Source organism: Massilia agri, assembly GCF_024753255.1.
Classification (GTDB): domain Bacteria; phylum Pseudomonadota; class Gammaproteobacteria; order Burkholderiales; family Burkholderiaceae_D; genus Telluria; species Telluria agri.
In genome coordinates this window covers 1-112,905 of sequence record NZ_JANUHA010000014.1, presented here as the reverse complement: position 1 = coordinate 112,905, position 112,905 = coordinate 1, and the positions used below count along the sequence as shown (strand labels likewise).

At 67.4% G+C, this 112,905-nt stretch carries 102 protein-coding genes and 1 tRNA gene (1 of these 103 only partly in view); 63 read left to right on the top strand and 40 right to left on the bottom strand.

Translation table 11 applies throughout. The features are described from left to right. A protein-coding gene (locus tag NX780_RS18465) for a LysR family transcriptional regulator (protein WP_258829342.1) crosses the window boundary here: on the top strand, positions 1-887 show its 3' portion. Its footprint begins 88 nt before the window's first position; only the last 887 of its 975 coding nucleotides appear in the window; the start codon falls outside the window, past its left edge; its stop codon occupies positions 885-887. Here the strand turns inward: NX780_RS18465 and asd are convergent. Continuing rightward, positions 820-1,668, bottom strand: a complete 849-nt coding sequence (asd, locus tag NX780_RS18460; protein ID WP_502572589.1) for an archaetidylserine decarboxylase — start codon at positions 1,666-1,668, stop codon at positions 820-822. The two genes, NX780_RS18465 and asd, sit on opposite strands and share 68 nt — an antisense overlap. A 243-nt stretch (positions 1,669-1,911) precedes the next feature. Between asd and NX780_RS18455 the strand changes: the two genes are divergently transcribed. Then, positions 1,912-4,086 carry a TonB-dependent receptor plug domain-containing protein gene (locus tag NX780_RS18455; protein WP_258829340.1) on the top strand — a complete coding sequence of 725 codons (2,175 nt, stop codon included), beginning with the start codon at positions 1,912-1,914 and terminating at the stop codon, positions 4,084-4,086. Positions 4,087-4,270: 184 nt separating this feature from the next. Further along, the gene (locus tag NX780_RS18450; protein ID WP_258829339.1) at positions 4,271-6,427 is read left to right on the top strand and encodes a TonB-dependent receptor plug domain-containing protein; all 2,157 of its coding nucleotides are present in this window, start codon (positions 4,271-4,273) and stop codon (positions 6,425-6,427) included. Between the two features lies 1 nt (position 6,428). On the opposite strand, the gene NX780_RS18445 is transcribed toward NX780_RS18450, so the two are convergent. After that, the gene (locus NX780_RS18445) at positions 6,429-7,259 is read right to left on the bottom strand and encodes an EamA family transporter (RefSeq protein ID WP_258829338.1); all 831 of its coding nucleotides are present in this window, start codon (positions 7,257-7,259) and stop codon (positions 6,429-6,431) included. Then, on the bottom strand, positions 7,259-8,509 hold the full coding sequence (locus tag NX780_RS18440; protein ID WP_258829337.1) for an MFS transporter: 1,251 nt from the start codon (positions 8,507-8,509) through the stop codon (positions 7,259-7,261). Before NX780_RS18440 ends, NX780_RS18445 begins: the two co-directional genes overlap by 1 nt. A gap of 155 nt (positions 8,510-8,664) precedes the next feature. Here NX780_RS18440 and NX780_RS18435 point away from each other — a divergent pair, with 155 nt between their 5' ends. Continuing rightward, positions 8,665-9,429 carry a hypothetical protein gene (locus NX780_RS18435; RefSeq protein WP_258829336.1) on the top strand — a complete coding sequence of 255 codons (765 nt, stop codon included), beginning with the start codon at positions 8,665-8,667 and terminating at the stop codon, positions 9,427-9,429. On the opposite strand, the gene NX780_RS18430 is transcribed toward NX780_RS18435, so the two are convergent. Continuing rightward, the gene (locus NX780_RS18430) at positions 9,418-10,083 is read right to left on the bottom strand and encodes an HD domain-containing protein (protein ID WP_258829335.1); all 666 of its coding nucleotides are present in this window, start codon (positions 10,081-10,083) and stop codon (positions 9,418-9,420) included. The two genes, NX780_RS18435 and NX780_RS18430, sit on opposite strands and share 12 nt — an antisense overlap. After that, the gene (locus NX780_RS18425) at positions 10,064-10,759 is read right to left on the bottom strand and encodes a ribonuclease HI family protein (RefSeq protein ID WP_258829334.1); all 696 of its coding nucleotides are present in this window, start codon (positions 10,757-10,759) and stop codon (positions 10,064-10,066) included. Before NX780_RS18425 ends, NX780_RS18430 begins: the two co-directional genes overlap by 20 nt. A gap of 97 nt (positions 10,760-10,856) precedes the next feature. Here NX780_RS18425 and NX780_RS18420 point away from each other — a divergent pair, with 97 nt between their 5' ends. Further along, positions 10,857-12,782, top strand: coding sequence for a S9 family peptidase (locus tag NX780_RS18420; protein WP_258829333.1), 1,926 nt, complete (start codon positions 10,857-10,859; stop codon positions 12,780-12,782). Between the two features lie 62 nt (positions 12,783-12,844). On the opposite strand, the gene NX780_RS18415 is transcribed toward NX780_RS18420, so the two are convergent. Together NX780_RS18415 and NX780_RS18410 are read right to left on the bottom strand one after the other, a co-directional pair. Continuing rightward, complete coding sequence (locus tag NX780_RS18415; protein ID WP_258829332.1) at positions 12,845-13,432, bottom strand: YXWGXW repeat-containing protein; 588 nt, start codon at positions 13,430-13,432, stop codon at positions 12,845-12,847. Between the two features lie 177 nt (positions 13,433-13,609). Then, a complete protein-coding gene (locus NX780_RS18410) occupies positions 13,610-13,822 on the bottom strand; it encodes a hypothetical protein (RefSeq protein WP_258829331.1) in 213 nt (70 codons plus the stop codon). A 219-nt stretch (positions 13,823-14,041) separates the two neighbouring features. Here NX780_RS18410 and NX780_RS18405 point away from each other — a divergent pair, with 219 nt between their 5' ends. From NX780_RS18405 to NX780_RS18370, 8 genes are all read left to right on the top strand, one after another. After that, a complete protein-coding gene (locus NX780_RS18405; RefSeq protein WP_258829330.1) occupies positions 14,042-17,110 on the top strand; it encodes a penicillin-binding transpeptidase domain-containing protein in 3,069 nt (1,022 codons plus the stop codon). A 90-nt stretch (positions 17,111-17,200) separates the two neighbouring features. Further along, a complete protein-coding gene (locus tag NX780_RS18400) occupies positions 17,201-18,493 on the top strand; it encodes a hypothetical protein (protein ID WP_258829329.1) in 1,293 nt (430 codons plus the stop codon). A gap of 5 nt (positions 18,494-18,498) precedes the next feature. Continuing rightward, entirely contained in the window at positions 18,499-19,038 is a 540-nt protein-coding gene (locus tag NX780_RS18395; RefSeq protein ID WP_258829328.1) for a hypothetical protein, read from the top strand. Between the two features lies 1 nt (position 19,039). Continuing rightward, complete coding sequence (locus tag NX780_RS18390) at positions 19,040-20,077, top strand: hypothetical protein (RefSeq protein ID WP_258829327.1); 1,038 nt, start codon at positions 19,040-19,042, stop codon at positions 20,075-20,077. Then, positions 20,074-21,072 carry a hypothetical protein gene (locus tag NX780_RS18385; RefSeq protein ID WP_258829326.1) on the top strand — a complete coding sequence of 333 codons (999 nt, stop codon included), beginning with the start codon at positions 20,074-20,076 and terminating at the stop codon, positions 21,070-21,072. Before NX780_RS18390 ends, NX780_RS18385 begins: the two co-directional genes overlap by 4 nt. Before the next feature lie 64 nt (positions 21,073-21,136). Then, positions 21,137-23,086 carry an SPFH domain-containing protein gene (locus tag NX780_RS18380; RefSeq protein ID WP_258829325.1) on the top strand — a complete coding sequence of 650 codons (1,950 nt, stop codon included), beginning with the start codon at positions 21,137-21,139 and terminating at the stop codon, positions 23,084-23,086. 8 nt (positions 23,087-23,094) lie between these two features. Continuing rightward, complete coding sequence (locus NX780_RS18375; protein ID WP_258829324.1) at positions 23,095-25,311, top strand: bifunctional serine/threonine-protein kinase/formylglycine-generating enzyme family protein; 2,217 nt, start codon at positions 23,095-23,097, stop codon at positions 25,309-25,311. Between the two features lie 81 nt (positions 25,312-25,392). After that, positions 25,393-26,301, top strand: coding sequence for a pirin family protein (locus NX780_RS18370; RefSeq protein ID WP_258829323.1), 909 nt, complete (start codon positions 25,393-25,395; stop codon positions 26,299-26,301). Between the two features lie 204 nt (positions 26,302-26,505). On the opposite strand, the gene NX780_RS18365 is transcribed toward NX780_RS18370, so the two are convergent. The 3 genes from NX780_RS18365 to NX780_RS18355 form a co-directional block, all read right to left on the bottom strand. Continuing rightward, complete coding sequence (locus NX780_RS18365) at positions 26,506-28,041, bottom strand: FHA domain-containing protein (protein ID WP_258829322.1); 1,536 nt, start codon at positions 28,039-28,041, stop codon at positions 26,506-26,508. Between the two features lie 101 nt (positions 28,042-28,142). Beyond that, entirely contained in the window at positions 28,143-29,138 is a 996-nt protein-coding gene (locus NX780_RS18360; protein ID WP_258829321.1) for a PP2C family protein-serine/threonine phosphatase, read from the bottom strand. Positions 29,139-29,180: 42 nt separating this feature from the next. Continuing rightward, positions 29,181-30,380, bottom strand: coding sequence for an MFS transporter (locus NX780_RS18355; RefSeq protein WP_258829320.1), 1,200 nt, complete (start codon positions 30,378-30,380; stop codon positions 29,181-29,183). Between the two features lie 181 nt (positions 30,381-30,561). Here NX780_RS18355 and NX780_RS18350 point away from each other — a divergent pair, with 181 nt between their 5' ends. Further along, positions 30,562-31,020 carry a GNAT family N-acetyltransferase gene (locus tag NX780_RS18350; RefSeq protein WP_258829319.1) on the top strand — a complete coding sequence of 153 codons (459 nt, stop codon included), beginning with the start codon at positions 30,562-30,564 and terminating at the stop codon, positions 31,018-31,020. Here NX780_RS18350 and NX780_RS18345 read toward each other — a convergent pair. From NX780_RS18345 to NX780_RS18325, 5 genes are all read right to left on the bottom strand, one after another. Continuing rightward, a complete protein-coding gene (locus tag NX780_RS18345) occupies positions 30,910-31,443 on the bottom strand; it encodes an SH3 domain-containing protein (RefSeq protein WP_258829318.1) in 534 nt (177 codons plus the stop codon). The two genes, NX780_RS18350 and NX780_RS18345, sit on opposite strands and share 111 nt — an antisense overlap. Next, on the bottom strand, positions 31,440-32,978 hold the full coding sequence (locus tag NX780_RS18340) for a hypothetical protein (protein ID WP_258829317.1): 1,539 nt from the start codon (positions 32,976-32,978) through the stop codon (positions 31,440-31,442). The genes NX780_RS18345 and NX780_RS18340 overlap by 4 nt, the downstream gene beginning before the upstream one ends. Then, a complete protein-coding gene (locus NX780_RS18335) occupies positions 32,948-35,272 on the bottom strand; it encodes an FtsW/RodA/SpoVE family cell cycle protein (protein WP_258829316.1) in 2,325 nt (774 codons plus the stop codon). The genes NX780_RS18340 and NX780_RS18335 overlap by 31 nt, the downstream gene beginning before the upstream one ends. Beyond that, complete coding sequence (locus NX780_RS18330; RefSeq protein WP_258829315.1) at positions 35,269-36,231, bottom strand: protein kinase domain-containing protein; 963 nt, start codon at positions 36,229-36,231, stop codon at positions 35,269-35,271. The genes NX780_RS18335 and NX780_RS18330 overlap by 4 nt, the downstream gene beginning before the upstream one ends. A gap of 83 nt (positions 36,232-36,314) precedes the next feature. Then, complete coding sequence (locus tag NX780_RS18325; protein ID WP_258829314.1) at positions 36,315-36,863, bottom strand: PXPV repeat protein; 549 nt, start codon at positions 36,861-36,863, stop codon at positions 36,315-36,317. A gap of 189 nt (positions 36,864-37,052) precedes the next feature. Between NX780_RS18325 and NX780_RS18320 the strand changes: the two genes are divergently transcribed. Both NX780_RS18320 and NX780_RS18315 read left to right on the top strand, forming a co-directional pair. After that, the gene (locus NX780_RS18320) at positions 37,053-38,123 is read left to right on the top strand and encodes a metallophosphoesterase (protein WP_258829380.1); all 1,071 of its coding nucleotides are present in this window, start codon (positions 37,053-37,055) and stop codon (positions 38,121-38,123) included. A 102-nt stretch (positions 38,124-38,225) separates the two neighbouring features. Next, positions 38,226-39,659, top strand: a complete 1,434-nt coding sequence (locus tag NX780_RS18315) for a M20/M25/M40 family metallo-hydrolase (protein WP_258829313.1) — start codon at positions 38,226-38,228, stop codon at positions 39,657-39,659. Positions 39,660-39,683: 24 nt separating this feature from the next. Here the strand turns inward: NX780_RS18315 and NX780_RS18310 are convergent, their stop codons facing one another. Beyond that, positions 39,684-40,040, bottom strand: coding sequence for an Lcl C-terminal domain-containing protein (locus tag NX780_RS18310; protein ID WP_258829312.1), 357 nt, complete (start codon positions 40,038-40,040; stop codon positions 39,684-39,686). A 140-nt stretch (positions 40,041-40,180) separates the two neighbouring features. Continuing rightward, positions 40,181-40,852 carry an SOS response-associated peptidase gene (locus tag NX780_RS18305; RefSeq protein WP_258829311.1) on the bottom strand — a complete coding sequence of 224 codons (672 nt, stop codon included), beginning with the start codon at positions 40,850-40,852 and terminating at the stop codon, positions 40,181-40,183. 129 nt (positions 40,853-40,981) lie between these two features. On the opposite strand from NX780_RS18305, the gene NX780_RS18300 reads away from it, so the two are divergent. From NX780_RS18300 to NX780_RS18235, 14 genes are all read left to right on the top strand, one after another. Further along, positions 40,982-41,374 (top strand): hypothetical protein, encoded by a 393-nt coding sequence (locus NX780_RS18300; protein WP_258829310.1) that lies wholly within the window; start codon positions 40,982-40,984, stop codon positions 41,372-41,374. A gap of 10 nt (positions 41,375-41,384) precedes the next feature. Continuing rightward, a complete protein-coding gene (locus tag NX780_RS18295) occupies positions 41,385-41,594 on the top strand; it encodes a hypothetical protein (protein WP_258829309.1) in 210 nt (69 codons plus the stop codon). 264 nt (positions 41,595-41,858) lie between these two features. After that, positions 41,859-41,945 (top strand) — tRNA-Leu (locus NX780_RS18290). 189 nt (positions 41,946-42,134) lie between these two features. Continuing rightward, positions 42,135-42,926 carry a hypothetical protein gene (locus NX780_RS18285; RefSeq protein ID WP_258829308.1) on the top strand — a complete coding sequence of 264 codons (792 nt, stop codon included), beginning with the start codon at positions 42,135-42,137 and terminating at the stop codon, positions 42,924-42,926. Positions 42,927-42,954: 28 nt separating this feature from the next. Beyond that, entirely contained in the window at positions 42,955-45,174 is a 2,220-nt protein-coding gene (locus tag NX780_RS18280) for a penicillin acylase family protein (RefSeq protein WP_258829307.1), read from the top strand. 3 nt (positions 45,175-45,177) lie between these two features. Further along, positions 45,178-45,726, top strand: coding sequence for a sugar O-acetyltransferase (locus NX780_RS18275; RefSeq protein WP_258829306.1), 549 nt, complete (start codon positions 45,178-45,180; stop codon positions 45,724-45,726). A gap of 76 nt (positions 45,727-45,802) precedes the next feature. Then, positions 45,803-46,354, top strand: coding sequence for a thymidine kinase (locus NX780_RS18270; protein ID WP_258829305.1), 552 nt, complete (start codon positions 45,803-45,805; stop codon positions 46,352-46,354). A gap of 5 nt (positions 46,355-46,359) precedes the next feature. Continuing rightward, positions 46,360-46,926 (top strand): hypothetical protein, encoded by a 567-nt coding sequence (locus tag NX780_RS18265; protein WP_258829304.1) that lies wholly within the window; start codon positions 46,360-46,362, stop codon positions 46,924-46,926. A 167-nt stretch (positions 46,927-47,093) separates the two neighbouring features. Further along, positions 47,094-49,379, top strand: coding sequence for a carboxy terminal-processing peptidase (locus NX780_RS18260; protein WP_258829303.1), 2,286 nt, complete (start codon positions 47,094-47,096; stop codon positions 49,377-49,379). Positions 49,380-49,680: 301 nt separating this feature from the next. After that, positions 49,681-50,418 (top strand): PEP-CTERM sorting domain-containing protein, encoded by a 738-nt coding sequence (locus NX780_RS18255; protein WP_258829302.1) that lies wholly within the window; start codon positions 49,681-49,683, stop codon positions 50,416-50,418. 142 nt (positions 50,419-50,560) lie between these two features. Then, positions 50,561-51,763 (top strand): acyl-CoA dehydrogenase family protein, encoded by a 1,203-nt coding sequence (locus NX780_RS18250; protein WP_258829301.1) that lies wholly within the window; start codon positions 50,561-50,563, stop codon positions 51,761-51,763. 10 nt (positions 51,764-51,773) lie between these two features. Next, the gene (locus NX780_RS18245) at positions 51,774-52,913 is read left to right on the top strand and encodes an acyl-CoA dehydrogenase family protein (protein WP_258829300.1); all 1,140 of its coding nucleotides are present in this window, start codon (positions 51,774-51,776) and stop codon (positions 52,911-52,913) included. Next, positions 52,910-53,386 (top strand): MaoC family dehydratase, encoded by a 477-nt coding sequence (locus NX780_RS18240; RefSeq protein ID WP_370663627.1) that lies wholly within the window; start codon positions 52,910-52,912, stop codon positions 53,384-53,386. The genes NX780_RS18245 and NX780_RS18240 overlap by 4 nt, the downstream gene beginning before the upstream one ends. After that, positions 53,379-53,834, top strand: coding sequence for a MaoC family dehydratase (locus tag NX780_RS18235; protein WP_258829298.1), 456 nt, complete (start codon positions 53,379-53,381; stop codon positions 53,832-53,834). The genes NX780_RS18240 and NX780_RS18235 overlap by 8 nt, the downstream gene beginning before the upstream one ends. A 9-nt stretch (positions 53,835-53,843) precedes the next feature. Here the strand turns inward: NX780_RS18235 and NX780_RS18230 are convergent, their stop codons facing one another. The 3 genes from NX780_RS18230 to NX780_RS18220 all read right to left on the bottom strand — a co-directional run bounded on the left by NX780_RS18230 (position 53,844) and on the right by NX780_RS18220 (position 56,953). Then, the gene (locus NX780_RS18230; RefSeq protein WP_258829297.1) at positions 53,844-55,076 is read right to left on the bottom strand and encodes an acyl-CoA dehydrogenase family protein; all 1,233 of its coding nucleotides are present in this window, start codon (positions 55,074-55,076) and stop codon (positions 53,844-53,846) included. A 27-nt stretch (positions 55,077-55,103) separates the two neighbouring features. Then, positions 55,104-56,168, bottom strand: coding sequence for a phosphotransferase (locus NX780_RS18225; RefSeq protein ID WP_258829379.1), 1,065 nt, complete (start codon positions 56,166-56,168; stop codon positions 55,104-55,106). 83 nt (positions 56,169-56,251) lie between these two features. After that, complete coding sequence (locus tag NX780_RS18220; protein ID WP_258829296.1) at positions 56,252-56,953, bottom strand: histidine phosphatase family protein; 702 nt, start codon at positions 56,951-56,953, stop codon at positions 56,252-56,254. Positions 56,954-57,118: 165 nt separating this feature from the next. Here NX780_RS18220 and NX780_RS18215 point away from each other — a divergent pair, with 165 nt between their 5' ends. From NX780_RS18215 to NX780_RS18135, 17 genes are all read left to right on the top strand, one after another. Beyond that, the gene (locus NX780_RS18215; RefSeq protein WP_258829295.1) at positions 57,119-58,822 is read left to right on the top strand and encodes a GspE/PulE family protein; all 1,704 of its coding nucleotides are present in this window, start codon (positions 57,119-57,121) and stop codon (positions 58,820-58,822) included. Beyond that, a complete protein-coding gene (locus NX780_RS18210; RefSeq protein WP_258829294.1) occupies positions 58,822-60,063 on the top strand; it encodes a type II secretion system F family protein in 1,242 nt (413 codons plus the stop codon). Before NX780_RS18215 ends, NX780_RS18210 begins: the two co-directional genes overlap by 1 nt. Then, positions 60,060-60,572, top strand: coding sequence for a type II secretion system protein (locus tag NX780_RS18205; protein WP_258829293.1), 513 nt, complete (start codon positions 60,060-60,062; stop codon positions 60,570-60,572). Before NX780_RS18210 ends, NX780_RS18205 begins: the two co-directional genes overlap by 4 nt. A gap of 43 nt (positions 60,573-60,615) precedes the next feature. Next, entirely contained in the window at positions 60,616-61,077 is a 462-nt protein-coding gene (locus tag NX780_RS25255; RefSeq protein ID WP_307732939.1) for a type II secretion system protein, read from the top strand. A gap of 33 nt (positions 61,078-61,110) precedes the next feature. Further along, on the top strand, positions 61,111-61,596 hold the full coding sequence (locus NX780_RS25250) for a type II secretion system protein (protein ID WP_307732937.1): 486 nt from the start codon (positions 61,111-61,113) through the stop codon (positions 61,594-61,596). A gap of 8 nt (positions 61,597-61,604) precedes the next feature. Continuing rightward, complete coding sequence (locus NX780_RS18190; RefSeq protein ID WP_370663626.1) at positions 61,605-62,174, top strand: pilus assembly FimT family protein; 570 nt, start codon at positions 61,605-61,607, stop codon at positions 62,172-62,174. After that, entirely contained in the window at positions 62,164-62,748 is a 585-nt protein-coding gene (locus NX780_RS18185; protein WP_258829292.1) for a type IV pilus modification PilV family protein, read from the top strand. The genes NX780_RS18190 and NX780_RS18185 overlap by 11 nt, the downstream gene beginning before the upstream one ends. Then, the gene (locus NX780_RS18180; RefSeq protein ID WP_258829291.1) at positions 62,745-63,629 is read left to right on the top strand and encodes a prepilin-type N-terminal cleavage/methylation domain-containing protein; all 885 of its coding nucleotides are present in this window, start codon (positions 62,745-62,747) and stop codon (positions 63,627-63,629) included. Before NX780_RS18185 ends, NX780_RS18180 begins: the two co-directional genes overlap by 4 nt. A gap of 5 nt (positions 63,630-63,634) precedes the next feature. Beyond that, the gene (locus NX780_RS18175) at positions 63,635-64,102 is read left to right on the top strand and encodes a pilus assembly PilX family protein (RefSeq protein WP_258829290.1); all 468 of its coding nucleotides are present in this window, start codon (positions 63,635-63,637) and stop codon (positions 64,100-64,102) included. After that, positions 64,099-67,128, top strand: coding sequence for a DUF11 domain-containing protein (locus NX780_RS18170; protein WP_258829289.1), 3,030 nt, complete (start codon positions 64,099-64,101; stop codon positions 67,126-67,128). Before NX780_RS18175 ends, NX780_RS18170 begins: the two co-directional genes overlap by 4 nt. Before the next feature lie 145 nt (positions 67,129-67,273). Beyond that, positions 67,274-68,212 (top strand): type IV pilus biogenesis protein PilM, encoded by a 939-nt coding sequence (pilM, locus tag NX780_RS18165; protein ID WP_258829288.1) that lies wholly within the window; start codon positions 67,274-67,276, stop codon positions 68,210-68,212. Next, entirely contained in the window at positions 68,209-68,871 is a 663-nt protein-coding gene (locus NX780_RS18160; protein WP_258829287.1) for a PilN domain-containing protein, read from the top strand. The genes pilM and NX780_RS18160 overlap by 4 nt, the downstream gene beginning before the upstream one ends. Beyond that, positions 68,868-69,587, top strand: coding sequence for a hypothetical protein (locus tag NX780_RS18155; protein ID WP_258829286.1), 720 nt, complete (start codon positions 68,868-68,870; stop codon positions 69,585-69,587). The genes NX780_RS18160 and NX780_RS18155 overlap by 4 nt, the downstream gene beginning before the upstream one ends. After that, positions 69,584-69,946: a hypothetical protein gene (locus tag NX780_RS18150; RefSeq protein WP_258829285.1), complete on the top strand. Its 363-nt coding sequence runs from the start codon at positions 69,584-69,586 to the stop codon at positions 69,944-69,946. Before NX780_RS18155 ends, NX780_RS18150 begins: the two co-directional genes overlap by 4 nt. 9 nt (positions 69,947-69,955) lie before the next feature. Beyond that, on the top strand, positions 69,956-71,731 hold the full coding sequence (mshL, locus tag NX780_RS18145; RefSeq protein ID WP_258829284.1) for a pilus (MSHA type) biogenesis protein MshL: 1,776 nt from the start codon (positions 69,956-69,958) through the stop codon (positions 71,729-71,731). 1 nt (position 71,732) lies between these two features. Continuing rightward, on the top strand, positions 71,733-72,623 hold the full coding sequence (locus NX780_RS18140; protein ID WP_258829283.1) for an ExeA family protein: 891 nt from the start codon (positions 71,733-71,735) through the stop codon (positions 72,621-72,623). Next, positions 72,620-73,669 (top strand): tetratricopeptide repeat protein, encoded by a 1,050-nt coding sequence (locus tag NX780_RS18135; RefSeq protein ID WP_258829282.1) that lies wholly within the window; start codon positions 72,620-72,622, stop codon positions 73,667-73,669. The genes NX780_RS18140 and NX780_RS18135 overlap by 4 nt, the downstream gene beginning before the upstream one ends. Positions 73,670-73,769: 100 nt before the next feature. Here the strand turns inward: NX780_RS18135 and NX780_RS18130 are convergent, their stop codons facing one another. Next, positions 73,770-74,927, bottom strand: a complete 1,158-nt coding sequence (locus NX780_RS18130; protein ID WP_258829281.1) for a pyridoxal phosphate-dependent aminotransferase — start codon at positions 74,925-74,927, stop codon at positions 73,770-73,772. Between the two features lie 25 nt (positions 74,928-74,952). Beyond that, a complete protein-coding gene (locus NX780_RS18125; RefSeq protein WP_258829280.1) occupies positions 74,953-75,420 on the bottom strand; it encodes a putative toxin-antitoxin system toxin component, PIN family in 468 nt (155 codons plus the stop codon). A gap of 38 nt (positions 75,421-75,458) precedes the next feature. Here NX780_RS18125 and yaaA point away from each other — a divergent pair, with 38 nt between their 5' ends. Next, positions 75,459-76,229 carry a peroxide stress protein YaaA gene (yaaA, locus tag NX780_RS18120; RefSeq protein WP_258829279.1) on the top strand — a complete coding sequence of 257 codons (771 nt, stop codon included), beginning with the start codon at positions 75,459-75,461 and terminating at the stop codon, positions 76,227-76,229. 37 nt (positions 76,230-76,266) lie between these two features. Here the strand turns inward: yaaA and NX780_RS18115 are convergent, their stop codons facing one another. Continuing rightward, a complete protein-coding gene (locus tag NX780_RS18115; protein ID WP_258829278.1) occupies positions 76,267-77,106 on the bottom strand; it encodes an outer membrane protein assembly factor BamD in 840 nt (279 codons plus the stop codon). 97 nt (positions 77,107-77,203) lie between these two features. Between NX780_RS18115 and NX780_RS18110 the strand changes: the two genes are divergently transcribed. Then, positions 77,204-78,223 (top strand): RluA family pseudouridine synthase, encoded by a 1,020-nt coding sequence (locus NX780_RS18110; protein ID WP_258829277.1) that lies wholly within the window; start codon positions 77,204-77,206, stop codon positions 78,221-78,223. Further along, positions 78,223-79,023 carry a peptidoglycan editing factor PgeF gene (gene pgeF, locus NX780_RS18105; protein ID WP_258829377.1) on the top strand — a complete coding sequence of 267 codons (801 nt, stop codon included), beginning with the start codon at positions 78,223-78,225 and terminating at the stop codon, positions 79,021-79,023. The genes NX780_RS18110 and pgeF overlap by 1 nt, the downstream gene beginning before the upstream one ends. 25 nt (positions 79,024-79,048) lie before the next feature. Here pgeF and NX780_RS18100 read toward each other — a convergent pair whose 3' ends face one another. Then, entirely contained in the window at positions 79,049-79,264 is a 216-nt protein-coding gene (locus NX780_RS18100) for a hypothetical protein (RefSeq protein ID WP_258829276.1), read from the bottom strand. A gap of 57 nt (positions 79,265-79,321) precedes the next feature. Between NX780_RS18100 and phaC the strand changes: the two genes are divergently transcribed. The 4 genes from phaC (at position 79,322) to NX780_RS18080 (ending at position 84,733) form a co-directional block, all read left to right on the top strand. After that, on the top strand, positions 79,322-81,064 hold the full coding sequence (phaC, locus tag NX780_RS18095) for a class I poly(R)-hydroxyalkanoic acid synthase (RefSeq protein WP_258829275.1): 1,743 nt from the start codon (positions 79,322-79,324) through the stop codon (positions 81,062-81,064). A 345-nt stretch (positions 81,065-81,409) separates the two neighbouring features. Next, entirely contained in the window at positions 81,410-81,973 is a 564-nt protein-coding gene (gene phaR, locus NX780_RS18090; protein WP_258829274.1) for a polyhydroxyalkanoate synthesis repressor PhaR, read from the top strand. 127 nt (positions 81,974-82,100) lie between these two features. Further along, the gene (gene rimO / locus NX780_RS18085) at positions 82,101-83,549 is read left to right on the top strand and encodes a 30S ribosomal protein S12 methylthiotransferase RimO (protein WP_258829273.1); all 1,449 of its coding nucleotides are present in this window, start codon (positions 82,101-82,103) and stop codon (positions 83,547-83,549) included. 17 nt (positions 83,550-83,566) lie between these two features. After that, entirely contained in the window at positions 83,567-84,733 is a 1,167-nt protein-coding gene (locus NX780_RS18080) for a cystathionine beta-lyase (RefSeq protein ID WP_258829272.1), read from the top strand. Here the strand turns inward: NX780_RS18080 and NX780_RS18075 are convergent, their stop codons facing one another. Both NX780_RS18075 and trxC read right to left on the bottom strand, forming a co-directional pair. Beyond that, positions 84,734-85,093, bottom strand: coding sequence for a DUF4870 family protein (locus tag NX780_RS18075; protein ID WP_258829271.1), 360 nt, complete (start codon positions 85,091-85,093; stop codon positions 84,734-84,736). 115 nt (positions 85,094-85,208) lie between these two features. Continuing rightward, positions 85,209-85,646 (bottom strand): thioredoxin TrxC, encoded by a 438-nt coding sequence (trxC, locus tag NX780_RS18070; protein ID WP_258829270.1) that lies wholly within the window; start codon positions 85,644-85,646, stop codon positions 85,209-85,211. A gap of 109 nt (positions 85,647-85,755) precedes the next feature. Between trxC and NX780_RS18065 the strand changes: the two genes are divergently transcribed. The 4 genes from NX780_RS18065 to NX780_RS18050 all read left to right on the top strand — a co-directional run bounded on the left by NX780_RS18065 (position 85,756) and on the right by NX780_RS18050 (position 88,245). Next, positions 85,756-86,544 (top strand): DUF72 domain-containing protein, encoded by a 789-nt coding sequence (locus NX780_RS18065; protein WP_258829269.1) that lies wholly within the window; start codon positions 85,756-85,758, stop codon positions 86,542-86,544. After that, a complete protein-coding gene (locus NX780_RS18060) occupies positions 86,538-87,320 on the top strand; it encodes a Mut7-C RNAse domain-containing protein (RefSeq protein ID WP_258829268.1) in 783 nt (260 codons plus the stop codon). The genes NX780_RS18065 and NX780_RS18060 overlap by 7 nt, the downstream gene beginning before the upstream one ends. Continuing rightward, positions 87,313-87,750: a hypothetical protein gene (locus tag NX780_RS18055; protein WP_258829267.1), complete on the top strand. Its 438-nt coding sequence runs from the start codon at positions 87,313-87,315 to the stop codon at positions 87,748-87,750. The genes NX780_RS18060 and NX780_RS18055 overlap by 8 nt, the downstream gene beginning before the upstream one ends. A gap of 108 nt (positions 87,751-87,858) precedes the next feature. Beyond that, the gene (locus NX780_RS18050; protein ID WP_258829266.1) at positions 87,859-88,245 is read left to right on the top strand and encodes a cupin domain-containing protein; all 387 of its coding nucleotides are present in this window, start codon (positions 87,859-87,861) and stop codon (positions 88,243-88,245) included. A gap of 66 nt (positions 88,246-88,311) precedes the next feature. Here the strand turns inward: NX780_RS18050 and NX780_RS18045 are convergent, their stop codons facing one another. The 4 genes from NX780_RS18045 to mfd form a co-directional block, all read right to left on the bottom strand. Further along, a complete protein-coding gene (locus tag NX780_RS18045) occupies positions 88,312-88,734 on the bottom strand; it encodes a hypothetical protein (RefSeq protein ID WP_258829265.1) in 423 nt (140 codons plus the stop codon). A gap of 103 nt (positions 88,735-88,837) precedes the next feature. Beyond that, on the bottom strand, positions 88,838-90,142 hold the full coding sequence (locus tag NX780_RS18040) for an SGNH/GDSL hydrolase family protein (protein WP_258829264.1): 1,305 nt from the start codon (positions 90,140-90,142) through the stop codon (positions 88,838-88,840). Between the two features lie 126 nt (positions 90,143-90,268). Then, entirely contained in the window at positions 90,269-91,111 is an 843-nt protein-coding gene (gene serB, locus NX780_RS18035) for a phosphoserine phosphatase SerB (protein ID WP_258829263.1), read from the bottom strand. Positions 91,112-91,123: 12 nt separating this feature from the next. After that, positions 91,124-94,570: a transcription-repair coupling factor gene (mfd, locus tag NX780_RS18030; protein ID WP_258829262.1), complete on the bottom strand. Its 3,447-nt coding sequence runs from the start codon at positions 94,568-94,570 to the stop codon at positions 91,124-91,126. A gap of 129 nt (positions 94,571-94,699) precedes the next feature. Between mfd and NX780_RS18025 the strand changes: the two genes are divergently transcribed. Continuing rightward, a complete protein-coding gene (locus NX780_RS18025; RefSeq protein WP_258829261.1) occupies positions 94,700-95,383 on the top strand; it encodes a class I SAM-dependent methyltransferase in 684 nt (227 codons plus the stop codon). Between the two features lie 145 nt (positions 95,384-95,528). Here the strand turns inward: NX780_RS18025 and NX780_RS18020 are convergent, their stop codons facing one another. The 6 genes from NX780_RS18020 to NX780_RS17995 all read right to left on the bottom strand — a co-directional run bounded on the left by NX780_RS18020 (position 95,529) and on the right by NX780_RS17995 (position 100,933). Further along, positions 95,529-95,795: a hypothetical protein gene (locus NX780_RS18020; protein ID WP_258829260.1), complete on the bottom strand. Its 267-nt coding sequence runs from the start codon at positions 95,793-95,795 to the stop codon at positions 95,529-95,531. A 56-nt stretch (positions 95,796-95,851) separates the two neighbouring features. Next, the gene (locus NX780_RS18015) at positions 95,852-96,823 is read right to left on the bottom strand and encodes an HDOD domain-containing protein (RefSeq protein ID WP_258829259.1); all 972 of its coding nucleotides are present in this window, start codon (positions 96,821-96,823) and stop codon (positions 95,852-95,854) included. A gap of 165 nt (positions 96,824-96,988) precedes the next feature. Then, complete coding sequence (locus NX780_RS18010; protein WP_258829258.1) at positions 96,989-97,276, bottom strand: hypothetical protein; 288 nt, start codon at positions 97,274-97,276, stop codon at positions 96,989-96,991. 124 nt (positions 97,277-97,400) lie between these two features. Further along, positions 97,401-99,170 carry a putative bifunctional diguanylate cyclase/phosphodiesterase gene (locus NX780_RS18005; protein ID WP_258829257.1) on the bottom strand — a complete coding sequence of 590 codons (1,770 nt, stop codon included), beginning with the start codon at positions 99,168-99,170 and terminating at the stop codon, positions 97,401-97,403. Beyond that, entirely contained in the window at positions 99,160-100,536 is a 1,377-nt protein-coding gene (locus NX780_RS18000; RefSeq protein WP_258829256.1) for a sensor domain-containing diguanylate cyclase, read from the bottom strand. The genes NX780_RS18005 and NX780_RS18000 overlap by 11 nt, the downstream gene beginning before the upstream one ends. A 7-nt stretch (positions 100,537-100,543) precedes the next feature. Continuing rightward, the gene (locus NX780_RS17995; RefSeq protein ID WP_258829255.1) at positions 100,544-100,933 is read right to left on the bottom strand and encodes a PAS domain-containing protein; all 390 of its coding nucleotides are present in this window, start codon (positions 100,931-100,933) and stop codon (positions 100,544-100,546) included. Positions 100,934-101,136: 203 nt separating this feature from the next. Here NX780_RS17995 and NX780_RS17990 point away from each other — a divergent pair, with 203 nt between their 5' ends. Then, positions 101,137-102,393, top strand: coding sequence for an AMP-binding enzyme (locus NX780_RS17990; protein WP_258829254.1), 1,257 nt, complete (start codon positions 101,137-101,139; stop codon positions 102,391-102,393). A gap of 12 nt (positions 102,394-102,405) precedes the next feature. Here NX780_RS17990 and NX780_RS17985 read toward each other — a convergent pair whose 3' ends face one another. Together NX780_RS17985 and NX780_RS17980 are read right to left on the bottom strand one after the other, a co-directional pair. Beyond that, positions 102,406-102,765 carry a DUF1428 domain-containing protein gene (locus NX780_RS17985; protein WP_258829253.1) on the bottom strand — a complete coding sequence of 120 codons (360 nt, stop codon included), beginning with the start codon at positions 102,763-102,765 and terminating at the stop codon, positions 102,406-102,408. A 113-nt stretch (positions 102,766-102,878) separates the two neighbouring features. Then, complete coding sequence (locus tag NX780_RS17980; protein WP_258829252.1) at positions 102,879-105,314, bottom strand: penicillin-binding protein 1A; 2,436 nt, start codon at positions 105,312-105,314, stop codon at positions 102,879-102,881. Positions 105,315-105,481: 167 nt separating this feature from the next. On the opposite strand from NX780_RS17980, the gene NX780_RS17975 reads away from it, so the two are divergent. Next, a complete protein-coding gene (locus NX780_RS17975) occupies positions 105,482-107,749 on the top strand; it encodes an OPT family oligopeptide transporter (RefSeq protein WP_258829251.1) in 2,268 nt (755 codons plus the stop codon). Between the two features lie 48 nt (positions 107,750-107,797). On the opposite strand, the gene NX780_RS17970 is transcribed toward NX780_RS17975, so the two are convergent. Beyond that, positions 107,798-108,724 (bottom strand): NAD-dependent epimerase/dehydratase family protein, encoded by a 927-nt coding sequence (locus NX780_RS17970; RefSeq protein WP_258829250.1) that lies wholly within the window; start codon positions 108,722-108,724, stop codon positions 107,798-107,800. 104 nt (positions 108,725-108,828) lie between these two features. Here NX780_RS17970 and NX780_RS17965 point away from each other — a divergent pair, with 104 nt between their 5' ends. Further along, the gene (locus NX780_RS17965) at positions 108,829-109,725 is read left to right on the top strand and encodes a LysR substrate-binding domain-containing protein (RefSeq protein WP_258829249.1); all 897 of its coding nucleotides are present in this window, start codon (positions 108,829-108,831) and stop codon (positions 109,723-109,725) included. Between the two features lie 50 nt (positions 109,726-109,775). Here NX780_RS17965 and NX780_RS17960 read toward each other — a convergent pair whose 3' ends face one another. Then, positions 109,776-111,227, bottom strand: coding sequence for a peptide MFS transporter (locus NX780_RS17960; protein WP_441294998.1), 1,452 nt, complete (start codon positions 111,225-111,227; stop codon positions 109,776-109,778). 311 nt (positions 111,228-111,538) lie between these two features. Here NX780_RS17960 and ppnN point away from each other — a divergent pair. Next, on the top strand, positions 111,539-112,905 hold a 1,367-nt coding region (ppnN, locus tag NX780_RS17955; protein ID WP_258829247.1), incomplete at its 3' end, for a nucleotide 5'-monophosphate nucleosidase PpnN.

Here is a 112,905-nt window from a genome sequence, read left to right as displayed (position 1 = left end):
CGAAATCGACCGTCTCGCGCCGCATCGCGCTGCTCGAGCAGCGCCTCGGCGAGCGCCTGCTGCAGCGGACCACCAGGAAGCTCGTGGTCACCGAGTTCGGCGCCAGCCTGTTCGAGCATGCGCGCGCCGTGGCCGAGCAGGTGGAGGCGGCCGGCGCCCTGGCCCAGCACCGCCAGGGGGCGCCCAGCGGCAAGCTGCGCATGTCGGTGCCGGGCGACTTCGCCAACCTCGGCCTGCATGAGGTCATCGCGCGTTTCATCGAGCGCTATCCGGCGGTCTCGCTGGAGATGGACCTGTCGCCGCGCCGGGTAGACCTGATCGCCGAGAACTACGACATCGCCATCCGCATGGGCGACTTGCCGGACGACGCTTCGCTCAACGCCCGGCCGATCAATACCGAATACTTCGGGCTCTATGCCTCGCCCGTCTACCTGGGAAAACACGGCCTGCCCGAGCATCCGGACGACCTGCTCCAGCACGACCTGCTATGCATCCTGAGCCGCAATGGCGGCGCCGTGCCCTGGGTGCTCTCGCGCGGGAAGCAGCGCTGGGAACGTCCGCTGCAGGCGCGCCTGACCGCCAACTCGCCCGAACTGCTGGCGCGCATCGCCTCGCGCGGCGCGGGCGTCGCGGCCAGCTCGCAGACGTTCGCCGCGCCTTACCTGAAGACGGGCGAACTGGTGCGGGTGCTGCCGGAATGGGATCTGCCGCTGGCGAGCGGCTGGGCGGTGTTCCCGGGACGCCGGCTGATGCCGGCCAAGACCCGGGCCTTCCTGGATTTGATGGAGGAGGCGTGCCGCGAAAAAGGGCACAGGGGCCTCAGCGCGGATGGTTCCCCATCACTTCGCCCAGGCGCACCGGGCGCTCCGGCGCCCAGTCCCCGTTGAAGGAGATCGTGCCCTTCCTGAACAGCATGACGACGGTGGAACCGAGCAGGAAGCGGCCCATCTCTTCGCCCTTCTTCAGCTCTACCTTCTGGCTGTCGTAGTTCCACTCGCAGATGCGCGCCATGCGCGGCGGGTTCACCACGCCATGCCAGCTTGTCGCCATGCTGCCGACGATGGTGGCGCCGACCAGGGTCATCACGAAGGGCCCGTGTTCCTCGGACTCGAACACGCAGACCACGCGCTCGTTGCGCGCGAACAGGCCCGGCACGCCGCGCGCCGTGGTCGGGTTCACCGAGAACAGCTTGCCCGGCACGTAGATCATGCGTATCAATCGCCCGAAGCAGGGCATGTGGATGCGGTGGTAGTCCTTGGGGCTCAGGTAGAGGTTGGCGAAGTGGCCGTGCTGGAAGTGCGCGGCGAGCGACGCGTCGCCGCCCACCAGTTCCGCCGTCGTGAACTTGTGTCCCTTGGCCTGGAAGATGTGGTGGTCGTCGATGTCGCCGAACTGGCTGATGGCGCCATCGACCGGGCAGACGAAATCGCTCTGGGCCAGCGGGCGGGCGCCGTCGCGCAGCGGGCGCGTGAAGAACTCGTTGAAGCTCGCGTAGCTCGCGATGTCCGGATTGGCCGCCTCGTCCATGTTGACGCCGTATTTGCCGACGAACCAGCGGATCAGGCGCGTGGTCATCGCGCCGCCTTTCGCCCCTGCCACGCGGCCGGCGAAGTTGGTCAGCGCCGTTTTCGGCATCACATATTGGGGCAAGACTTTTAATCGGGACACTTTAGCAGGCCTCTCAGTTTACATTCGATGGCGCATTATAGCGGCGATAACCTACGGCAACGCATGTTTGTCCGCTTCCACCGCGCCAGTGTACTCCAGTCCCCCCGAGCGCCAAGCGCGGCAGGGCGTATTGACGACATGCGTGGCGGATAAAAGCTGGCATCCATATACGTTTTCAAGAGACAACATGATTTGCGTCTGGGACAATGACCGCCCCATTCGCCATGAGCTGACTCTCACGATATGCATGCTGTTTCTCCGTTTCGCCTGACCGTGCTCGCAGCAGCCGTCAGCCTCTGCCTTCCCGCTGCTGCCCAGGACGCGCAGCCGTCGAAGCAGCCGGTTTCCAAGCCCATCGAAAAGAAGATCGAACAGGTCGAGATCAAGGGGACTGCCAATTCCTACGGCCCGCGCCGCGACGACACCGCCACCAAGATCGTCGTGAGCAGCGAAGAAATCACCAAGTACGGCGACACCAATGTGCTCGACGTGCTCAAGCGCGTGCCCGGCATCACCGTGAACACCGGCGCCAACGGCCGCGGCGGCGAGATCCGCATGCGCGGCCTCGGCGCGGGCTATACCCAGATCCTGGTCAATGGCGAACGTGCGCCGGCCGGCTTCTCGATGGATTCGCTGGCGCCCGACTCGATCGAGCGCATCGAAGTGCTGCGCGCGGCCAGCGCCGAATTCTCGACCCAGTCGGTGGCCGGCACCATCAACATCATCCTCAAACGTTCTGTGAAGAACCGCCTGCGCGAGCTGAAGGTCGCGGCCGGGGCTTCGAGCAATGCCTACGGGCCGAACGTCAACCTGCAGCTGTCCGACCGCATCGATACCTTCTCGTATTCGCTGTCCGCCAACGCGGCCCAGGACCGCTTCGAGTTCGATTCCTGGGGCCAGGAACGCGGCACGGCGCCCAATGGGCAGCCCAACCTGCTGCGCAACCTGGCTCTGGAACAAAAAGGCAAGTTCACCTTCCTGAACCTGAGCCCGCGCCTGAACTGGACCCTGGGACAGGACAATACGATCACCTCGCAGACCTTCATCAATGCGAACCGCTTCGACAACCGTTTCCGCGAACTGAGCACAACCGTCCTCGGTGCACCGCAACCGTATGCCGACCTGCTCAATGAAGTGGAGAACGAGGGCGACTACCTGCGTTCGGACCTGAGCTGGGCGCGCAAGTTCGCCGACGGGGGCAAGCTGGACCTGAAAGTCGGCATCAACGTCGGCAGCAGCGAAAGCGTCACCGTCCGCAGCGCCGATGCTGCGAACGGCGCGCCTGTCCTGCGCACCGACATCCTGATCAAGGGCCGCGAACGCGGCCTGAACTCGACTGGCAAGTATGCGAAGACCATCGAAAAGGGCCATACCTTCGCCTTCGGCTGGGACGGGGGCGTCGACACCCGCGATGACCTGCGCGACGAGACCGACCGCCTGCGTGGTCCGGCCCGCGAGCTCGACCAGGATGCCAATGCGCGCGTGAAGCGCCTGGCCGTGTTCGCGCAGGACGAGTGGAACATCACCCCGGCCTGGTCGATGTACCTGGGCGCGCGCTGGGAAGGCATCCGCACCCGCGCCAAAGGCAACACCTTCGGCGTCGCCGAGGCGAGCTCGAATGTCTGGAGCCCGATCATGCAGACCCTGTACAAGATCCCGGGAAGCAAGGGCGACCAGCTGCGCCTGGCCCTGACCCGCACCTACAAGGCCCCTAGCCTGCAGAGCCTGAGCCCGCGCCGCATCACGAGCGAGAACAACAGCCCGACCGTGCTGGATTTCCAGGGCAACCCGAACCTCAAGCCCGAACTGGCCTTCGGCATCGACGCCGCCTACGAGCACTACTGGGCCGAGGGCGCGCTGCTCTCGATCAGCGTCTCGCAGCGCAAGATCAGCGACTTCACCCGCACCCTGGTGTATTTCGACGGCGCGCGCTGGGTCGCTACCCCGAGCAACCAGGACAGCGCCGTCACGCGTTCGCTGGAGATCGAGACCAAATTCCCGCTGAAAGCCGTGATGGACAATGCGCCGGCGGTCGACCTGCGCGCCAGCGTCAACCGCAACTGGTCGCGCGTCGAATCGGTGCCGGGCCCGTACAACCGCCTCGACCAGCAGACCCCGCTCACCGTGAACCTGGGCGTGGACTACAAGGTCGGCCAGCTGAGCACGGGCGGCAGTTTCGCCTACCGCCGCGGCGGACCGGCGGGTGTCGCTGAACCAGCGCGCCTATGTCTGGCCCCGTCGCGAACTGGACCTCTACGCGCTGTGGAAGTTCGACGCCCAGCGCCAGCTGCGCTTCGCCGTCGGCAATGCGCTGAGCCAGGACTTCCAGAACGAGACCACTTACGAGGACCCGGACACCGGCAGCCAGACCCGCAGCTTCACCTTCCCGCAGGGCGTGCGCTATCGGCTGACCTATGAACTGAAGTTCTGAGCGTCCCCGCTCTCCGCGAAACCCGGCTGCGCGCCGGGTTTTTTCTTTGTCATGGAACTTGTAGTTGCTATGCAATGGCAATGAAATGCTCCGTGCATCGTTTACATCCTGCCATGTGATGGCATATAGTGGCTCCACTTAATCGAACAACAAACTTCGGAGACCACCCCAATGCCGCTTCGCCCCCATCACATCGCCGTCCTGGCCGCCGCCTTCTGCGCCCAGGCGTCCGCCCAGCAGGCCCCAGATCAGATCCAGCAGGTGGAAGTGAAGGGCAGCGGCTACGACGCCCGGCGCGACGATACTGCAGCGCGCATCGTCGTGGGGCGGGAGGAGATAGCGCGCTATGGCGACACCGACGTGGCGGAGATCTTCCGGCGCATCCCCGGCGTGACGGTCACAACGGGGGCGGGGCGCAGCACCGAGGTCAGGATGCGCGGCCTGGGCCCCGGGTATACCCAGATCCTGCTCAACGGCGAGCGTGCGCCCGCCGGCTTCACGCTCGAGAGCATCTCGCCCGAATCGATCGAGCGCATCGAGGTGCTGCGCGTCGCCACCGCCGAATTCTCGACCGAGGCGGTGGCCGGCACCATCAACATCGTGCTGCGCAAGACGGCGCGCAAGCGCCAGCGCGAAGCCAAGCTGGGCTACCTGCAGTCGGACGTCTTCCGCGGGCCGACCTTCAGCGCGGAGCTGGGCGACAGCGGCGAGCGTTCGTCCTGGTCGTTCTCGGCCAGCGGCAACCATGACAAGTTCACGCGCGAGTCGAACGGCGTCGAAGAAACCACCAGCCCCGGCGGCGCGCTCACCAGCTACCGCACGACGATCACTCCCGAGGCCGGCCGCATGAACCGCCTGAACCTCTCGCCGCGCCTGAACTGGACCCTCGACAATGGCGACAAGCTCGGATGGGAAACCCTGGCAAGCAGCAGCAGCTTCCGCAACAACCCCCATTCCGTCGTGAGCACCCTGGTCGGGCCCCCTCCACCGGTCCCCGACCTGTATGGCTTCGGCGAATTCGACGACCGCATGCTGACCTCGAACCTGTCCTGGACGCGCGAGACCCCGGCAGGGCTCAAGCTGGACAGCAAGTTCGGTTTCGAATGGTCTTCGCGCAAGATGTACGTGCGGCGCCTGGGTTTCGACAGCGCCGGCCTACCGGAGACGGACGGCCACACGCTGAGCGACACCCACTCCCGCGGCCTGAACACCACCGGCAAGGCGACGCGCACCGTCGAAGGCGGCCACCTGCTGGCGCTGGGCTGGGACCTGCGCTACAACGAGAGCGGCAATATCCGCACCGAGCGCGACCGGGTGCGCGTGTTCGCGCCCGGGGTGCTGCTGGACGAGGATTTCCGCGCCGCCGTGAGCCGCACCGCCCTGTACCTGCAGGACGAATGGACCGTCAATCCGCGCCTGTCGGTCTACATGGGCGCCCGCTGGGAGGGCGTGCGTACCCGGGTGAGTGGAACCGCGGTCGAGCCGACCCGGGTGCGTTCGAGTGTCCTGAGCCCGGTCGCCCAGGTGCTGTACAAGTTCGCGGGCAATGACGGCAAGTCGGACGGAGACCAGCTGCGCGTCGCCCTGAGCCGCACCTACAAGGCGCCGGAGCTCGACAGCATCGTCCCGCTGCGCGGCGAGTTCGAGAACAACAGCCCCACCGAGGCCGACTTCCAGGGCAACCCGGGCCTCAAACCCGAACTGGCCTGGGGGCTGGACGCGGCCTACGAGCATTACTGGGCCGAAGGAGCGATGGTCTCCATCAGCGGCGCGGTCAAGCGCATCCGGGACTACACCAGCAACCGCGTCTACTTCGATGGCCTGCGCTGGATCTTCAGCCCGGTCAACGATGGCCGCGCCACCTTGCGCAGCCTCGACATCGAGACCAAGTTCCCGCTCAAGGCCATCATGCAGGATGCGCCCAATCTCGAGCTGCGCGCCAGCGTGAGCCGCAACTGGTCGCAGGTGGAGGCCGTGCCGGGGCCGCACAACCGCATGGAGCAGCAGACACCCCTGAGCGCCAATCTCGGCATCGACTACAAGATGGGCGCCCTGAGCACGGGCGCCAGTCTGGCGCACCGGCGCGGCGGCTTCGTGCGGGCAGCAAGCAACCGCGGCTTCTACCGCGATGCGCGCACCGACCTGGACACCTACGCGGTATGGGCCTTCAACCCGAAGCGCCAGTTGCGCGTGGCGCTGTCCAACCTGCTGGGCGAGGACAACGTGATCGAGCCGAGCTACTTCGATCCTTCCATTGGCGTCGAAAAGCGTCGCTGGATGTTCCCGGACGGCCCCAAGCTGCGCGCCACGCTGGAAATGAAGTTCTGAGTCAGGCCAGGCGCAGGGTCGCGGCGCCGCCGGCGATTAGCAGGGCGCCCAGTACGCGCGCCCGTCCCACGCGCTCGCGCAGCACCCAGGCGGCGATCGCCACGGCGAACACGATCGAGGTCTCGCGCAGCGCCGCCACCACGGCGACCGGCGCCTGCGTCATGGCCCAGAGGACGATGGCATAGGAGCCACCGGTAGCGAGCCCACCGGCCAGCGCGAGCATCGGCCGCGCCGCCAGGTAAGCGGGCAGGCGGCCGCCCAGCTGCCGGCGGCATGCCAGCGGCACGGCCACGCCGCTGAGCAGGAACAGCGCGGCGGTATAGGACGCCGGCGCACCGGAGCGGCGCACGCCCAGGCCGTCGACCAGGGTGTAGGCTGCGATCACGAGCGCGGTGAGCAGGGCCAGGCCGACGGCCCGGCGCGACAGGCGCCCGGTTCCGCCGAAGCAGGCCGCCACGGCGCCGAGGCTGACCAGGGCCACGGCCATGCCCTGGACCGGGTGCAGGGGCTCGGCCCAGGCGCTGGCGAGCGCCACCAGCACCGGCGCGCTGCCGCGCATGAGCGGATAGGCGAGGCTGATGTCGGCCTGGCCGTAGGTGCGCGAGAGCAGCTGGTAGTAGGCGACGTGCAGGGCGGTCGACGCGAGGATGAAGGGCCAGCTCGCCGGATCGGGAAGTGGCATGAGGACCAGCGCTGCGGCGCCGAGCGCGGCGGCGCCCGTGCTCACCGCCATCGAGGCCAGCAGCTTGTCGGGTTCCGCCTTGATCGCCGCGTTCCAGCCTGCGTGCAGCAAGGCGGCGCACAGCACGGCCACCAGGACGAAGGCCGGCATCAGTGGGCGCCGATGCTGTCGACCGTGTGGTGCCTGCGGAAGTAACGCCAGGCCACCAGCACCGCCAGCGCCTGCATCGCGGCGCACAGGAAGAAATGGCTGCCGATGCGCCAGTCACCCGCCGGCAGGTGGCTGACCGCGGCCAGGATCGAGGTGCCGATCAGGGGCGTGACGATGACCCCCAGGCTGCCGATCGACTGCAGGGACCCCATCAGCTCGCCCTGTTCGGCGCTTGGCGTGGCCTTCGAGACGATCGCCTGCAACGCGGGCGTGGCGGCGAAGGCCAGCACATTGCACAGGATGATGAGGTACATCATCCAGCCCTGGGTCGCCAGGCCGTAGGCGAGGAAGGCGAGGGCGCCCGAGCCGATGCCCAGCAGCGACAGGCGCACCTCGCCGAAGCGCCGGATCAGCACCGCCAGCAGGCCGGCCTGCACCACGGCGGACACCAGCCCGACGCAGAACATGGCGATGCCGTTGTCGCGCGGCGTCCAGCCGAAGCGGAAGGTGGTGTACAGCACCCAGGTCGACTGCAGCATCATCTGGCCGAAGGTGACCAGGGTGATCACGACGACCACGCCGCGGATGTCCTTGCGCCGGAGCAGCCGCAGCAGGGCCGCCAGGGGATTCAGGCGTGACCAGTCGAAGGGCGCGCGCAGGCCAGGCGCGAGCGATTCCGGTACGAAGAAGTAGCCGTAGACGAGGTTCGCGCCGCTCAGCAGGGCGGCCACGAAGAAGGGCAGGCGCAGGTCGGCGTCGCCCAGCAGGCCGCCCAGCATCGGGCCGCAGATGAAGCCCAGGCCGAAGGCGGCGCCGATCTTGCCGAAGCTTTTCGCGCGGTTTTCCCTGGTCGAGATGTCGGAGGCGTAGGCCGAGGCGACCGACATGCTGGCCGAGGACATGCCGCCGATGATCCTGCCCACGAAGAGCCAGGCCAGGCTCGGCGCCCAGGCGGTGATCAGGAAGTTCAGGCACATGCCGCCCATCGAGTACAGCAGCACCGGGCGGCGGCCGATCCGGTCGCTCAGCGCGCCCAGCGCCGGCATGAAGAGGAATTGCAGCAGGCCGAAGGTGGTGGCCAGCACGCCGAACCACAGGGCCTGGTCGTCGCGGCCCGGGACGTACTGGCCGACCAGCAGCGGCATCACGGGCACGATCAGGCCGATGCCGAGCATGTCGATGAAGATACAGACCAGCACGAAGTTGAGCTTGCCGGCGGAAGAAGGTGCGACGGTGGTCGAACTGCTCATGGAGGGCCCGCGAGATGACGAGCATGTATCTTAACATTGAGCAAACTTAACGGGCGCTGAAGCAAGGGCGATTGGTGAGAATCCACGGATTTTTCGTGATGGGAACGTGTCATCATCGCTCGGCCGATCAACCCAGCCACGGGAGCGCCTGCCAGATGCCAGGTTCACGAACACGACCCCATGCCATGACCCGCGACGCCGCCGTGCGGACGATGCGCGCCCGCCTGCTGCGCGACAGCTTCCCGCGGGTCCAGATGTTCATTCTCGTGACGCTCACCGGCCTGGCGGGCTTCGCCGCGTCCGCCGCGATGCTCGTCGGTGGAATCGAGACCATGGCGCTGCGCTATTCCCTGGCGATGGGCATCGCCTACCTGGTCTTCCTGTTGCTGCTGTGGATCTGGCTGCGCTCGAGCGCGTCCGACTATCTCGATCTCGTTCCCACCGACGTCGGAGGTGGAACTTCGGATGGCCCCAGCGACCTTCGCGCCGCCTTGCGCGACGATTTCGCCGGCGGGGGAGGCAGCTTCGACGGCGGCGGGGCGAGCGCCAACGTGGACTTCGGCGCGGACGGCGGCGCGGTCGAAACCATCGTGGACAAGCCGCTCAAGGCGATCGGCCATGCCGACGAAGGCGCGATTCCGCTCGCCGTCGCGCTGCTCGCCCTGGGCATACTGCTTTCTTCGCTGTTCGTGGTGTGGACGGCGCCCGTCCTGTTCGCCGAGATCCTCGTGGATGCGCTGCTCGCCGCCGGCCTGTACCGGCGCCTGCGCGGGCTGGAGCGCCGGCACTGGATGGTCGCCGCAGTGAAACGCACCGTGATCCCCTCGGTCCTGACCACGGTGCTGGTGGCGGGCGCCGGCTGGGGCATGCAGGCCTATGCACCCGAGGCCCGGTCGATCGGCCAGGTGCTAGGACGCTGAGGGCGCGCCGCCCTCCGCGGCGAATTCCTCGCGAAACGCCATCAGCCGCGCCAGCCGCTCCTCGGCGAGCCTTCTCCCGCCCTCGGTCTGCATCATCCCCGGGAGCCTGGCCAGCTTGACCATGATGTGGTCGAGCGCATAGCGGCGGTCGTCGAATTCGCGCGCCAGGCCGAGCGGATCGTCCGGATGCGCCAGGCCGCTTCCCATGCGCCCCGCGATATAGAACATGCGCGCCAGGCCGACCGCGCCCAGGCCGTCGAGACGGTCGGCGTCCTGCACGATCTTCGCTTCCAGCGACCGGGCCGGGATGTTGGCCGAGAAGCTGTGCGCCTCGATGGCGTGGGCCACGGCGTCCAGGCGGTCGGGCGGGAAGTCCATCCAGGCCAGCTGGTGGCGCGCCAGCTTGGCCGAACGGGTTGACGCCTGGTCGCGCTCGGGGTCGTCCTTGGGCAGGTTGACCAGGTCGTGCAGGTAGCAGGCGGCCATCACCACCAGCGCGTCGGCTTCCGGATGCTGCGCAAGCAGTGCCTGTGCATTGCGCCAGACGCGCTCCAGGTGCGTGCTGTCGTGGGCGCCGTCGCCGCCGCTACTGCCGGCGGCAAGCGCCGCCAGGCGTGGGCGCCAGGTGGCGAGGTCAAGCTTCGGTTCTTGCATGCGATTCTTCTTCGGTAGCGTGGATGGCCGCGCGCTGCGACAGGGCGTCGGCGCGGCCGTTCTTGTGGCGCGGGATCCAGCGCAGCGTGGCGCCGGGCAGGCGCGCGAGCAGCGCGCGCGCCCGGCCGCGCCAGGCCTGCAGGGCGGGGCTGCCGGCGAAATCGGGGGCATTGACGTCGTCGATCACGACCTGGCTGTCGCCATGGATGGCCAGCCCCACGGCGCCATGCGCGACGGCCGCCTCCAGCACCGCGATCAGGGCCTGGTATTCCGCTTCGCTGCTGTCGCCATGGCCGATGTCGCGCGACAGCTCGACGTGCACGCCACCCGGGCCTTCGAGGACGGCGCCCAGGGTGCAGCGGCCGGGATTCGGCCGCGCCGAGCCATCGAACCAGGCGCGCCAGCCGGTGGCGGCGGCGCCAGGCCGGCGTCGCGCCTGGGCCGCCGCGGCCAGTGCGCGGCGCGCTTCGAGCGCCTGTTCGCTGCGCAGGCGATCGGCGGCCCGCTCGCGCAGCAGCTGGTCCAGCCCGGCCACGCCGGCGCGCAGGGAAAGCGTGGCCTGCAGCGCCTCGGTTTCGCCCATGCCGCTGCGCCGCGCGAGCCGGCGGCTGGCGGCCAGTTCGGATTTGAAGGCGGCTGCAAGGAGTGCCGCCTGGAGTGCTGCTTGGTCTGTCATGGGCGCCAAGCATAACCGCTTTGCCCGATGTTGACACGGCTGGCCGCTTTTGCAACACTCGATGTGCTGTATTTGCTGACAACAATAGGAGATGTTTATGCGTCTGTTCCGTTCTGTCGTCCATGTTTCCGCGCTTGCCCTGTGTGTGCACGCCACTTTCGCCCCCGCCCAGGCGGCGACTACCGCGCCCACCGCCAAGGCCCAGAAAGCGCAGAAAGCGCCAAAGCGCTACACCATCGAGCAGTTCATGGCGACGACCTCGGTCACCGGCGCCTCCTTCAGCAAGGACGAGAAGAACATCCTCTTCAGCAGCAACGCTTCCGGCATCTTCAATGCCTACACGATTCCCGTCGGCGGCGGCAAGCCGGTCCCGCTGACCCGCTCGACGACCGATAGCACGTATGCGATCGGCTACTTCTACAACGACGACCGCGTCCTGTTCACCCGCGACAGCGGCGGCAACGAGCGCAACCACGTGTTCGTGCGCGAACTCGACGGTCTTGAACGCGACCTGACGCCGGGCGACAAGCACCGCGCCATGTTCGCCGGCTGGCGTCCCGACGGCAGCGGCTTCTATGTCGCAACCAACGAGCGCGATCCGAAGTTCTTCGATCTCTACCTCTACGACGCAAAAGACTACAAGCGCACCGTCGTCTACCGGAACGACAGCGGCATGAACGTTTCCGCCATCAGCCGCGACGGCAAATGGCTGGCCTTCGACAAGCCCAATACCACGGCCGACAGCGACGTCTACCTCTACAACGTGGCCACCCGCGAGATGAAGCACATCACGCCGCACAAGGGCACGGCCAGCCATTCCGCCTCGACCTTCGATCCGGAGTCGAAGCGCCTGCTGTTCACCACCAATGACGGCGGCGAATTCACCCGCATCGCCAGCTACGACCTCGCCAGCGGCCAGGTGGCGGATGTCGAGAAGGCCGACTGGGACCTGCTGGGCGCGAGTTACTCGCGCAATGGCCAGCACCGGGTGAGTGTGCTCAACCGCGACGGCAGCATCGACGTGCGCGTCGTCGACGCTGCAGGAAACCCGGTGGCCATGCCCAGGCTCCCCGGCGGCGAGATCCGCCAGACCACCTTCTCGCCGAGCGGCCGCCTGGTCGCCTTCTACCTCAACGGCGACCGCTCCCCGAACAATCTCTATGTGCACGACTTCAAGAGCAGGAAGACCACCCAGCTGACCCGGAGCCTGAACAGGGAAATCGACCCGAACGACCTGGTCGAGGCCGAGGTGGTGCGCTTCCGCTCCTTCGACGGCATGGTGATCCCGTCGATCTACTACAAGCCGAAAGGGGCGTCCGCCACCAACAAGGTGCCGGCCATCGTCTACGTGCACGGCGGTCCGGGCGGGCAGACCATGCGTGGCTACAACGCCCAGATCCAGTACCTGGTCAACCACGGTTATGCGGTGCTGGGCATTAACAACCGCGGGAGCTCGGGCTATGGCAAGACCTTCTTCACCGCCGACGACCGCAAGCACGGCCGCGAGCCGCTGTGGGACTGCGTCGAAGCCAAGACCTGGCTCGCCAGCCTCGGCTACGTCGATCCGGAGCGCGTGGCGATCATGGGCGGCAGCTACGGTGGCTACATGACCTTGGCGGCAATGGCCTTCCGCCCGGAAGCCTTCAAGGTCGGCATCGACATCTTCGGGGTCAGCAACTGGGTGCGCACGCTCGAGAGCATCCCGCCCTACTGGGAAGCGCAGCGCAAGGCCCTGTACGACGAGATCGGCGACCCGGTGAAGGACAAGGACTTCCTGGTCGCGACCTCGCCGCTGTTCCACGCGGCGAACATCCGCAAGCCGCTGATGGTGATCCAGGGCGCCAATGATCCGCGCGTGATCAAGCCGGAAAGCGACGAGATCGTCGAAGGCGTGCGCAAGAACGGCGTGGAAGTCGAGTACATCGTGTTCCCGGACGAGGGGCACGGATTCTCGAAGAAGAAGAACCAGATCGAGGCGAGCGCGAAGATCCTGGCCTTCCTCGACAAGCACCTCAAGAAGTGACATCAAGGTAGCAAAGAAAAAAGGCGCCAATGGCGCCTTTTTTCTTTGCCGGATCTCCGCGATCAGCGGCGATAGGGGTTCTCGGGACGGTGGTCCCAGCGATTCGGCACGCCATCCCCGTCGCGGTCGCGGTCATGCCTGTTGCGCACGCCGTCGTTGTCGAGGTCGCGGTCGTAGCGATTCGGGACGCCGTCGCGGTCGGTGTCGCGGTAGCGGCCGCGGTCGTAGCCTCGGCCGTCGCGGTAGTAGTCGCGGCCATCGCGGTAGCCGCCGCCGTACACGGGGGCGTAGCCGCGGCGCTCGAAGCGGTCGGGCACGCCGTCACGGTCGCGGTCCGGGCCGTACCGGGTCCAGCGCGCCGGTTCCATGTACCAGCGGCCGTGGCGCTCGCGCCAGCTCGGCGGTGCGTAGACGTAGCCGGGGCGGGCGGCGATGTAGTGGCCCGGCACCCAGGCGTGGCGGTGGCCGCGCCATTCCCAATAGCCCGGGGCCCAGACGTAGCCGTGGCGCACTGCGGGGGCGCGTTCGTAGATCGGAGCCGGCGGGGCCGAGCCGATGTAGAGTTGGAAGTCGGCTTGCGCGAGGGCCGGCAGCGGCGCGAAGGCGGCGCCAATGGCGATCAGGGCGGCGAGGGAAAGAGTGCGTTTCATGTCGGTCTCCAGATCCAGAAGCGGATGAACCCACTATATCGGGGGCGGCGCTGGAAATCTCGGTTTGAAACGTCGGCTTACATTTGAAACAGATGGGCGGGAATCTGGCTGGGGGAGTGATACAGATGGGCCGGCCGCACTGTCGGGTTCACGCGACAGCGGGCCGGCGCTGGGCACTCATCCGCGGCTCCCGTCGGCCTTTTCTTCGGCGCCGAGGCGCTTGGCGCTGACCTTCACGACGGCCATCTTGTCGCCGCTTGCGACCTGGGCGGCATCGGCGCTGTAGCTGCGTGCCTGGGCTTGCGGAACGCCGTCGACCAGGTAGCTGGCGGGGACTGCGAGGGCCATCGCGACGACGAAGACGGCTTCCATATTCTTCATGATGTTCATGGTGTTTCTCCTTGCGTGTGGGTTGTCGATGTGTGCACTGTAGGCCAAGCCTCCGTGCGTCGCGAGCCGATTGCGACGAGACGCGAAAAACGCGGAATGAGCTGTCGAAAAGCCTTCGCGAATGCGCGCGCGCCACGCGGGTATGGATGGCTTTCACCGTCCCTCCGCTAGCCTTACGCGAAGCGGTCCGCCCCGGGGCCGCGCCTTGCGGACATCCTGATGAGCGCCACACTCGCACAACTCGCCGGCCACCTCGCCGCCAGCCGCACGTCCTGGCGGCGCGCCCGCAACCTGCGCGCCGGCGCGCGTGGGCTCGGCGCGCCGCGGCGTGGCTGGAATCCGCTGGTTCCGCTGGCGCTGGCCGCCATCGCGCTCGGCGCTCTCGTGCTGGCAAACTCGGCGCGCTCGCTGTCGGCTTCCTCGGCCACCACGCCCGCGGGCGCCTCGGCGGCGGCGCTGGCGACGCTGCAGCCGCTGCTGGCCGGCGTCACCCTGCGCGTACCGGATGCGCCTGCCGTGCACATCGAACAGCATGGCGGGGCGGCGGTGGTGCTCGCGGCCGGGATGACGGCGCCCAGCCTGCTGCGGGTAGACCTGTGCACCCAGGTGCTCGACCCGTCCCGTCCGGTCCTGCTGCCCTTGCGGCTCGGCTATCCGCTGCATGAGGCGGCAGGCAGCCCGCCGCGCAATGTGGTGATGACGGCGCCGGGGTCGACCATGCCGCGCGTCGAGCTGCGCGGCGACGCCCGCGGCGCCTTAAATGTGCGCTGGCAGGCGGGCGCCGGTCGGGCCGCGTGGATCGGCGACGCGGGCGGCGGCGTGGCGAGCCGCGGCGCAAGCGGCTCGGGCGCGATCCGTCAGGCTGGCTGGCTGGCCTGGCCTGACGGCGCCCTGCGCATCACCCGGCGCCCGAGCGCCGCCTGTCCCCAGCTTGGCGAGCTGCTGTTGCAGCGCTATGCGGCCGGCGGCGCGGCCGGCGCCGTGGTGCAGGCCTTCGGCGCGAGCAGCGTTTCGCCGGCCCTGCGCCTGGCGCCCGGCGCCCACCTGGTGCCGGCAGGTGCGCCGCGCGGCCTGGAAGACGCCTTGCTGTTCGAACAACTGCAGGCCCGTGGCCTGCTTCGCCTCGGCCCCGGCGGCCTGGCCGAGCTGGCCCCGCGCGACCTGGCCGCCTGGCAGGGCATGCAGGCCCGCGACCGGGCGCCGCTGCCCGGCTGGGAGCACCTGCGCCTCGACGAGGCCGGCCGCAAGCTGCTCGGCCGCCTGTATTACCGTGCCGACGGCGCTTTCGTGCGCGAGCAGGTACGCATCTACAACAGCGAGCGGCGCCTGCTGGCCTGGCGCATGCGGCCGGGCAGCCACGCGTCCTGGCAGGCAAGCGTGGGCGGCGTGCCGGTGGCCGTGGATGAAGGCTTGCCGGTCGCCGCCATGCGCCTGTTCGCGCGCCTGCCGGAGGGCTGGGCGCCCTGGCAGCGCGTGGCGGCCTGGGACGAGGGCGGTGCGGCATCGACGGCGCGGCTGGCGCTGCAGGCCAGTGGCCCGGCCGAGCTGCTGCTGGCCGGACGCGTGCGCCGGGTGAGCGGCGCCACGATGCGCGTCAGCTTCGAATGCGAAGGCCGCGCCTGCCCGGGGCGCGACGCGGTGCAGCGCGTGCTGTTGACGCCTCTGCCGGGCGCGTCCCGGATCGAGCTCGAGGTCGAGGCGCTGGACCTGGGACGGCTGGCGCGCGGCGCCGATGCCGCCTATCGCCACCTGCGGGTCGATGGCGGGAAGCTGGCCTGGCAGGCCCTCCCTGCGGAGCAGACCACGCAGCGCGCCGCCCTGGCCGAGGTCCGCCTTCGCGACCGCGATGGCGAGAGCCTGTGGGTCGACGGCAGCGCCAGTCCCCGGGCGCGCGCCGCGGGCCTGGGGCCGCTGCTGGGCGTGCACCGCGACCACGCGTCGAGCGTGGCCGGCATGCTGGCGCGCGTGCCGGGGCCCGTACATACGGCGGTCCTGAGCCTGGACTTGCGCTTGCAGGCGGCCGCCCAGGCGGCGCTGGACTGCATCGGCCTGCGCGGCGGTAGTTGGGACGGCCGGCGCTGCAGCGGCGCGCGGCCGGCGCCGGGCGAGCGGCAGGCCGGGCTGGTGCTGCTCGATGCCGGCAATGGCGACGTGCTGGCGGCGGCGGGCGCCGGCATGGGCGCCGCCGACCCGGCGCGCTGGCCTGAAGTGCGCGACTTCGACCGCGCCGACCCGGCGCGCAGCCCCCTGCGCCTGCCTGCTTTCCAGCACGACGGCGGCGCACACCGGGCGCCCGGCTCGACCTTCAAGGCGATCACGGCCCTGGGCCTGGAACAGGCGGCGCGCCAGGATGCCCGGCTGGAGCGCCTGCTGGACGGCATGCCGCTCGCCGCCATCGACCGGGTGGCGCAGGAGGGCGGCTACCCTTTCCGGATCGGCGCGCCGAGCTATCCGGAGGGGGGCGGCGCCCGCATCACGAACTTCCGCGAACAGGTCGCGGCCGCGCGGGCGGTCGAGGGCCGCTTCGGCCTGCCGCAGGCGCTGGCGCACAGTGTGAATACCTGGTTCGCCTGGACCGCCGAGCTGGGCGACCGCAGCCTTGCTGGCGGCGTGCCGGGGGTGCGGGCACTCGAGCCGGGCGCGCTGGATGCGCTGCGCCCGGTGGCCGGCATGGCGCGCCGGCTCGGTTTCGGCGCGCCGCTGCGCCTGGACGGCGGCCTGTTGCCGGAAGACTTCCGCTGGGGCGCCTGGGATGCGCTGCAGGCCACACGGAGCCAGATCGACCCCATCCTGACCCGGCACGAGGTGCGCCAGATGGCGATCGGCCTGCGCATGCAGACCACGCCCCTGCAGATGGCGCTGGTGGCCGCGGCGGTCGGGCAGGGCAGGGTGGTCACGCCCCGCTTGCTGCTCGAGCTGGACGGGCGCGCGGCCGAGCAGCGTCCCGGCCCGGAACTCGGGGTGCGGCTCGACCGCCTGCGCGCCGGCATGAAGGGCGTGGTCGACGGCGGCACCGCGGCCGGCGCCTTCCGCGGCAAGCAATTCGATGGCCTGCGCCCTGGCCTGTTCGGCAAGACCGGGACGGCACCAAGCGGCGCCGACGGCCAGGGGACAGTCTGGTTCATGGGCTGGCTGGAGCCGGGCAGCCTGCCCGGGCAGACCCGGCGGCTCGCCTTCGCCGCCTTCGTCAGCCATTCCGAGCTGACCGGCGGCGCCCATGCGGCGCCGGTGGTGGCCGCCCTGCTGCGCACGATGGCGGCGCAGTCCTTCGATAAGAAGGGAGAATAGGCATCTGCTGCGCGCCTCAAGAATGTGTTTCTATGGCATCATCTGTTGACAATCCGCTTGTGCGCGGATGCATTACTGGATGAGGAACACATGCGTTTGCCGGGAACCCGGTACCAGGAGCACGGTTGGGAGCAGGTCCGTAAATTGTTGGGGCAGTGCTCGCTGGCCGCGCTCGCGCGCGACAAGCATGCGCTGTTGCTGGAGCCGGACCAGGAAAGCTCGCTGGCGGCCTATGTCGATGGCGTGTCCCGCGTGCTCTACGGCTGCGGCCCGCGCGGCGCCGCACTTGGAAACAGTTATGGCGATACGGTCCTCGAGCTGGCCCTGAGCCTGGTTGTCGAGCTGCAGGCGCGCCCGGGCGACTGGGCCGGCCTGTGCGCCGCCGTCGCCGCCGAGCATGCGCGCATGGGGCCGTTCTGGAACGCGCCGGGCGGCGAAGCCCTGCTGCGCAAGAAATTCAACGACCTCTACGCCGTCCTGCGCGACAAGGTCGACAGCGACAATTACCAGGCCGCCTGCGGCCGCCCCTGCAGTCCGAACCGGATGTATGCCTACCGCATGCTCGACACCGCCTATGGCGAAGTGGCGCGCCTGTTCTTCGGCTGGCGCGAACACCGCGCCCAGGTCGGCGCCATCCTGGGCAGGACCATCGAGGCCGAACCGATCGAGGCGCGCCGCCTGCGCAGCATCGCAGACTGCCGCGCCGAGTGGATCCTGCGCTGGAGCGAGAGCCTGGAGCAGTTCGGCGGCGTCCCCGGCCCCCTGCATACCCGCTCCAAGCGCTTCGCCAGCCTGAAGACGAGCCTTGACAAGATCGCGGCGATGCTGCGCGAGATCGGCGAGTACGAAGCCTTGTCCGCCAACGGCGAGCGCGACTGGCTGCAGGATGCGAATGACGCCGGGGCCTGGCTGGAAGACTACTGGCGCGTGCTGGACGAGTCGGAGCAGGGCGCAAGTCCGGGACCCGACCAGATCCTGGAAGCGCAGCAGGATGCGCTCGACCTTGCCTGCGCGGGGGATGGGGACGAAGCGCAGGCCGACATGCGCGCCCCGATGCTGGACGTCGTGCTGGCCGAACGGGTTTCACTGCCCCCCCGCTACCTGGAGATGGCAGCTTGCGCGCAGGAAGCCGGCAGCTGGGCGCTGCGCACGATGGCGGACGATTCGCTGCCGGTGCGCCTGGCGGTGTACTTGAAACTGCTCGGTCCTTTCGACGACAGCTATCCGGCCGAATGGCTGGACCCGGCCACCGGCGAGCTGCCGACCATGGGGCAACTGGCACTCCTCGACGGGGTGTCGCTGCCGACCCTGCGCAAGCGGCGCGACGCCGCCATCGCCAGGCTGACTGCACGTGCCGATGCAGGCATGAAGGAGGAGACATGATGGGCATGACGGAACTGGATCGCAAGCTGCAGGCGCAGCTGCTGGCGGGGCGCCGGGTCGAGGGCGACCGCCTGGTGCTGGCCGACGCGGTGCTGCTGGCCGCACTGGACGGCAGCCGTCCCTTGAGCAGTGGCGAGCGGGCGGCGCTGCAGGCTTCCCCCTTGACCACCCGGCGCCTGCGCCAGCTGGCCGAGGCGCGGCGTGCCCGGGCCGCCGCCCCCGACTGGCGCGGCAGCGCCGGCATGCTGCGCGCGGCCGACAGCGGGGCGCCCTTCGAAGCCCTGGTCACCGACGACGGCGCCTGGCGCCTGCACGTCGTGGCCGGCCGCGCCATCCTCCAGCTCGACCCGGAGTCAAGCCTGGCTCCGGCGCTGCTGCGCGCGGCGCAGCCGCTTCGCGTGGTCGACGGCGCCGGCAACACCGTTCTGGAGGGACGGCTCGACCCGGACGGCGAGTGCGAGGGCCCATGGCCCTTCGCCGAGGGACCGGCCAGGCATTTCCAGCGCCACGGCGGTGGATTCGCCGTGGAGCCGATCGGTCGCTAGCATGCTGAAGCTGTTTACCCGGCCCTTCCGCCAGCCGCCCCCGGACCTCGCCGGCCTCGGCGCGGCCTATATCGCCTTGCCGATCGCGCGCGGCCGCACGGTGCCAAGCGGACGCTTCGTCGTGCTGGCCAATGGCGAAGGCCATACCCGGCGCCTGAGCGAAGATGCGCGCGTGAATGCCTTCGAGGGCGAAACGGCCTGGTGCGTGCATCCCGGCCCCTATGCCTGCGAACTGACGCCCTTCGCGGCCGCGCCCGAGATCGGCCTCAAGGTCGCTTTCGCCATCGACGGCGCCGACCCGCGCGAAGCCCAGCAGCGCTTCGACCTGTTCCTGGCCAGCGAAGCCGGGCAGCAGGTGGCCCTGGACGCCTTCGTGGCGCAGATGGAGGCCGCCTTGCAGCGTGAACTGGCCCAGGGCAACCTGGAGCTACCGCCCTGCACGAGTTTCGAGGAGTGGAACCTGTTCCGCGCCGGCTTCAACCAGCTGCTGTATACCCGCTTCGGCGTCATGGTGGACGACTGCGTGCCGGTCGACTTCGGCGCGGCGCGCGACCTGGCGGCGCTGCTGGGGGCGCGCCTGGCCGTGCAGCAGGTGGCAAGACCGGTCCAGGCGCCGCCCCAGGAAGCCTTCGACGCGGCATGCGAAGACCGCAAGGCGCTGCGCCGGCTATTCCTGGAATTGCCGCGCGTGCTGTGCGGGCTACGCCTGGCCGTCCTGCCGCCGGACTGCGCGACCTTCCGCCGCCACCAGGATCTGCTGCGCCGGCTCGACTTGGTGAGCCTCTCGGTGGGCACCATGCCGGCGCTCGCGCTGGCTGCGCCGAACGAAGCCATGGCGGCGTCCGAACAGCTGCGCCGCGCACGCCACAGCTTGCGCGCGGTGGCGGCGCTGGACGAAGCCTGGGCCCTGCTGGCCCGCATGAAGCATGCGGTCGCCGAGCTGCCGCAGGCCATCGCGCTGCTCGACGAGACCGACCGCATCGTCGCCAACCTCGAATGCGATTGCGCCGCCCGCCGCGCGACCCGGGAGGAGCAATGAACGATTCCCTCGTGCGCTGCCGCAGCATCGCCCCGGACGGCAGCTACCTGACCGTCACGGCCACCGTGCGTCCCCGCGACGGCCGCGCCGAAGTGAAATGCAGCGTGCCGGAGGCGCCGGAGGTGGCCCGGCGCATGCAGGCCGTGGTGCGCCTGGCGCGCCATACGGAGGCGCGTTTCGACAGCCGCGCACAGGTGGTGTTGAGCCTCGACCGTGCGCCTGCGGGCGGGGAACGCGACTGGGAGCTGGCCGCCGTGCTGGCCGACCGCATGGTGCGGGGGCTTTATCAGTCTTCGGTGCCGGTGGTGGCGAACGGCTGGTCCGATGCCTGGCACCTGGGCCGGGTGGACGGTCACAGCCTGGCTGCCGTGCCGCTCGGCGTGCTCGCGGGCGGCGCGGGCGGCCTGCCGCACCTGGGCGCCCTGAGCGGCCATCCGGATCCGGCAGCCGGCGTCTCCAGCGCGCGCGCCTGGTTTCCCCTGGTGAGCGGCGGCGAGGGCGACACCCTGTCCTGGGTCGAGGTCCATGTGCGGCCAAGCCCGGCGGACGGGGAAGACGAAGCGTCGGGTATCGTGGCGCCCGGTGCCGATGCGGCCCTGCAGGCGCGGGTGCGCGCCGTACTGGTGGCGGCGCGCCACCACGATGGGCGCGGCTTGAAAGAGTGGCGCACCACGGTGCGTTTCTCCGGGGAGCGCTTCCAGGGCGCCTCCTTCGAGCTGGCCCTGGTAATGGCCGACCGCATGGCGCGCGGCCGCGATTTCCTTCCGCGCGGCCGCCTGCTGGCCACCGGCCAGTCATCCAGCTGGCATGCGGGGCAGGTCGAGAACGTCGACGGGGTCGGGCCGAAGTGCGCGCTGCTGCTGCGCGAGGCGCAGGCCGGCGACCGCATCCTGCTGCCGCGCGCCTGGGAGGCGGAGCTGACACCGGAGTGGCGCGCGCAGCTCAAGGCCCAGGGGGCGAGCGTAGCCTGCGTGGACCGGATCGGGATCATATGATCGCGCCCCGGCTTTGCTAGAATCGTCGAAGCGGTTTGTTGTACGGATTGAAACGGAGTCGCATATGTTGCAGATGTTCGGATGGGGCGGCGCCGGCTGCCCGCGCTGCGAGCGCAAGAACGGCGGAGAAGCGCGTTACTGCGGCGGCTGCGGCCTGACCCTGGGCGCACGACGCAACGCGCCGGTGCTGGTCGAGAACCGCTGGGTGGCCGGCCCCGACGAACTGGCCGTCTTCTTCGGCGTGCGCGAACTGTCCGGACTCTTCGTCAAGACGCTGCGCGTTCCCGCAACCAGCCGCGCCTACATCCTGCAGGGCAGTAAGGCCACCGAGGTGCCGCAGGGCGAATACGAGATCGAAGGCTTCTTCACGCGCCTGAACCACCTGCTGCGCGACCAGCATGCCGAGATTCTCGTTACCCGCAGCGGCGCGCTGCCGGTCGAATTCCGCTTCGACGACGTTCTCACCAGCGAGCAGCTGGCGGTGACGGCGCGTTTTGCGGTGAGCGTGAGAATCGAGGACGTACCGGCTTTCGCCCGCCACTTCATGACCCAGCCCGGCACCATCGGCACGCAGGAATTGCGTGAGCTGCTGTCGGCCCCGGTGCGCCAGCTGCTGGAGGAGTTCGTCGGCGCGCGCTCGATCCGCGACATGGCCGGCAACAATGCGTTGCGCGAGCAGCTCGACGAGCGCCTGCAGGGAGGCTTGAAATTCCTGCTGGCCGAGTACGGGCTCGCCGTCGTGAAGGTCGACACGGTCGAACTGCGCCACGACAAATACGACGCCAACCGCGCGAAGGTCGGCAGCCTGTGGCTGGCGGTCGACGAGCGCCATGTGCAGGTCGAGCACAGGAAGCACCTGGACGAGCTCTACGACGCCGAGGAATGGCAGCGCCTGCGCCGCGCCGAACAGCAGGCGCGGGTGCGCCAGCGCGAGGCCGAGCTGCGCCAGGACGATGCCATTGCCCGCGCCGAACTGTCGCTGCAGGGCGCCGATCGCGCCCACGCGCTGCGTGCGCGCCAGATCGAACTCTACGCCCGCATCCTCGACGCCCAGTCGCGCAAGCAGGCGCTGGAGCGCGGCGCCGGCGACGTGCTGGCCGAGCTCGAACACGAGCTGGCCAAGAAGGGCGCGCAGCGCCGCGACGAAGTACAGGAGTGGCAGCACCTGCGCGCCCTGGCCCAGCTGCGCATGCGCAGCGAACTCGAGGTGGCCCAGCAGGACGCGCGCCAGGCGCAGGCAATCGCCCGCCAGCGCTTTTCGCACACCCTGCTGCAACAGCAGATCCGCTACAAGATCGAACAGGCCGCCTCGATCGAGGACGCCGCCCGCAAGCAGGCGGAACTGGTGCGCCTGCGCCAGGCCGAGGAAGATGCCGCCCGCCGCGCGCGCGCGATCGACGAGGAAGAACACGTGGCGCGCCACCAATTGCTGCTGCTTTCCAACACCGCGCGCCGGCGCGACGCCGAGCGCCTGCAGGAATGGGAAGACGAGCAGGCGCGCCTGGCCATCGAGACGGCCCGCAGCACTGCCCAGCAGGACAAGCTTGCCCGCACCATCGCCCTGGAAGCGCGGCAGGCGCGCGAGCAGCAGGGCGTCCTGCTGGAGGCCGAGGAACGCCGCCATGCGCTGCGCCTGGCCGAGCAGCAAGCTTTCGCCGGCATGGACGACACCGCGAAACTCGCCCTGGCCGCCGCGCCCAACGCCGCGCTGCTGAACGACTTCATGAAGACCCGCGTGCACGCGACCATGGATGCCGGCCAGCTCTCGAGCCTGGCAGCCGTGGTCGGCGCCGGCAAGCTCACGCCGGACGAGGCTTTGGCGCTGGTCGCCCGCGAACAGGCGCGCCGTGACGGCGAAGTCGACAAGGACCGCCGCCACCAGGTCGCGCTGCTGGCCGCCCAGGCCGGCGCGGTAGCCGGTGTCGCGGCAAGCCTGCGCCAGTGCCTGCACGGCCATGCCGTGCGCGACGGCGAGCGCTTCTGCGGCGCCTGCGGCGCGCCCTTGCAGTCCTGAAGGAAGCGATGCAAACGGCCATCGACAAGATCCGCGAACTGCGTGCCCTGCACGAGGATGGCCTGCTGAGCCGCCAGGAATTCGACCTGCGCAAGAACGCGATCCTCGATGCCGAATACGCCCCCGCGCAGGAGGCCCCGGAGGCCGCGCAGCTCCATTCCGTCCCCGCGCGCGCCGGCACCGAGATCGGCCTGATGGCCGGCCAGGAGGTCGGGCCGCAGAACCGCCGCTACCGCCTCGAGCGCCTGATCGCCCACGGCGGCATGGGCCAGGTGTGGCAGGCCACCGACCTGGCCACCCATGCGGAGCTGGGCCACAGCGCCCAGGTGGCGCTGAAGATCCTGCCGCCCCAGCTGACCCAGTCGGCCAGCCACGCCAAGCTCCTGATCCAGGAAGCCACCCGTGCGCGCCGCCTGGCGCACGAACACATCGTGCGGGTCTATGAATGGGCGCAGGACCCGGCCACATCCAGCTATTTCATCATCATGGAATGCCTGGAGGGAGAAGACCTGGACAGCCTGCTGGCGCGCGAAGGCCGCCTGCCGCTCGACCGGGCGCTGGCCCTGCTCGACCCGGTCGCGGCGGCGCTGGACTACGCCTGGGACAAGCATGGCCTGGTCCACCGCGACATCAAGCCGGCCAATGTCTTCCTCACCAAACGCGGCGACGTGAAACTGCTCGACTTCGGCATCGCGGCGCGCGCACGGGCGCCGTCGCCGCTCGACGCGCCGGCCAGTTCCGGCACCGCCGGCTACCGCGCACCCGAGGCGGGAAATCCGGACTGCGTGCCGGCGCCGAGCCTGGACGTGTACGCGGTCTCGATGATGATCTGCCAGATGCTGGACGGCGCGCTGCCCGCGTCGAACGGCCACATGCCGGCAGGGCTGACGCCGCGTCAATGGGAAGCGCTGCGCGCCGGTTTTGATCGTGATTCCGCGGCGCGGCCGCCCAGCGTGCGTGCGCTGCTGGAACACATCCGCAAGGCTGTCGGCCCCACGCCGGAGGAAGTCGCCCGCGAGGAGGCACGGGCCCGCGCCGAGCAGGAGCGACGCGAACAGCAGCGCGAACGCGAGCTGGCCGCGCGGCGCCAGGTCGAAGAGCAGGCCAAGGCCGCCGCCAGGCTGCTCGTCGAGCGCGAGCGCCGCGAACAGCGGCGCGCCGAGCGGCTTGCCGCCGAGGCGGCGCGCGAGGCGCGCAAGGAGCAGCTGCGCCAGCAGCTGCTGGCCAAGCGCGAGGAGGAAGTCGCGAAGGCGCGCCTGGCCCAGGAAGAGGCGCAGCGCAAGGCGGCCCAGGCCAAGGCCGCGGCAGCCTACCTGGTGCAGCAGAAACGCGCACGCGCGCTGCAGGCGGCGCGCACCGCCGACGAGCTGGCCAAGTTGATGCCGACGCCGGGCAGCCCGGTGGCCGATGGCGACGGCGTGCTGTGCGATCCGTTCCTGGACGGCGCCGGCAGCGGTCCGTCTCTGGTCCTGATCCCGACCGGACGCTTCCAGATGGGCTCCCACGAACACGAACGCAAGATCGCGATGGCGGCCGGCGCCCAGAAAAAATGGCTGGAACGCGAGACGCCCCAGCGCTGGGTCGGCATCGAACGCCCCTTCGCCATGGGCCGCTATCCGGTGACGGTGGGCGAGTGGCGCGTCTTCGTGCAGGCCACCGGCTGGGAGCCGACTGGCGAGGTGAACTGGGCCGCGCCCGGCTTCCCCCAGACCGACGCCCATCCCGTGGTGGGCGTGACCTGGCACGATGCCCGGAACTACCTGGCCTGGCTGTCCGCCGCCACCGGCAAACGCTACCGCCTGCCGACGGAAAGCGAATGGGAATACGCCTGCCGGGCCGGCACGAGAACCGCCTTCAGCTTCGGCGACACCATCGGCCCCGAGCAGGCCAATTACGACGGCACCTTCACCTACAACGGCGGGCCGCGCGGTGCCTACCGGGCCGGCACCACGCCGGCCGGCATGTTCCCGGCCAATCCCTGGGGCCTGTACGACATGCACGGCAATGTGTGGGAGTGGGTGCAGGACGTGGTGCACGACAACTACGAAGGCGCTCCCCTGGACGGCAGCGCCTGGGAAACGGGCGGCGACCCTGCGCGCCGCATCCTGCGCGGCGGCTCCTGGCTGTACAACCCGCGCTACCTGCGTTCGGCGCTGCGCAACGGTTTTTCCAGCGTGCTGTCGAACGATATCGTGGGCTTCCGGGTCGTGCGCGACCTGCTGTAAGCCGGGCCTGTCCTCCGGCAGGCGCCGCAGGGGCGCGGATGGTGTACAGTTGCAGGATCGATCACACCCGGAGGAATCGCCATGTCCATCGCCCACCTGTTCAAATCGCATGACAAGGACCTCGGCGGCGGCTTCACCGTGCGGCGCATCCTGCCGGCCGCAAGCCGCCAGTCGGTCGGTCCCTTCCTCTTCTTCGACCACATGGGGCCCGTCGAAGCCCAGCCCGGCGCGCGCCACGATGTGCGTCCGCACCCGCACATCGGCCTGGCCACGGTGACTTACCTCTTCGAAGGCGCCATCATGCACCGCGACAGCCTCGGCACCGAGCAGCGCATCGAGCCGGGCGCGATCAACTGGATGACGGCCGGCAGCGGCATCGTCCATTCGGAGCGCACGCCGGAGGACCTGCTGGGACAGGTGCGCCGCACCCACGGCCTGCAGCTGTGGGCCGCGCTGCCGCGCGAATACGAAGAGGCGCCGGCCGCCTTTTCCCATACGCCGGCCGACCAGATCCCCGAAATCGCCTTCGAGGGCGCGACCGTGCGCGTGCTGGTCGGCACCGCCTTCGGCAAGACGTCTCCGGTGCCGACCTTCAGCCAGACCTTGTACCTGGACGTGCAGCTGGCGCCGGGCGGCGCCGTCGCGCTGGATGGCCTGCCGGACGAAAGCGCCGTGTATGCGCCGATGGGCGCCATCGAGGTCGATGGCGAGGCGATTCCCGGCAATACCATGGCGATGCTCGAGCCGGGCGCCGCGGTGCGGGTCTCCTCGAGCGCCGGCGCGCGCTTCGTGCTGATCGGCGGCGCGCCGCTGGACGGACGGCGCTACATCTTCTGGAACTTCGTTTCCAGCAGCCGCGAGCGCATCGAGCAGGCCGCGCGCGCCTGGGAAGCCGACGCCTTCGTGCCGGTCCCCGGCGACAACGAGCGCATTCCACTGCCGGCCTGGCCGGCCGCATGGAAGCACGAGGCGCCGCGCGAACAGGATTGATGGAAGGCTACGCTGCGCGCGTCCCTTCCTCCGAGGTGTAAGCTGGAATTCCCGAACGGGTTTTTATGTTACGCAAACGAAAGGACGCGCCATGAAAATTCCAGAACACCTCAGGATCCCGGTCATCGTGTTCGCCCTGCAGGCGGCGCTGCTGGCCGGCACTTCCCTGGTCTTCCTGATCCTGCGCCCGACCGGCCTCTAGGCTCAGGCGTCGAGCCGGACCGGATGAACGCGCCGGCGCTCGCCGGCGCGGGCCAGCTGTACGCGCGTCTCCGGATACGGCTGGGCGGCGAAGCGCAGCTGCTGGCCGAAGCCGCGCAGGCGCTCCAGCAGCACGCCCGGTGCCAGCGGCATGTCCTGGCCGCCGGCCGGGTCGCGATGCCAGAAGCCGCCGTCGCGGTGGAACAGCAGCGGCAGGCCGGCCGCGCGCGGACTGCTTGCCGCCTGCTTGCCGATCTCGTGCGCCGGATCGACTTCCGGCGCCAGCACCATGAAGGATTCCGCCTGCGCGCCCGCGTCCACGCGGTGCAGGACCACGCCGTGCGGGAGCAGGGCGGTCACTTCCAGCTCGACCACGCCGCGGATGCTGGCCGTGAGCGCGATGCGCATGCCCAGGCGCAGCAGTACCGGGGTATGCTTGCCCGGCCAGACCCCGTCCAGCAGCAGGCCGTAGCGCGACACGTCCTCGATCTCGAAACCGTGGCGGCCCTGGCGGATCACGGCGTGGCGTCCGGAGAGGCGGCGGGTCAGGCCGCCGCGTTCCTCGCCATGCTCGCCGTGGTGCATCAGGAGCAGGTCGGCTTCCGGATCGATCTCTTCGAACCTGCCGAGCACGCACTCGTCGAGCGCGAACAGGCGCAGGTGGCGCTGGCTGCCCGAATCGGGCTCCGCCTGCACCAGGCAGGCGCTGTCCGCCGGGCAGGGATGCCTGGTATCCGCCTGCGGCACGTCGATCTCGATCAGGTCTTCATCCCATGCGATGGTCGACATCGCGAGGTCGACCTTGCCGCTGCTGTCACGCGCGTCGCGCAGGTCGACATTCGCGATCGAGGCATTGCGGGCGGTGACGTCGATGTCGACCCGGCCGCCGCCCGGCGCCTGGACCCGCGCGATGCCGGCGTCGTCGGCGACGACACGTACGTTCTTGTGGGTGGCTAGGAAGGTCTGGTGGATCTCGCCCAGGCTGGCGTCCAGCCGCGGCACCAGGATCACCGGCGAGCAGGTCCAGGTACGGGACGCATCAAGGCGCTGCGGATGGCGGCTGTGCAGCTCGATCTCGATGCGGTACTGGCCGTGTTCCAGCCCGCGCGAGGAGAATTCGAGGAAGACCGGGCGCCAGTCGCCGCGCGAAGTGCGGTGGAAGACGAAATGCTCGCCGTCGCGCAGGCGCAGGCTGGACCGCACCAGCATGCGCACTTCGGCCGAGCAATCCATGGGCATGCCGCGCAGCTCCAGCTTGATCGCCTGGCGTCCGCCGGCGGCGCGCGGGTCGAAGCCGCTGATGTGCAGTTGCGGGCGCTGCAGGGCGGGCCCGGCGCTCGCGGCTTGCGGATGCAGGGGCGCGGCCACGGCGCGGTTGGCGCGCAGGGCGCCGATGACGTCGAAACTGGACGGCAGGCCGGCGCGTGGCCCCGGTGCTTCCTGGTCCTCAGGCTGCGGATGCCCGTGGGCGCACGCGGCCTCGCCGGGCATGACCCAGACGGTGCAGTGCGGATGATCGGGATTGCGGCAGCGGCTCATGTGCAGACAGATACGGAGGACCTTGCAAGCTTAGCCTGTTTTACGGCCGGGTGGCGCACCGGGTTCGTTGATTAGCAACATTATTTTCTGTTGGGAATATATTAACTCAAGGCATCGCTGGGCAGGGCGGTCTCATCCGGGTGGCAGAGGAGGGGACGCAGCACCAGGGCCGTCAGGTTGTCGGGCTGCAGGCCCTCGGGCGGCGCCTCGTCCATGGCGGCAAACAGGCGGCCGACCATCGACGCCGCATCCGGCAAGCCGCCCAGCAGTGCGGGCCAGCGGGCGACGAAGGCGGCTGGCGTCGCGCAGGACCAGAATCCGTCGGTGGCGAGCAGGTAGACCGCGTCCTGGCGCAGCGCGAGTACGCGCCGGTCGGCCAGGCCGCCGAGCCAGGACGGCAGGTTCCATGGCGCCAGCTCATACAAGGGATCGGACAGCTGGGCCGGCTTGCTGAAGGCATTCCCGAGGATGAAAGCCTGGGCGATCTGGGGCGCATGCTCGCCATGCACCTGCTTCCACCAGTCGCGCTCGTCGATCCGTCCACCCAGGGCGGCGGCGGTCGCAGGCACGTGGTCGACCGTAAGCGCACTGGCCCGGGTGGCGTCGATCTCGTACAGGCGGGAGTCGCCCACGTGATACAGGATGGGCGCGCCACCCGCCGGCAGCTCCAGCATGGTCAGCGTGGTGCCCGGCCGGGCGCCGGCCCGGGAAGCGAACTGGCGCTGCAGCCGTGCGTGGAGTTCGTCGAGTTGCTCTGCCAGTGCCGAGGCCGTGCCGCAGGGCGGGATCGCGAGCAGGCCGCTCGCCACCACCTCCGCCGCTTCGCGCCCGTGTCCGTGCCCGCCCATCCCGTCCAGGACGGCGAGCCGGCCGTGTCCGGCCGGCCAGCCGGGCAGCGTGGTGCGCCGCAGTTCCTGGCCCTCCAGCCAGCTGGCAGTGCCGTGCGCGTCGATGACGAGGAAGTTGTCCTGGTTTTCAGGACGCTGCAGCAGGCCCGCGCCACGCCGGCTGGCGACGGCCACGTCGTAGCGTGGAGCGAACTGGAAGTCATGCAGTGGTTCGAAGGCGGTCGGCATGGAGGGGCGATTGGTTGGCAATCCTGCTACTGTACACCTGAACAACAGGGCTCGATGCCGCGATCAGATGGGGTTTTTGCGGCTTCCCGTCGCCAGGACCACGGCGTTGGCCAGCACGCAGGCCCCGGCGGCGCCGAGCGCGGCGCGCACGCCCCAGCGCTCGGCCACCTGGCCCCAGACCACGCTGCCCGCCGCGTAGCCGCCGGACATCACGAACAGGTAGATCGACAGCGTGCGCGCACGCACTTCGGCCGGGAAGGACAGCTGGGCAGCCGCGTTCAGGGTCGATACCGTGGCCGACCAGGCCATGCCCCCGCAGACGATCAGCGGCACCAGCAGGACGAGCGAGCGCGAGAAGGACATCGTCAGCAGCATCGCCCCATACACGGTCAGCGCCGCAGCCAGCAGGCCGGTCTTGTCGACCCGCGCGCGTACCTGCGGCAGGAAGCAGGCGGCCAGCACCGCGCCGCCGCCCAGGCAGCCCATCAGGGTGCCGTAGGTGTTCGACTGCATGCGCAGCACCTCGCGCACGAACACGGGCAGCAGGCTGGCGAACGCGATGGTCGAAAAGAACACCCAGCAGACGTTGCGCAGGATGCGGCGGTAGCGCGCGCAGCCGAAGGCCGTGCGCAGGCCGCAGCGAAAGCGCTCGGCGAAGCCTTCGCGCGCCGGTTGCTGCGGCCCGCCTTCGCGCCACCAGGCCCAGTAGACGCCGAGCAGGCCGGCAAAGGACAGGGCATTGGCCAGGAACAGGGCGCCGGGGCCGATCCAGCCGAACAGCATGCCGCCGAGCGCGGGACCGACGATGGCCGAGAGGTTGTAGGAGAGGTTGTTGAGGGTGGCGGCGGCTTCCACTTCGCTGGGGTCGACCAGGCTGGCCATGGCCGCCTGCCAGGCCGGCCAGATGAAGGCGGTGCCGATGCCGATGGCGAAGGTCAGCACCAGCACCGGGCCGCTCGCCGCCCAGCCGGCGCCCACCAGCACGGCCATGGTGGCCGCGCACAGCGCCATGTAGAGGTTGCAGTAGAAGAGGAACTTGGGCCGGTGGACGCCGTCCGCGACGACGCCCGCCAGCAGGGCGAACAGGAAGACGGGGACGTAGGTGGCCGTCTGCACCAGCGAGGTGATGGCGGCCGATCCGGACAGCGAGGCCACCAGCCAGGCGGATGCAAATGCCTGGATCCAGGTGCCGAGATTCGACACCATATTGGCCAGCCACAGGCGCCGGTAGCGGGCATGGCGCAGGGGTTGCGTCAGTGGCACCTTGCACCGGATCGCGGCCGCCGGGGCTGTTGCCTGGGGGGCGGAGGGGGCGCTGGCGCTGGCATTCGACATGGTGAAAGCAGTGTAGGCGTGCTGCACGGCAACGGTCAATCAAATTGCCGTAAGGAAAATATTTTCTGTGATATTGTGGCGTCCTCCAAACATATTTACAGTGATCGACATGCTGATCCGACCGCTCGAGGCTGCCGACATTCCCGCCGTCGCTGGTTTGCTGCGCGAACTGGCGCGCGAGTACATCGTGCACGAGTCGCCGCCCGAAGGCGCGTCGACCTTCCTCGCCGAGAACGACGAGATGGGCGTACGGGGCTTCCTGGCGCGCGGCCACGTTTATCACGTGGCGGTGGTCGACGGCGAGCTGGCGGGTTTCGTGGCCATACGCGACAACAGTCACCTGTTCCACCTCTTCGTGGGCAAGCGCTGGCACCGGCGCGGCATCGCGCGCGTCCTGTGGGAGACCGCGCGCGAGGCCGCGATCGCGGCCGGCGGCGACGGCGTCTTCACCGTCAATTCATCGAACTTCGCGGTGCCGGTCTACGAGGCCTTCGGCTTCACGCGGGTCGGCCCGACCCAGTGCGCCAAGGGCCTGTACTTCAACCCGATGCGGCTGGACGAAGCGTGAGCCGGCTTCGTCGGCGCGCCGCAGCCACAGGCTGCTCGCCCAGCCGGCCTGCCGGCGCCCGTCCACGAGGGCGCTGACCTCCCACCAGTCGCCCTGGTGGCGGCCGCTGGCCGTGACCCGCGTCCCGGCCGGCAGCACCGCCAGCCGGTGCGACCCCACCCCGACATTCGAGCGCAGGTTCAGGTTGTCCCAGGCGCGGTAGCCTTGTCCCGCAACGGGCAACTGGCCTTGCACGTCCGGTTTCAGCGCGGCCGGCGGCGGCGCAAGCAGCGCATGCAGCAGGCTCCCGACCAGGAGGGTGCCTCCCGCCAGCACGGCGAGCGCACGCGCATTCGCCCGCCGCCACCAGCTGCGCGGCGTGAGCCAGGCCGCCAGACATAGTGTGAGCAGCAGGGCCGCGCCATAGGCCAGGATGGTCATCATGCGTCGAAGCGCAGCACGTAGTGGCCGGCGACCAGGTGGTGGCCGGACGGGATCACATAGGGCTGCTCCGGGGTCGCCACGTCGATCTGGTCCACCATCCGCAGTTCCGCGTCGAGGTGGAACAGGGCCTGGGTATCGGACAGGCGCACGATGCGCAGGCCCTCGCTGCCGGCTTCCCAGCTGAAGGCATTGCGCGACAGGCCCAGACGGTCGGCGCTGGCGGCCAGGCTGCCGTCCAGCTGGCGCAGGAAGTGGGGGGCGTCGAGCACGCGCAGCTGGGCCAGCGCCGGCATGCCGCGCCCGAACACCAGGCGGGTGCCGGCGGCGGCCGGCTGGCTCGGGCCGTGCTCCAGGCCGAGCAGGGCGGCGTAGCGCTCGGCCATCGCGCCCGGCGCCGCATGCAGCTGGACGGCGGCGCCATCGAGCGGCGCGAAGCGGGATGGCACGGCGACGCGCTGGCGGCCGTCGGCCGTGATGGCATGAACCTCGTCGGCATCGTCGACGGCGAAGCGGATCAGGTTGTCCTTGCCGGGGGAGCTCGGGGCCAGGTTGGCGCCCAGGCCGACTTCGAGCGCCTGGGCGCCGGTGTCGCGGTAGCGGCTCAGGCGCGGCAGCGCCAGGGCGGCCAGGGTGATGCGGTGGCGCGCGACCGGGGCGTAGGTGGCGTCGTTCTCCGGCACGGCCGGCGTCGCTGCCGCCGCGGGAACGGCGAGCGGCATCGCCGTCAGCTCGATGTCCGGCGCGGTGCGGCTCTTCCAGACCGCCGGCGGCCGGGCCGAAGGCGTGGCCGGCGCCTTGCCCGGGGCGGCCGGCCGGCCCCCCGCGGCGCGCTCGATGCGCAGCAGCAGGCGTGGGCCGGCGCCGCCCCTGGCGCGGATCACATAGTAATTGTTGGCGGCATCGAAGCGGCAATCGAGGGCGTCCTTCGGCCGCACCTGGATCTCGAGCGGGGCTTCCGGTCCGTCGTTGATCAGGAGGATGCCGCCTTCGCCGAAGGTCCAGCCGGGCACCGCGTAGGTGGCGTGCTCCGCATCCTGGCCGACCAGGGTCAGGCGTTGTTCCGGATAGATCGCGCAGACCGGCTGCCACACCGCGCTGTCGCGCGAGGCGCTGACCTGGTACAGCAGCTGCTCGCCAGGTGCCGGCAGGTAGACGGCATGGCCGAACTTGACCTTGACCTCGCCCGGCTCCACGGCCTCGGTGCCCACCACGTGGTAGCGCACCTCGTCGCCCCCTAACAGGTCGCCGAAGTCCTTCTGGTGCAAAGCGGCGAGCGACTGGGCCAGGTCGCGCACGCGCGCGCCGCGGGTCAGGTGGCGGTCGTCGTCGACCTCGTCCTGGGGCAGCATCAGGGTCACGTGCGAGAAGCAGCGGGTGGCGGCGCGCCCGCGCTGCTCGCGCGGCGAACGCTCCAGCAGGTCGCGCAGGAGCGGTCGGCGCGAGAACAGCGACAGCCCCGGCGCCTGCCACAGCGCCTCGGCATTGAACACATCGTTGATCCTGGCTAGGACTTCGTGTTGGACATAGACCGGCATGATGAAATCTCCGTTGAAGGTTCAAGGCTCTGAATGCTCGCCATGCCGAACGCTAGCAGGGGGCAGATGAAAAACAGCAGATGCGAGCCGCCGGCCGAGAGGAAACTCATCGGCTGGCCCATGATGGGAAACAGCGCCAGGTTCGTTCCCCAGGACAGCAGGAAGTGCCCGGCCAGGAAGGCCGCGCCGCCGCACAGGAAGAAGCACTGGAAGCGCCCCAGCCAGGCGCGCCGGAAATCCTTGGCGGCCGCGCCTGCGCGCCAGCCGCATGCGGCCGCATGCAGCAGGGCGCCCAGCAGCAGGGCCTGCAGGGTCCACAGCAGCAGGGCGCCGAGCAGGCCGTGGCGATTGAGCAGGAAGGAGGGGGCGAAATCGTCCTGCACGGCCGGGATGCGCAGCGCCTCGCCCGCGGACTGGCCGAGCGTGGCCAGGCCCAGCAGGCCATCCATGCCCAGCCATCCGCCCTCGCTCACGGCGCGCGCGCCCAGCAGCATCTGCTGGCCGGTATGCGGGTGGGCCCCGGGATCGGCCCAGACCTGGAAGCGTTCGGTATAGAAGCCCGCCGCGCCCAGGCTCGGTCCGAGCGCCTGCAGGGCCATGGCGCCCGCCAGCACCGCGCAGCAGGCCGCGCCGAGCAGCCCGGCGGCGCGGCGCCGGCCGCTCGCCAGGCACCAGGCGAGCAGGCTGGCCGTGGCCCAGACCAGCAGCAGGAGCAGCGGAGAATAATCGTCGACCTGGACCAGGGCGACCGCCAGCAGCAGGAGGAACAGCAGCATCGGCGCCAGCGCCCGCAGCCAGGCCTGCCAGCCCCCGCGCCCCTGGCTGCCGCTGGCAAGGGCGAGGCAGTGTGCGCTCAAGGCGGCCAGGGCCAGCTTGGCGAATTCCACCGGCTGGAAATCGAAGACGCCGGTTTCGTCGCCGAAGGCGACCTGCAGCAGCAGCCCGGCCAGTGCGAGGAGCGCGAGCGTCACCAGCAGCCATTCGGTGGCGCCGCGCGAGACCTCGGCCCGCGCCACGCCGTGCAGGAGCAACAGGCCGGCGGGCAGGCCGGCGCCCAGCAGCACGCAGCTGGTCTCGACCTGGCGCAGCCAGGCTGTGTGGCGCGCGCCCAGGCCGAGTTCGAGCTGCACCAGCAGGCCCGCGCCGAGCAGCAGCACGGCGACGGCGCCCAGCAGGAGCGTGCGACGTGGCCACAGCAGCGCGTACCACAAGGCTGCCCACGCGACCACGAGGGCCCAGCCCACGCCGGGCGCCTGGCCACCGCGCTGCATCACCAGCAGCAGTGCAGCGAGACCGGTGATCGCAGCGCCGGCGGCAGCCCGGGGGATGGCGCCCCGCCGCAGCCCGGCGAGGCCAGCCAGCAGCGCGGCTGCGATCCCGGCCACCCAGGCCGCCGGGGACGGCATCGCGAACTGCCACAGTGACCGCTCGATCCAGGTCCATGCGAGCGACGGCGCCAGCTCCGTGCGCGGCTGGGCGAACAGCGCGACCTGGCCGCCTGGGCGCAGGTGCAGGATAGCCCCCGCGATGTCGACGCCCAGCCGGCTGCGGCCGATCACGATGGTGTCCACGCCGTCGAGCAGGTGCTCGCGCGTGGCGGCGTCCTGCCAGCCGTGGGCATTCGACACCGGCACCGGTTGCGAACCGCGCACCTGGAGCGCGAAGCCGTCGTTCGCCGCGCGCAGCAGGGACACCGCGCCGGCTTCCAGGCCGGGGGCGGCGAGCCGGTTGCCGCAGTACAGGTAGCCGCCCGCGCTGACGGGCCGAGGCGCATCGAGGAAGCCCGGAACGATCCGGTTCCACAGCGCCAGCATGCGTGCGCCGGCGCCTGCATCCGGGCAGGAAGGCTGGGCGGCGCCATCGCGCTCCAGGTGAGCCCCGTCGTATTCCCACTGGTGGCCTGCGCCGCGCAGCAGCACGCGGCCTGCGTCGGCCTCGAGTACCTCGAAGCGCGCGGCGCCCAATTGCAGGCGCTGGCCGGCGGCAAGCGGCAGGGTGCCGGTGGCCTGCCTGGCTTCGCCGCGCAGCAGCATGGCCGGCTGGGCGGGATGGGTATTGCGCAGCCACCAGCGCCCCTCCATGTCGCGCCGCACCAGGAACTGGCGCGCATCCGCGCGCGGAGCAGCGAGTTCCGCGCGTCCGAGCGCGGCCGATTCGCCCGGGGCCAGGCGCAGCGCGATCTGTGCAGGGAGGTGGCGCGTGGGCGTGTTCACGAGGGCGGCGAGCTGCAGGGCGCAGACCAGGGCCAGGGCGAGGGCGGCCCACGGCAGGCGGCCGTCGATGCGGGGCTTCACGCTGCCATCCTTGCGCTGCCGCCTGCCATCGCCTCGCGCACGCTGCCAACCATGCGGCTGATGTCGAGCGCGTGGCGCGGCCGGGCGTCCGGTTGGGGCGCGAGCAGGGCGCGCAGCAGGCCGAGGGCCTGGGTGGCGGCGCTTCCGAAGCGGCCGGCGAAGTCGGCGGCTTCATCCCCGCCCAGGATCGGCGGCAGGCCGCCATGGCGCGCGCGCAGGGCGCCGGCGCCAGCCTGGCCGTGCAGGCCGTAGGCTTCGCCGCAGGCTGCCCCATAGCGCAGCAGGCGGCCGCACACGAGGTAATAGAGCAGGGCGCCGAGGGAAAAGTAGTCGCTGCGCTGGCCGGCGAGGTAGCGGCCGTCCGGGCCCGGGAAGAACTGCTCGGGCGCCTGCCACCTGGCGGTGCCGGCATAGGAGTGGGTAGCCGCCTCGAACAGGGGGCGGGTGGTGCCGAAGTCCGCCAGCTTGAGGGTACGGGTGGCGCGCTCGAGGAGGAGGTTGGCGGGCTTGAGGTCGAGGTAGCGGAAGCCCGCCGCATGCACCTTGCCCAGGGCCTGGTTGACCTGGGCGCACCAGTCCAGGGCCTGGCAGGGTGTGATGGGGCGGCCGGCCGCCTGTTCCACGGCGAGCCAGGAAGCCAGGTCGCCGTCCAGCAGTTCCAGGGCCATTGCCGGTAGGCCCGCATGGCTGCCGCTGTCGAGCAGGCGCACGATGTGGCGGCCGTCCCAGGGCGCGAGCCCGGCCAGGAAGTCGATCTCGATGCGTGCGCTGTCGGTCCAGTGGCCGCGCAGGCCGGCTGGCGCGCGCCCCATCTGTTCGGTATTGAGCAGCTTGAGGGCGACCGGGGCGCCGTCCGGGGCCTCGGCACGCCAGACGATCCCGTAGGCCGAGCCGCCGAGCGGCGTGCACAGCCGGTAGTGACCGCGGGTGAGCGAAACGATACTGCCTTGCTGGACCATGCTTGTCTCCGGAGCGGCATCAGCGCCGTTGCCAGTAACAAGCGGGGGGGCATGAAAAAAGCCGCGCAGTGCGCGGCTTCGTGTCAGCGGCCGTGGCGATCCCAGCGATCGCCGCGGTCCCAGTCGCGGCGGTCACGGCGATCATGGCGATCATGGCGATCCCAGTCGCGACGGTCGTGACGGTCCCAATCGCGGCGGTGCTCGACGTAGACCGGGCGCGGTTGGACATATACCGGGCGCGGTTGGACGTAGACCGGGCGAGGCTGTACGTAGACCGGACGGGGCTGGACGTAGCCGCCGTGGTAGCCGCGATTGTCATAATAACGGTTATCGTGATAGCGGCGGTCGTCGCGGGTCGAGATCGAGTTGCCGACCGCCGCACCCACCACGCCGCCCACGAGGGCGCCGGTGCCGCCGCCGGCGCTGTGGCCGATTGCCGCGCCGACCACGGCGCCGATTGCGGTATTGACACCACGGTCGTCCGCCATTGCCGCAGGGGAGACGGCAACCGCGGCCAGGACCACCGCACCAACAATGTTAGATTTCCACATGGCTTTTCCTTTTTGCCGCAGCGGTGATCTGGATGATCGAACTGCGCCGGGCATGGAAGTACTATAGGCGTCGTGCACCATGCTGCCATCCGTTAATACAGAATTTTACAATCGGAACGGATGCGATACACCAGCCATCCCGCCCTTGCAGTGGAGACGGGCTGCCCCATCTAACAATTGTTACCGTTTACCCCGCCCCGAGCCCCTGTCGTGAACCGATCGTTTGCCACTATCCTCTTTCTCCTCATTCTCTTGCAGGTGTACATCGGCATGCGCCTGCTGCCCGATATGGCCATGGGGCCACTGTTCAATGCCGCCGGGGTGCTCGTGCTGCTGCTGCTCACCGTGCTGGTGCCGGTCGGGCTGATGTCGGCCTCGCTGCGCCGGCACCGCTGGTCGAGCGTGGTGAGCTGGGCTGGCTTGCTGTCGATGGGGTTTTTCTCTTCGCTGCTGGTGACGACGCTGGTGCGCGACCTGCTGCTGATCGTCCTGCGCATCGCCGGCTGGATGACGCCGGAGGTCGTGCACCTGAGCGCGCTGGGCGCGCCACTGGTGGCACTGGGCGTGACGACCCTCGGTTTCGTCAACGCGCGCCGGCTGGCCCGCGTGAAACGGGTCGACGTGCCGATCGCGAACCTGCCCCCCGGCTTGCACGGCTATGCGATCGCCCAGGTCTCGGACATCCACGTCGGCCCCACCATCCGGCGTCCGTATTTGAATGCCATCGTCAACCGGGTCAACAAGCTGGGCGCCGATGCGATCGCCGTCACGGGCGACCTGGTGGACGGCAGCGTGCACCGCCTGGCCCTGCACACCCAGCCGCTGGCCCGGCTGTCGGCGCCGGACGGGGTGTTCTTCGTCACGGGCAACCACGAATACTATTCCGGGGCCGAGGAGTGGATCGCCGAGGTGCGCCGGCTGGGCCTCACGGTCCTGATGAACCAGCACGTGGTGCGCCGCCGCGAGGGCGCCGCGCTGATGATCGCGGGCGTGGCCGACTATACCGCCCACCATTTCCACCCTTCGCACAAGAGCGACCCCAGGCGGGCGGCCGCCGGGGCGCCCCCGGACGTGGGCGTGCGCGTCCTGCTGGCCCACCAGCCACGCAGCGCCCTTGATGCTGCGGAAGCGGGTTTCCACCTCCAGCTGTCCGGCCACACCCACGGCGGGCAATTCTTCCCGTGGAACCTGTTCGTGCCGCTCCAGCAGCCTTTCGTGGCCGGCCTGCACCGGGTGCGCGACATGTGGGTCTACATCAGCCGCGGCACCGGCTACTGGGGACCGCCGAAGCGCTTCGGCGCGCCGTCCGAGATCACGCTGGTGCGCCTGGTGCCGGCCTGAGGCGGCCCAGAACGCGCCTGGTAAATACGGCAACATTTCTCTGCAAAAAGTTGCCGCTTGCGCTATCGTGGGAGTCCACACAACCCACGAAGGATCCGACGCATGAACCGCCGCCGCACCCTCCCAGTCCTGACCATCCTCGCTTGCGTCTTGACCAGCACCTCCGTCCTTGCCGCCAGCCCCGGCAACGACCCGGCCGCGCTCGCGAAGATCCGCGATGCGGCGATGCAGAGCGACTATGCCTGGGAGCGCATGGCGGACATGACCGACCTGATCGGTCCGCGCCTGTCCGGTTCCCCGGGTGCCGCCGCGGCCGTGACCCAGGTGGCGGAGGCGATGCGCAAGCTCGGCGCCAAAGTGACCTTGCAACCGGTCAAGGTCCCGCACTGGGTGCGCGGCCAGGAGACCGGCGAACTGGTGGAGTACAGCGGCCGTCCGGACGGCATCACCCAGCGCGTCGTACTGACCGCCCTCGGCGGTTCCGGCGCGACCCCGGCTGCGGGCCTGACCGCGCCAGTGCTGGTGGTGAAGAGTTTCGACGAACTGAAGGCGCGCAGCAAGGAAGTGAAGGGCAGGATCGTCCTCTTCGACGTCGCTTTCGATCAGCACCAGGCGGACCGCGGCCTGGCCGGCCAGGCCTACGGACAGGCATCGGCCTACCGCCGCGACGGCCCGCGCATGGCGGCCGAGATGGGCGCCGTGGGCGCGCTGGTGCGTTCGGTGGGCGGCGCCAGCTACCGCCTGCCGCATACCGGTTCGACCGGCCTGCAGGACAATGCGCGCATTCCGGCCGCGGCGGTGACCGCCGAGGACGCGATGCTGATGAGCCGCCTGGCCAAGCGCGGCCCGCTGAGCATGCGCCTGGTGCTCACCCCCAGGACCTTGCCGGACGCCGACAGCTACAACGTGATCGCCGACCTGCCGGGAACGGAGAAGCCCGACGAGATCGTCATCGTCTCCGGCCACCTCGATTCCTGGGACCTGGCCACCGGCGCCCATGACGATGCCGCCGGCGTCGCCAGCGCGATGGCCGTGCTCGAGACCCTGAAAAAGCTCGACTACCGTCCGCGCCGGACCATCCGCATGATCGCCTGGATGAACGAAGAGAACGGCACCCGTGGTGCGCGCGGCTACCTGGCCGCCGAGCAGGCCAATGCCGAGAAGCACATCGGTGCGATCGAGAGCGACAATGGGGCCGGCCGCCCCTTCGGCCTGCGCACCAGCGTACCGGCAAACATGACGAAGCTGTTCGCCCCGCTGCAGGCCGCCCTGCAGCCGATCGGCGCCGGCGTGCTGCAGCGCCAGGACGCGCTGTCGACCGGCGATCTCTCCGGCCTGGAACGCGCGGGCGTGCCGAGCTTCGCGCCGCTCATCGATACCTCGAGCTATTTCGACTACCACCACACGCCGGCCGATACGCTCGACAAGGTCGACCCGGACCACCTGCGCCGCCACGTGGCGCTGATGGCCGCGACGACCTGGTTCCTGGCCAATATCGAGCAGCCGATCGGCCGCGCGAACGTCCCGGAGCGTTGACCGGCGCAGGCAGCGCGCGGGGCATCAGGGGATGGGGATGCGCCGTACCGCACGCGCGTGTCCCCGGTAGGGCCGGCCGTAGATGGTCTGGATGCCGCTGGCGAAATTCTGGCCCCAGACCAGCTGGGTGCGCGTTTCGTGCGGTTCGCTCGACCAGTACCAGCTGCGTTCGAAGCTGCTGCGCGCATTGGCGAACAGCAGCGCCAGCTCGCGCCGGGTCGGCAGCACGCCGCCCTGGGAAGACGCCCAGTCGGCGGCCGTCGGCCAGCTGACGTCGGCGGCTTCGCCCGGCAGCAGGATCAGGTGGTAGTCGGGTTCGTCCTTGCCCAGGATGAGGCCGGCATAGGTTTCGCCCTCTTGCAGGGTGGCCCTGACTTGCATGTATTCGCCCATTTAACACGTCCCTCGGTTGGTGACAGTCTGTATGAGACTGCTACGGAACGGTGTTGGTTGCGGCCTGGGCTTCGATCTAGATCATGCCTGTGTTTAGTTTCTCGCGAGTGAGTGCTTTAGGGATCGATTTATTCCGGCATCGGCAGGGCCATCTGCGGGTCCTGGACCCCGGCCCGGTTCACGGCGGGCGTCACCTTGTACCACTCGAAGGCCTCAGGGGGCAGGGCGGCGCGGCGCGCCAGCTCCAGTGCCTGTTCGGTCGACAGGGAAGGATCCAGCCACAATTCGGCATCGGCTGCCTCGACCACCACCGGGCGGCGGTCATGGATGTCGAGCATGCCCTCGCCGGCGGCGTCGGTGACGATCACGAAGCCGGCCTCGGCGCGGTTCTCCGTGAAGCTGCCGAAATTCGCCAGGGCCAGCATGAACAGGGGGGCGCGGTCGCGCCGGTGGATGTGCCAGGGCTGCTTCGCGCCTTTCTCGCCGGTCCACTCGTACCAGCCCTCGGCCGGCACGATGGCGCGTCCGTTCTTCAGAAGGCCGCGCCAGTAGCGGTTGTTCAGCTTGTCGAGGCGGGCATTGATCGTGATCGGCACCTTGCCCTCGGCCCAGCGCGCCCGGTAGCTCCAGAACACGTCGTCGATGCGGCGCTCGCCATCCTGCAGGTGCATGAGAGGGCGGTAGCTGCCGGGTGAGACATTCCAGGCAGGCGTGGATTCGCTGTCGTAGACCGCGTCCGTCCAGCCAAAGACGCTGGCGTAGTAGCGAGCCGTCTGGCTCTGGTCAAATCGTCCGCACATGGGCGCATGGTAGCGCAGGCGCGCGCGAAGCGCGGCACGGTAGGGCGGCAGTGGAATCTTCCGGCAGGTGCGCGCAATGGTATGCTCGCGCCTGACCCGTTTCAAGAATGAGTACAGAGGAGAAAAGGTATGGCAACTGGCTGGTGGAGCGTCCTGAAGACCGTGCCCTGGAGCGAAGTGATCAATGCCGCGCCGCAAGTCGCGACCGGCGCGCGCAGGCTGTGGGACACGGTGGCGCGCAAGTCGAGCACGTCCCCTGGCCCGGCCATGGAGGCGCAGCCCGAAGAGGACGTGTTCGGCACCCTGGTGCTGCGCGTCGAGAAGAACGAGGCGAACCTGGCCGATCTGCGCACCCAGATGCTGCAGGCCTCGGAGATCATCGCCAACCTGGCCGACCAGAACGCCCAGCTGATCGCCAAGATGGAGCTGGCGCGCACCCGGCTGCTGTGGCTGGGCATGGCGGCCGGCGTCTCGTCCATCCTCGCCCTGGTGGCGTTGGCCCTGATCCTGGCGCGCACCTGAAAGTGTATTCATGAAAGTCGTATTGATCCTGGCGACACTGTTCGTCTTCGTCTCGATGCTGCTGAACGCAGCCCGTCGCAAGGGCAAGCTGAACGAGGACGCCAACCGGGCCGTGGCCGGGCTGGCCTCGTCGATGCGTATTTTTGTGTATGGGCTGCTGTTTTTCGTCGGTATCGTTTGCGTCGCCGTGGCGTGGCAGAGCCTGAAGTCTGGCGCTTGATAAGGCGTTGCCTGACAAACGTGCGACCAGTCTGACAAACGCGCGGGAAGAACGGGCGCTTGTATCCCTGGGGAGAAGCCCGATGTTCGTATCGTTCTCTGGTGGATAGTTCCACCTCTCTCCGCGTGTCTCCAACTCAGTGTTGACTGAGTCTTCCGGCCGCTGTCCCAAAAGACAGCGGCCTTTTTTTGCCGGCCGAGTCGAACATGCAAAGTTGCACTTTCGACCCTGTCGAGCCGACCATATGCTAGAATCCTGCCCGCTGCCCCGATGGTGAAACTGGTAGACACCCGGGACTTAAAATCCCGTGCTCGTGAGGGCGTGCCGGTTCGATCCCGGCTCGGGGCACCAGTATTGACGCCAGCTGGCGACGATACGGTATTGAGGCAGCGCACTCCGTCCTTGCCGCCGTATCCGCCCCCCGTCTGCCTCCGGCGTCCCGATTGTCTCCTCCTTCGACTCATCCATTGGTCCTCCCGTCGGGATGGTGTAGCATGCCGGTCGGCGCACCGTGATGACGCCGCAGCAAGAGGACAAGAATTGAACATCATTATCAATGACGAACTGCGTGCCTTCGTCGACCCGCTTACCGACATCGAATACGCCGCGCTCGAGCGCAGCCTCCTCGCCGAGGGCTGCCGCGACGCGCTGGTCCTGTGGCGCGACACCCTGATCGACGGCCACAACCGCTACGAGATCTGCCAGAAGCACGGCATTCCCTTCCGCACCGTCCACAACAACAACTTCGCCTCGCTCGAGGACGTGATGCTGTGGATGATCGACAACCACCTGGCGCGCCGCAGCGTGTCGGACTTCCAGCGCGGCGTGCTGGCCCTGAAGAAGAAGGAAATCGTCACGGCACGCCTGGCCGAGAAGATGGCCGAGCAGCCGCCCGAGCCGGAAGCCGACGATATGGATTCGCGCCCGCCGCCGCCCTGGAACACGCGCGAGGAAATCGCCAAGGCCGCGCGCGTCTCGGCCAATACCATCAGCCAGATCGAACGCATCCAGAAGGCTGCGACGCCCGAGCTGCGCGAAGCGGTGCGCACCGGCACCATCTCGATCAACGCCGCCGCCAATGTGGCGCAGCTCTCCGAAGAGGAGCAGAAGGCGGCGGTCGCCGGCGGACGCAAGGAGCTGCAGCAGGCCGCCCGCCAGGTGCGCGAGCAGAAGCAGGCGACCCGTCCGAAAAAGGAAGCGGTCCCGGTCGACCCCGAGGACGAGCGCGCCGCCCTGCGCGCCGAGGTGGCCAAGCTCAAGGACCGTGTTGCAACCCTGCTGACCGAAAACGAAGTCCTGAAGCAGAAACTGGTGCACGCCGGCCTGGCTTGAGACGATAACGATAACGAAGGAGACCCGCATGATTGACACCCACCGTATCCTCCCGGCCATTCTCGCTGCCACGCTTGGCGCTGCGGTCCCGACGATGGCCCTGGCCGCGGCGCCAGCCGCGCAGCAGGCACCAGGCAAGGCGGAACTGGCCCGCTGGAAGAAGACCGCGGAGCGGGTGACCATCATGCGCGACAAATGGGGCATCCCCCACGTTTTCGGCAAGAGCGACGCGGACGCGGTGTTCGGCCTGCTGTATGCCCAGGCCGAGGACGATTTCAACCGCGTCGAGCTCAACTACATCAATGCGATGGGCCGCCTGGCCGAGGTCGAGGGCGAGAAGGAAATCTGGCGCGACATGCGCATGAAGATGTACATCCAGCCCGCCGACATGCAGGCCAAGTACGCGGCCAGCCCGGCCTGGCTGAAGGAGCTGATGAATGCCTTCGCCGATGGCCTGAACTATTACCTGCACACCCATCCGGAAGTGAAGCCGAAACTGATCACACGCTTCGAGCCCTGGATGGCGCTGAGCTTCAGCGAGGGCAGCATCGGCGGCGACATCGAGTCGATCGACCTGAAGGAGCTGGAGCGTTTCTACGGAAAGAACACACAAGTCGCCATGGCTGCCCGTGACAAGGGTTTCGATGCCGAGCCGCGCGGCTCCAACGGTTTCGCCATCGCGCCCAAGCTCTCGAGCACGGGCAATGCGCTTCTCCTGATCAATCCGCACACCTCGTTCTACTTCCGTCCGGAAGTGCACATGGTGAGCGAGCAGGGCCTGAACGCCTATGGCGCCGTGACCTGGGGCCAGTTCTTCATCTACCAGGGGTTCAACGACAAGACCGGCTGGATGCACACGTCCGGCGGCGGCGACGTCATCGACGAATACCTGGAAACCGTCGTCGAGCGCGATGGCAAGTTCTTCTACAAGTACGGCAATCAAGAGCGCCCGGTGCGCGCCGTGCCGCTCACGCTGCCCTACAAGACCCCGTCCGGCGCGATGGGCAGCAAGACGATTACCGCGTACTTCACCCACCATGGCCCGATCGTGCGCGCGGTGGACGGCAAGTGGGTGGCCGTGAAGATGATGGACGAGCCGCTCAAGGCCCTGACCCAGTCCTACAGTCGCACCAAGGCGCGCGACTACAACGCTTTCTACAAGGCCATGGAGCTGCGCACCAATTCCTCGAACAACACGGTGTATGCGGATGCGAAAGGGAATATCGCCTATTTCCACGGCAACTTCATCCCGAAGCGCGATCCGAAGTTCGACTGGACCCGCCCGGTCGACGGCAGCACCCCGGCGACCGAATGGCAGGGCCTGCATGCGATCGAGGACACCATCACCCTGTTCAACCCGGCCAGCGGCTACATCTCGAACACCAACAACTGGCCCTTCAGTTCCTCGGGCGCCAGCAGCCCGAAGCGCGAAGCCTACCCTGACTACATGTGGTCGCTGCCCGAGAATGCGCGCGGCCGTCATGCCGAGCGCGTGCTCAAGGATGCCAAGGGCTTCACCTTCGACAGCCTGATCGCCGCAGCCTACGACAGCCACCTGACCGCCTTCGAGCCCCTGGTACCGCAACTGGTGAAAGACTACGAGGCCCTGCCCGCGAACGACCCGCGCAAGGCCGCGTTGGCCGAGCAGGTGGCAAGCTTGCGCGGCTGGGACCTGCGCTACGGCGTCGATTCAAGGCCGACCTCGCTGGCGATTTACTGGGGCCAGGATATGGTCGCCAAGAACGCCCCGCGCGCCCGCGCCCAGGGCACGCCGGTGGTCGACTTCATCACGCACAGCTTGAGCTCCGAGGAACGCCTCGCTTCGCTGGAGCGCGCCAGCGAGAAGCTCACGAGCGACTTTGGCACCTGGAAAACGCCATGGGGCGAGATCAACCGCTTCCAGCGCATCAGCGGCGACATCGACCAGCAGTACGACGACAGCAAGCCGAGCTTCCCGGTCGGTTTCGCCTCGGCCAACTGGGGCTCGCTGGCCTCCTTCGGCATGGTGGCCAAGCAGAAGACCAAACGCATCTATGGCGACCGCGGCAACAGCTTCGTGGCCGTCGTGGAGTTCGGTCCGAAAGTGCGCGCCAAGAGCATCCTGGCGGGCGGCAACAGCAACAACCCGGCCTCGAAGCACTTCGCCGACCAGGCGGAAATGTACAGCCGTGGCGAGTTCAAGGACGTGCTGTTCTACAAGGAAGACATCGAGAAGCATCTCGAGCGCAAGTACCACCCGGGCATGTGAGCGATGAACGAGCGGGACAAGATGCTGGCGGGGCTGCCGTATCACGCCAGCGATCCCGAGCTGGTGGCCCAACAGCAGGCCACCGGCGCCTGGCTGGCCCGCTATAACGCGGCCCTCGGGCAGCCAGCCTCCGTCTGGCGCCTCTTGCTCAGCGAGCGCCTGGGCGCGGTGGGCGAGGGCAGTATCGTGCGTCCGCCGTTTCATTGCGACTACGGCTGGAACATCCGGATCGGGCGCGGCGTCTTCCTCAACTTCAACTGCATCATCCTCGACGTCGCGCCGGTCCAGATCGGCGACGACACCCGGATCGGCCCGGCCGTCCAGATCTACACCGCCGAGCATCCCCTCGACCCCGCCGTGCGCCGCAGCGGCCTCGAATCGGGCCGCGCCGTCACCATCGGCCGCAATGTCTGGATCGGCGGCGGGGCCATCATCCTGCCCGGTGTGACGATCGGCGACGACGCCGTCATCGGCGCCGGCAGCGTCGTCACCCATGATGTCGCTGCCGGTAGTCGGATCGCCGGCAATCCTGCGCGTCCGCACGAGGATTGAGGCCCGGCCCACTGGTGTTGGCCGGAACTCGCTTGTTATAATCCGGCAATTAACTTCGTGTGTGCAGGGCAGGGCCGTGGCAAAACTCTATTTCAGGTATTCGGCGATGAACGCCGGCAAATCGACCTCCCTCTTGCAGGTCGCGCACAACTACGAAGAGCAGGGCCAGCAGGTCAAGCTGTACACGGCGGCCATCGACAACCGCTACGGTGTCGGCCTGATCACCTCGCGCCTGGGGCCACAGCGCCAGGTCGACCTGTTCGATGGCGACACCGATTTCCTGAGCGACGCCCCGCAGGTCGCCTGCATCCTGGTCGACGAAGCGCAGTTCCTCACCACGCTTCAGGTGCAGCAGCTGCACCAGGTGGCGCAGGTGCGCGGCATTCCCGTCATCTGCTACGGGCTGCGCAGCGATTTCCGCGGCGCGCCGTTCCCCGGTTCGGCCTATCTGCTGGCCCTGGCCGACGACATCGAGGAAATCAAGAACATCTGCACCTGCGGCAAGAAGGCGACCATGAATATCCGCGTCGATCCGGAGGGCCGCCGCATCCGCGAAGGCGAGCAGGTCAGCATCGGCGGCAACGAGAGCTACCGCCAGGCCTGCGGCCGCTGCTTCTACGCGGCTTAAGAAACATGCTGGCCGGCTGCACCACCTGGCTGCCGGCCGCCGCCTGTGCCGGCGGCGATATGCTGCTTTATCTGCTTCCCTCGGCGGCGCTGGCGCTGCTCTTGTGGATTGCCTCGGGCGCCCATCCCTTCTTTTTCCTTTTCACTGCCGCCGGCACGCTGTGCCATGAACTGGCGCACTTCTCGGTCGGCCTCCTGACCAATGCCGAGCCGGTCGGGATGAGCATCTTCCCGCGCCGGATCAAGAAAGCGGGAAAGGGACACAACTGGGAACTGGGCTCCGTCAGCTTCGCCAACCTGCGCTGGTACAACGCCGCGCCCGCTGCGTTGGCGCCTCTGCTCATCCTGGCCTTGCCCTTCGGCGTGGCCTGGTGGCGCACCCGTCACGGCTGGGTGTTCGAGCCGCTCGACCTCGCGCTTGCCTTCGTACTCGCGCCGCAGTTCCTGTCTTTCTGGCCATCGCCGGTCGACTGGCGCCTGGCGGCGCGGTCCTGGCCGTGGATTCCCATCGGAATCATTGTCCTTGTAGCCAGCATGTACGGGAGCCAACTGCTCGCTATTGCCAAAGGATGAATGCCGGCTTATGCCAGACTTAAGCTTTGTAAGGTTTCATCGGAAAAGCATACAAGCTGGCTCTGCCTCCTTGTACCTTCCTGTAGAATGGGCCACAAAGGCGTATTGTCCGGCAGACGGCCGGAAGCGCCAGGCATCAAGAGTTCCCCGATTCGGAGAGACGACCAATGAAGAAACATCATCTGTTCATGGCCGCAATGGCCTTTGCCATGTCGGCCCATGTGGTCACCGCCCAGCCGGAGAAGGTCGCTGCGGTGGCCCCGGCGAAGACCGCCGTCACGGCGGCCGGTCCGCTCCAGATGAAACCGCTCGCCGAGCAGACCCAGGCCGCCCTCTGGGCCTCGCGCGTCCTTGGCCGCTACCACTACAAGGCCACGCCGCTCGACGATGCGATGTCGGTGAAGATCTTCGACAACTATTTCCGGAACCTGGACAGCGAGAAGCTGTACTTCGTCCAGGCGGACATCGACGGCTTCGCTTCGCTGCGCACCAAGATGGACGATGCGATCAACAACGAGAACCTGGCGGCGCCGTTCGCGATTCACAACCTCTTCCTGCAGCGCTTCGCCGAGCGCATGAACTACGCGCGCCAGCTGCTCAAGACCAAGCCCGACTTCACCCTCGACGAGACGCTCGAGCTCGACCGTGAAAAATCGCCCTGGGCGAAGAGCGAGGACGAGGTCCGCGAACTGTGGCGCAAGCGCGTCAAGAACGACTGGCTGCGCCTGAAACTGGCCGGCAAGGACGAGAAGGCGATCCGCGACACGCTCGACAAGCGCTACGAGAACTATGTCAGCCGTATCAAGAAGCTCAACAACGAAGACGTGTTCCAGATGTTCATGAACGCGTACGCCACCGCCATCGAGCCGCACACCAACTACCTGGGCCCGCGCTCGGCGGACAACTTCGACATTGCCATGCGCCTGTCGCTGGAGGGCATCGGCGCCGTGCTGCAGTCGCGCGACGAATACACCGTGATTCGCGAAATCGTGCCGGGCAGCCCGGCCGCCTTGTCGGGCAAGCTGAAGGTGGGCGACAAGATCGTCGGCGTGGCCCAGGGCAATGGTCCCTTCACCGACGTGCTCGGCTGGCGCATCGACGACGTCGTGCAGCTGGTGCGCGGCGAGAAGAACACCACCGTGCGCCTCGACGTGCTACCCGGCGACGCCGGCCCGGACGCGAAGCACGTCACCGTGACCATGGTGCGCAAGAAGATCAGCATGGAAGAGCAGGCCGCCAAGAAGTCGATCATTGAAGTCAAGGATGGCGCCTTCAAGCGCCGTGTCGGCGTGATCTCGCTGCCGACCTTCTACCTCGACTTCGAGGGACGCCGCCGCGGCGACAAGGATTACCGCAGCGCCACCCGCGACGTGGCCCGCATCCTGGGCGAGCTCAAGAAAGAGAAGGTCGACAACGTCCTGATCGACCTGCGCAACAACGGCGGCGGCTCGCTGACGGAAGCCATCGAACTGACGGGCCTGTTCATCGACAAGGGCCCGGTGGTGCAGCAGCGCGACGCCACCGGCCGCGTCGAGGTCGAGGCCGACACCCAGGCCGGCCTGGCCTGGGACGGTCCGATGGGCGTCCTGATCAACCGTGGCTCGGCCTCGGCCTCGGAAATCTTCGCGGCGGCGATCCAGGACTACGGCCGCGGCCTGGTCATCGGCGAGCCGAGCTTCGGCAAGGGCACGGTCCAGACCCTGATCGACCTCGACCGATTCGCGCCGGGCGAGAAGGTGCGTTATGGCGAACTGAAGATGACCATCGCCCAATTCTTCCGCATCAACGGCGGCACTACCCAACTGCGTGGCGTGACCCCGGACATCAAGCTGCCCCAGCTGTCCGACATGGAAGGCTTCGGCGAATCGTCCTATGACAACGCCTTGCCATGGGTGGCGATCAAGCCGGCTTCGTACACGGCGGCGGGCGACCTGAAAGAGCTGATCGGTCCGCTCCAGCAGCGTCATGAGGCGCGCATCGCCAAGGACAAGGAGTTCCAGTTCCTCAAGGAAGACATCGACGAGATCCTCAAGCTGCGCAAGGAGAACGCGATTTCGCTGAACGAGGCCGTGCGCCGCAAGGAACGCGACGCCCAGGACGCCCGCGCCAAGCTGCGTGAAGCGCGCCTGGCGGGCGCTACCGGTACCGCGACCGACGAGCCGGCCGCTGCGCCGGGCGGCAAGGAGGCGCGCGGCAAGGTGCCGGAGCCGACCAAGCCGGCCAAGGCGGTGACGGCCGTGCGCGGTGTGCCGCGCCAGGATGACGGCCTGCAGTACGACGAACGCGACCTGGCGGCGGAGATCGCGGCCGAGAAGGCGGCCAAGGATGCCAAGGACATCTTCCTGCAGGAAGCGGCCAACATCCTCGCCGACGAGGTGGGCATGCTGCGTACCGACACCCGGATGGCCTCGCGCGCCATGCCCTACATGGCGACGCCGCGCGCCGGTAACTGATGCATGCCAGGGGCGGACGCCCCTGGGAGACAAGAATGGCCAGGTCTGCTTTTGCAACCTGGCCATTTTCATTGCACAGAATGTTAAGTGCAATTGTATTTCTGATCATTCATCGAGCCACGAATAATTGCCAGTTGCTCAGTGTGAGTAGGATTGTTCCTACTTATAAAAGCGCGTTTTTCCTAGCTTCATACCCCGCGCACGGTTGAGTTACATCGAATATTGCCTCTTTTTTACTTGTGATAGGATGAGCATACTGTTGTAAGAACAACAATCCCATACCATCCAAGGAGTTGATATCATGGCAATTCGTCACATCGCTGCAGCTGTCATGCTGGTTTGCACTGGTTTCGCCCACGCTGATCCGATTTCGAGCGCAAGCGCAACTGGCGGTTTCCTCAATAACTGGACTACCGGCAACGGCACTGATGTGCTGGGTTCCGGCGTGCTCGGGAACGGCAACGTCAACCTGGTGGGCGGCGTCTCGCACGCCAGCACCGCAAAGGACGCCAGCCTCACCGACGTCCTGCTCGACAAGTCGTCAAGCAATATGACCGAGGTAAGCGGCCAGGGCCAACTGTTCGTCGAACGCGGTATCGAGGGCAATTACCTGCTGGCGTCCGGCCACGGCGTGCTGGCTGCGACCCTTGGTGCAGGCAAGTCCGTTATCGGCTCCGCGAACGGCGCCGTGATCGTTGGCGGCGGCACCGGCGCGCCAGGCATGTCGGGCGGTGGCGGCCTTGAAGCCGGTGCGGGCGGTGGCGCACCGTCGGGCGACCCGACCACGGGCTCCGGCGGCACGCCGTCAGGCGACAGCGGCATGCCGTCGGGCGACAGCGGTTCCGGCGGCAACGCGACCGAACCGTTCATCCCCGGCGATAGCGGCACGCCGTCGGGCAACAGCGGCAACAGCGGCCAGGTGCAGCTCCCGGCCGTGGATGCCGTCGATCCGGCTGCAGTTCCGGAACCGTCGAGCGTCGCACTGATGCTGGCTGGTATGTTGGGCGCCGGCGCCCTGGGCCGTCGTCGCAAGCAGTAATCGCACCGTGCGCGGGGTAGGGGTCTACCCCGCATGGCGACAGCTTGTCGCTGGTTTTTCCCGCTTGGCAGCAAGTCCAATTCCTGTACAATCCTTGTGAACGCTCGTGCTTTTTCTGGCGGCCGAATAACAAGGAGACGACATGGACCTGCACTACTCAGACGAGGACCTGGCCTTTCGCGACCAGGTCCGCGCCTTCCTCGATTCCCATCTACCTGAAGACTTGCGCGCCAAGGTGCTGGGCCACCTGCGCCTGAGCAAGGACGACTTCGTGCGCTGGCACCGCATCCTCGCCAAACAGGGCTGGGTCGCGCCCGGCTGGCCGGTCGAATTCGGCGGCCCCGGCTGGACGCCGGTACAGCGCCACATCTTCGAGGAAGAGTGCGCCCGTGCCGGCACGCCGCGCGTGATGCCCTTCGGGATCGACATGGTGGCGCCCGTGATCATGGCCTTCGGCTCGCAGGAGCAGAAAGACCACTTCCTGCCGCGCATCCTGTCCTGCGAGGACTGGTGGTGCCAGGGCTATTCCGAACCCGGCTCCGGGTCCGACCTTGCGTCCCTCAAGACCACCGCCGTTCGAGGTGTGGACGCCCAGGGCGAACACTACATCGTCAACGGCCAGAAGACCTGGACCACGCTGGCCCAGCACGCCGACATGATCTTCTGCCTGGTCCGCACCGACAGCTCGGTGCGCAAGCAGGAGGGCATCTCCTTCCTCCTGATCGACATGCACTCGCCCGGCATCACGGTGCGCCCGATCATCATGCTCGACGAAGACCACGAGGTGAATGAAGTCTTCTTCGATAACGTCCGCGTGCCCGCCGCCAACCTGGTGGGCCAGGAGAACCGCGGCTGGACGTACGCCAAATACCTGCTCGGCCACGAACGCACCGGCATCGCCGCCGTCGGCCGCAGCAAGCGCGAGCTGGCTTTCCTCAAGCGCCTGGCGCGCCGCGAGCAGAAGAACGGCCGTCCACTGCTGGAAGACCCGCTGTTCGCGGCCAAGGTCGCCGACCTCGAGATCGAGCTGATGGCGCTCGAGATGACGGTGCTGCGCGTGCTGGCCCAGGCCAATAAGGCGCCGGGACCCGAAGCTTCGCTGCTGAAGGTGCGCGGCACCGACATCCAGCAGATGCTCACCGAATTGATGCTGGAAGCGGCCGGCCCGATGGCCCTGCCTTTCGATCCGGCCTTCCTGGAGGGAGAAGAGGAGCACAGCGTGGCCGGCGACGACCTGGCTGCGCCGCTTGCCTCCTACTACTTCAACTACCGCAAGACCTCCATCTACGGGGGCTCGAACGAGATCCAGCGCAACATCATCACCCAGATGATCCTGGGCCTGTGAGGAGGACACGATGAACTTCAACTACAAGGAAGAGCAGCAGCAGTTCGCCGATGCGCTCAGGCGCTGGATCGGGCGCGACTACGGTTTCGAACAGCGCCGCGCCATCGTGGCCTCCGAACAGGGCGTGTCCGACGAGGCCTGGGCGACCCTCGCCGAGCTGGGCATGACGGCCTTGCCGGTGCCGGAGCAGCAGGGCGGCTTCGATGGCGGGGCCGTCGACCTCTTCGTCGTCATGCGCGAACTGGGCCGCGGCCTGGTCGTCGAACCCTACTTCGCCACCGTGCTGGGCGCCCACTTCCTCAAGCTCGGCGGCAAGCACGCCGACCTGCTCGGGAAGGTAGCGGCGGGCGAGCTGAAACTGGCCTGCGCGCTGGGCGAGCGCCAGTCGCGCCACGAACTGCGCGACATCGCGACCCGCGCTGAAGCGACGGGCGAGGGCTGGCGCCTGAGCGGCGAGAAGAAGGCCGTCATCCATGGCGCCCAAGCCGATGTGCTGGTCGTCTCGGCGCGCAGCAGCGGCGAGCAGTGCGAGGAGGCAGGCATCAGCCTGTTCGCGGTGCCCCTCGATACGCCGGGCGTGCACGTGACCGGCTACCGCACCCTGGACGGCCTGCGCGCCGCGGACGTGCGCTTCGACGCCGTGGAGGTGCCGGCCGCCGCGCTGCTTGGCGAGGCCGGCGCCGGCTGGGACATCCTCGAAGCCGGCGCGGACCATGGCGCGGGCCTCCTGTGCGCCGAGGCCCTCGGTGCGATGGAAGCGCTGTTCGACGCCACCCTGGACTACCTCAAGACGCGCCAGCAGTTCGGCGTCCCGATCGGCAAGTTCCAGGCCCTGCAGCACCGCATGGCCGACATGTACATCCACCTCGAACAGGCGCGCTCGATGGCGCTGCTCGCGGCGGTCAAGCTCGACGGTGACGACGCCGCCGAACGCCGCCGCGTGGTCTCCGCCGCCAAGTACCGGGTGGGCCAGGCCGCCCGTTTCATCGGCCAGCAGGCGGTGCAGCTGCATGGCGGCATGGGCGTCACCGATGAACTCGCGGCCGCCCACTATTTCAAGCGCCTGTCGATGATCGAACTCACCCTGGGCGACCGCGACCACCACCTGGCGCGCTTCATCGCCGCTCCATGCTTCCAGGAGGCGGCGTGAAGGACGAGCGCAAGCACTGGTACTTCGAGGACTTCTTCGCCGGCCAGGAGATCGACCTCGGCGCGCGTACCGTGAGCGAAGACGAGATCATCGCCTTCGCCCGCGAATTCGACCCGCAGCCCTTCCACGTGGACCGCGCGGCGGCCGAAGCCTCGATCTACGGCGGCGTGATCGCCAGTGGCTGGCACACCTGCAGCATGATGATGCGCATGGTGGTCGATGGCCTGATGTGCAGCGCCTCGAGCATGGGCTCGCCCGGCCTCGATGGCGTGCGCTGGCTGAAACCCCTGCGCGCCGGCGACACGCTCAGGGTCCGCTACCTCACGACGGGGGTGAAGGCCTCGAACTCCAAGCCGGATCGCGGCGTCGTGTGGTCGAAGTGGGTGGCGAGCAACCAGCACGGCGAGGAGATCTGCACGATCGAGGGCATGGGCATGTTCGGCCGGGCGCCAAGGGGAGGTGGCGATGCCTGAACGCCTGCCCTTCGACAAGCTGCCCGGCCTGGTGGGCCGGGAGGTCGCCGTATCCGAGTGGTTCCTGGTGGACCAGGCGCGCATAGGCGGCTTCGCCGAAGCCACCGAAGACCGCCAGTGGATCCACGTCGACCCCGAGCGCTGCGCCCGCGAGTCGCCCTTCGGGGCGCCCGTGGCGCACGGCTTCCTGACCCTGTCGCTGCTGCCCGCGATGCTCGAGAGCGCGATCGTTATCGAGGGCATGCGCATGGGCTTGAACTACGGCCTGAACAAGGTCCGCTTTCCCGCGCCGCTGCAGGTAGACAGCCGGGTGCGCGGGCGCTGGACCCTGGCGGCGGTCGATCGGATCGAGGGCGGCGTCCAGCTGGGGTGGTCCGTCACAGTGGAAAGCGAGAGAGGCGGGAAGCCGGTGTGTGTCGCCGACTTCCTCGTTCGTGCGTTTTCGTAGCGTGCGGCGTCAGCCTGCCGGCCTGGCGTACTTCGCCAGCTCCAGCTTGGCAATCGCATTGCGATGCACCTCGTCCGGCCCGTCGGCCAGGCGCAGGGTGCGGTTGCCGGCCCACTGGTAGGCGAGCGGGAACTCCTCGGACACGCCCGCCGCGCCGTGGGCCTGGATCGCCCAGTCCAGCACGTCCTGGGCCACGGTAGGCGCCAGCACCTTGATCATCGCGATCTCCGCCTGGGCGTGCTTGTTGCCGACCGTGTCCATCATGTAGGCGGTCTTCAGGGTCAGGAGGCGCGCGGTGTCGATGCGGATGCGCGCTTCCGCGATCCGCTCGCGCCACACGCCCTGTTCCGAGATCCTGCGGCCGAAGGCCACGCGGCTGTCCAGGCGCCGGCACATCAGTTCCAGCGCACGCTCGGCCACGCCGATGGCGCGCATGCAGTGGTGGATGCGGCCCGGGCCCAGGCGGCCCTGGGCGATCTCGAAGCCGCGCCCTTCGCCCAGCAGCATGTTCGTGCCTGGTACGCGTACGTTCTCGAACAGGATCTCGCAGTGGCCATGCGGTGCGTCGTCGTAGCCGAAGACGGGCAGGGGACGCACGATGGTGATGCCGGGCGTATCGGCGGGGACCACGATCATCGACTGCTGCTGGTGGCGGCTTGCTTCCGGATCGGTCTTGCCCATCACGATGAAGACCTTGCAGCGCGGGTCGCCGGCGCCCGAGATCCACCATTTGTGGCCGTTGATGATGTACTCGTCTCCATCGCGTTCGATCCGGGTGGCGATATTGGTCGCATCCGAGGAAGCGACGTCCGGCTCCGTCATCGCAAAGGCCGAGCGGATCTCGCCGCGCAGCAGCGGCTCGAGCCAGGCGTTCTTGATCTCATCAGGCGCGTAGCGTTCCAGGGTTTCCATATTCCCCGTGTCCGGCGCCGAGCAATTGAAGACCTCGGGCGCCCAGGGCACGCGGCCCATGATCTCGCACAGCGGCGCATAGTCGAGGTTCGACAGGCCCTCGGGAGCCCTGCTGGACTTGGGCAGGAACAGGTTCCACAGGCCGGCGTCGCGCGCCAGCGGCTTGAGGCGCTCGATCAGCTCCAGGGGCAGCCAGCGCGTGCCCTTGTCGCGCGCATTGGCCGCGACCTCTTCGTTGAAAGCGCGTTCATTAGGGTAAATGTGCTCGTCCATGAAGGCGAGCAGGCGCGCCTGCAATTCCTTGCAGCGGTCCGAATAGGCGAAATCCATGTGCGGGTCCTCGGGGTGAAAGGGATGTCAGCGGCTGCGCGAGGCGAAGCCCCATGCCATCTCGGCCATCGGCCGGGCAGCCTTGCCGTTCTCCAGGGCCTGGGCGCTGGAGGCGGTGCCGTCGACGTAGCGCTTCATGATGCCCTGCATGATGCCCGCCAGGCGGAACATGTTGTAGGCGAGATAAAAATCGAAGTCCTCGGCGCGGATCGTCTTGCCTGTGCGTTCACAATAGCGCGCCACGTAGTCCTCCATCGAAGGGATGCCGAGCCCAAGCAGGTCCAGGCCCGCGATGCCGCGGAAGCGTCCCGGCGGGATGTGCCAGCTCATGCAGTGGTAGGAAAAGTCGGCGGCCGGATGGCCCAGGGTCGACAGCTCCCAGTCCAGCACGGCCAGGATGCGCGGCTCGGTCGGGTGGAAGATCATATTGTCGAGGCGGTAGTCGCCGTGGACGATGCTGGTGTCGTCGCCCGGCGGGATATGCTGGGGCAGCCATTCGATCAGGCGGTCCATTGCTTCGATCGGCTCGGTCGCGGAGGCCTGGTACTGTTTCGTCCAGCGCTCGATCTGGCGGGCAAAGTAGTTGCCTGGCTTGCCGTAGTCGCCCAGGCCAATGGCCGCGTAGTCCACGGTGTGCAGCTGGGCGATGACGCGGTTCTGCTCGTCGTAGATGGCGGCGCGTTCGCTTGGGGTCATGCCGGGCAGGGACTGGTCCCACAGCACCCGGCCTTCGATGAACTCCATCAGGAAGAAGGCGCGGCCAATGACGGATTCGTCCAGGCACAGGGCCAGCTGGCGCGGCACCGGGAAGCCGGCGCCGTGCAGGGCGTTCATCACGCGGTATTCGCGGTCGATGGCGTGGGCCGAAGGCAGCAGCTTGGCCGCAGGGCCGGGCTTGGTGCGCAGCACGTAGCGCCGCTCGCCTGCGCTCAGCTTGAAGGTGGGGTTCGATTGGCCGCCCTTGAACTGTTCGACCTGGATCGGGCCGCCGGGGAAGCCGTCCACGTTGGCGGACAACCAGGCGCCCAGCGCATCGACATCGAAGCGCTGCCGTTCGGACACGGGCTTGGTGCCCATCATTTCCTCGTACATGGTGTCTCCGTTCTTGTGTTTGTTCTTCATTCTAGCCCGAACCCGTCAAAAAATGTACGGGCGTGCTATTTCTGGCCAAAAAATCAGCGGCCCCGGCGGTATTGCTCGAACAACTGCTCCATCGTCGTGGTGCGCGCACCCGGCTGCAGCGGGGCAGGGGGGACGTAATTGACGAAGCGGACCACCCAGTCGGCAGCCTCTGTGCCCACATCGAGCGCATTGATGCAGCCGGCCGCCTGCGACAGTCCGCCCAGGAAAAGCCTCTGCCCGGTCAGGGCCAGGGACAGGATCGCGCAGTTGACGCCCCCATGCAGGACCAGCAGTACCGTGTCCCAGTCCTCCTGGGCCCGCAGGCGCGCGATCGCCGGGTGGACCCGGTCCATCATCTCGCCCACCGATTCGCCGCCGAGGAAGCGCTGTTCCTCGTCGACCATGCCCTCGAAGGCGCCGGTGAAGGCACGCCGCAGTTCGCTCGCGGGGATGCTGGACAGGCGGCCGCCGCGAATCTCGTGCAGCTCGGGCCATACCTCCGCTTCGATCGCCTGGCCGCTTGCCAGCAGTACGCGCTGCGCCGTCTCGCTGGTGCGCGGCAGGCCGGACACGATGACGCGGTCGAAGTGCACGCCGGATTCGCGGAAGGCGCGGCCGGCCGCGTCGGCCTGCGCGCGGCCATCTTCGTTCAGGGGGACGGTCTCGGGCAGGAAAGGCTTGCCGCTCTCGTCGAAGTAGGTGACGCTGCCGTGCCGCATCAGGTAGACGCGGCGGCGCTGTGCTGGTTCGCTCATCGAAATCCTTGTTGCAAAGGGAGGGCTTGCCCATCTTACACCGCGATGCCATTTCGTCGAGGCGAAACGGCGACACTTTGCCTATGAAGAGCTAATTCCCCCAGTCAATTTCAGTGGGTTCTGGCATAAAATGTTTACTGCAAGATATAACCAAAAGGGATGTTCATGGCAAGGCCGGAAAAAATTCGCCTCGGCGAGGTGCTGATCTCGCAGAAGCTGCTGTCGGAAGACCAGCTCAACCAGGCGCTGGCGGACCAGAAGCGCACCGGGCGCAAGCTGGGCCGTGTCTTCGTCGAGAACGGCTTCGTCACCGAAGAGCAGATCTCGGGCGCGCTGGCGCGCCAGCTGAACATCCCCTACATCACCCTCAAGTTCTACAACATCAACGCGGAACTCGTGCGCCTGCTGCCGGAGACGGCCGCGCGGCGCTTCCGTGCGCTGGTGCTGGAAGACCGCCGCGAGACCATGCTGGTGGGCGTGTCCGACCCGACCGACCTGTTCGCCTACGACGAAATCGCGCGCCTGCTGAAAAAAGGGGTGGAGCTGGCGGTGGTCAACGAGACCGAGGTCCTGGGGGCCATCGACCGCATCTACCGCCGCACCGAACAGATCACCGACTTCGCGCGCGAGGTCGAGCAGGACCTCGGCGACACCTCGATCGACTTCGGCGCCCTGGCCGCCAACCCGGGCCTGGAAGAGGCGCCGATCGTCAAGCTGCTGCAGTCGGTGTTTGACGACGCGGCCCAGGTGCGCGCATCGGACATCCACATCGAGCCGCAGGACGGCCGCCTGGCGATCCGCTTCCGCATCGACGGCGTGCTGCACCTGCAGACCGAGGCCGACATCAAGGTCGCGACGCCGCTGGCGCTGCGCCTGAAGCTGATGGCCGACCTCGACATCTCGGAAAAGCGCCTGCCGCAGGACGGCCGCTTCGCCGTGAAAGTGCGCAACCAGCGCATCGACGTGCGTATCTCGACCATGCCGACCCAGTACGGCGAGTCGGTCGTCATGCGTCTGCTGAGCCAGGTCGGCATGAACCTGCGCCTGGACGCGATCGGCATGCCGCCGCGGATCGTCGAGCGCTTCCGCGCCATCGTCCAGCGGCCCAACGGCCTGGTGCTGGTGACCGGCCCCACGGGTAGCGGCAAGACCACGACCCTGTACAGCGCGCTGTCCGAACTGAACTCGGTCGAGAAGAAGCTCATCACCGTCGAGGACCCGGTCGAATACCGCCTGCCCGGCATCAACCAGGTGCAGGTCAACGACAAGATCGACCTCTCCTTCGCGCGCGTGCTGCGTTCCGCCCTGCGCCAGGACCCGGACATCGTGCTGGTCGGCGAGATGCGCGACCAGGAAACCGCCCAGATCGGCCTGCGCGCCGCCATGACCGGTCACCTGGTCCTGTCCACCCTGCACACCAACTCCGCCGCTTCGACCCCGCTGCGCCTGATGGACATGGGCGTGCCGCGCTATATGGTGGGCGGTTCCTTGCAGGCCGTGCTGGCCCAGCGCCTGGTGCGCGTGATTTGCGAGAGCTGCACCACGGCATACCGCCCGACCCCGGCCGAGCTGACCTGGGTGCTGCAGGAACTCGGCGAGCGCGCCGTGTCGACCCAGTTCTTCCACGGGAAGGGCTGCTCGCACTGCAACGGCACCGGCTATCGCGGCCGTACCGGCGTCTACGAACTGCTCGAGATGACGCGCGCCGTCACCGAGGCCGCGAACCACCCGGATCCCTCGCACTTCCTGAAGGTGGCGCATGCCGAGATGGAGGGCGAGACCTTGCGCCGCCACGGCGTGAGCCTGGCGGTGCAGGGTAGGACCACCATCGCCGAGGCGATGCGCATCAGTAACCAGCTCGACGACTGATGCCTTACTTTGCCTACAAGGCGCGCAATGCGCGCGGCGAGCTGCTCACCGGGATCCTCGAAGGGGTCGACAGTGGCGCGATTGCCGACCAGCTGTTCGGCAGCGGCGCCACCCCCATCGAGATCAACCCCAGCAAGAAGGGCCCGGCCTCCAGGGATGGGGAAGAGGGCCTGTGGGCGCGCCTGACGACCAAGAAGGTCACGTCGATGGACGTGCAGCTCTTCAGCCGCCAGATCTACACCCTGCTCAAATCCGGTGTGCCGATCATGCGCGGCCTGGCCGGCCTGCAGGAATCGGCGATCAACAAGTCCTTCGCCAAGGTGATCAAGGACCTGCGCGAATCGCTCGACTCGGGCCGCGAGCTGTCCGTCGCGATGGCGCGGCATCCGCTCGTCTTCAATACCTTCTACCTGTCGATGGTGAAGGTGGGCGAGATGACCGGCCGCCTGGAGGAAGTGTTCCTGCGCCTGTTCGATCACCTGGAATTCGACCGCGACATGCGCGAACGCGTGAAGACCGCGCTGCGCTACCCGAGTTTCGTCATCATCGCCATGATCATCGCCATGGTGATCGTGAACGTGTTCGTGATCCCGAGTTTCAGCTCGGTGTTCAAGCAGTTCGGGGCCGAATTGCCCCTGATGACGCGCATCCTGATCGGGACCTCGAAGTTCACGGTCGATTACTGGCCGCTGATGGCCGGCACGACGGTCGCCGCGGTGGTCGGCTTCATCCGCTGGACCGCCACCGTCAAGGGACGGCTGGCCTGGGACCGCTACAAGCTGCGGCTGCCGATCGCCGGCAAGATCATTCACAAGGCGACCATGGCCCGTTTCGCGCGCAGCTTTTCGCTGTCGATGCGCAGCGGCGTGCCGATCGTGCAGGCCCTGACCGTGGTGTCCCAGACTGCCGACAACACCTACCTGGCCTCCCGCATCGAGCAGATGCGCGATGGCGTGGAGCGTGGCGAGAGCATCCTGCGTACCTCGATGGCCGCCAACGTCTTCACGCCGATCGTGCTGCAGATGATCGCGGTGGGCGAGGAATCCGGCTCGCTGGACGAGTTGATGGACGAAATCGCGCAGATGTACGAGCGCGAAGTGGATTACGAGCTGAAGACGCTGTCGAGCCAGATCGAACCGATCCTGATCACCTTCCTGGGTGTGATGGTCCTGATCCTGGCGCTCGGCATCTTCCTGCCGATCTGGGACCTCGGCCAGGCCGCGCTGCACGGAGGGAAATGATGCGTTCGCGCGGATTCACGCTGCTGGAGTTCGCGGTGTGCATGTCGCTTTGCGCCGTGCTGGTCTGCGGGCTGCTGCTGCACCTCGCGGAGTATCAGCGGGAATCCCAGCGGGTGGCTGCGCAAGGCTTGGTAAGCGCCATGCGGACTGCGATGGCGGTGCGTGCGGCCCAGTTGCAGGGCGCGGGGGATCAGGCCGGATTGAGCACCCTGCATCAGGAAAATCCCTTCCGCTGGCTGGGGCGCCTTCCGGCTAACTATCAAGGGGAATACTATCGCCCACGCGCCGGTCTGGTGAAGGACGGCCACTGGTATTTCGACCCCTCTGATCGTACCGTCAATTTTGTGCCGTATCGCGACACTTTTTCCTCAGAGATACCGAAATTGCTGAAGTTCAAGGTAGAATTATCGCGTGAGCCTGATCCGACCAGCACTGGTGAACGGAGGGAGGCTGAACGAGGAATCACGCTTACCCAGATGACTGGGAAGCCTGCATCCACTGACCACTAGAACGCGGGTTTCCGCAACATTACTTCTTAACGGAGAGAGCTTCATGAACAAGAATTTCAAGGCCGGCCAGCAGGGCGGTTTCACCCTGATCGAACTGATCGTCGTGATCGTCATCCTGGGCATCCTGGCAGCTACCGCGCTGCCGAAGTTCGCCGACCTGGGCAATGACGCACGCAAGGCCAGCCTGAAGGGCGCGAAAGGTGCGATCGCATCGGCTTCGTCGCTGGTGCATGCACAGGCCCTGATCAAGGGTGTGACCGATGGCAAGATCATCCTGGAAGGCGTTGAAGTCAATGCGAAGTTCGGCTATCCGGCTGTCGGCACTGAACTGGCTGCGGTGGCAGGCATCAGCGACGCCGACTACGACCTCGCTTCGACCGCGACTTCCCTGACCCTGAGCCCGAAGGGCGTCAAGACCAAGACCGACTGCCAGGTCGTGTACACCGCGCCGAGCGCTGCAAACAACGCACCGACCATCGTCGAAAAGAACACCGACTGCAGCTGATCGCTACCGCCACCCAGACCTGATGGACACGTGATGCCCATGCGCACTCATCGCTCTGGCCAGGGTGGCTTCACGCTGATCGAACTGATCGTCGTGATCGTGATCCTCGGGATCCTGGCAGCGACGGCGCTGCCGAAATTCGCGGACCTGGGCGGCGACGCCCGGGCAGCGACCCTGAAGGCAGCAAAAGGTGCAATCAGTTCCACGGCCGGCATGGCCCATGCCTATGCACTGCTCAATCCAAGCGCCACAAGCGTCACTACCGAAGGTGTGAAAGTCGTGCTGACCAATGGCTTCCCAGCTTCTGGTACCGATGCGGATGCACGCAAGTTTGCACAACTCGCCGGCATTTCGGAAGATGACTACACGCTCGAGACCGACAAAGGCGAACTGAAGGTGAGTCCGAAAGGCGTGGCAGCGGCCAATGCCGGCCGCTGCTTCGTCAGCTACAAGCCGCCCACCGTCGCGGGCGGTGCGCCACGCATCACGGAAGGCGCGGCAATCTACAACTGCAACTAGCTCTCGTAGTGTCAGGCTCGATTTCTTCCCAGCCGGTGGGAGTACCCGGCCGTCTCACAATTCCCCGTTCCCGTGGCTTCACCATGGTGGAGCTGGTCGTGGTGATGATCCTGATCGGCATCCTTGCCGCCATCGGCGCCAGCCGCTTCGTCGACCGTCCCGCTTTCGAAGTGCCCACCTATGCCGAGCAAGTACGCGCCATGCTGCGCTACGCGCAAAAGGCAGCCATTGCCCGAAACACGCCCGTCTTCGTGCGCTTCGAGGACAGCCGCATCTCGCTGTGCCACGCGATGCCGTCGAGCGGATGCAGCGCCGACAGGCAGGTTGCCATCCCCGGTGGTTTCTCGGCCGGCGACGACGCCACCCGGAGCCAGTGCGGCAGCGGCAACTGGTACTGCCTGGGCAAGCCATCCGGCATTTCCTGGACCGCGTCCCCTTCGCCGGACTGGCTGATGTTCGATGCGCTCGGCCGGCCTGTGCTGCCCGGGACCGTCCCGGGTGGGCTGGCCCTCACCATCAGCGGCGGCAGGGATACCGCGAGCGTCTTCGTGACCGAGGAGACCGGCTATGTCCAGTAAGCGCCCATGTGCGCGCGGGCAGGGCGGCGTGACCCTGATCGAACTGATCATCTTCATCGTCATCGTCGGCGTCGCCGTGATGGCGGTGCTCGGCGTGCTGTCGATGACGACCAAGAACAGCGCCGATCCGCTGCGCCGCAAACAGGCCCTGATGATTGCGGAGGGCCTGCTGGAAGAAGTGCAGCTCGCCAAGTTCACCTTCTGCCAGCCGACCGCCGGCAACGTCGACACCGCCGCCAATGCCGCCGCGTGCGAGAATGGCCTGGCCGAGAACTGGGGCGCCGAAGGCACGAGCCGGCCGCACGACAACATCAACGACTACGTCCCGGCGGCCAACAAGCCTACTGCGGCCTTCGACCTGAACGGGCAGCTGAGCGACGCCAACGGCAACCCGATGCCGGCGAGCGGCTACGCGGCCAGCGTGACGATCACGCCGCAGGTCCTGGGCGGCATCGGCGCGGCGGGCGCCAATGCGGACACCGAGGTTTTGCGTATCCGGGTCACCGTCAGCTACGGCAGCGAGCAGGTGGTGCTGGACGGCTTCCGCACGCGCTACGCGCCGAACTTCCCATGAGCCCTCTACCGCGCCACCGCGCCAGCCGCGGCTTCACCCTGGTCGAGGCGATCCTCGTGATCGTCATCATCGGCGTCGTCGCCGGCATCGTCGCCGTGTTCATTCGCGCGCCCGTGATCGGCTACACGGAAAGCGCCGAGCGTGCCTCCGTTTCGGACGAAGCCGACCTGGCGCTGCGCCGCATGGCGCGCGACCTGCGCCTGGCGCTGCCGAACAGCGTGCGCGTCGCGGCCGACGGAAGCGCCATCGAATTCCTGCTCACCTCGACCGGCGGACGCTACCTGTCGGTCGACGACGACGTGCCCGGCTTGCCCTTCCTCGACTTCGACGATCCAAACCAGCGCAGCTTCGCCGTCATCGGCGGCACCATGCGCCCGATCGAGCGCGGCAACTACATCGTCGTCTACAACCTGGGCGACGGCATCGTCCCGTCGGACGCCTACGGCTTTCGCAGCGGCGGCGCGAACACCAATATCGCCCGGGTCGAGGCGGTCGCGAATCCGTCCGGCCCGATGCCCATCGTGACCCTGGAGAGCAATGCCTTCGCCATGCAGGAGGTGACGATGGTGTCGCCCAACCGCCGCTTCCAGGTGGTCACCACGCCGGTGACCTACCAGTGCACGCGCCTGCGGGACGGCAGCGTCGGCCTGGTGCGCTACTGGGACTACGACATCAGCGCAGCGCCGCTGTTTCCTCCCCAGGGCAGCCCGCGCCAGGCCGTGATCGCGAGCCGCGTGGCCAACTGCAACAACGTATTCCAGTACGGGACCGCCGCCACACGCGCCAGCGCACTGGTCATCCTCAACCTGTCGCTGCGTCCGCGCGGCGGCGATGGCGTGGTGAGCCTGGTGCACCAGGTCCACGTCGACAACACGCCGTGAACGCCATGTCCGTCCCTGTCCGTTCTTCCTTCCATCCGCGCCGCCTGCTGCGCAGCGCCGGCATCGGCCTGATCACCGCGGTCTTCCTGCTGGTCGTCCTGGCGGGCCTGGGTGTCGCGGCCGTGCGCATCTTCACCGCGCAGCAGGCCGGATCGAGCCTAGACCTCGACGGCGCGCGCGCCTACCAGGCGGCGCGGGCGGGCATCGAATGGGGCCTGTTCCAGCAACTGCGCAACAATAACTGCGCCAGCACCTCTTTCGCGCTGCCCCTCGACAGCGTGCTCGGCAACTTCACGGTGACGGTCACCTGTACCGTGATCAGCGGGCCGCCGGACGCCAACGGCAGCAATGCCAACACCACGCGCTGGCGCATCGAGTCGGTCGCCTGCAACCAGCCGAGCGGCGGTCGTTGCGATGGCCAGGCCGGCGCCAGCCCCGACTTCGTCCAGCGCCGCCTGGAGGTGCAGGTATGAAGAAGGTCCTGCTGGCTTTCTGGGCGCTGGTTCTGCTCGTCGCCGTGCCGGCGCGCGCCGATACGGCCATGTACTTGCACAAGAGCTTTACCGGCACCGTGAACTTCGCCGGCACCCAGGTGACGATCCGCGACCGGGGCAAGAATGCCAGCCCGTGCAGTGTCTACGGCGAGAAAGTCGGACAGAGCGCTAACTTGACCCTGCCTTCGGAAGCGAGTGTCGTGTCGGCGCATTTGTACTGGGCCGGTTCCGGCAGTGCCGACGCCACCGTGGCGATCAACAGCAAGAGCGTGACCGCGCCCAGCAGCCGCATCTACACCTCGGCGACGATCGGCGGCGGCTTCAACTATTTTTCGGCGGCGGCCGATGTGACCGATATCGTCAAGCTCAAGGGCGGCGGTACCTATACCTTCTCCGGCCTGCGCGTCTCGAACGGCAGCCCCTGGTGCGAGCGCAGCGCGGTGCTGGGCGGCTATGCACTGGTCGTGATCTACTCGCAAAAGAACGAGACCTACCGTACCCTCAACCTGTACGAGGGTTTCCGAGCCATGCTCAACAGCGAAGTGCGCCTGGACATGGCGAATTTCCGTGTGCCCGACAACGTTTCGTCGTCGTCGGTCGGCCGCTTCGGTCACCTGGTCTGGGAAGGCGACTCGGACATCGCGCAGAACGGCGAGTCGCTGACCTTTTACAACTTCTCGCTGACCCAGTCGACCTACGGGCCGTCGGGCAACAACTTCAACTCCAGGAGCAGCGTCAACGCCGACGCCAATTCGCTCGGCATCGACTTCGACGCCTACAGCATGACCGGCTGGCCGGCCGGGCTGACCTCCGTGTCGGCGCTGTTCCGTACCGGCGGCGACCTCGTCATGCTCAATGCGGCGCTGCTGGCCGTGCCGAATACGCCGGCGGCCGACCTGACGGTCGATCTCGTTCGCACCACCGACTTGCGTCCGGGTGCGGTCGCCACTTACACGGCGACCGTCACCAACAACGGACCCGGTACCGAAAAGGGGCCGTTCAAGATCAACCTGACCTTGCCCGCGGGTCTGAGCTATAACTCGTTCAGCGGGACCAACTGGAGCTGCACCGGCTCCGGCACGGCGGCGACCTGCACCTATAGCGGCGCGCTCGACATGGGCGCGAAGACGGTGCTGACGCTGAAAGCCACCGTGGCGAGCAATGCGAGCGGCAGCAAGACGACGACCGTCACGGTGGTCGGCAACAACGATCCCGTCAGCGACAACAACCAGCGTAGCGAGACCGGGACTGTGGGTTCGGCGTCGAGCGGTTCCTATGTGTACACGTCCGAGGAATGCACGGTCGGGGAATTGGTCGGCAACGACGTCGGATGTCCACTCTTCGACGGCCCCATCGTGGCCGGAAATACGGCGAAGATCTGGATCACTGCGATCGACGCCAACAACAAGGCGCGCGCGCCCAATGGGTCGGTCACCCTGTATGCCGCCGCGGGCTGCGTCAATCCGGCCGGCCCTGGGACGGTCGAGCCTACCGTGTCCGGGATTAAATTGCCGGCCTGCGCGCCTGACGCGACCGTCGCGGCATCGACAACCTCGGACGCCAAGCTGTGGAAAGGCTTCCCACTGACGTACCAGGCCGGCAAGGCGTCGCTCGGCTACGACCTGCAGTACCTCGACGTGGGCTCGGTCAAACTCTACCTGAGCACCGGCGGCACTGCGAGCACCGGCGCGCGAAGCTTCACCCAGTTCGTCTCGATGCCTGCTTCGCTGAAGCTGACCATCAAGAACGCGGACGGCGCGGTGAACACCGGCGCTGTCGGCCTGTCGGGCGCCGGTTTTGCGCGCGCCGGCGAGCGCTTCACGATCCAGGTCGACGCCATGAGCAGCACGTCCCAGCGCCTGCCCGGCTTTGGCACCGAGACAGGCACGGGGCGGCCCGTGCTGACGAACGAGATCATGAAGCGGCTCGACGCGTACACAGGGACCGACAAGGAGCCCTGGGCCGGGCTCGGGGGCGAATATCCGGGCAGCGGCGCTTTCATCGGCAGCGATTTCTACTGGAGCGATATCGGCAGTTTCAACCTGAAAGTGTCGCTGAATGACTATCTCGGTGAGAAACCGGCGGCGATCGGCACGCAGGACGTGGGCCGCTTCTATCCGGCTGCTTTCAAGACCGATGCCGGACCAGGTTTTGCCTGCCTGGCGCGCATGAATTGCCCCTCCGTCGGCCTGGCCAGCATCAGCGACGCCGTCTACTCGATGCAGCCCTTCACCGCCAGGATCACCGCGCTCGACGAGAATGGAAGCGAACTCAAGTATTTCGACACGGCCGCCATCCCCAGCCTCGTACCGAAGCTGACGCTGTCGGCGGTCGATGCCCCCGGCAGCGGCGTCGCATTCGGCACGAAATTCCTTCCTGGCCTCGTCGATACGCCGGGGGCGGCCACTACCCGCACGGTGCAATTCGGGCTTGGAAATCCCTTTAACGCCGACACGGAGAAAACTGGCTGGGCGGCGCCAACCGCGGTGTACCTGCGCGCCACGGCCGTCGACAACCGCATGGGAGTGAAGCTGAATGTGTCCTCGGTGCAGAGCGAGGTCGCGGAATCGCAAGAGGGCGGCATCATGGTCATCAATGGCCGCCTGGCGATCGACAACGTCATCGGCTCCGAACTGCTGAAGACGCCGATTCCGATGCGCGCCCAGTACTGGACCGGCAAGAGCTGGGAAAACAACACCTCCCTCAAATCGAACGAGGTGTTGAAGACCGACCAGGCCATGTTCAGCGGCTGCCCGAACCGGCTCAGCGTCATGAGTGCGAGCGGCGGACGCGTCTGCGACACCACCCTGGTCAAGACCTCCAGCCCGGGTGAGCTGAGCCTGGTTTCCGGCGGCACCCGGTTCATGCTCGCGCCCTTGGGCGCCGGCCGCTACGGCAGTTTCCGCATCAAGATGAAGAGCCCGGAATGGTTGCCAAGCATGTACGGCCAGATCACCATCGGCGCCTACCGCAGCCCCGTGATCTACATCCGTGAAGTCTACTGACAACGGAAAATTATAAGAACGTCGATAAACCTGTCATTTTTTCTGAGCTTTTAGGCAATTTTTCGTTCGGTCTCCCTGCGTCTTGACTATAATCAAGACTTCGCCGACCCGATCATTCATTCGCCGACAGGACCCAGCTCGTTCGATGCGTTTTTTTAAGAAAGCCAGGAAAAAAGATGGGTGGCTGACCATCGCCGTCCAGCGCGACGGCGTGGCGGCCACCAGCGTCAAGCGTGGGAAGGAGGGCAAGCCCTTCGTGCGCTTCGCCCATTTCCTGCCTGGCCAGGCGAATGCAGGCGTGCTGGAAAAGGCCGGCCGCGAGGGCCATGCCAATGCCTTCCGCTGCGCGACCCTGCTGGGCGCCGGCGAATACCAGCTCATCAGTGTCGAAGCGCCGAACGTGCCGAAGGACGAACTGCGCACTGCGATCCGCTGGCGCCTGAAGGACATCCTCGACTTCCCGGTCGACGAGGCCACCGTGGACGTGCTCGAGATCCCGGTCGATGCCGGCGCGGGCGCGCGCGCCCAGCAGTCTGTGTTCGCAGTGGCGGCGCGCAACAGCGTCATCAAGCCGCGCCAGCAATTGTTCCTCGATTCGAAGATCGAGTTGAGCGTCATCGACATCCCCGAAATGGCACAACGCAATATCTCGGCCATGCTGGAGCCGGAAGGCCGCGGCGTCGCCATGCTGTCCTTCGGGCTCGACGGCGGCCTGCTGACGGTCTCCTTCCGCGGTGAACTCTATCTGTCGCGCCGGGTCGACGTCAGCCTCGATCTGCTGCTCGACCCGGACCACGACCGCAAGCATGGAGCGTTCGACCGCATCACCCTCGAGCTGCAGCGTTCGCTCGACCACTTCGAGCGCCAGTTCTCCTTCATCAGCGTATCCAAGCTGGTGCTCGCGCCGTCCGAGGTGAGCGGCCTGGACGAATACCTGTCGAGCAACCTCTACATGCCGGTCGAGTCGATCGACCTGGCGAGCGTGTTCGACTTCAGCCGCACGCCCGAGCTGGCGGACAAGGCCCTGCAAGGGCGCTTCTTCCTGCCGCTGGGCGCGGCGCTGCGCACCGAGGAGGCGGCATGAACCAGCCGATCCGCCAGCAGATCAACCTCTTCAACCCGGCCTTCCAGCCGCAGAAGCAGGTGCTCACGGCGCCAATGATGGGCGTGGCCCTGCTGGTGCTCATCGCGGGCATCGCCGGGCTGGCCGTGCTGGCCAATGCCCATACCGCGCGCCTGCGCGAGGAGGCGAACCAGGGCGCGAGCCAGCTGGCCCGCAAGCAGGCCCGCCTCGCCTCGGTGAACGCGGAATTCGCGCCGCGCGTGAAATCGACGGAACTGGAAGCGCAACTGGTGGAGGCCGACGCCCAGCTGGCCGCCTTGCGCCACGTGTCCGGCGTGCTCGAACGCGGGGAACTGGGCGACAGCAGCGGTTTCGCCGGCTACTTCAAGGCCTTCGCCCGCCAGAGCGTGCAGGGCCTGTGGCTGACTTCCGTGAGCGTCGCCGGCAAGGACATCGGTCTCAAGGGCCGCACGACCGACCCGGCCCTGGTGCCCGGCTATATCGGCCGCCTGACCCAGGAACCGCTCTTGCAGGGCAAATCCTTCTCCAGCCTGCAGATCGGCCAGGCCGAGCCCGTGCAGACCCAGGGAGCGGACGGCAAGCCGGTGAAGAGCGCCGCGCCCTACGTCGAGTTCAGCCTGCAGTCGGTGCCGGAGACGAAAGCCGAGGTGCGCCCATGAGCGCGACCCTGAAGCAGCGCCTGACCCAGCTGGCCGCGCGCGTGGACGCGCTGTCGCTGCGCGAGCGCGCGCTGGTGTTCGCGGCCGCGGTGGCGGTGGTCGGCTTCGCCGGCCAGCAGCTGGTACTGGCGCCGTTCTACCGCCAGCAGGACACACTGCAGGAACAAATCGACCAGCAGCGCAACAATATGATGGGCATCGATGCCGAGATCGCGGCCAGGGTGACGGCCTACCAGAACGACCCGGACGCCGCCTCGCGCACCCGCCTAGAGTCCGTGAAGCGCGAAAGCGCCCAGCTGGCCGATTCGCTGCTGGCGATGGAGCACGGCCTGGTGCCTCCCGAGCGCATGGCGCCGCTGGTGGACGCCATCCTGCGCGCCAATGGCCGCCTGCAGCTGGTTTCGATGCGCACGCTGCCCGTGGAGACGATTTCGGGCCGCGCGGCGGCCGCCGGCGCTGCCGAAACGCCCCCGCCGGCCACCGCGGCGCCCGCCGCGGAAGCGGGGAGGGCGCCCGACATGCTGTACCGCCACGGCGTCGAAGTGACCGTGCGCGGCAATTATCTCGACATGGTGAACTACATGAGCGCGCTCGAAGCGATGCCGACCCGGCTGTTCTGGGGCAAGGCGCAGCTCGACGTGGAGGAATATCCGGCCTCCCGCCTGACGCTCACGCTCTATACCCTGAGCCTGGACCGGAATTGGATGAAGCTGTGAAACTCCTGAACGCGACGATCCTGGCAGCCCTCGTGCTGACCGCCCACACGGCCAGCGCCCAGGCGCTGCTCGACCCGACCCGTCCCCCGGCCTCGCTGGGCGTACGTCCCGACGCGGCGGCCGGCGATGGCATGCCGCGCCTGCAGTCGGTGCTGATCGCGCCGCGCCAGGGGGGACGCCACATCGCCGTGATCGACGGCGAGACCGTGCGCCTGGGCGACAATTACAAGGGCGCGCGCGTGGCGCGCATGACGCAGACCGAGGTCGAACTGGTACGCGGACGCGAACGCCAGGTGCTGCGCCTCGAGCCTTCGCCGCTGCCGCCCGTCGCGGGCGCCGGCATCCAGGCGGCCAACTGAGGCATGAAGATGAAAACCCTTTTCCTGACCCCGCTCGCCCTGGCCGCCGCCCTGATCCTGTCGGGCTGCCAGACGCCGAAGAACGACACTTATGACGCGATCGGCCGCGAGATGGCCAAGGCGAACAGCCAGCCCACCGCGACGCCGGCCGTGGACGACGCGGTCGCCAACGCGCTGCTGCCGCCGGCCAGCGCCCTGGCCACCCAGCTGCCCAAGGCGCGTCCGGCGCTGGAAGAGCGTTTCAACGTCTCGTTCAACAACGTCCCGGCCCAGCAGTTCTTCCGCTCGATCGTGGCCGGCACCCGCTACAACATGCTGGTGCACCCTGACGTCAGCGGCAGCATCAGCGCCAACCTGAAGGACGTGACCCTGCTCGAAACGCTGGAAGCGGTGAAGGAGATGTACGGCTACGATTACAAGATCGACGGCACCCGCATCACGATCCGCCCGCTGACCATGCAGACCCGGATGTTCCATGTGAACTACCTGGTCGCGCAACGCCGCGGCACCTCGAACCTGCGCGTCACCTCGACCTCGGTGGCGGACATGGGCAACAACGGGAATAACCCGAACAACCAGAACAACCAGAACGGTAGCAACAATACCGGCACCAGCGGGACGAACAACGGCAGCAACAATGGCGGTTCCAACCTGGTGCAGATGGAGCGCACCGACGTCAACACGACCTCGGTGAACGACTTCTGGGCCGACCTGAAGGCCGCGGTCGAGGCCATCGTCGGCTCGAAGGAGGGTGGCCGCAGCGTCGTGATCAGCCCGCAGTCGGGGGTGGTCGTGATCCGCGCCATGCCGGACGAGCTGCGCAACGTCGACATGTACCTGAAGGCGACCCAGCTCTCGGTCGACCGCCAGGTGATCCTGGAGGCGAAGATCCTCGAGGTCGAACTGAACGACAGCTTCCAGAGCGGCATCAACTGGGCCTCCTTCGCCTCCTTCCGCGGCTCGCATGCCAACCGCGTCTCGGGCGGCATGATCTCGCCGGGAGCGAACCTGGCGCCGCTGCCGTACGACGGCAGCCAGCCGGCCGTGATCAACAACGGCAAGGGCCTGGCCGCGAGCACCGGCTTCTCGCTGTCGCAGGCAGCGGAGGCGGCCGGCTCGCTGTTCGGCTTCGCCTTCCAGACCAATAACTTCGCAGCCCTGATCACCTTCCTGGAATCGCAGGGCACCGTGCACGTGCTCTCCTCGCCGCGTGTGGCGGCGATGAACAACCAGAAGGCCGTGCTCAAGATCGGCACCGACGAATTCTTCGTCACCGGCGTGACCACCAACATCAACAACACGACCACCGGCAACACGATCACGCCGAGCGTGACCCTGCAGCCTTTCTTCTCGGGCGTGGTGCTGGACGTGACCCCGCAGATCGACGACAAGGGCAACATCCTGCTGCACGTGCACCCCTCGGTCAGCCAGGTCACCACCGTCAACAAGGGCGTGAACCTCGGCACCGCCGGCACGCTGAACCTGCCGCTGGCCGCGTCAAGCACCTCGGAACTGGACAGCATCGTGCGCGGGCAGAATGGCCGCGTGGTCGCCATCGGCGGCCTGATGCGACAGGCCTCGACCGGCGACACCGACCAGCTGCCGGGCGCCGACAAGATCCCCGTGCTGGGCGCGCTGTTCCGCAACAAGAACCGCGTCAACCAGAAGCGCGAGCTGGTGGTTCTGATCAAGCCGACCATCGTCGAAGGCGCCAACGACTGGAGCCAGGACCTGCTCGACACCACGCGCCGCATCGACGAGCTGAATCCGAAGGGCCGGCAATAAGATGTACGCGGCACACTTCGGCCTGCGCGAGCTGCCCTTCGGGATCACGCCCGACACCAGCTTCTTCTTCGGCAGCCCGCGTTCGCAGGAGGCGCTGAACACGCTGCTGGTGGCGGCGCGCAGCGGCGAAGGCTTCATCAAGATCACGGGCGAAGTCGGTACCGGCAAGACCCTGCTGTGCCGCAAGTTCATGGCGACCCTGGGCGAAGGCTTCGTCACCGCCTACATCCCGAATCCCTACCTCGAGCCGCGCACGCTGATGCTGGCCCTGGCCGACGAACTCGAGATCGTGCTGGAGCGCGACGTCGACCAGCACCAGCTGCTCAAGGCGATCAACCTGCGCCTGCTCGAGCTGGCGGGGCAGGGCTTGCAGACCGTGCTGTGCCTGGACGAGGCGCAGGCGATTCCCGTGGAGAGCCTGGAGGCGCTGCGCCTGCTCACCAACCTCGAGACCGAGAAGCGCAAGCTCCTGCAGATCGTGCTGTTCGGCCAGCCGGAACTGAACCGCAAGCTCGAGCTCCAGCAGATCCGCCAGCTGGCCCAGCGCATCACCTTCCACTATCATCTCGGACCGCTGTCGCGCGACGACCTGGATTATTATGTGGCGCACCGCCTGCGCGTGGCCGGCTTTACCGGGGCCCGCCTGTTTTCGCGCGCCGCGATCCGCCGCCTGTACAAGGCCAGCGGCGGCGTGCCGCGCCTGGTGAACATCCTTGCGCACAAGGCGCTGATGCTGGCCTATGGCCAGGGCAGGCAACTGGTCGGCGCGGGGCATGTGGGCACCGCGGCGCTCGATACGGTCGGCGCCCGGCGCAGCTACTTGCCGGCGCTGGCCGTCGGTGGCCTGCTGGCCAGCGCAGTGGCCGGCATTGCATGGGCATTCGTACGATGAGCCTGATTAACAAGATGTTGCAAGACCTCGACGCGCGCGGCGGCCAGCCAGGCCTGGCTGCCGGCGCGCCGGAGATCAAGCCCGTGGCGCCTCCGGAGCAGACCTTCCCCTGGCTGCGCGTGGCGCTCGTCGCCGCCCTGGTGGCCGTGCTGGGCGGCTCGGGCTATATGGCCTGGCGCCTGAAGCAGAACAGCGTCGAGGCGCCAGCCGCGGAAGTGCCGCTCGACCTTTCGAAGGCGCCAGTCGCACAGGAAGTGCCGGTGCCGCCGGCGGCGCCCGCGCCTGTGGCGCCGGCCGTGGCCGAAGCGGCTCCCGAGCCGGAGAAAGCCGAGCCGGTAAAGGCAGAGCCCGGGCCGGCCGAACCCAGGGTGGCCGCAGCCGCGCCGAAACGTGAAGCGCCCGCCGCAAAGCGCGAGCCTGCGAAAGCCGTGCCGAAACCGGTGGCCGCGCCGAAGGCGGCGGCAGGCAAGGTAGAGACCACCACGCAGCGCGCCGAGAATGGCTACCGCCGCGCGATGGCCAGCCTGGAGGACGGCCGCGTGACCGAAGCCATTGGGCACCTGGAAGGCGCCCTGCGCGCCGACCCGCGCCACGAGGCATCGCGCCAGACCCTGGTCAGCCTGCTGATCGAGGCCAAGCGTCCGGAGGAGGCGATACGCCAGCTGGGCGCAGCGCTGGCGCTCGACCCGCGCCAGCCCGCCATGGCGATGCTGCTGGCGCGCCTGCAGCTGGAGCGCGGCAGCCCCGGTATCGATACCCTGATGCGCACCTTGCCCTATGCGGCCGGTAATGGCGAATACCACGCCTTCCTGGCCGGCGCCCTGCAACGGGAAGAGCGCCACCGCGAGGCGGTCGAGCAGTACCGGCAGGCGCTGCGCACTGCGCCGCAGAATGGGGTGTGGTGGATGGGGATGGCGATTTCGCTGCAGGCCGAGAAGCGCACGCCGGAAGCGGTGGTGGCTTACCAGAAGGCGCGGGACAGCGGCTCGCTGTCGCCGGAATTGCTGGGGTTCGTGGATCGCAAACTCAAGCAGTTCGCGCAGTAGGGTGTTCGGCTCCGCCGAACGCGCGTTCAAACAGTAGGTGAATAGTCATTCGCGACAATTCATTGTGTGATTGAACGCGCGGTCGGCAAAGCCGACCACCCTACAACTTCGACAGGGTCTCCAGCGCTTTCAGCAAGGTCTCGTCCTTCTTCGCGAAGCAGAAACGCACCACGCCCGATTCCGTCGGCATGCCGTAGAACGCCGACACCGGAATCGCCGCCACCTTTGCCTCGACGGTCAGCCACTTCGCAAATTCCGCTTCAGGCAAATCCGAGATGGCGCCGTAGCGCACGCACTGGAAGTAGGTGCCGTCCGCAGGCAGCAATTCGAAGCGCGAGCCGGCCAGGCCGGCGCGGAACAGGTCGCGCTTCTTCTGGTAGAAGGCGCTCAGGCCGAGGTAGGGCGCCGGGTCCGCCATATAGGCCGCGATGCCGTGCTGCATCGGCGTGTTCACGGTGAAGACGTTGTACTGGTGGACCTTGCGGAACTCGACCATCATGCTGGCCGGAGCGGCGATGTAGCCCACCTTCCAGCCGGTCACGTGGTAGGTCTTGCCGAAGCTCGAGATCACGAAAGCGCGCTCGGCCAGGACCGGGTGGCGCGAGACCGACTCGTGCCGCTGGCCGTCGAAGACCATGTGTTCGTAGACTTCGTCCGACAGGATCAGGATGTCCGTGCCCTCGACGATCGCGGCCAGCGCGGCCAGGTCGGCGGCGCGCAGGATCGAGCCGGTCGGGTTGTGCGGCGAGTTCACGATGATCATGCGGGTACGCGGCGTGACGGCCGCGGCGACCTTGTCCCAGGGGACGGTATAGCCGTCGCTGCCAATCTGCATCGCCACCGGCACCACCACGCCGCCGCCCAGGGCGATCGCCGGCGCATAGCAGTCGTAGGCCGGTTCGATGACGATCACCTCGTCGCCCGGATGCACGCTGCACAGGATCGCCGTCTGGATCGCCTGCGAGGCGCCGCTGGTCACGGTGATCTCGGCATTGGCGTCGTAATTGCGGCCGTAGAGCTCGGCGATCTTGGCGGCAATCGCCGCGCGCAGGGCCGGCACGCCCGTCATGAAGGGATACTGGTTGTGGCCGGCGCGCATGGCCTCGTCGACCAGTTCGATGAGCCTTGGGTCGCAGGCGAAATCGGGGAAGCCCTGGCCAAGATTGACGGCCTGCTGTTCGGCCGCGAGCTGGGACATCTCGGTGAAGATGGTGGTGCCCACGAGCGGCAGGCGGGTGCGCAAAACGGGAGTAGTCATGGTGGCAAACGAGAAGACGATGGACTTATTCTAGCGTGGCTCGGGTGAGTCCACCTGCATGCGCCTTGAGCCAGGCCTCCGGCACCATGATCTTGAACAGCCCTTCGCGCACCGTGCGGCGGCCCAGCTTGAGCAGGGCCTTGTCCTTGGTGATCAGCACGGAGGCGCCGGCGTCGCGCGCGATCTCGAGGAATTTCTGGTCGTCGCGGTCGGTGCACACCGGCAGGCGCACGTGCTTCGCGTCGGGCGCGACCACGTGGAGGAGGGCGTCGAAGCGGGCGATGGCCTCCAGGCGGCCGGCTTCGTCGAGCGGCAGGTGCGGGTAGCGCAGCACCGCCAGGTATTCGTCGCGGCAGTCGGCGCGGGTCACGGCCCTGACGGCCCCCGATTCCAGCGCGGTCACAAGTTCTGCCCAGCGCGGGTCGTGGAAGACGAACAGGTCGAGGCAGACATTGGTGTCGATGACGATGGGTGTGGCTGAAACGGGTATCATGTAGGAAATTCTTTTAGTCTAGTAACGCTGTTTATCCGATGCTGATTGTCCTGTCGCCTGCAAAATCCCTCGATCTCGAATCCCCCAGTCCCACCAAGCTGCACACCATCCCGGAATTCATCCCGCGCGCCGCCGAACTCATCGACGTCCTGCGCGGCTATTCGCCGGCCGGCATCGCCGAGCTGATGGACCTGTCCGACAAGCTGGCTGTGCTGAACGTCTCGCGCTATGCGCACTGGAGCGAAGACCACTCGGAAGCGCGCCAGGCCGTCATGTCCTTCGACGGCGACGTCTACGGCGGCCTGGACGCGCGCACGCTCGGCAAGCCGGCGATCGACTACGCCCAGCGCCACGTGCGCATCCTGTCGGGCCTGTACGGCCTGCTGCGCCCGCTCGACCGCATGCATCCCTACCGCCTGGAGATGGGCACGCGCCTGAAGAACCCGCATGGCGCCAACCTGTATGCCTTCTGGGGAGACAGCGTGACCGCGGCCCTGAACCGCCAGGCCGCCGACACCGGGGCAACTGCCCTGGTCAACCTCGCGTCGGAAGAGTACTTCAAGTCGGTGAAGCCGAAGCTGCTCGACGTGCCGGTCATTAACCCGGCGTTCGAGGACTGGAAGAATGGCAAGTACAAGATCATCTCGTTCTTCGCCAAACGCGCCCGTGGCCTGATGGCGCGCTACGCCGCCGAACACGCGATCACGAAGCCCGAGCAACTGAAAGACTTCGACGTGGACGGCTACGCTTTCGACAAAGCAGCCTCCAGCGAGCGCGACTGGGTGTTCCGCCGCCGCGTGGAGGCGTGAGGCGAAGGGCGGCGCACCGGGTGCGCCGCCTGGCGTCTTACTGCAGCGCGTCCTTGGGCGAGGGCTTCGCCGTACCCTTGGACCAGAACTTCCACCACGGTGCATCGCCGCTGGCGTTCGGGTTCAGGAAGCGGCTGTCCGGATAGTTCAGGGTGAACACGCGCTGGGTATCGTCGCGCAGCACCGGCATGCCGAGCTTGTCGTAGCAGCGCATCATGATGAACAGCGCTTCTTCGCGGGCCGGAGCGGTGCTGTAGTCCTGCACGGCGGCCTGGGCGCGGTTCAGCGCGGCCAGGTAGGCGCCGCGGCGATAGTAATAATTTGCCACGTGCACTTCGTACTGGGCCATTGCATTGACCAGGTAGTTAAGGCGTGCGATCGCGTCCGGGGTGTACTTGCTGTTCGGAAATTTATCGACCAGGACCTTGAAGGCGGCGAAGGCTTCGCGCGTGGCTTTCGGGTCGCGCTCGGTCGGGTCCTGTTCGTAGATGAAGCTCAGGAAGCCGATCTGGTCGTTGAAGTTGACCAGGCCGCGCAGGTAATACATATAGTCGACCTGTGGGTGGTTCGGGTGCAGCTTGATGAAGCGCTCGACCGCCGCCAGCGCCTCGGCCTGGTCCTGCGATTTGTAGTGAGCGTACGCAATTTCCATCTGCGCTTGCGCGGCATAGGTGCCGAAGGGATAGTTCGACTCCAGCTTTTCGAACAGCTTGATGGCCGCTTCGTAGTGGCCGCCATTCATTTCATCGCGCGCCTCAGCGTATAATTTCTCGGCTGACCAGTTTTTGGTCTCGTCGCCTTTTTCCGGCAGCATGCTGCAAGCGGACAGGCAGGCGAGGGCGCAAGCGGCGACCAACACAGACAATTTTTTTTGCATAGCTCTTTGCAAGAAAGTTTTACCTAGATTCAACGAACGGCTGATTATAGCCGATGGGACTCACGTGATTTTAACTCCTGCGCCGAATTCGGCGGAAATGCCTTTTGACCCTGAACTCGACGACGAGTTTGAAAGCGGGGTCGACCTTACCGCCGGCCCGGACCTGTCGCCGATTACGCTGCACCTGGCGCCCGAGGCCTGCGGCCAGCGCCTCGACAAGGTGGTCGCCGGCATGGTGCCGCAATTCTCGCGCGCCCGCCTGCAGCTCTGGTTCGAGGGCGGCTTCGTCAAGGTCGACGGCAAGCCCGCCAAGGGCAAGGCGACTGCCTACGGCGACGAAACCGTCGTCATCGAGCCCCAGGCCGCGCCCGAGGACACCGCCTTCGCACCGGAAGCGATGGCGCTGGACATCGTCTACGAGGACGAGGAAATCCTCGTCATCAACAAGCCGGCCGGCCTGGTCGTGCATCCCGGCGCGGGCAACTGGTCGGGCACCCTTCTCAACGGCCTGCTGCACCATTGCCCGCAACTGGTGGGCGTGCCGCGCGCCGGCATCGTGCACCGTCTCGACAAGGATACCAGCGGCCTGATGGTGGTCGGCAAGACCCTGGCGGCCCAGACCGACCTGGTGCGCCAGTTGCAGGCGCGCACCGTCAAGCGCGAGTACTTCGCGCTGGTCTGGGGCACCCCGCATGCGCGCGGCACCGTCGATTCGCCGATGGGCCGCCACCCGAAGGACCGGGTCAAGATGGCCGTTTCCTCGAGCCCCTTCGCCAAGCCGGCGATCACCCATTACAAGCGCGTGGCGACCGGCACGCTGGATCGCCGCCCCGTGTCGCTGGTGCGCTGCAGCCTGGAAACCGGCCGCACCCACCAGATCCGCGTCCACATGCAGCACCTCGGCTTCGCCCTGGTCGGCGATTCGGTCTACGGCAAGCAGCACCTGACCCCGGTCTTCCACCGCCAGGCCCTGCAGGCGCGCCGCCTCGGCCTGGTGCACCCGGGCACGGGAGAAAACTGTGAGTGGACCGTGCCGCTGGCCGAGGACTTCGCGCAGCTGATCGCCCAGGCCGGCATCGAGGAGCCGGGCGACGACGTGGACGGCGACGAGGAATGATGGAGCCGCAGTTGCCCCGTGCCGCGCTGGTGTGGCCGGACTGGCCCGACCTGCCGGCGAACGTCGGCGCGCTGGCGACCAGCCGCGATGGGGGCGTCAGCCAGGGCCCCTACGATGACGGCAAGGGCGGCGGTGGGCTGAACCTCGGCCTGCATTGCGGCGACGACGCCACCGCCGTGCAGGCCAACCGGGCGCGCCTGCAGGACTACCTGCCGGGCCGGCCGGCCTGGATTGCGCAGGTGCACGGCGCCGACGTCGTCGACGCCGCCACCGTCGGTCCGGACCAGCCGGTGCGCACGGGCGACGCCAGCATCGCAACAAGGGCCGGCATCGTGTGCGCCATCCTGACGGCCGACTGCCTGCCGGTGCTGTTCGCCGACCTGGACGGCAAGGTGGTGGGCGCCGCCCACGCCGGCTGGCGCGGACTGGCGGGTGGCGTGCTGGGCCAGACCGTGAAGGCCATGCGCGCGGCCGGCGCCGGCGAGATCACGGCCTGGATGGGCCCGGCGATCGGTCCGGCGGCGTTCGTGGTCGGGCCTGAGGTGCGCGAGGCGTTTCTTGCCGCGCTGCCGGGCCCGGCGACGGAGGATGCCTTCGTCCGTAAGGATACGCAGGAATCCGGGTTACCGATGAAGTACCTGGCGAATATGTTCACGCTGGCCAGGCTGATGCTGGCGCGCGACGGTGTCGCCCGGGTGCACGGAGGCGGGCAGTGCACGGCCACGGCGCCGCAACGGTTTTATTCCTACCGCCGCGACCATGTCACGGGCCGCCAGGCAAGTCTGATCTGGATCAAATAAGCAGGGTGGCGAGCGGCGACAATGCTCAGTTGCCGCCCGGGCCGCTCCCCTGTTCGGCGGCCTCGCGTCGCGCCAGCGCCTCGCGGCGCGCGCGGCGCCGTTTGCCCCCGGTGAGGTACAAAAGGATGGATAATGGCACGGCGCAATAGAACAGGAACGTCATCAGGCCGTGCACGACCGTCGGTTCAGTCGCCGCCATCAGGACGACGACGTAAATCCATGCAACGGCGACGATCCACATGAGCATTCTCCTGAAGCTGAGCTGTAAAACCCTCGATTCTAAACAAGGGACGACGACATGAACATGCCTGACCCGCAAGCCTTCGCCACCTCCTGGATGAACCAGTTCACCGATCCGAGCGTGTGGCAGGGATGGATGACGATGCCGACCATGACGCCGCCGGGCGCGGGCAGCAACCCGCTGGCAGGTGTCCTGAAGGATTTCGGCGCCGGCATCGCACCAGGCAAGCTGGAGAGTATCCGCGACGACTACCTCAGGAAGGCGGGCCAGCTCTGGCAGGATTTCATCAGCGGCAAGTCGCCGGAGCTCCACGACAAGCGCTTCTCGAGCTCGGAATGGCGCGAGCACCCGATGTCCGCCTTCTCGGCCGCTTCCTACCTCCTGAACTCCGAGTTCATGCTGGCCCTGGCCGAAGCGGTCGAGGCCGGCCCGCGCGAAAAGCAGAAGATCCGCTTCGCCGTGCAGCAGATGGTCGACGCGATGTCGCCTGCCAACTTTTTCGCCACCAATCCGGAAGCGCAAAAGAAGCTCCTCGAGACCAAGGGCGAGAGCCTCACCAAGGGCCTGGCCAACATGCTGGCCGACATCCAGAAGGGCCGCATCTCGCAGTCCGACGAGTCGGCCTTCGAGGTGGGCCGCAATGTCGGCACCACGCCGGGCAAGGTCGTGTTTGAGAACGAGCTGTTCCAGCTGATCCAGTACACCCCAGGCACGGCGACCGTGAAGGCGGTGCCGCTCCTGATGATCCCGCCTTGCATCAACAAGTTCTACATCCTCGACCTGCAGCCGGAAAATTCCCTGGTGCGCTATGTGGTGGAGCAGGGCAATACCGTCTTCATGGTTTCCTGGCGCAATCCGGACCGCTCGCTGGGCAATACCAGCTGGGACGACTACGTGGAGACGGGCGCCATCAAGGCGATCGAGGTGGTGCGCGAGATCAGCGGCCAGGACAAGACCCATGTGTTCGGCTTCTGCGTCGGCGGCACCATCGCCGCGACCGCGCTGGCGGTGCTTGCCGCGCGCGGGCAGCAGCCGGCCGCCAGCCTGTCCCTGCTCACCACGCTGCTGGACTTCAGCGATACCGGCGTGCTGGAGGTGTTCGTGGACGAAGCCCAGGTGGCCCTGCGCGAACAGACCCTGGGCAGCGGCGGCCTGATGCCGGGCCGCGACCTGGCCACGACCTTCTCGGCCCTGCGTCCGAATGACCTGGTGTGGAACTATGTCCAGCAGAACTACCTGAAGGGCAAGGAGCCGCCGGCCTTCGACCTGCTGTACTGGAACGCCGACAGCACCAACCTGCCGGGCCCGATGTTCTGCTGGTACCTGCGCAACACTTACCTGGAGAACAAGCTCAAGGTGCCGGGTGCGCTTACCGTCTGCGGCGTGCCGGTCGACCTGGGGAAAATCGACGCCCCGGTCTTCCTCTACGGCTCGAAGGAAGACCACATCGTGCCCTGGGAAGCCGCTTTTGCGTCGATGAGCCTGCTCAACCCGAAGAACCCCAAGGCGAACCGCTACGTGCTGGGCGCCTCGGGCCATATCGCGGGCGTGATCAACCCGGCCTCGAAGAACAAGCGCAGCTACTGGGTCAACGACAAGGGTGGCAAGCACCGTCCGAAGACGGCCGAGGCTTGGTTTGCCGGTGCGACCGAGAACAAGGGTAGCTGGTGGCCGGAGTGGGCGAAGTTCCTGGCGGAGAATGGCGGGGCCGATGTGCCCGCACCGACGGCGTTCGGGACCGAAAAATACCAGCCGACCGAGGATGCGCCTGGCCGCTACGTCAAAGCCCGAGCAGATTGATCCGTAGGGTGGACGGGGGAATCTAGTCCAGTGGACCGGATTCCGGTCCGCGCGTTCAATCAGTGCGAGCGCAGTGGCCGATCGTCCGGGAGCTGAACGCGCGGACGGCAGAGCCGTCCACCCTACAAAAGCACGTCCGATTTGACGATAGCAAAATCATCACGGAAGTTTGTAGTCTAATAATTGCTGCACCTGCGCGCCCATCGTGGTAAGGTGTGGTGCTGTCCGTCCCGTCGGGCAATATTCCTGCTTGGCGGAACGGCCTCATAGGCCGGTTTTTTTGGTAACCAATCAAGAAAAATAGCGCGCGGCGCACCGCCGCAGCGCACAACGATGAGACAAGAGATGAGTAGTGCGAAAAAGAACGCCGAACGCCTGATCAAGAAGTACCCGAACCGCCGTCTGTATGACACCCAGACCAGTTCCTACATCACCCTGACCGACGTGAAGCAGCTGGTGCTCGACGCCGACGAGTTCACCGTCGTCGACGCCAAGAGCAATGAAGACCTGACCCGCAGCATCCTGCTCCAGATCATCCTGGAAGAGGAGGCCAATGGCGTCCCGATGTTCTCCAGCTCGGTGCTGGCCCAGATCATCCGCTACTATGGCCACGCCATGCAGGGCATGATGGGTTCCTACCTGGAAAAGAATGTCCAGGCCTTTACCGATATCCAGAACAAGTTCACCAGCAATGCCGCCGGCGCCCTCGAAGGCAAGCCTTTCAGCCCGGAGATGTGGACCCAGTTCATGAACGTCCAGGGTCCGATGATGCAAGGCATGATGAACAACTACATCGACCAGTCGAAGAACCTGTTCCTGCAGATGCAGGAGCAGATGCAGAACCAGAGCAAAGCCATGTTCGGCGCCTTTCCCTTCCCGGGCATGACTCCGCCGACCGATAAGAAGTAAGCAACATAGTCGTCATTTGACGACACCTGCCGGCCCCTTCCGGGGCTGGCGACGCCTCCCCCAGGTTCCACCGGCATGCCTCATTCGGGTACAATCGCGGATTGCCCAGATTCCTTGTCGTCCGCCCATGACCGAACTTCGCCGTATTCCCGCTTCCGCCAACACTGCAGCCGCACCCGCAGCAGCCGCGCCCGAGCTCGTCATCCCGAGTCCGGCGCCAGGCATCGCCGCGCCCAAGGTCGGCTTCGTGTCGCTCGGCTGCCCGAAGGCCCTGGTCGACTCCGAGCAGATCCTGACCCAGCTGCGCGCGGAAGGCTACCAGACCGCCAAGTCCTATGACGGCGCGGACCTCGTGATCGTCAACACCTGCGGCTTCATCGACGCCGCGGTGCAGGAGTCGCTCGACGCGATCGGCGAGGCGCTGGCCGAGAACGGCAAAGTGATCGTCACCGGCTGCCTGGGCGCCAAGAAGGACGCCGACGGCCAGGACATCATCACCAAGGTGCACCCGAAGGTGCTGGCCGTGACCGGCCCGCACGCCGTGACCGAGGTGATGGAGTCGGTCCACATCCACCTGCCGAAGCCGCACGATCCTTTCGTCGACCTGGTGCCGGACCATGGCGTCAAGCTGACGCCGAAGCACTACGCCTACCTGAAGATCTCGGAAGGCTGCAACCACCGCTGCAGCTTCTGCATCATCCCCTCGATGCGCGGCGACCTGGTCTCGCGCCCGATCCACGAAGTGCTGCAGGAAGCGGAGAACCTGTTCAAGGCCGGCGTCAAGGAACTGCTCATCATTTCGCAGGACACCAGCGCCTACGGCGTGGACGTCAAGTTCCGCACCGGCTTCTGGAACGGCCGCCCGGTCAAGACCCACATGACCCAGCTCACCGAGGAACTCGGCAAGATGGCGCGCCAGTACGACGCCTGGGTGCGCATGCACTACGTCTACCCGTATCCGCACGTCGACCAGGTCATCCCCCTGATGGGCGACGGCCATGTGCTGCCTTACCTCGACATCCCGATGCAGCACGCGCATCCGGATGTGCTCAAGCGCATGAAGCGTCCGGCCAGCGGCGAGAAGAACCTCGACCGCATCCTGGCCTGGCGCAAGATGAACCCGGACCTGACCATCCGCTCGACCTTCATTGCCGGCTTCCCGGGCGAGACGGAGGAGGAATTCGAGTACCTGCTGGACTTCCTGCGCGAGGCGCAGATCGACCGCCTGGGCTGCTTCGCCTATTCGCCGGTGGAAGGCGCGACCGCCAACCTGCTGGACAATCCGGTTCCGGAAGAAGTGCGCGAAGAGCGCCGCGCGCGCGTCATGCTGCTGCAGGAAGAGATTTCGCTCAAGCGCATGCAGGCCAAGGTCGGCAAGACCATGCGCGTGATCGTCGACGAGGTCGGCGCCAGAGAAGCCATCGGCCGTACCGCGGCCGACGCGCCCGAGATCGACGGCGTGGTCCACATCAAGCGCGCCCTGGTCCCGGGCAAGGCCAAGCCGGCCGTGGGCCAGTTCATCGATGTGGTGATCACCAAGGCCGACGCCCACGACCTGTGGGCCACCGTAGCGTAAGAAGCGAGTAGAACAGCATGACGAAGACCGCCCAGACCTCCCTGATCCACAGCGACTACGAGGCACCTAGCGGCTTCGACGCCTTCCCGCCCGCCGTCCACCGCGCCTCGACAGTCCTGTTCGAGAACGTGGCCGCGATGAGATCAAGCCAGTGGAAGGACAAGAGCGCCTACACCTACGGCCTGCACGGCACCCCGACCACCTTTACCCTCGAAGCGCGCCTGGCCGCCATCGAGGGCGGCGAGCACTGCCTGCTGGCGCCTTCGGGACTGTCGGCGATCGCGATGATCAACTTCGCCTTCCTCAAGAGCGGCGACGACGTGCTGCTGCCGGAGAACGTCTACAACCCGAACCGCGAGCTGGGGCGCTGGCTGTCGCAGGACTTCGGCGTCAGTGCGCGTTTCTATGACCCGATGATCGGTGGCGGCATCGCCGACCTGATCCAGCCGAACACGAAGCTGGTCTGGACCGAGGCGCCGGGTTCGGTGTCGATGGAAGTGCCGGACCTCCCGGCGATCTGTCGTGCGGTGAAAGAGAAGGGCGTGCCGGTCGCGCTGGATAACACCTGGTCGGCCGGCCTGGCCCTGCGCGGCTTCGACGTCGGCGCCGACATCGTCATGCATGCGCTGACCAAGTACCAGTCGGGTGGGGCGGATCTGCTGATGGGCGCGGTGATCACCCGCGACACGGCGGTCAACGAGCGCCTCGCCCAGGCCCATATGCGCCTGGGCCTGGGCGTGGGCGCAGACGACGCCTACCTGGTGATGCGTAGCCTGCCGACCATGAAGCTGCGCTTCGAGGCCCACGACGCGGGCGCGCGCAAGCTGGCAAGCTGGCTGAAGGCACGGCCGGAAATCGCGAAGGTGCTGCATCCGGCGTTCGAGGATTGCCCGGGCCACGCCAACTGGAAGCGCGACTTCAAGGGCGCCGGCGGCCTGTTCTCGGTGCTGTTCGACCCGCGCTACAGCGAAGCGCAGGTCGACGCCTTCGTGGATGCCCTGACGCTGTTCGGCATCGGCTACAGCTGGGGCGGCCCGAACAGCCTGGTGATGCCTTACCGCATCCGGGCCATCCGCGACCGCTGGCTTGATGCGGGCGTGCTGGTGCGCTTCAATGTGGGCCTGGAAGACGTCGGCGACCTGATCGCCGACATCGAGCAGGCCCTGGCGCAGCTGCCCGCCTGATTACGGCATCGCGCGGTTGCTGTTCAGGTCGACGAAGCCGCGGATGATGCGGTAAGCGGCCCACAGCCAGGCGACGCCCCAGACGACCACGGCGAGCGGGATGCCGATGATGGTGGCGGCCAGCACCCAGGCGACGATCGACCACACGAGATACCACCAGAACGAGCGGATCATCCAGCTGTGGTGCGAATAGACGATGGTGCCCTGGGTCTCCGGACGCTTCACGTAGTTCACGATCAGCACCAGGATCGACAGCAAACCAGCGGAAAACAGGAAGGTCAGCGCGTGGGCGACGTAGAGGATCCGCGCGAACTGCTTTGCATCTTCGGTTCCGCGATCCATTACCAGGTCTTGCGACATCAGTATTCTCCTCAGGGGAAGCCGGAAACGCCCGGCTGGCGATGCATTGTAGCAGCCGATGCTGCCACTTTGCTAACATGAGGTCCCTTGCCGGTTTTTCAAGACCGCCTTGCATTTACCTGAGCTGCGACTCCACCCAGGCGACCAGGCGGCCGGCGTCCATGGCCCCGGCCTGGCGCGCGACTTCGCGTCCGCCGCGGAACAGGGCCAGGGTCGGGATGCTGCGGATGCCATACTGCGCCGACAGGTCCTGGCTACGCTCGGTGTCCACCTTCAGCAGGCGCACGGACGGCTCCAGGCGCTGCGCGGCCTGGGCGAAGTGGGGCGCCATCATCTTGCAGGGGCCGCACCATTCGGCCCAGAAGTCGACCAGCACCGGGATGTCGTTGCGCGACACGTGTTTCGCGAAGCGGGCGCTGTCGACATCCAGGGGACGGCCGGCGAACAAGGCCTGGGCGCATTTGCCGCAGACGGGCGCATCGGCCAGGCGTTCCCGCGACAGGCGGTTGACGGCATCGCATTGTGGACAGACGACGTGGATGGGGTCGCTCATCGGCTTCTCCTCGAATCAAGAAAACATGCCCACATTGTAAGCGACCTGCCATGCGCCGCCGGGGCGAGCCATTCCGTAGAATCAGGGCATTGCCATTTTTGCCATGTCGATGACCAAACAAGCCAAGACACCAGGCCGGCTCCTGGTCGGCTGCGCCGGCTGGAGTGTACCGAAGGCCGACGCCGCATCCTTTCCCGTCGAGGGCAGCCATCTCGAACGCTACGCCGCCACCTTTCCGGCGGTGGAAATCAACTCGTCCTTCTATCGTCCACACCGGCCGGCGACCTATGCGAAGTGGGCCGATTCGGTGCCCGGGGATTTTCGCTTTTCCGTGAAGGTGCCGCGCGCCATCACCCACGATGCGCGCATGGAGAACGTCGAGCAGCAGCTGGTGCAGTTCGCCCACGAGGCGGGCGAGCTGGGCGAGAAGCTCGGCTGCCTGCTGGTCCAGCTGCCGCCGAAGTTCGGCTTCGTCGACGAGCCGGCGCGGCTGTTCTTCCGCCAGCTCCACGACATATTCGGCCGCACGATCGCCTTCGAGGCGCGCCACCCCAGCTGGTTTTCCGAGGCAGCCACCGAGTTGCTGATGGACAGCCGCGTCGTGCGCGTGATCGCGGACCCGGCCGCCGGCCAACCGGGGCCGCACGTGCCGACCAGCATCGACACGCTCTACGTGCGCCTGCACGGCACGCCGCGCATCTACTACTCGCGCTATACCCCCGCGTACGTGGAATCGGTGCGGCGCGAGCTGGCGCGCCAGACGGCGCTCGGCAAGACCTGCTGGTGCATCTTCGATAACACGGCCGCCTTCGAGGCGGTCCCGAATGCACTGGAGTTGATGCACGGACAGTATGCGCAGCCGGTGATCGAGGCTGCCATACTATCCCCACCATGGTGACCGCCACCTTTCGCTTCTACGACCAGCTGAACGACTTCCTGCCGCGCGAGCGCCGCGGGCGCGCGTTCACGACGCCATGCGCGCGCGAAGCGACCGCCAAGCACATGGTCGAGGCGCTGGGCGTGCCGCACACCGAGGTCGAGCTGTTGCTGGTCAACGGCGAGTCGAGCGGCTTCGACCGCCTGCTGGCGGATGGGGACCGGGTCGCCGTCTACCCGGCTTTCGGGGAGCTCGACGTGCACACCCTGCAGCGCCTGCGCAGCTGGCCGGCCGAACGCCTGCGCTTCGTGGCCGACGCCCACCTCGGCGGCCTGGCGCGGCTGCTGCGCATGGCGGGCTTCGACACCCTGTACGACAACGGCTACCACGACGCGGACATCGAGCGCATCGCGCGCGAAGAGGGGCGGGTCCTCCTGACCCGCGACCGCGAGCTGCTCAAGCGCCGCACTGTCGAGCTCGGATGCTACCTTCATGCGCTCGACCCGCCCGAGCAATTGCGTGAGCTGTTCTCGCGCCTGCGCCTTGCCGGCGAGGTACGCGCGTTCACGCTCTGCCTGCACTGCAACCTGCCACTGCGCCCGGTCGACAAGGGAGAGGTGCTGGAGCAGCTGCCGCCGCGCGTGCGCGAGAGCCACGCCGAATTCACGACCTGCGATGCCTGCCGGCGCGTGTACTGGAAGGGTTCCCACTACGCGCGCATGCACGACCTGCTCGAGGGCGTAACGGCGCGCGCGGCTGATGTAGAATTGCCGCCGACCCCCCAACTGGATGCCTGACAGCGTGACCGAGCCCGTTTCGCCGTTTCCATTCCCTATCCGCACCGAGTGCCCGCCCGGCGCCTGTGTCTGCGACCGCGACCGCGTCATGAGCGACCCGCAGGCCGACCACCGGCCACTGGCCCTGACGCGGCTGCAGGAGCAGAAGCTGCTCGAGCGCATCGAGCGCATCGAGAGCTATGCCGACCTGCAGCACGTGCAGACGCTGGTGCGCAAGAACCTCGGCGCCGAGTTGCGCATCGAACCGGGACCGAACGAGGTGCGCACCGTGCGCGGCATCATCGTGGTGCTCGAAGAGAAACCGGGTCTGTGCAAGAAGGCGCGGCAGTCGGTGCCCGCCGCGGTGCGCCGGCGCCTGGGCGAGCGGCCCGACATCGCCTGGGCACTGCTGGACGCGCACGACCTGTTCGGGTCGGCTCAGAATTTCTGACTTCGACCCTGGCCTGGCCGAACGGCAGGTGCACGCGTTTGCCTTGGCTCTTATACAATGATGTCGAGGCGGCATCGCCGCTGCGCGTTTGCAAACAGGAGAACATCAATGTCGGGCTATAGCATCAATATCGAAGAGAAGACTCTTGCCGGAAACAACTTCCGCGAAGTCCTGTACACCACCCAGCGCAGCCAGCTGGTGATCATGACCCTGCAGCCGGGCGAGGAAATCGGCCTCGAGCGCCATGAAGGCCATGACCAGTTCATCCGGGTCGAGGCGGGCGAGGGCGTGGCGCTGCTGGACGGCGAAGGGCACAAGCTGGAAGACGGCGTGGCCGTCGTGATACCGGCGGGCACCGAGCACAACGTCATCAATACCTCGAAGAGCGAGCCGATGCGCCTGTACACCCTGTACACTCCGCCGGAGCATCCGGACGGCATCATCCACGCGACCAAAGCGGAAGCGGACGAGTACGAGCGCCAGCACGGCCACTGATCCGCGATCTTCCGGTCCAGGCCGGAAATAAAAAGGCCGGCGATGCCGGCCTTGGTCGTTTCCGCCTCAGCGGCGGTAGTGGTAGGGGAAGCGCGTTCCGATATGGCCGCCCCAGCCACGGTGGTGACCCCAGCCGCGGCCGAAGTTGAAGCCCAGGCCGATCGAGACCGGCGGGTAGTAGTAGCGCGGCTCGTAGACCGGTTGCGGCACGTAGACTTGCTGCGGTACATAAACCGGCTGCTGTACATAGACCGGCTGCTGCGGCTGCTGCGCATACACAGGCGTCGAGCTGTAGGTCGTGGCGGCGGTGTTGCCGTTGGCGGCGGCGCGGGCGCCCGTGCCAAGCGGCACCGGCGTGACCGACACGACCCGCCACTGGCTAGGGTCGCCGGATTGGGTGTAGGGTTGGTTGGCGTAGTAATTCTGCCCCGGCGCGGCGCAACCGGCCAGCATGGCCAGCGACGCGCTAACAATGAGTAGTTTCTTCATGGCGGTCCTCCTGATTTGGCCATGATATGAAATCCGCCCTCAGGTTCTGCATGGAATTACAGCTTGTTACACACGCCGCCGCTCCGAAACAAGACCTGCCGCCTCAGGGAACTAGTTGCTGCAGCTCGCCCAGCGGGATGGCGTTGGCCATCGCCTGGTAGCCCACGTCGTTAGGATGGAGCCAGTCGCCACTGTTATAGGCGCTGCGCAAACGCGTTGGCGCAGCCGGGTCGCGCAGCACCTGATCCCAGTCGAGCAAAGTGTCGAACTCGTTGGCTGAGCGCAGCCAGTTGTTGATGCCCTGGCGGACCCCTTCGCGCGCGGCGTTGTAGTAGACAAACCCGAGCATCGGCGGCAGGGTGGCGCCGAGGGCGGCCACGCCGCGCGCATGGGCGCGGGCGATCAGCTGGCGATAGCCGGCGACCATTTCATCGACCCTCACCAGGTTCGCGCCCGAGCTGTAAACAATGTCGTTGATGCCGCTGAGGACGATTACCGCCCGCACGCCCGGGGTGGCCAGCACGTCGCGGTCGAAGCGCTCCAGTACGTCGTGCCCGGACTGCATGGCGGTGGGGATGTCTTCCAGGAGCTGGTTGCCGGCAATGCCGCGGTTCACCACACCGATACGGCCGGATGTGCCGAGTTCGGCCTGCAGCCGGCGCGCCAGGTAGTCGGGCCAGCGCCGGTTCAGATTGGTGCCGCTGCCCTGGCCGTCCGTGATCGAATCACCGATGGCGACGATGCAGCCGCCCCCGCTGTTGACGTCGACTTCGGTTAGGAAGGGCCATGCCCCGATGGTGCGCGACACGCTGAAAGACGTGTTGGCAGCGAAGTTGCCGGCGGTCGAGACGTAGTTTGCCTGCCAGGCATCCCGGTGGTAAGTGGTGGCGGCGACGGTGCCCGGCAGGTAGAGGCTGATGGCGAGGTCGGCGAAGGGTGGCACCTGCATGAATACCGGATCGGAGACCGCCGGCGTCCCGGGCCGCAACGTGACCGACGTGCGTCCGCCAAAGGTCAGCGGCAGGTTGGAACCGGCGACGACGTATACCCCGCTGGAGCGCAGGCCGATCTGGGCCGCGCCGATGGTAAGCGGCGTGCTGCCCATCTCGTTGGACAGCCGCACGCGCACGCGCGTGCCGCCGATGCTCGCGCGGACCACCAGGCGCAGGGTTTGCCCGCTGAAGCTGAGCGTGCTTGCCGAGGGCGGCGGGCCGGCGGGCGCGCAGCCCCAGGTCGCGCACCAGCCGTCGCTGCGCCAGGATTGGGCAGCGGCGATGGGCGCCGCAGCCAGGGTCCCGGCCAGCACGGAACCGGAAGCCAGGAACCGGCGCCGGCCCCTGCTAACGCAACCGTCATGGTTGACGGGCTTGGTGAAGCTGGGGGTAAAGCCGGAATCGACGGGTGGCATGGTGCTCTCCCTTCACGCTGCCGACAGGGCTGCGGTTCGGTTTTACGATAGCCCAGCGGAGCGCGCGGACAAAAGGAAAACACGCCAAAGTTTGCGCCAGATCGCTATTTTTGCGAGGAAATAGCGTCAATTAATGATGTTGAGCAAGCCATCGAGGCCCGAGAAATTCAGGGCGACCGAGGCCTGGGCCCGCACCACCGGCTTGGCGCGGAACGCCAACGAGAGCCCGGCGACGCCCATCATCCTGAGGTCGTTGGCGCCGTCGCCCATCACGATGGCGCGGCTCGGTGGGATGCCGACTTCCGCGCACACGCGCTCGACGGTGCGCTTCTTTTCTTCGGCGTCGACGATGCCGCCGACCACGCGTCCGGTCAGCTTGCCATCGGCCACCTCGAGCACATTGGCGTGGGTGAAGTCGAGCTTCAAACGGTCCTTCAGGCGGTCGGTGAAGAAGGTGAAGCCGCCCGATACCAGCAGGGTCTTCAGGCCCGCCGCCTGGACCGCCGCCAGCATGGCTTCGCCACCCGGCGAGATCCGCAGGCGCTCGTCGTAGACGCGCTGCAGGCTTGACGCGTCGAGGCCTTCGAGCAGGGCCACGCGGCGCGTCAGACTGGCAGCGAAATCGAGCTCGCCGCGCATGGCCGCTTCGGTGATCTCCGCGACCTGGGGTTTCAGGCCCTGCATGTCCGCGATCTCGTCGATGCACTCGATGGTGATCAGGGTCGAGTCCATGTCCATCGCCACCAGGCCGAAGTCGGCGAGCGTTCTGCCGGCCTCGATGAAGCAGGCGTCCACGCCGGCGTCGAAAGCGGCTTGCTCGACGCGGGCTTTCACGTCCGCGTCAAAGGATACCTCCTCGCAGCGCAAGGCATGTTCGCCCAGCGGCACGGTGCGTGCAGGCTTGGCGAGGCGGGCAAGGCGGTCGAGCGTATCGAGAGAGGCCTGCGGCCCCTGGAGCACCAGGTTCATGGTCATTGTGGTCTAGGCGAGAAGCTGTTTGATGGTCTGTTTTACCTGCGTCACGCGAGCCGCCAGGTCGGGCATGCTGGCGCTGATGCGCAGCTTGTCCTGGCCGGCCAGCTTGATGTGGCGGTTCTTCTGGATCAGGGTGATGATCTTGACCGGGTCGATCGGCGGCTTCTCCATGAACTGCAGGTTGGCCGCTTCGTCGTGGGCGTCGATCTTGACGATGCCCACCGACTTCGCGGCGATGCGCAGGCGGTGGGTCTCGATCAGGGCCTTGACCGGCTCGGTCAGCTTGCCGAAGCGGTCGATCAGCTCTTCCTGCATGCCGTCGATCTTGTCCTGGCTTTCGCAGTTGGCCAGGCGCTTGTAGATCGACAGGCGCTCGTGCACGTCGCCGCAGTAATCCGACGGCAGCAGGGCCGGCACGTGCAGGTTGATCTCGGTGGTGGACGACAGCGGCGCGGCCAGGTCCGGCTCCTTGCCGGCCTTCAGGGCGCGCACCGCTTCGCTCAGCATGTCCGAATACAGCTGGAAGCCGACTTCCAGCATCTCGCCGGACTGGTTCTCGCCCAGCACCTCGCCGGCGCCGCGGATCTCGAGGTCGTGCATGGCGAGGTAGAAGCCGCTGCCCAGCTCTTCCATCGCCTGGATCGCGTCCAGGCGGCGCTGCGCCTGCTTGGTGAGGCCGCTCACGTCGTTCACCAGGAGGTAGGCATAGGCCTGGTGGTGCGAGCGCCCCACGCGGCCGCGCAGCTGGTGCAGCTGGGCCAGGCCGAAGCGGTCGGCCCGGTGCATGATGATGGTGTTGGCGGTCGGCACGTCGATGCCGGTCTCGATGATGGTCGTGCACAGCAGGATGTTGAAGCGCTGCGCGACGAAGTCGCGCATCACCTTTTCCAGGTCGCGTTCGTGCATCTGGCCGTGGGCCACGCCGATGCGCGCTTCGGGCAGCAGCTCCTGGAGCATGGCGCGGCGGTTCTCGATGGTCTCGACCTCGTTGTGCAGGAAGTAGATCTGGCCGCCGCGTTTCAGTTCGCGCAGGCAGGCCTCGCGAATGACGGAGCCGTCTTCGCTGCGGACAAACGTCTTGATCGCCAGGCGCTTTTGCGGCGCCGTGGCGATGATGGAGAAGTCGCGCAGGCCTTCGAGCGCCATGCCGAGGGTACGCGGGATCGGGGTCGCCGTCAGGGTCAGCACGTCGACCTCGGCGCGCAGGGCCTTCAGCGCTTCCTTCTGGCGCACGCCGAAGCGGTGTTCCTCGTCGATGATGACCAGCCCCAGGCGCGTGAACTTCACGTCGGGCGAGAGCAGCTTGTGCGTGCCGATCACGATGTCGAGCGTGCCGTCGGCCATGCCCTTGATCGCATTGTTGATTTCCTTGCCGGTCCGGAAGCGCGACAGCTCGGCGATCTTGACCGGCCAGTCGGCGAAGCGGTCGGCAAAGGTCTGGGCGTGCTGCTCGGCCAGCAGGGTGGTCGGGGCCAGGATGGCGACCTGCTTGCCGCCCATGACGGCGATGAAGGCGGCGCGCAGTGCGACCTCGGTCTTGCCGAAGCCGACGTCGCCGCAGACCAGGCGGTCCATCGGCCTGCCCGAGGTCATGTCCTTGATGACGTTGTGGATGGCCTCGGCCTGGTCCGGCGTTTCGTCGAAGCCGAAGCTGCCGGCGAAGTTCTCGTAGTCGATGTTCGAATATTCGAAGGCGTGGCCCTGGCGTGCGGCGCGGCGCGCGTACAGGTTCAGCAGCTCGGCGGCGGTGTCGCGCACCTGCTCGGCGGCCTTGCGCTTGGCCTTGTCCCACTGGCCTGAACCGAGCGCGTGCAGCGGCGCATCTTCCGGGGAGGTGCCGGAGTAGCGCGAGATCACGTGCAGCTGCGAGACCGGCACATACAGCTTGGTCTCCTTCGCGTATTCCAGGTGCAGGAACTCGGTCTCGCCTTCGCCGAGATCCATGCTCATCAGGCCCATGTAGCGGCCGATGCCGTGGTTGATGTGCACCACCGGGTCGCCGATCTTGAGCTCCGACAGGTCGCGCACCATGGATTCGACCTGGCTGGTCGCTTCCTGCTTCTTCTTGCCGGCGCGCCGGCCCGATCCCGCATACAGCTCGGTCTCGGTGATGAAGACCAGCCGGCCGGCGCTGTCCTCGCTCAGTTCGAAGCCGGCCTGCAGCGGCGCGACGCCCAGCGCCAGCCTGGCATCAGTGGTGCGAAAGCCCTCGAAGCCCTCGACCGGCGCCAGCTCGAGCCGGTATTCGTGGAAGTACTGCTGCAGGGTCTCGCGGCGGCCGGCCGAGTCGGCGACGATCATGACGCGCGCATCCTGGCGTCCCAGGTAGGCGCGCAGATTGGTCAAAGGGTCGTCGAGGCGGCGATTGACCGCGACATCGGGGATCGGCGCCGACAGCTCGGAAGCGGGCGCGGACGGATCCCTGGCGATGGTCCAGCGGCCGTGCGGCTTGGCGCAGGTGAAGAACTGCTCGGCGCCGAGGAAGAGTTCGCGCGGCTCGAGGATCGGACGCTCGCGGTCGCTTTTCAGGAATTTGTAGCGCGATTCGGTATCGAGCCAGAAGCGCTGGATGGCCGCGTCGATGTCGCCCACCATCGCCAGCATCGCGCCTTCCGGCAGGTAGTCGAACAGGTTCGCGGTTTCCTCGAAGAACAGCGGCAGGTAGTACTCGATGCCGGCCGAGGCGATGCCGTTGCCGATGTCGCGGTAGATCGGCGAGCGCGACGGGTCGCCCTCGAAACGCTCGCGCCAGCGGCCGCGGAAGGCGGTGCGCGCGGCTTCGTCCATTGGGAATTCGCGGCCGGGCAGCAGGCGCACTTCCTTCACCGGATACAGCGAGCGCTGGGTGTCGGCGTCGAAGGTGCGGATGGTCTCGATCTCGTCGCCGAACAGGTCGAGGCGATACGGCAGGGCCGAGCCCATGGGGAAGAGGTCGATCAGGCCGCCGCGCACCGAGTATTCGCCCGGCGACATCACCTGCGACACGTGGGTGTAGCCGGCCAGGGTCAGCTGGGCTTTGAGCCTGGCCTCGTCCAGGCGTTCGCCTTGACGGAAGAAGAAGGTGTAGGCTGCCAGGAAGGACGGCGGCGCCAGGCGCACCAGCGCCGTGGTGGCCGGCACGACCAGCACGTCGCACTGGCCGTTGCGGATCTCGTGCAGGGTCGCCAGGCGCTCGGAGACCAGGTCCTGGTGCGGCGAGAAAGCATCGTAGGGCAGGGTTTCCCAGTCCGGCAGCAGGTGGCAGGACAGTTTGCCGTCCGCGAACCAGGGGATTTCGTCGAGCAGGCGCTGGCCATCGCCGGCATTCGCCACGATGACGGTAAGCATCTGCTTGTTGGCTTTCAGGGCCAGCGCAGCCAGGGCGAGCGCATAGGCGTCGCCCGAGCCGTGCAGCGCCGGCAGGGAAAAACGGGTTCCTGGCTTGGGAAGATTTTTCTTGAGATCGAAGGGCATTGAGCGCGCAGTGACGTTCGCAACAGTGGCTGACCATTATAGACGAAGCGTCACCATGTCGCCTGCCGGGGAGGCGCCGAGCAGGCCGGGTCCGCGCGTGTCGATGCCGGTACAGAAACGAGGGCAAGCATGAGAAGTGCACAAAGGCATTTTTCCGACCCGCGCGCCGTCGCGCACTATCTGGATGGACCGCCGCGCCTGGTGCCAGGGTTCAGCGACCTGCACCGACTGGCCCAGGTGTTGCTGGCCGAACGGGCGCCGCCTGACGCGCGCGTGCTGGTGCTGGGAGCGGGCGGCGGGCTCGAGCTGAAAGCCTTCGCAGACGCCCAGCCGGGCTGGATCTTCGACGGGGTGGACCCGTCGCCCGAAATGCTGGAACTGGCCGTGGACACGGTCGGCGAGCACGCCTCCAGGGTCGCCCTGCACGAGGGCTATGTGGACATTGCGCCCGACGGACCGTTCGATGCGGCCGTCTGCCTGCTGACCATGCATTTCATGCCGCTGTGCGAGCGCCGCCATGCCCTGCGGGCGATCCGCCAGCGCCTGCACCGCGGCGCGCCCTTCGTGGCCGCGCACATGAGCTTCGCCCAGGACGAGGACGAGCGCGCCCTGTGGCTGGCGCGCGACGAAGCCTATGCGATCGCCGCCGGCGCCCCCTTGGACGAGGCGCGGCACCGGCGCGAGGTGATCGAGCGCGTGTTGCCGGTGCTGTCGCCCGAGCAGGACGAGGCGCTGCTGCGCGAGGAAGGCTTCAAGGATGTCGGCCTGTTCTATGCGGCCGGGGTGTTTCGGGGGTGGATCGGCTACGCCTGAAGCGGCGCGTCACAGCAGGGTGTCACCCCAGTCCCGGTGTCCAGTCCCGGTGTCAGGTCTGACATTCAGACACAAGCTCGGCCGTTAGGCGTGTTTTCTGTCGAGCTCGTGTCCGGATGTCAGACCTGACACCCAGGGTTGCGTCTTATTCTGCCAGGCCTTTTTGAAGCAGCTCCGCCACCAGCTGGTTCATCTCGACGCCGCGTTCCTTGCTCAGTGCCTGCAACTGTTTGACCATGTCCCCGTTCAGCTTGACGGCGAACGGGACGAGTCCGAGCGCGCGCTCGCGGTCGCGCTGTTCGCGGCGGTCGGGCGCGGGTGGCCGGGAGGACGGGCCGAAGGTTGCGTTCCTTGCGCCCATTTGGTTTATCAGCTTCTCGGCGTCCTTCTTTGCCAGATCGGTTCGTTTCATTGCTTGCCTTCGTTTCGTAAAGCCCGGATTTTACAGGCAGGCGCATGACCGGGGAGTCAGTCTTCCCCGTCATCGAGTTTATCGAAGAGGCGGCGCTCTTCCGGCGCCAGGCGATCGGCGGCGTCCTGCGCGCCTTCTACGTTCGCGTCGAGCAGCACGCGCAGGGTCGCGAGCCGCTCGCCGGTGCGCAGGGCCTGGGCCAGCGGCGGGCCGCCGGGCTGGCCGGACTGCAGGATGGCGGAGGCCACCGGTGGCGGCAGCTCCCATTGGGTCGCGATGCGGGCCGAGAGCGTACGGGCGGTCTCGTGCAAGGCATGGGCGAAGCTGGCGGACTGCGGCAGCCGGCCGGCGCTGTCCACCTGGTCGATCAGGCGCAGCGCGACGACCAGGCCGACGTTCCTCGTCAGGCCGGCCAGGCAGGCCTCGAAGGCGTCGGCGCCATGGCGCGGGGCGGCCAGGCTGGCGGCCAGCGCGCATTTCTCGGACTGGCGCCAGAGCTGGGGCGCGGCCTGGCGCGCGAGGCGGCCCGTCTGGGCGCTGATCACGGGGCGGAAGGCGACCCGCGCCAGCAGCATGCGCAGGCCGTTCTGGCCGAGCAGCATCAGGGCGCCCTCGATGGTGCATACCGGCGCCGTGGGACGGTACCAGGGGCTGTTCACCTCGCGGATCACCTCGGCCACCAGGGTAACGTCCTGCGCCACCTGCCGCGCCAGCTCGGTGGCGGACATGCCTTCCTCGCGCAGGCTGCGCAGCAGCTGGGGGATCACGGCCGGCACGCGCGGCACCAGTTCGGCGGCGGATTGCGGACCGCGCGCCAGCCTGGCCAGTTCGTCTAGGATCAGCGCATCCTTCGTTTCGCCGGCGTGGCTCACCTGGCCGGCCAGCCAGCGGTGGAAGGCCAGGTCGATGTCGATCGCCGCAGCTGTCGCCGGTTCCGGCGCCCGCTGCGGCGTGTGGGCGGAAGACCTCGGCCTGTCGGCATCGGTGGGCGAGCTGCTGCCGAACAGGCGGGCGAACCAGTTTTTCATGTTCTGGAGTGGAGACACACGGTTCGGCCGATTCTACCCGAGCGGGGATGGACCGCGCGCCGCCATAGGAAAACAGCCAGGAACGCGGCCGGTGGACGGTCGCGCAGCCTGGCTGCGGGATTGCGTGGCATGGCGGCTGGAGGCCGCCGTGCGCGGGGGAGCGGCTTAGCGGCCGGCGCCCGAGGTCGACGAATTCGTGGTAGTCGAATTGGTGGTCGGCGTCGTGGTCGACGAGCTGGTGCCGGTGCTGTTACCGGTGGCCGCGTCGCTGTTGGTGGTGCCGGTGTTGGTGCCGCTGCTACCCGATGCGCCGGTGGTGCCGGTGCTGCCCGAACTCATCGACGACGACGAGGTGCCGCTCGTCGAACTGCCGTCGGTGGCGGTCGAGCTGCATGCTGCCAGGGAAAGGGCCAGGAGGCCGCCCAGCAGGGCGCCGTGGAAAGTGCTCTTCATTCGTATTCTCCTCGTTTGGATGGGTGTCGCCATCATGCGAGGAGGTCCGTGTGCTTGAAATAGGATCAAGACTTTATTGGGTGTAGGAGCAGGCGTACGTACTGTGCAGGCATGCCGTTCCTCGTCAGGCCGGCAGCGATTCCTCGTGGCCTTCCAGCCAGGCGAGCAGGTCGCTTGGCGGCAGCGGGCGGCTGAACAGGTAGCCCTGGCCCTTGGTGCAGCACAAGGCACGCACGACGTCGGCCTGCGGCCCGGTCTCGATGCCTTCCGCCACGGTCGTCATGCCCAGGCTTTGCGCCACCTTGACGGTGGCCTCGATCAGCACCCGGTGGTGGGCGCTGGTATCGGACTGGCTGACGAAGGAGCGGTCGATCTTGACCGTGTCCACCGGCAGCAGGTGCAGGCTCGACAGCGAGGAATAGCCGGTGCCGAAGTCGTCGAGCGCCAGCTTCACGCCGAGCGCCTTGAGTTCGTGCAGGCGTGCCTGGATGTCCTGGTCCTGCGCCGCCAGGCTCTCGGTGACCTCGAGCTGGAGTGCCCCGGGCGGCATGCCGGTCGCCAGCAGGATGCGGCGCACGGTATCGATCCAGCCGGGCTGGCCCAGCTGGGCGCGCGACAGGTTCACGGCGATCAGGCGCGGTGCGCGCTCCCCCAGGCGGGCGCGCCAGCCCAGGAAGTCGCGGCAGGAGCGCTCGAGCACGAAGTCGCCGACCGCGCCGATCAGGCCGCACTCCTCGGCCACCGTGATGAAGTCGACCGGCGGGACGATGCCGCGCACCGGGTGGCGCCAGCGCACCAGCGCTTCCACGCCGGCCGCATGGTCGGTGCCGCCGTCGGCATTCAGGCCGACTACCGGCTGGTAGACCACGAACAGCTGCTCTTCCACGATGGCCTGGCGCAGCTCGGCCTCGATCCCGGCGCGGCGCTCGGCGCGTTCGCGCATCGCGGCCTCGAAGACCTGGCGGCGCGCACCGCCGGCACGCTTGGCTTCCAGCATGGCGATGCCGGCGTCGCGCAGGACCTCGTCGGCGTCACGCGCGCCGCCCGCGCCCCAGGCCAGGCCGAGGCTGGCGCTGCACACGACTTCCTGGCCCTGCACCCGGAACGGGCGCGCCAGCGCGTCGAGCAGGCGGGTCGCGACGCGCTCGGCGTCTTCCAGGGTGCGCATGCCGTCGAGCACCACCACGAACTCGTCACCGCCGACGCGGGCGGCCAACTGGCCAGCCCCGCCGCTCGGGGCGATGTGGTCGCTCGGCGGACGCAGGGCGCCGCGGATGCGTTCGGCGATCTGCACCAGCAGCGCGTCGCCGGCGGACTGGCCCAGGGTATCGTTGACGCGGCGGAAGCGGTCGCAGTTCATGAAGAGCACGGCGAATTCGCCGCCCGCAGCCCTGGCGGAGGCGTTGCGCTCCACCAGCTGCTGCAGCTGTTCGCGCACCGCCTCGCGGTTCGGCATCCGGGTCAGGGAGTCGGTGCGGGCCGCATTGCGCAGGCGGCGCGACAGCATCTCCTGCTCGCGCATGACTTCCTGGGTGGCGTCGGTCACCACCGCCATCAGGCGCTCGCTATCGAGCTTCATGAGGCTGATGGCCAGCACGTGCGGACTGCCCGGCGCGGTCATTTCGGGCGGCAGCATCGCGCGCAGGCCCTCGCAGATCACGCCGGACGGTTCGGCGAAATCACGGGCCATCTGCTCGAGTTGCGGCGCGATCGGGGCCAGCACGGCGAACAGGTTGTCGAAGCCGGTGTCGCGGGCGATCGGCATCAGGAGGCTGGAGGCCATCGGGTTGAGCATGTCGATGGCGCCGTCGCTGCCGGCCTGGGCCAGGCCGATCGGCGCACGGTACAGGAACTGCACCAGCGCTTCGTAGGCGTCGCGGGAATCAGGCTGCATCGGATCCTCCATCGGCTGGGTGGGTGGACGTGCCGGCCAGTTCAGGGCGCCAGCGTTCGACCCGGTTGCGGCCGGCGCGCTTGGCGGCGTACAGGGCCTGGTCGGCGCGCTTGAGCAGCAGGTCGGTGCCGCCTTCGCCGTCCAGCAAACAGGCGACGCCGGCGCTCACGGTGTAGCGGATCCGGCTGCCATCGAAATGTACCACCCCGGATGCGACGATGGCGCGCAGGCGCTCGGCCACCACCGCCGCGCGCGCCAGGTCGGTGGAGGGCAGCAGCACGGCGAATTCCTCGCCGCCGATGCGCGCGACCACGTCGACTTCGCGGAAGGTCTCGGCCAGGATGCCGGCCAGGTGCTGCAGGACGGCGTCGCCGCCGGGATGGCCGTGGCGGTCGTTGATGGCCTTGAAATGGTCGGCATCAAGAGCGATCAGCGCGGTCGGACGCGGCGCCGTGCGGCTGCGCACCAGTTCCTGCTCGGCGGCTTCGAAGAAGGCGCGGCGGTTCGCGAGGCCGGTGAGGTGGTCGCCGAAGGCTTCGCGGCGCCGGCGCTCGATGGCGCCCCGCTTGTCGGTGATGTCGCGCAGGATGAGGCAGTAGGCCGGCACGCCGGCATGGTCGGCCGCTTCGCGGTCCGGCAGCGGCGCGATCATCGCGCTGCCCCAGAAGGCGCTGCCGTCGGCGCGCATGCGCTTGCCCTCGTCCATGCTCCAGCCGTCCCTGTCGGCGTCGCGCAGGCGGTCGTGCAGGTGCTCCGGCGTCATCGCGTCAGGCGGATAGAAGATGGAGTAGGGCTGGCCCACGGCCCCCTCGCCGAAGCCGGTCACGCGGCCGATGCTCGGATTCCATTCGGCGATGGCGCCGCGCGCGTCCAGGCCCACCAGGGCGTAATCGGTGATGCCGGTCAGGATGGCGTTGAGCCAGGCGTCGCTCTGGCGCAGCTGGCGTTCGCGGCGCACCTGCATGGTGACGTCGTCGATCACCGCCATCAGGCGGGTCGCGTCGAGCTTGAGCAGGGTGACGGAGAGGATTTGCGGCACCTTCTTGCCCGCGCCGCCCGCGTTCAGGTGCACGTGCAGGCCGTCGCATATCTTGCCGGACGGTCGGGTGTACTGGTCGCAGAGGTAGCGCAGGTCGGGCGCCACCCCGTCCAGGGCCGTGAACAGGTTGTCCAGGCCGCCGTCGCGCGAGAGCGGCATCAGGAGCTGGGCCGAGATCGGATTCATCATGACGATGCTGCCGTCGGTCTCGGCCTGCACCAGGCCGACCGGGGCCAGGTAGAGGAACTGGATCAGGGCCTCGTAGTCCGCGCGCAGCTGCGCGACTTCGCCGGCCAGTACCTGGTGGTCGTGCGCCTGTCCGCTCATGGTGGACTCAGCGCGGCTGGCGCTGCACCAGCACGTAGCGGTTCCGGGTGGCCGGGCTGGCCAGCAGGCGCAAGGCGACTTTCACCGGGCGCATGCGCAGGGTGAGCACGTAGTCGATGGTGTCGTCGAGCGCCGTGCCGTCTTCCTGGGCGTCCTCGAAGCGCTGGGCGACCATGAAGTTGTTCAGGCAGGGCGCCACGTTGGTGAACAGCGGCTGGCCCAGCACACGCTGCGGCGACAGGCCGGCGGCCTGGGACTCGAAGGCGTTGTAGCGCTGGACGTTGCTGTCGGCGTCGAAGCCGATCACCCCGAAGTCGAGCTGGTCGAGTTGCTCCGGGGTGCACTGGTCGAGGTGCGTGGCCAGGTCGGCGGAGGAAAACGACAGGGTTGCGGTCATGGCAGGAACTCCGGGCAAAATGAGTAAATGAATTGATTTGAGGAAATTGATGTTGGCATAGGGCTAGCCTCCCTGTCAATTGTGCGCACCAATCTTTGACAGTTAACGTTGTCAAACATCATTGTTAGTGGAGATTGTGCCTCCGATTGACAGCTGCGGTCATCGTCGGCACCATCAGCGCTTCCGATTTCGCCTTTCAAATCATGACTGTATTGACCGCGTCCCGCGGCTGGTGGGAGCACCGGCCGACGCTCGAGCGGGTCGTGTCCGACCTGCTGGCCGGCGAACTGGCGCTGATGCGTCCCGGCCAGCCGCGCCGTGCACTGCCCTGGCCGCCCGGCTTCGACCTCGCCGCGGACCTGGGCGCAGATTCGCTGGAATTGCTGGGCATGGCGACCGCGATGGAGCAGGTGCTGGCGATCGGCTGCATCGGCGAAGACCGGGTGCTGGCCAATCCGCGCCTGGAGGCCTGGGTCGATGCGGTCGCCGCGGGCCTGGCGCAATCACCGGGCGGCGGCGGACGGATGGTGTTTCGCACCTCCGGCAGTTCCGGCGCGCCCAAGGACTGCCCGCATGCGCTGGCGGAGCTCGAGCGGGAAGCCGAGGTGCTGGCAGGCCTGTTCGCCGGCACGCGCCGCATCGTGAGCCTGGTGGCCTCGCACCACATCTACGGCTTCCTGTTCACGGTGCTGCTGCCGCGCGCGCTGGGCCTGGCGCCATCGAGCGTGCGCGACCTGCGCGGCGCCTCGCCCGGCGCGGTGGCGCGCCAGCTCGAGCCGGGCGACCTCGTGGTGGGCTTTCCGGACTTCTGGCGTACCTTCGCGCCGGTGGCGGGCAGCCTGCCGCAGGGAATCACGGGCGTGAGCTCGACCGCGCCGTGTCCCGACGAGGTGGCGCGCGCCGTGCAGGCGGCCGGTGTCAGGCGGCTCGTGCAGGTCTATGGCAGCAGCGAAACCGCCGGCGTCGGCTGGCGCGAGGGACCGGACGAGGACTACCGCCTCTTTCCCTACTGGCGGCGCGGCGAGGCGAACCCCGAAGGCGTCCAGACCTTGACCCGCCAGACGGAGAACGACGGTACCCGGCAAGTCGCCCTCCAGGACAAGCTCGAATGGCAGGGGCCCGCACGCCTTCGCCCGGCCGGTCGGGTGGACCAGGCCGTGCAGGTCGGCGGCATCAACGTCTTCCCGGCTTACGTGGCCGACGTGCTGCGCATGCATCCGCAGGTGGCGCAGGCCAGCGTGCGCCTCATGCGGCCAGACGAAGGCCGGCGCCTCAAGGCCTTCGTGGTACCGCGCGAGGGCGCACCCCCGGATCCCGACGCGCTACGCACCGAATTGACGGCCTGGATGGCCGAACGCCTCCCGGCCCCGGAGCGCCCGTCTGCCTATTCCTTCGGCGCCGCGCTGCCGCGCCAGGCCAGCGGCAAGCCGACCGACTGGATCATCGACGCCTGGGATTGAGCGCGGCGGCTTTCAGCGGTCGATGAACATCTCGAATCCACCCCAGAACATGCGCTTGCCGTCGAAGGGCAGGCCCTCGGGCGACATCATCGGGGCCAGGCGCGGGTCTTTCATGACCTTCTCGTTGACTTCGTCACGCTTTTCGCGCGACTCGTAGACGATCCAGGCGAACACCACGGTTTCGCCGTCCTGCAGGTTCACGCTTTGCGGGAAGGAGGTCAGCTTGCCGGGCTTGACGTCGTCGGCGATGCATTCACGGTATTCCAGCGCACCATGTTCGCGCCAGACGGTGGCTGACAGGTTTGCGAGCTCGCGGTAGCGCTCGAGATTCGCTTTGGGCAGGGGAAGGACGAAACCATCGACGTAGGCCATGCTGTTCTCCTCAGGATTGTGGGTGGACGTGCAGCGTCCATGACAGACCGAAAGAACGCTGCCGGGTTCCCGCAAGCGAAACGAAGCTTGCGCAAACCCGGCTCAGGATAGCATCAGAAGAGGGGGCTGGCCTGCGGTGGCGTGGGCGCGGGCGTCGGCGCCGGGGGAGGGGCGGGCGGCGCGGGCGGGGCCGCGGGCGCCGGCGTTTCTTCTCCGGTGAGCGGGTCCACCACCGTCGCCGGGTTGTCCAGCCCCGGGTCGATGTCGATGGCGCGCAGGTCCGGCCGTTCGACATATTCCTCGAACACCCAGTCGTCGTTCTCGCGCACCACGCCTTCCGGCTCGAGCGTCGCGTCTTCGACCGGCACCTTGGCCAGCGCCACCCGCATGTAGTCGATCCAGATCGGCAGCGCCAGGGTCGCGCCGAACTCGCGGCCGCCCAGCGAGCGCGGTTCGTCGTAACCCATCCAGGCCACCGCGACCACCTTGCCGCCGTAGCCGGCGAACCAGCCGTCGATGGCGTCGCTGGTGGTGCCGGTCTTGCCTGCGATGTCCGTGCGGCCGAGCTTCTGGACCGAGGCGGCGCCGGTCCCGTAGCGGGTCACGTCGCGCAGCATGCTGTCGGTGACCCATGCCGTGCGCGCATCGAGCACCCGCTCTAGCTCCTGGCGCGGTGCAGGCGGCTTGGTCTCCGCGAGGATCGTGCCATTGCCGTCGCGGATCTGGGCGATCAGGTAAGGCTTCACGCGGTAGCCGCCGTTGGCGAATACCGCGTAGGCGCCGGCCATCTGCAGCGGCGTGACGGCGCCGGTGCCCAAGGCCAGGGTCAGGTTCTTCGGGTGGCGCGCGAGGTCGTAGCCGAAGCGGCCCAGGTAATCGTGGGCGTAGTCGATGCCGAGCGCCCGGATCAGGCGCACGGTGGTGACGTTCTTCGAATGCGCGAGCGAGTAGCGCATGGTGATCGGGCCGTCGAAGACGCCGTCGTCGTTCTGCGGCGACCAGGTCTCGCCGGCGTTCTCGCCCGGCATGTCGAGCGGCTCATCGAGGATGCGCGTGCCCGGGGAATAGCCCTTGTCCAGCGCCGCCGCATACACGAAGGGCTTGATCGCGGAACCGGGCTGGCGCCAGGCCTGGGTCACGTGGTTGAACTTCTGCAGGTTGTAGTCGAAGCCGCCGACCAGGGCGTGGTAGGCGCCGGTTTCGGCGTCCAGCGCGACGAAGGCGGCGGCCACCTGCGGCACCTGGGTCAGCGCCCATTCCTTGCCATCTTTTCCACGCTGGCTAATGCGCACCACGGCGCCCGGCGTGATGCGGATGCTCTCCCTGGCATTCGGCGCCAGGGCGCGTGCGGCGAACTTCAGGCCCGCGCCTTCGACGCTGACTTCATCGCCGCTCAGGGTCTCCACGACGACGCGCTGGGGCGAAGCGGACAGCACCACCGCCGGGATCAGGCCCTCGCTGTTCGGACGCTTCTGCAAGGCCTCGATGATGGCTTCCTCGCGCTCGATGGCATCCTGCGGCAGTACGATGCGCGCTTCCGGCCCGCGGTAGCCGTGGCGCTGGTCATAATCGATCACGTTGCGGCGCACCGATTCGTAGGCCGCGTCCTGCTCGGCTTTCAGGATGGTCGTGGTGACCACGATGCCGCGCTCGTAGGCTTCCTCGCCGAACTGCGAAAACACGGCCTGGCGCGCCAGTTCCGCCACGTAGTCGGCCTTGGTATCGAAGGTCTGGCCGCCGCGTTTGATGCGCAGCGGTTCGCGCAGGGCCTGCTGGTACTCGGGCTCGGTGATTTGTCCGAGCTGATACAGGCGTTTGAGTACCGCATGCTGGCGCTGCTGCGCGCGCTTGGGGTTGGCGACCGGGTTGTGGCGCGAGGGGTTCTGCGGCAGGCCGGCCAGCATGGCCGTCTCCGCCCAGCTCAACTCGTCGAGCGACTTGCCGAAATAGCTGCGCGCCGCGCTCGAAAAACCATAGGAGCGGTTGCCGAGGAAGATCTGGTTCATGTACAGCTCGAGGATCTGGTCCTTGCTGAGCGCATCCTCGATGCGGTAGGCGAGGGCGATCTCGGTGAACTTGCGCGACAAGACCTTTTCCTTGGTGAGGAAGAAGTTGCGCGCCACCTGCATGGTGATGGTCGAGGCCCCGCCGGCGCCGAAGCCTTCGCGCAGGTTATTGGCGACCGCGCGTGCGGCGCCGCGCCAGTCGATGCCGTGGTGTTCGTAGAAGTGGGCGTCCTCGATGGCGAGCAGAGCCTGCTTCATGCGCGCCGGGATCTTTGCGATCGGTACGAAGTCGCGCCGCTCCACGCCGAACTCGCCGATCAGGTAGTTGTCGGCCGTGTAGACGCGCAGCGGGATCTTCGGCCGGTAGTCGAGGACGGCGTCGATTTTCGGCACGTTCGGCAGGATCACGCTCATCACATAGATCGCGGCGCCGGTCGCCAGCAGGATGCCGGCCGCGAGGAGCAGGAAGATGATGCCGCGGATGCGGCGCAGTAGGCTCGGGCGCTTGGGTGTCTTCGCGGGCGGCTGGGTGGACTTGGTCAAAACGGGTCTCTCGCTGCTGTATTGCTGTCGATGGTGCGCTGCGGCGACGGCCGCGGCCGGCCCATTGTAACCCCAGGGATCGCCGTTTTAGCGCTTTCATTCCATTTCGGCATGTGCGATAGTCACGCCTTCAGTCCTGCCCAAGTATGCATTCCGAAGGAATCCCGATGCCTTACGATTCACCATCCGGCGCCAAGCCGGCCGTCTTCAAACCCTATATTCCCGCCGGCGCCCACCTGCCCGAAATGACGCTGCGCGCCCTGATCATGGGCGTGGTGCTGGGCATGGTGTTCGGCGCTTCCTCGCTCTACCTCGTGCTCAAGGTCGGCCTCACGGTCAGCGCCTCGATTCCCGTCGCGGTCATCGCGATCACCCTGTTCGGCCTCGCGCGCAAGATGGGCGCGCGCGAATCGACCATCCTGGAGAACAGCATCACGCAGACGGCCGGTTCGGCGGGCGAATCGCTGGCCTTCGGCCTGGGCGTGACCATGCCGGCCATCCTGATCCTGGGCTTCGACCTGGAGATCTCGCGCGTGATGCTGGTCGGCGTGCTGGGCGGCCTGCTGGGCATCCTCATGATGATCCCCATGCGCCGCACCATGATCGTCGACAAGCACGGCGAACTGAAGTACCCGGAAGGCACCGCCTGCGCCGAGGTCCTCAAGGCTGCCGCGACGAGCGTCTCGCGCGAAGCTGCGGGCGAGGTGCGCGAAGCCGGATCGGATGCGGAAAAGGATGCGCGTCGTCGCGCCTTTGTCATCTTCGGCGGCTTCGGCATCGGCCTGCTGTACAAGACCCTGAGCGTCTCGTTCAAGGGCTGGAAGGACACCGTCAACTTCGAATTCGCCGCGCCGCTCAAGGGTGGCTCGGCCGGCGCGGAAGTCTCCCCGGAACTGCTGGGCGTGGGCTACATCATCGGCCCGCGCATCGCTTTCACCATGGCGGCGGGCGGCGTGCTGTCCTACCTCCTGCTCATCCCGATGATCAAGTTTTTCGGCGACGCGCTCACGGTGCCGCTCTCGCCGGGCACGACCCTGATCCGCGACATGTCGCCGGACGAGATCCGCAACGCCTACGTGCTCTACATCGGCGCGGGCGCGGTGGCCGCGGCCGGCCTGATCTCGCTGGTGCGCTCGATGCCCATGATCTGGAAGAGCCTCAGCTCGGGCCTGGCAGGCGTCAAGCAGTCCAGCACCGCGGATGCGTCGCTGCGCACCGACCGCGACATCCCGATGAAGTGGGTCCTGATCGGCTGCCTGGCCATCATCGCCATCATCACCGTGGCCACGCCGCTGCACATGAACCTCCTGGGCGCGCTCCTGATCCTGGTGTTCGGTTTCCTGTTCGCCACCGTCTCCTCGCGCCTGACCGGCGAAGTCGGCTCGTCCTCGAATCCGATCTCGGGCATGGCGGTGGCGACCCTGCTGTTCACCTGCCTGATCTTCCTGGTGATGGGCTGGACCGGCGGCCAGTACTACGTGACCGCGCTGTCGGTCGGCGCCATCGTCTGCATCGCGGCCAGTAACGCCGGCACCACCTCGCAGGACCTGAAGACCGGCTTCCTGGTCGGCTCGACCCCGCGCATGCAGCAGTACGCCATCCTGTGCGGCGCCTTTGCTTCCGCCCTGATCCTGGGCCCGATCCTGCTGAAGCTGAACGACGCGGGCACCGTGTATGTTCCTGCAGCCCAGGTGGCGCCGGGCTTGAGCGCCGATGCGTCGAAACTGACCCAGACCGCGCAGCTGCAGGGCCCGCAGGCGGCGAGCGACGCCAATACCTACAAGGTCTGGCAGAAAACCGACACTGTCGGCGGCCCGGCCGGCAAGTACCTGGTGGCGAACGACGGCAAGGTGGTATACCTGGTCGACCCGGGCATCAACGGCACCCACAAAACCCGTCCGGACGGCACCGAGGTGAAGAAGTACGACGCGCCCAAGGCCGTGCTGATGTCTTACATCATCAAGGGCATCCTCGACCAGCAGCTGCCCTGGACCCTGGTGCTGTTCGGCGTGATGATCTCGGTGGTGCTGGAAATGGCGGGCATCGCTTCACTGGCCTTCACCGTCGGCGTCTACCTGCCGCTGGTGTCGACCCTGCCGATCGCCGTGGGCGGCCTGATTCGCTGGGTCGCCGACCGCCGCAACAACAAGCTGCCGCAGTACGCGAACCTGAACGAGGAAGAGCGCCAGGCCGCGGGCGACCGCAGCTGGGGCACGCTGCTGGCCTCGGGCTATATCGCGGGCGGCGCGCTGGCCGGCATCATCATCGCCATCACGGCGGGCGTGCTGAGCGACTTCGACAGCAATATGGCGAAGTGGGCTGAAAGCGCGAATCCCTTCTTCGCGGGGCCGAATGCGAACCTGCTGACCCTGATTCCCTATGCCCTGATCATCGGGTTGCTGCTTTGGGTGGCGCGGGAAAAGGCGAAGCGTTGATAAGCAAATGGCCCGGGTAACCGGGCCATTTTTCTTGGCGGGAGGCGGTTAGATGAAGGCCAGGTCGTGGTGGCGGATGGTATCGTCCAGCCACTCGTCGGTGTGGCCGAAGCGGTAGCCGAGGGCGCGGGCGCGGGTGGTGTCGAGCACCAGCGGCTGGGCGAAGTCGAAGGGCGAGCCGCCGGCCTGGGACACCTGGACGCTGTGCGCCGGCTCGTCGAGCACGCGGGCCACGCGCGCATGCAGGTCGAAGGCCGACAGCGGTTCCTCGGCGGCCGCGTTGACCGGCCCCGTGAAGTCCTGGGCGCCGACCCAGGCCAGGAAATCGGCGGCGCCGGCCGCCTCCATGAAGGAGACCTTGGCCTGGGCATCCACATAGCGGAGAAGCCCGCCCTGGCGCACCAGGTCGACGTAGTAGGCGAGGCGCCCGGTGAAATCCTCGGGGCCGCCCAGTACGTGGGCCAGGCGGACGGTCACGAGCGGCAGGCTGCCGTCGCGCACCAGGTAGGCTTCGGCCTGCACCTTGCCGGCCACATAGCTCTCGGTCGCGCGTTTCGGGTCGTGCCAGGGGTAGCCGGTGTCGATGCGCTGGGCGTGGACGGCCAGGTCGGACTCGCGCAAGGGGCGGCCCGTGAACTCGAGGCCACGGTAGGCGTCGATGGTCGAGGTCATGATGTAGCGCTTGACCTTGCCCTTGAAGACGCGGGCCGAGATCGCGGCGTCCAGCGGCGAGTAGCACATCTGGTCATAGACGATGTCGAATGCTCGGTCCGCCGCAGCGGCGTCGCGAAAAGCGTTGCGCATGGCGTGTTCGTTGCGCCGGTCGACGCGTACGCGCTCGATGCGGTTGCCGAAAGGGTCCGGGGCATAGCCGCGTGTGGCGACGGTCACACGGTGGCCTGCGCGCAGCAGGCGCTGGACGAGGAGTTTGCCGAAGAAGCGCGTTCCGCCGATCACCAGTATATGCTTGGACATGATATTCCTTGTGAGATCGAGTATATTTTCTGCAAAGCAGCAAAATCCATCAACTGAGAAAAAGCACGGGCTTTGAATAAGAAAAACTTACGCATGGAGGCGAAATGAAAGCGCTGCGCAGCCTCTCCGGCCTGATTGATTTCGAGTGCGCCGCCCGCTGGGGCAGCTTCAAGCTGGCCGCCCAGGAGCTGCACAAGACGCCCGCCGCGGTCAGCCTGCAGGTCAAGCAGCTGGAAGAGAACGTCGGCTTTCCCCTGTTCGTGCGCCATCCGCGCCACATCGCGCTGACCGAGAAGGGACAGGAACTGGCGATCGCCACGGCGCGCATGCTGGGAGAATTGCGGGCCAAGGTGGCGGCCCTGCAGGTGGGCGACGAGGAGGCGGTGCTGCGCATCTCGACCACGCATTCCTTCGCCATCAAATGGCTGGTGCCGCGCATGCACCGGTTTACCAAGCTGTATCCGGAACTCGACATCCGGATCGACTCGAACGATGCGCCGGTGGACCTGCAGGCCGACAGCACGGACGTGGCGGTGCGCTACGGGCCCGTGCGCGACGGCGACCCATTGGTGCTGTTCCACGAGCGCCTGGTGCCGGTCTACAGTCCGGAGCTCCTGGGTCCGGGCCAGGAAGGCTTGACGCTATCGGACCTGCCGCGCCACAAGCTGCTGGTCGAACAGTCGCCCGAACGCTGGCTGCAGCTGCTCAACGAAAACCGGGCACTGAAGGGCAAGTACGATTTCTCGCGCGGCTACAGCCACTGGGGCGTGCTGGTGCAGGCGGCGGTGGCGGGGCTGGGCGTGGCCCTGGTCCCCTACGGGATCGCCTGCCAGGACATCGCTTCCGGCGCGCTGCGCCAGATACCCTGCCGCAGCGCGCCTTTCGACTACGGCTACAGGTTTCTCGCCAACCCGCACAAGGAGCAGATGCTCAAGGTGCGGCGCTTCCGGGAGTGGATGGTGGCGGAGATGGAGGAGATGCGCGGCACGCTGGACCCCTGAAGCAAAAACGGCAGCCCGAAGGCTGCCGTTTTCATGTGAGGCGAATGCGCTTACTTCACGCCGTGCATCAGTTTCTGGATGAGCGGGGCCAGCAGGAACAGCAGGACGCCGCCGCCCAGCAGGATCCAGAAGCCGAAGGTGTAGCCTTCCAGTGCCGAGGTCACCGACATGCCGGTCTCGCCCGAGACGTGCGAAGCGAAGATGCCCGACAGGTTGTTGCCGATACCGGTCGACAGGAACCAGCCGCCCATCCCCAGGCCCACCAGGCGGGTCGGAGCCAGCTTGGTGACCATCGACAGGCCGATCGGCGACAGGCAGAGCTCACCGATCGACTGGACCACGTAGACCGCGAACAGGGTCCAGAACGGGATCTTGCCCTGGTCGTCGATCAGCTGGACCAGCGCATACATCAGCAGGCCGAAGGCCAGGCCGTTGAAGATGATGCCGAGACCGAACTTGCGCGGGATCGACGGGTTCACGTTGCGCTTGCCCATTGCGACCCAGATCGCGGCGATGATCGGTGCGCAGACGATGATGGCGACCGAGTTCACCGACTGGAACCAGGCCACCGGGAAGATGCCCCAGTCGCCGAAGTCGCGGTTGACGATCTGGTCGGCCAGGAAGGTGAAGGAGCTGCCGGCCTGCTCGAAGAAGCACCAGAACAGGACGTTGAAGAAGAAGATGATCATCATGGCGATGGTCTTGTCGCGTGCGACCTTACCTTCGCGTACGCCTTCGACGATCAGCATCAGGGCCAGGATGACGAACAGCACCGACAGCACGATCTGCAGGTTGTTGGCGCCGGCCTGCAGCAGCAGGTAGACGCCCGGGATCACGACGATCGAACCGACGATCACGCCGATCAGGCGCTTCGGGCTGGCCAGTTCGCCGACCGGTGCGCCGATGCCCTTGAGCTGGGCGCGGCCGATGTAGAACCAGACCAGCGACAGCAGCATACCGATGCCGGAAGCGATGAACACGATCTTGTACGCCGGGGTGTCGCCGGTGTTGAAAACGTTCTGGGCCAGCTGCTGGGTCAGGATCGGCGAGATGAAGGCGCCGGCGTTGATGCCCATGTAGAAGATGGTGAAGCCCGAATCGCGGCGGGTGTCGTTCAGCGCGTAGAGCTGGCCGACCATGGCCGAGATGTTCGGCTTGAACATGCCGTTGCCGACGATGATGGTCGCCAGGCCGAGCTTGAACAGGTCCTGGTTCGGGACGGCGATCATGAACAGGCCGGCCGCCATGAAGACTGCCCCGACGAGGATCGAACGCTGGTAGCCGATGACGCGGTCGGCGATGTAGCCGCCGAAGACGGCGCCGGCGTAGACCAGCGCGAGGTAGGAACCGTAGGTGAGGTTGGCGTCGGCCTGGCCCACCGCGTTGCCCTCGTAGAACTGGGCGACGATATAGAGCACCAGGGCCCAACGAATGCCGTAGAACGCGAAGCGTTCCCAGAATTCCGTCATGAACAGCATCCACAATGGCGCCGGATGGCCCATGATCTGCTTGAATTCTGGGATTGGTCCCTTGGCTGAAGTAGCTGCACCGCTCATGCGGTTCCTCCCGAAATAGTTATCTGAACGCGATCGTTTTTTTAATGGGATTGCCGTATGCACGGAAATTCCAGTTGGCACGCATTTTAGTGTAAATCGGTCATCGCAAGCGAACTTTTTCTAGATGTGGTATTGACGCGCTCCAGCAGTGCGCGCTACCTCATGGAACGCCCTGAATCGGGGCGCAAAACCTTGCGCTTTGGCGTATATTGGCGACAGGCCAGACCGTATCAGCGTTAGAAAGGGAAAATAAAACCATGACCCACGAAGTACTCGACGTTCTCATTTCTCCGGAAGGCCGCCTCGAAGTCCTGTCGAAAGCCGAAGTGACCAAGCTGCTCGACACCAGCAGAAGCGGTTTGTACGATGTGTTCCGCAAATGCGCGCTCGCCGTGCTCAATTCGGGCAGCTCGGTCGACGACGGCAAGGAACTCCTCGAGCGCTACCGCGATTTCGACATCAATATCCTGCAGCGCGAACGCGGTATCAAGCTCGATATCCGCAGTGCCCCCGCCAATGCTTTTGTCGATGGCAAGATGATCCGCGGTATTCACGAACACCTGTTCTCGGTGCTGCGCGATATCGTCTATGTGCATTTCGAAGTCACCGATAATCCGAAATTCAATCTCGAGCGTCCCGAAGGCATCACCGACGCCGTGTTCCATATCCTGCGCAATGCGAACGTATTCCAGCCGCAGCGCAATCCCAACCTGGTGGTGTGCTGGGGCGGCCATTCGATCAGCCGGGTCGAGTACAACTACACCAAGGAAGTCGGCTATGCCCTCGGCCTGCGCGAGCTCGACATCTGCACCGGCTGCGGGCCGGGCGCGATGAAGGGCCCGATGAAGGGCGCGGCCATCGGCCATTCCAAGCAGCGCATCCACGGCGGACGCTATCTCGGCATTTCCGAGCCGGGTATCATCGCGGCCGAGTCGCCCAATCCGATCGTCAACGACCTGGTGATCATGCCGGACATCGAAAAGCGACTGGAAGCATTCGTGCGCACCGGCCACGGCATCATCGTGTTCCCGGGCGGCGCCGGCACGGCCGAGGAAATCCTGTACATCCTCGGCATCCTGCTGCATCCGGACAATGCGGAGATGCCTTTCCCGCTGATCTTCACCGGTCCCGCGACGGCGCGGGCCTACTTCGAACAGATCGATCATTTCATCGGCCTGACCCTGGGCGATGCGGCGCAAAAGCGCTACAAGATCATCATCGACGATCCGGAAGCCGTGGCTAGAGAAATGCATGCCGGGATCAAGACGGTGCGCGAATTCCGCAAGGCGCACAGCGATGCGTATTACTTCAACTGGCGCTTGAAGATCGATCCGGAATTCCAGAAACCCTTCCGCCCGACCCACGAGAACGTGCGCAACCTGAAGCTGCACCGCAACCAGGAATCGCACGACCTGGCGGCGCACCTGCGGCGCGCTTTCTCGGCGATCGTGGCGGGAAATGTGAAGGAAGAGGGCATCCGCGCCATCGAGCAGCACGGCAAATACGAGATCCATGGCGAGAGCGCCATCATGGGCCCGATGGATGCGCTGCTGGCGTCCTTCGTGGAGCAGAGCCGGATGAAATTGCCGGGCAAGGCCTATACGCCTTGCTATACCGTCATTCA

What these genes read in the sequence shown, in the direction of transcription:
- NX780_RS18060 (WP_258829268.1), top strand. Translation starts at nt 86,538, where the DNA reads ATGGTGACCGCCACCTTTCGCTTCTACGACCAGCTGAACGACTTCCTG.
- NX780_RS17975 (WP_258829251.1), top strand. Translation starts at nt 105,482, where the DNA reads ATGCCTTACGATTCACCATCCGGCGCCAAGCCGGCCGTCTTCAAACCC.
- NX780_RS18330 (WP_258829315.1), bottom strand. Translation starts at nt 36,231, where the DNA reads ATGGTCCAGCAAGGCAGTATCGTTTCGCTCACCCGCGGTCACTACCGG.
- NX780_RS18260 (WP_258829303.1), top strand. Translation starts at nt 47,094, where the DNA reads ATGAAGAAACATCATCTGTTCATGGCCGCAATGGCCTTTGCCATGTCG.
- NX780_RS18020 (WP_258829260.1), bottom strand. Translation starts at nt 95,795, where the DNA reads ATGAAACGAACCGATCTGGCAAAGAAGGACGCCGAGAAGCTGATAAAC.
- NX780_RS18365 (WP_258829322.1), bottom strand. Translation starts at nt 28,041, where the DNA reads ATGAGCCGCTGCCGCAATCCCGATCATCCGCACTGCACCGTCTGGGTC.
- NX780_RS18320 (WP_258829380.1), top strand. Translation starts at nt 37,053, where the DNA reads ATGCGCCTGCTGCCCGATATGGCCATGGGGCCACTGTTCAATGCCGCC.
- NX780_RS18340 (WP_258829317.1), bottom strand. Translation starts at nt 32,978, where the DNA reads ATGCCGGTCTATGTCCAACACGAAGTCCTAGCCAGGATCAACGATGTG.
- NX780_RS18220 (WP_258829296.1), bottom strand. Translation starts at nt 56,953, where the DNA reads ATGAGCGAACCAGCACAGCGCCGCCGCGTCTACCTGATGCGGCACGGC.
- NX780_RS18405 (WP_258829330.1), top strand. Translation starts at nt 14,042, where the DNA reads ATGAGCGCCACACTCGCACAACTCGCCGGCCACCTCGCCGCCAGCCGC.
- mshL (WP_258829284.1), top strand. Translation starts at nt 69,956, where the DNA reads ATGAAAACCCTTTTCCTGACCCCGCTCGCCCTGGCCGCCGCCCTGATC.
- NX780_RS18450 (WP_258829339.1), top strand. Translation starts at nt 4,271, where the DNA reads ATGCCGCTTCGCCCCCATCACATCGCCGTCCTGGCCGCCGCCTTCTGC.
- NX780_RS18350 (WP_258829319.1), top strand. Translation starts at nt 30,562, where the DNA reads ATGCTGATCCGACCGCTCGAGGCTGCCGACATTCCCGCCGTCGCTGGT.
- NX780_RS18390 (WP_258829327.1), top strand. Translation starts at nt 19,040, where the DNA reads ATGCTGAAGCTGTTTACCCGGCCCTTCCGCCAGCCGCCCCCGGACCTC.
- NX780_RS18245 (WP_258829300.1), top strand. Translation starts at nt 51,774, where the DNA reads ATGAACTTCAACTACAAGGAAGAGCAGCAGCAGTTCGCCGATGCGCTC.
- NX780_RS18380 (WP_258829325.1), top strand. Translation starts at nt 21,137, where the DNA reads ATGTTGCAGATGTTCGGATGGGGCGGCGCCGGCTGCCCGCGCTGCGAG.
- NX780_RS17985 (WP_258829253.1), bottom strand. Translation starts at nt 102,765, where the DNA reads ATGGCCTACGTCGATGGTTTCGTCCTTCCCCTGCCCAAAGCGAATCTC.
- NX780_RS18025 (WP_258829261.1), top strand. Translation starts at nt 94,700, where the DNA reads ATGAGAAGTGCACAAAGGCATTTTTCCGACCCGCGCGCCGTCGCGCAC.
- mfd (WP_258829262.1), bottom strand. Translation starts at nt 94,570, where the DNA reads ATGCCCTTCGATCTCAAGAAAAATCTTCCCAAGCCAGGAACCCGTTTT.
- NX780_RS18395 (WP_258829328.1), top strand. Translation starts at nt 18,499, where the DNA reads ATGACGGAACTGGATCGCAAGCTGCAGGCGCAGCTGCTGGCGGGGCGC.
- NX780_RS18015 (WP_258829259.1), bottom strand. Translation starts at nt 96,823, where the DNA reads ATGAAAAACTGGTTCGCCCGCCTGTTCGGCAGCAGCTCGCCCACCGAT.
- NX780_RS25250 (WP_307732937.1), top strand. Translation starts at nt 61,111, where the DNA reads ATGCCCATGCGCACTCATCGCTCTGGCCAGGGTGGCTTCACGCTGATC.
- NX780_RS17990 (WP_258829254.1), top strand. Translation starts at nt 101,137, where the DNA reads ATGACTGTATTGACCGCGTCCCGCGGCTGGTGGGAGCACCGGCCGACG.
- NX780_RS18325 (WP_258829314.1), bottom strand. Translation starts at nt 36,863, where the DNA reads ATGGTGCACGACGCCTATAGTACTTCCATGCCCGGCGCAGTTCGATCA.
- NX780_RS18370 (WP_258829323.1), top strand. Translation starts at nt 25,393, where the DNA reads ATGTCCATCGCCCACCTGTTCAAATCGCATGACAAGGACCTCGGCGGC.
- NX780_RS18315 (WP_258829313.1), top strand. Translation starts at nt 38,226, where the DNA reads ATGAACCGCCGCCGCACCCTCCCAGTCCTGACCATCCTCGCTTGCGTC.
- NX780_RS18310 (WP_258829312.1), bottom strand. Translation starts at nt 40,040, where the DNA reads ATGCAAGTCAGGGCCACCCTGCAAGAGGGCGAAACCTATGCCGGCCTC.
- NX780_RS18400 (WP_258829329.1), top strand. Translation starts at nt 17,201, where the DNA reads ATGCGTTTGCCGGGAACCCGGTACCAGGAGCACGGTTGGGAGCAGGTC.
- NX780_RS18230 (WP_258829297.1), bottom strand. Translation starts at nt 55,076, where the DNA reads ATGGATTTCGCCTATTCGGACCGCTGCAAGGAATTGCAGGCGCGCCTG.
- NX780_RS18005 (WP_258829257.1), bottom strand. Translation starts at nt 99,170, where the DNA reads ATGCAGCCTGATTCCCGCGACGCCTACGAAGCGCTGGTGCAGTTCCTG.
- NX780_RS18295 (WP_258829309.1), top strand. Translation starts at nt 41,385, where the DNA reads ATGAAAGTCGTATTGATCCTGGCGACACTGTTCGTCTTCGTCTCGATG.
- pgeF (WP_258829377.1), top strand. Translation starts at nt 78,223, where the DNA reads ATGGAGCCGCAGTTGCCCCGTGCCGCGCTGGTGTGGCCGGACTGGCCC.
- NX780_RS18000 (WP_258829256.1), bottom strand. Translation starts at nt 100,536, where the DNA reads ATGAGCGGACAGGCGCACGACCACCAGGTACTGGCCGGCGAAGTCGCG.
- yaaA (WP_258829279.1), top strand. Translation starts at nt 75,459, where the DNA reads ATGCTGATTGTCCTGTCGCCTGCAAAATCCCTCGATCTCGAATCCCCC.
- NX780_RS18435 (WP_258829336.1), top strand. Translation starts at nt 8,665, where the DNA reads ATGCCAGGTTCACGAACACGACCCCATGCCATGACCCGCGACGCCGCC.
- NX780_RS18305 (WP_258829311.1), bottom strand. Translation starts at nt 40,852, where the DNA reads ATGTGCGGACGATTTGACCAGAGCCAGACGGCTCGCTACTACGCCAGC.
- NX780_RS18420 (WP_258829333.1), top strand. Translation starts at nt 10,857, where the DNA reads ATGCGTCTGTTCCGTTCTGTCGTCCATGTTTCCGCGCTTGCCCTGTGT.
- NX780_RS18300 (WP_258829310.1), top strand. Translation starts at nt 40,982, where the DNA reads ATGGCAACTGGCTGGTGGAGCGTCCTGAAGACCGTGCCCTGGAGCGAA.
- NX780_RS18225 (WP_258829379.1), bottom strand. Translation starts at nt 56,168, where the DNA reads ATGTACGAGGAAATGATGGGCACCAAGCCCGTGTCCGAACGGCAGCGC.
- NX780_RS18140 (WP_258829283.1), top strand. Translation starts at nt 71,733, where the DNA reads ATGTACGCGGCACACTTCGGCCTGCGCGAGCTGCCCTTCGGGATCACG.
- trxC (WP_258829270.1), bottom strand. Translation starts at nt 85,646, where the DNA reads ATGAGCGACCCCATCCACGTCGTCTGTCCACAATGCGATGCCGTCAAC.
- NX780_RS18185 (WP_258829292.1), top strand. Translation starts at nt 62,164, where the DNA reads ATGTCCAGTAAGCGCCCATGTGCGCGCGGGCAGGGCGGCGTGACCCTG.
- NX780_RS18455 (WP_258829340.1), top strand. Translation starts at nt 1,912, where the DNA reads ATGCATGCTGTTTCTCCGTTTCGCCTGACCGTGCTCGCAGCAGCCGTC.
- pilM (WP_258829288.1), top strand. Translation starts at nt 67,274, where the DNA reads ATGCGTTTTTTTAAGAAAGCCAGGAAAAAAGATGGGTGGCTGACCATC.
- NX780_RS18205 (WP_258829293.1), top strand. Translation starts at nt 60,060, where the DNA reads ATGATGCGTTCGCGCGGATTCACGCTGCTGGAGTTCGCGGTGTGCATG.
- NX780_RS17960 (WP_441294998.1), bottom strand. Translation starts at nt 111,227, where the DNA reads ATGGGCCATCCGGCGCCATTGTGGATGCTGTTCATGACGGAATTCTGG.
- NX780_RS18110 (WP_258829277.1), top strand. Translation starts at nt 77,204, where the DNA reads ATGCCTTTTGACCCTGAACTCGACGACGAGTTTGAAAGCGGGGTCGAC.
- NX780_RS18040 (WP_258829264.1), bottom strand. Translation starts at nt 90,142, where the DNA reads ATGCCACCCGTCGATTCCGGCTTTACCCCCAGCTTCACCAAGCCCGTC.
- NX780_RS18180 (WP_258829291.1), top strand. Translation starts at nt 62,745, where the DNA reads ATGAGCCCTCTACCGCGCCACCGCGCCAGCCGCGGCTTCACCCTGGTC.
- NX780_RS18055 (WP_258829267.1), top strand. Translation starts at nt 87,313, where the DNA reads ATGCCTGACAGCGTGACCGAGCCCGTTTCGCCGTTTCCATTCCCTATC.
- NX780_RS18410 (WP_258829331.1), bottom strand. Translation starts at nt 13,822, where the DNA reads ATGAACATCATGAAGAATATGGAAGCCGTCTTCGTCGTCGCGATGGCC.
- NX780_RS18250 (WP_258829301.1), top strand. Translation starts at nt 50,561, where the DNA reads ATGGACCTGCACTACTCAGACGAGGACCTGGCCTTTCGCGACCAGGTC.
- NX780_RS18210 (WP_258829294.1), top strand. Translation starts at nt 58,822, where the DNA reads ATGCCTTACTTTGCCTACAAGGCGCGCAATGCGCGCGGCGAGCTGCTC.
- NX780_RS18255 (WP_258829302.1), top strand. Translation starts at nt 49,681, where the DNA reads ATGGCAATTCGTCACATCGCTGCAGCTGTCATGCTGGTTTGCACTGGT.
- NX780_RS18175 (WP_258829290.1), top strand. Translation starts at nt 63,635, where the DNA reads ATGTCCGTCCCTGTCCGTTCTTCCTTCCATCCGCGCCGCCTGCTGCGC.
- NX780_RS18385 (WP_258829326.1), top strand. Translation starts at nt 20,074, where the DNA reads ATGAACGATTCCCTCGTGCGCTGCCGCAGCATCGCCCCGGACGGCAGC.
- NX780_RS18100 (WP_258829276.1), bottom strand. Translation starts at nt 79,264, where the DNA reads ATGTGGATCGTCGCCGTTGCATGGATTTACGTCGTCGTCCTGATGGCG.
- NX780_RS18045 (WP_258829265.1), bottom strand. Translation starts at nt 88,734, where the DNA reads ATGAAGAAACTACTCATTGTTAGCGCGTCGCTGGCCATGCTGGCCGGT.
- NX780_RS18265 (WP_258829304.1), top strand. Translation starts at nt 46,360, where the DNA reads ATGCTGGCCGGCTGCACCACCTGGCTGCCGGCCGCCGCCTGTGCCGGC.
- NX780_RS18130 (WP_258829281.1), bottom strand. Translation starts at nt 74,927, where the DNA reads ATGACTACTCCCGTTTTGCGCACCCGCCTGCCGCTCGTGGGCACCACC.
- NX780_RS17965 (WP_258829249.1), top strand. Translation starts at nt 108,829, where the DNA reads ATGAAAGCGCTGCGCAGCCTCTCCGGCCTGATTGATTTCGAGTGCGCC.
- NX780_RS18065 (WP_258829269.1), top strand. Translation starts at nt 85,756, where the DNA reads ATGACCAAACAAGCCAAGACACCAGGCCGGCTCCTGGTCGGCTGCGCC.
- NX780_RS18280 (WP_258829307.1), top strand. Translation starts at nt 42,955, where the DNA reads ATGATTGACACCCACCGTATCCTCCCGGCCATTCTCGCTGCCACGCTT.
- NX780_RS18445 (WP_258829338.1), bottom strand. Translation starts at nt 7,259, where the DNA reads ATGCCGGCCTTCGTCCTGGTGGCCGTGCTGTGCGCCGCCTTGCTGCAC.
- NX780_RS18160 (WP_258829287.1), top strand. Translation starts at nt 68,209, where the DNA reads ATGAACCAGCCGATCCGCCAGCAGATCAACCTCTTCAACCCGGCCTTC.
- NX780_RS18115 (WP_258829278.1), bottom strand. Translation starts at nt 77,106, where the DNA reads ATGCAAAAAAAATTGTCTGTGTTGGTCGCCGCTTGCGCCCTCGCCTGC.
- rimO (WP_258829273.1), top strand. Translation starts at nt 82,101, where the DNA reads ATGACCGAACTTCGCCGTATTCCCGCTTCCGCCAACACTGCAGCCGCA.
- NX780_RS18010 (WP_258829258.1), bottom strand. Translation starts at nt 97,276, where the DNA reads ATGAAGAGCACTTTCCACGGCGCCCTGCTGGGCGGCCTCCTGGCCCTT.
- NX780_RS25255 (WP_307732939.1), top strand. Translation starts at nt 60,616, where the DNA reads ATGAACAAGAATTTCAAGGCCGGCCAGCAGGGCGGTTTCACCCTGATC.
- NX780_RS18155 (WP_258829286.1), top strand. Translation starts at nt 68,868, where the DNA reads ATGAGCGCGACCCTGAAGCAGCGCCTGACCCAGCTGGCCGCGCGCGTG.
- NX780_RS18415 (WP_258829332.1), bottom strand. Translation starts at nt 13,432, where the DNA reads ATGAAACGCACTCTTTCCCTCGCCGCCCTGATCGCCATTGGCGCCGCC.
- NX780_RS18440 (WP_258829337.1), bottom strand. Translation starts at nt 8,509, where the DNA reads ATGAGCAGTTCGACCACCGTCGCACCTTCTTCCGCCGGCAAGCTCAAC.
- NX780_RS18170 (WP_258829289.1), top strand. Translation starts at nt 64,099, where the DNA reads ATGAAGAAGGTCCTGCTGGCTTTCTGGGCGCTGGTTCTGCTCGTCGCC.
- NX780_RS18235 (WP_258829298.1), top strand. Translation starts at nt 53,379, where the DNA reads ATGCCTGAACGCCTGCCCTTCGACAAGCTGCCCGGCCTGGTGGGCCGG.
- NX780_RS18430 (WP_258829335.1), bottom strand. Translation starts at nt 10,083, where the DNA reads ATGCAAGAACCGAAGCTTGACCTCGCCACCTGGCGCCCACGCCTGGCG.
- NX780_RS18135 (WP_258829282.1), top strand. Translation starts at nt 72,620, where the DNA reads ATGAGCCTGATTAACAAGATGTTGCAAGACCTCGACGCGCGCGGCGGC.
- NX780_RS18125 (WP_258829280.1), bottom strand. Translation starts at nt 75,420, where the DNA reads ATGATACCCGTTTCAGCCACACCCATCGTCATCGACACCAATGTCTGC.
- phaR (WP_258829274.1), top strand. Translation starts at nt 81,410, where the DNA reads ATGAGTAGTGCGAAAAAGAACGCCGAACGCCTGATCAAGAAGTACCCG.
- NX780_RS18425 (WP_258829334.1), bottom strand. Translation starts at nt 10,759, where the DNA reads ATGACAGACCAAGCAGCACTCCAGGCGGCACTCCTTGCAGCCGCCTTC.
- NX780_RS18075 (WP_258829271.1), bottom strand. Translation starts at nt 85,093, where the DNA reads ATGTCGCAAGACCTGGTAATGGATCGCGGAACCGAAGATGCAAAGCAG.
- NX780_RS18345 (WP_258829318.1), bottom strand. Translation starts at nt 31,443, where the DNA reads ATGATGACCATCCTGGCCTATGGCGCGGCCCTGCTGCTCACACTATGT.
- serB (WP_258829263.1), bottom strand. Translation starts at nt 91,111, where the DNA reads ATGAACCTGGTGCTCCAGGGGCCGCAGGCCTCTCTCGATACGCTCGAC.
- NX780_RS18080 (WP_258829272.1), top strand. Translation starts at nt 83,567, where the DNA reads ATGACGAAGACCGCCCAGACCTCCCTGATCCACAGCGACTACGAGGCA.
- NX780_RS18215 (WP_258829295.1), top strand. Translation starts at nt 57,119, where the DNA reads ATGGCAAGGCCGGAAAAAATTCGCCTCGGCGAGGTGCTGATCTCGCAG.
- NX780_RS17995 (WP_258829255.1), bottom strand. Translation starts at nt 100,933, where the DNA reads ATGACCGCAACCCTGTCGTTTTCCTCCGCCGACCTGGCCACGCACCTC.
- NX780_RS18275 (WP_258829306.1), top strand. Translation starts at nt 45,178, where the DNA reads ATGAACGAGCGGGACAAGATGCTGGCGGGGCTGCCGTATCACGCCAGC.
- NX780_RS18375 (WP_258829324.1), top strand. Translation starts at nt 23,095, where the DNA reads ATGCAAACGGCCATCGACAAGATCCGCGAACTGCGTGCCCTGCACGAG.
- phaC (WP_258829275.1), top strand. Translation starts at nt 79,322, where the DNA reads ATGAACATGCCTGACCCGCAAGCCTTCGCCACCTCCTGGATGAACCAG.
- NX780_RS17970 (WP_258829250.1), bottom strand. Translation starts at nt 108,724, where the DNA reads ATGTCCAAGCATATACTGGTGATCGGCGGAACGCGCTTCTTCGGCAAA.
- NX780_RS18050 (WP_258829266.1), top strand. Translation starts at nt 87,859, where the DNA reads ATGTCGGGCTATAGCATCAATATCGAAGAGAAGACTCTTGCCGGAAAC.